Consider the following 114,829-nt stretch of genomic DNA (forward strand, 5'->3'; position numbering starts at 1 on the left):
AATTACGCACGAGAAACGTAAGTTCCTTCTGCAGTATTGATGACCAATTTTTGTCCAACTTCGATGAAGTCTGGTACGTTGACAACAAGACCTGTTTCAAGAGTTGCTGGTTTACCAGAACCTGTTACAGTAGCACCTTTGATAGATGGTTGTGTTTCTGTTACCACCAATTCAACAGTTGTAGGTACTGTCACACCGATCACTTCTGATCCGTAGAATTGGATTTTCACATCTGAGTTTTCAAGGATGTATTTCAATTCTTCCTCTACGTTGACTACTGGGATTTCGTATTGGTCATAAGTCTCAGTATTCATGAAATAAGCAGTGCCATCCATTTGGTACAAGTATTGTGCTGGTACTGTTTCGATGATAGCTTGTTCAAATTTTTCTTCTGGACGGTAACTAGTCTCAAATGTAGAACCAGTACGAACATCACGCAATTTCATACGCATGATAGTATTTCCCTTACCTGGTTTGTGGTGACTTGCTTCCAAGACGCGGATCAGTTTACCATCAGCAGTTTCAAAAGTCATTCCAGCTTTCAGCTTACTTGCTTCAATCATTTGTTTTTTACCTCTTTAATAAATAATTTACTCTTTATTCTACCATAAAGCTTGATAATTCTCAAATCACAATCAATTCTTTTGGAGCAAGGGTCAAGACCTCACAACCAGTCTCTGTGATCAGAAGGTCATCTTCGATCCGAACGCCGTATTTGCCATCCAGATAGATGCCCGGCTCATCGGTCAAGACCATGCCAGCCTCAATCGGCTCTTCTGACTTGCCAAAGTAAGGAATCTCATGGATATCCAGCCCAATCCCGTGACCAATCCCGTGGCTGAAGTAAGGGCCGTAGCCTGCATCGTTGATAATTTGACGAGGAATCCGGTCAAAATCAATACAGCTGAGTCCAGCCTTAGCCGCTTCTATCAGGGCTTGATTGCTGCGCAGGACAATATCATAAATTTCTCGCTCTTCATCCGTCACCTGCCCCACATGAACAGTCCGCGTCATATCGCTGACATAGTGATTGTAGTAGCAACCAAAGTCCATGGTCAGGGTTTCACCATTTTGGATGACCTTGTCACTGGCCACGCCGTGAGGCATAGCAGAGCGGTAGCCAGAAGCGATGATAAAGTCAAAGGAAGCACCTGAAGCACCTAACTGGCGCATACGGGCATCTAAAAAGTTCATAACAGCCAGCTCTGTCGTCTGACCAGGCTTGATAAAGTCCAGCACGTCTAGGAAGGCTTGATCAGAAATCTGACAGGCCTTGCGAATGGTCGCGATTTCTTGCCCATCCTTGATCATGCGCAAATTTTCGATAAAGGCTGTCATCGGCACCAGCTCATGACCAGCAAACACACTTTCCAGCATCTTGAAGTAAGCATAGGAAATTTCATCGTCAAAACCGATTTTCGCCAACTTGTCGTCCGCAATGATTTTAGCAATTTCTCCAACCGCATCCCGCGTTTCAACAATATCAAAGCCCTCAACCACGCCCTTAGCAATCAGGGTATAACGAGAATCCGTCAGGAAAATCCGACGCGACTTGCTAATAAAAACTGTCGCCTCTGTCCCGCTGAAACCAGTCAGATAGTAAATATTCTTCAGATTGGTTACTAAAACAGCATCGCATTCTGTCTGAGCCAAGGCTGCTTCAAATTTTTCAACTCTTGATAACATGAGGTACCTCCGTAAAATAATTAGATTGAGTATCGTAAAATAGAAATTCTGCTGATGAAGAGTCGCTACTCTTCGTCTTTTGTTTCTTTTTGCGTCTTTTCCACATTGCGCTGATAGGCCTGAATCTGTCGCTCCAACTCCCGTTCGATCGCTGGTTCTGGCGCATATTTTTCTTCCCAGTCATCTGGTTTGAGGATTTTATGAGTCACGGGATCAAAATGCGCTTTTCCATCTGGGAAAATCTTCCCCATATTGGCCTGATGGACAATATCAAAAATTCGCTCAGGATCAACTCCCATCAAGACAAAGCTACCGTAAGTAAAGTAGAGCGTATCGATCAGAGCATCAACTTGACCAACTAAGGAGATTTCTGCCTTGCTCTTGCTACGAACCTTGGCAGCAGCCTTATCTAAAGCTTCGTGCATTCTAACCATCGACTGATCAAATTCTTCCTCTGAAGAGCTGGCAGCTCTGAGAAATTCAACCAACTCTTCCAACTTGAAGTCAGCACGGTGCCGAGCTTCCTCTGGTGTCCAAGCGATGGGTTCTTCCTGCGTAGACTCATCCATGACACCATGGAAGGTCTTGACCTTATTAAAGTGGTGATCGCGAGACACAAAGACTTTCTCGCTGGCCAAAATACCGAAATGTTCTAGTGCCCGATGAATCCCATCCTGACTATTGCTGCTAGTCGTATGCTTGGCTACTTCCTTGACAGAGCTGGTGCCATTTCCCATGGCAATAGACAAGCCAACTCCCGACAGCATTTCCAAGTCATTGTCTGAATCTCCGAAGGCCATGACCTGATGGATATCAAAGCCGTATTCTTGACCGACTAGACGAATCCCCTCCAGCTTGGACATCCCTTGATTGATAATGTCCGTCGCATAGGGACTCGAACGAGTAAATTTTAAATGCGGGAAATCCGCTTCAATTTTTGCACTCTCAGCCGGATCTGCCAAAATCAGCACTTGATAAATGGGCTCTTGAATCAATTTCAGCAGGTCTTCTTCATGCTGAGGCAAGGCCTTGCTCACAATCTTGTTAAAACCGTGACTCACCGTCCGAGTCATGCTCCTAGGGATAAACTGGGTAGCCCACTGGGAAAAGGAACTCATACCAAAGGTCATAATTTTTGAACCTTCCATGGCATCCTCTGTTCCCAAGGAAATTTCTTTCCGGTGCTTCTTAGCGTAGGCAATCAAATCACGCAGGCTCTGCTTATCAATCGGTGTGGCAGAAATAACCCTGTCTTTTGAAAAAATATACTGACCATTGTAAGTGACAGCAAAGTCTAAATCCAGCTTGTCCATAAAAGGCTTGACAAAGAAGGGGCCACGGCCTGTCGCTAAACCGACCAAAATCCCTTGTTCTTGCAAACTCTTAATGGCGGCCTCTGTCGATTTCAAGACGGTTCGACTGTCATTAATCAAGGTTCCATCTATATCAAAAAAGACGGCTTTTATTTCCATTGATTTTCTCATTCTTTCCTTTTATGATACAATAAATTATAACACAATTCACGGAGAAGCACATCTATGAATAAGCAGATTTTAGTTTTACATACTGGTGGAACCATTTCCATGCAGGCTGACAGAAGCGGTGCCGTCAATAGCAGCCAAGACAATCCCATGAACCATGTGGCTGTTCCCTTAGATGGTATTGAAGTGACGGTGATTGATTTCTTCAACGTTCCCAGTCCTCACATCACTCCCTATCATATGCTAGAACTCTACAAAAAAATCAAGGCTGACGCTGAGCACTACGATGGTGTGGTCATTACCCACGGAACTGATACTCTAGAGGAAACGGCCTACTTCCTTGATACCATGGACCTGCCTGACATCCCTGTCGTTTTGACCGGAGCTATGAGAAGTTCAAATGAACTCGGCAGTGACGGAGTTTATAATTACCTGACTGCTTTGCGGGTGGCCAGTGACGAGAAGAGTCGAGGCAAGGGCGTTCTCGTCGTCATGAATGATGAAGTGCATGCTGCCAAATATGTCACTAAAACCCACACCACCAACGTCAGCACCTTTCAAACTCCGACGCACGGCCCTCTAGGTCTGGTCATGAAGCAGGAAATTCTCTATTTCAAAACAGCAGAACCTCGCGTCCGCTTTGACCTGACTAGCATTTCAGGCCTGGTCCCCATCATACCGGCCTATGCCGGTATGAAAACAGAACTGCTAGATATGCTGGATTTGCAAAAGCTAGACGGTCTCATCATCGAAGCCTTTGGTGCTGGCAATCTTCCGAAAGAAACTGCGGAAAAATTAACAGAGATGGCAAAAGCTGGTCTCCCCATCGCTCTGGTTTCTCGCTGTTTCAACGGCATTGCTGAGCCTGTCTACGCCTATGAAGGTGGCGGTGTCAAGCTGCACCAAGCTGGAATCATGTTTGTCAAAGAGCTCAATGCACCCAAGGCTCGCATCAAGCTACTGATTGCTCTCAATGTCGGCCTAAGTGGTCAAGCATTAAGAGATTATATAGAAGGATAAAAACTAATTTTGCCTACTCGCTTGCTAGGCATTATTTCTTGATTTTCCTTTATAAATGCTGTATCCCTCGATATAAAATTCATAAATATTCTTAGCCTCAAGCGAAGTTATAAATTCAAAAAAAGAGTCTGGGACAAAAGTCCTAGACTCTCAATTGTCTTTGGATTGTCGAGAAAGACGCAGGGGTTGAGTGGGCTCTACTACGCTGATTTCATCAGCTTTTACAGCCCTACTCAACTGTGCGGAGGTGGGACGACGAAATCGAATTCTAACGAATTACCGATTTCTGTCCCACTCTCTTTTTTTCTTGTTTTTATGAATTTGGGTCATCCAGACTGCGGCCATGAAGACCTTTCTCGCGTTGAACTTGACGCAATTTTTCAGGTGTCACATCATTGCCTTCCTCGTCGACAATCTTGATGCCTTCAATATGATGGCGAACAGACCGACGGTAGCCTTCGATATACTCTTCACGAAGCTTGGCTTGTTCCACTTTTTCCTCAGTCGTTAAGCCTTCCGTTTTTTTCTTTTTAGCCAGTTCGTTGATACGTTCAATTTTTTTAGGATCCATGATTCTCCCCCTCTTACCTTTTATTTGGTATTAATCTGATTAAACTGCGCAAGTTGTCCAGCTTTGGCCGTCAAAGAAGCCAGAAGAGCTAGGCGGTTATTGCGTACAGCCTCATCTTCTGCCATGACCATGGTGTGGTCAAAGAAAGAGTCAATAACTGGACTGAGGGCAAAGAGTTGGTCCAGATTGGCAGCTAAGTCAGCTGTCAGCTCCACTGCTTCAATTGCCGCAGCCAAGTCTTTTTCCTCTTGATTTTCAAAGAGTGCTGGATTGACAGCTGTCTGCCCTTGGGCTTTCTCAGCTAGATTGAAGACCCGAGACAGGCTTTCCACTGCTGACTTGAAGTTATCTTCCTGAGCTTTTTCTGCTAGAAGCGCAGCTGTTTCTACCAAATCGCGTACAACGAAGTGAGTGCTTTGAAGAACAGCTGTCACGATATCTTTCGGAATACTGCGATCCATCATCTTCTCAACACGGGCACGGAAGAAGTCCAGCACAGCCTCTTGATTGTCATAACTTAGGCTATCAAACTTGAGTTCGCAAAGTCGACCAAGAAGCTGAGCCAAGTCAATGTTCCAGCCAAACTTGTCCAAGATACGTACAACACCTTGAGTCGCACGGCGCAGGGCATAAGGGTCATTGGAACCGCTTGGAATCAAGCCAACTGAGAAGAAGGACAGAATCGTATCCAGCTTATCAGCCAGAGCCAAGACCGCTCCGACCTTGGTGTCAGGCAATTCTCCATCGGCTGAAGTCGGCATATAGTGCTCCCGAATGGCAGCTGCCACCGCAGCATTCTCACCAGCCAGCAGAGCATACTTCTCGCCCATGATCCCTTGCAGCTCATCAAACTCGCCAACCATGCCAGTCAGCAAATCAAACTTATAAATTGCCGCTGCACGAGCCAAGTCGGCTGTCTCATCAGCATCCAATCCTGCTTCTTGCGCCAAGAGAGCCGCAATCTTGCCAGTCCGCTCCATGTGCTCTGCTAGAGAGCCAATCTTTTCGTGGAAGGTCACATTGCTCAGCTTTTCAACCAAGTCAGCAATAGCCAGCTTTTGGTCTTCCCGCCAGAAGAATTCCCCATCTTCCAGACGAGCCACCAAGACTTTCTCATTTCCCTTGATGACATTTTCCAGATGCTCTGCATTTCCGTTGCGAACAGAGATGAAGTGCGGCAAAAGTTTGCCTTCAGCATCGCGCACAACAAAGTAACGCTGGTGCTCTTTCATGGAAGTTACCAAGACTTCCTCAGGCACCTCTAAATATTTAGCATCAAAATTACCTAGGAAAGCAGTTGGATATTCTACCAGATTCAAGACTTCATTGAGCAGGTCTTCGTCAATCTCGATAGAAACCCCGTGCTCCTCTTCAAGTGCTCGAATCTGCTCGACAATCATATCTTCCCGCTCAAGAGGACTGGCAATGACAAACTGAGCACGCAGGTCATCTTCATAGGAATCCGCTGAAGAAATCTGCGTTTCTTTCCCCAAGAAACGGTGTCCACGGCTAGTACGACCGCTCTTGATGTCCAAGAAATCCAAGTCAAAGGCCTGCTCATCTAAGAGTACAGTTAAGGTGTGGACCGGGCGGATGTATTCAAAGGTGTTGTTGGCCCAGTGCATGCTAACAGGGAAGGTTAGGGATTGCAGAACTTCCGTCACTGCTGGGATGATTTCCTCTACTGGGCGGCCGATTTCTTCCTTGGTCACATAGACATATTCTTCCCCCTTGATTTCGCGGAAAGTAATGTCCTCAACCGTCAAGCCCTTGCCACGGACAAAGCCTTCGGCAGCCCTTGTAAAGTTCCCATCAGCATCCAGAGCAATTTTCTTAGAAGGGCCTTTGAAATCTTCGGTCAAATCAGACTGCTTGTCCGCCAAGCCAGCCACGCGCACCGCCAAACGACGAGGCGTTGAGAACATTTCAATTTTCTCAAAGGTCAGACGATGGTCTGTCAGGAAGGCTCCCATCTTATCGCGCAGCTGCTTCATGCTCGGTGTCACGACATAGGCTGGCATTTCCTCCAAGCCTAATTCAACTAATAAATTTTTTACCATGATTATTCTCCCTCCTCTGCCAAGAGTTTCTCGCGAGTCTCTGCATCCAAAAGTGGGTAGCCTAGACGCTTGCGCTCAGCAACAAAGGTCTTAGCCACAACACGAGCCAGATTACGAATACGAGCGATATAACCAGCCCGCTCTGTCACAGATACAGCACCACGCGCATCCAAGAGGTTAAAAGTATGCGAGCATTTGAGAACATAGTCATAGGCTGGGTGCACCAGATGCTCGTCCAGACAGCGCTTAGCTTCCGCTTCAAACTTCTCAAAATTCCCCAAGAGCAAGTCTTGGTCGCTGACCTCAAAGCTGTACTTGGAATGTTCATACTCAGGATGCGTGAAAATTTCGCCGTACTTAACTCCATCAGCCCACTCAATGTCGTAGACTGAGTCCACTTCTTGGATATAAGAAGCCAGACGCTCCAGACCATAAGTCACCTCAGCAGTCACAGGCTGAGTTGGTAGCCCTCCGACCTGCTGGAAGTATGTGAACTGAGTGATTTCCATACCATCCAGCCAAACTTCCCAGCCCAGACCAGCCGAGCCAGTTGAAGGATTTTCCCAGTTATCCTCGACAAAGCGGATATCGTGCTCCAGCGGATTAATCCCCAAAAGCTCCAAAGACTGCAAGTAAAGTTCTTGGATATTGCTTGGAGAAGGCTTCATAACCACTTGAAATTGGTGGTGTTGATAAAGACGGTTAGGATTTTCCCCATAACGACCATCTGCCGGCCGGCGAGACGGCTCTACATAGGCCGCATTCCAAGGCTCTGGCCCAATAGCCCGCAAGAAGGTATAGGGACTCATGGTTCCCGCACCCTTCTCATTATCATAAGCCTGCATAAGCATACAGCCCTGGTCATTCCAGAACTGCTGTAAAGTCAAAATAATTTCTTGAAAAGTCAATTTTTTAGACATTTGTTACTCCCTTATTTTTATTTCTAGCGCTAGGCTCATCCTCTGTTCTGTTTGAACAAGCAAAAGAACCACATCCGACAGTCCTAGGCTATTCAACCTAGGGGCGTCAAAACGCGGTTCCACCCTAATTTATTACTTCATTACTTTTGAAATTATAACCGAAAGCGCCATCTGCACTGCTTCCCTATCCGGCTCACACTATCCCGAACTCGCTAAAAAGTAGACAATGAGAATTCTCTCTGTAAAAGATTATAGCAGAAAATAGATGATTTGTAAAATACTTAATAATCCTTAAATAGGAATTCAAAGTAAGTTTTTTCTATAATGTAGGTTATAAAATTGAATAACTATCTGTTTTCATAGAAATTTTCAAAAACTTTCATATATTAACCTATTTACTTTAGAAACCTAATCTTTATCTAATTATTTATCAGGGAGAGAAGCTTGATATAATAAGATTTCTCTACAAAAATAAACTTTGAAAATCCTTGTTGCTTTGACTCAAGTACTTGCATTTTTCATGAAAACGTTTTATAATAATAGTTAGCCTTAAAGTTTTCTTAAACTTAAGTCAAACATTTTATAAGGAGGAAAAACAATAATGAGTATTGGAATCATTATTGCCAGCCACGGTGAATTTGCTGCCGGCATTCATCAGTCAGGTTCTATGATTTTTGGTGAGCAAGAAAAAGTTCAAGTTGTAACTTTCATGCCAAACGAAGGTCCTGATGATCTGTATGCAAAATTCAATGACGCTGTGGCTTCGTTTGATGCGAACGATGAGGTATTGGTCTTGGCTGACCTTTGGAGTGGGTCACCATTTAACCAAGCTAGCCGTGTCATGGGTGAAAATCCAGACCGCAAGTTCGCGATTATTACAGGTTTGAACCTGCCTATGCTAATTCAAGCCTACACAGAGCGCATGATGGATGCAAACGCTGGCGTAGATGCTGTCGTTGCAAATATCATCAAGGAAGCTAAGGAAGGCGTCAAAGCTCTGCCTGAAGAGCTGAATCCAGTCCTAGAAAGCGCTGCTCCTGCTGCTGCACCAGTTGCTCAATCAGCTATCCCAGAAGGAACTGTTATCGGAGACGGCAAGCTCAAAATCAACCTTGCTCGTATCGATACTCGTTTGTTGCATGGACAAGTTGCAACAGCTTGGACTCCAGATTCAAAAGCAGACCGTATCATCGTTGCTTCTGACTCAGTAGCTAAAGATGAACTTCGTAAAGAACTCATCAAACAAGCTGCACCTGGTAATGTTAAAGCAAACGTTGTTCCAATTGATAAGCTGATTGCTGTTTCAAAAGATCCACGTTTCGGTAATACGCACGCTCTCATCTTATTTGAAACTCCACAAGATGCCCTACGCGCTATCGAAGGCGGTGTGCCAATCAAGACTCTCAACGTCGGCTCAATGGCTCACTCAACTGGTAAGACAATGGTCAACAACGTTCTGTCAATGGACAAGGACGATGTGGCAACTTACGAAAAATTGCGTGATCTCGGAGTTGAATTCGACGTACGTAAAGTACCAAATGACTCTAAGAAAGATTTGTTTGACTTAATTAACAAAGCCAACGTTCAATAATCTGAAACGTTTCGCTCTCATATTATTATGAAAGGATTTAAAACATGTCTATTATTTCTATGGTTTTAGTAGTCTTTGTTGCCTTCCTAGCTGGTCTTGAAGGTATCTTGGACCAATTCCAATTCCACCAACCGCTGGTTGCTTGTACCTTGATTGGACTGGTAACTGGTAATTTGGCAGCCGGTGTTATGCTGGGTGGCTCTCTCCAGCTGATCGCTCTTGGCTGGGCTAATATCGGAGCTGCTGTAGCACCTGATGCTGCCCTCGCTTCTGTTGCCGCTGCCATCATCATGGTACTGGGTGGAGACTTCTCAAGCAAAGGAATCGCTGTAGCACAAGGTGTTGCTATTCCACTTGCTGTTGCTGGTCTCTTCTTGACTATGATTGTCCGTACTTTGTCAGTCGGTTTGGTTCACGGTGCAGATGCTGCTGCGAAAAAAGGAGACTTCAAAGGCGTTGAACGCGCTCACTTCATCGCTCTCTTCATGCAAGGAGCACGTATTGCTATCCCTGCAGCACTGCTTTTGATGATTCCTGCTGAGTCTGTTAAATCTGCTCTTGAAGCTATGCCAGCTTGGCTATCAGAAGGTATGCAAATCGGTGGTGGTATGGTCGTTGCCGTTGGTTATGCCATGGTTATCAACATGATGGCAACTCGTGAAGTATGGCCATTCTTCGCTATTGGTTTCGCTTTGGCTGCTGTCAGCGAACTCACTCTGATTGCCCTTGGTGCAATTGGTGTCGCTATTGCCCTCATCTACCTTGCCCTGTCTAAAAAAGGCGGAAATGGCGGTGGCGGAGCAACAGCTTCATCTAACGATCCAATCGGCGACATCCTAGAAGACTACTAAGAAAGGAGACACACTATCATGACAGAATTAAATACTGTAAAACCTGATGAGTCAGGAAAATTGACTCTTTCAAAGGCTGACCGTCAAAAAGTTTGGTGGCGTTCTACTTTCTTGCAAGGTTCTTGGAACTACGAACGTATGCAAAACCTGGGCTGGGCTTATTCACTGATTCCAGCCATTAAGAAACTTTATACTAAAAAAGAAGATCAAGCTGCTGCTCTTGAGCGTCACTTGGAATTCTTCAATACTCACCCGTATGTTGCAGCTCCAATCATCGGAGTTACACTTGCACTTGAAGAAGAAAAAGCAAATGGTGCAGCAATTGACGATGCGGCTATCCAAGGGGTTAAAATCGGTATGATGGGACCTCTGGCTGGTATCGGAGACCCTGTCTTCTGGTTCACAGTTCGTCCTATCCTTGGTGCACTTGGGGCATCTCTTGCTTTGACAGGAAATATCATCGGTCCACTTATCTTCTTTGTAGCTTGGAATGCTATCCGGATGACTTTCCTCTGGTACACACAAGAATTGGGCTACAAGGCTGGTTCTGAAATCACTAAAGACATGTCTGGTGGTATCCTCCAAGACATTACCAAAGGCGCTTCAATCCTAGGTATGTTTATCTTGGCTGTTCTGGTTGAGCGCTGGGTATCAATTAAGTTTGTCTTTAACGTTTCATCTGTTAAACTAGATGATAAAGCATATATCCATTGGGACAAATTGTCTAGTGGCTATAAGGGTATCCAAGAAGCCTTTGCTCAAGTAGGTCAAGGACTATCTCAAACCCCTGAAAAAGTTACAACTTTCCAACAAAACTTGGATTCCTTGATTCCTGGTTTGATGGGGCTGCTTCTAACTTTCGCTTGTATGTGGTTGCTTAAGAAGAAAGTATCCCCTATCACTATCATCATCGCTCTCTTTGTAGTTGGTGTACTAGCTCACGTTGCTGGTTTGATGTAATCAAAAAGAAGGTTTCGGCCTTCTTTTTATTATGGTATAATAGCTATAGTATTTAAAAGGGAGATGTTCTATGGCGCAATCGCAAAATAAATCGATTGAATTTCAAACGACAGGGGTTTCCTATCTGGGTTTAGGTGGCAAGGTTGGGAAGTTTTTAGTTGGTGATGTTGCGCTGGAATTCTACGCTGATGCTAATGTAGAAGACTATATCCAGCTACCTTGGTCTAGCATCCAGCAGATCGGTGCCAATGTCTCTGGGAAAAATGTCAGTCGTCATTTTGAAGTCTTTACAGACAAGGGCAAGTTTCTCTTTGCCTCCAAGGACACTGGAAAGATTCTCAAAATTGCACGGCAACATATCGGAAATGAGAAAGTTGTCAAATTGCCTACTTTGATTCAAACAATTGGCCAATTCTTTAAAAATCTATTTGCAAAAAAATAGAAAATCCTGTATAATCTAGGAAACGGATAAGTAAGACTATCGCTTCTTTCAGAAAGTCTGCGGGTGCTGCGAGCAGATAGGAGCCTAGTGTGAAATTCTACCGTTGTAAGACAACTATATACATAATCAAGTGCACACCTGTGAAGTTGGATGGAACCGCGGCCTAGCCGCTCCAACAGTTTCCTCGGTGTGCTTTTATTTTTTGGAGGTTTTATGTTAGATTTAAAACGTATTCGGACAGACTTTGATGCTGTCGCAGAGAAATTAGCTACCCGTGGTGTAGCAGCTGATGTGCTCAATCAAATGAAGGAAATTGATGAGCAACGACGTGATTTGCTGGTGAAAGCAGAAAATCTCAAAGCAGAACGCAACACTGTTTCTGCAGAGATTGCCCAAGCCAAACGTAATAAAGAAAATGCAGATGACAAGATTGCAGCCATGCAAAAACTATCTGCCCAAGTCAAGGATTTGGATGCTACTTTGGCTGAATTGGATGCTAAATTGACCGAGTTCACCACAACCCTGCCAAACATTCCGCACGATAGCGTGCCAGTCGGAGCAGACGAGGATGATAATGTAGAAGTCCGCCGTTGGGGTACACCTCGCCAATTTGACTTTGAAGCTAAGGCGCACTGGGATTTGGGCGAAGATTTGGATATCCTGGACTGGGAACGTGGCGCAAAAGTTACGGGAGCCCGCTTCCTCTTCTACAAGGGCTTGGGAGCTCGTTTGGAACGCGCTATCTACAACTTCATGCTGGATGAGCACGGCAAAGAAGGCTATACAGAAGTCATCACTCCCTATATGGTCAACCATGACTCTATGTTTGGTACTGGCCAATATCCTAAGTTCAAAGAAGATACTTTCGAACTGAGCGACACTAACTTTGTTCTCATTCCGACTGCTGAAGTTCCGCTGACCAACTATTATCGAGATGAAATTCTAGACGGAAAAGAATTGCCAATCTACTTCACAGCTATGAGCCCATCTTTCCGCTCTGAAGCTGGTTCTGCTGGTCGTGACACACGCGGTTTGATCCGCCTGCACCAATTCCATAAGGTCGAAATGGTAAAATTTGCCAAGCCAGAAGAATCTTATGAAGAGCTGGAAAAGATGACTGCCAATGCAGAAAACATCCTGCAAAAGCTCAATCTGCCTTACCGCGTTGTTGCCCTTTCTACTGGCGACATGGGCTTCTCAGCTGCTAAAACCTACGACTTGGAAGTCTGGATTCCAGCTCAGAACACCTACCGTGAAATCTCTAGCTGCTCTAACACAGAAGATTTCCAAGCTCGTCGTGCCCAAATCCGCTACCGTGACGAAGCAGATGGCAAGGTCAAACTCCTCCACACTCTCAACGGGTCTGGACTGGCTGTCGGACGCACAGTCGCTGCTATCTTGGAAAATTACCAAAATGAAGATGGTTCTGTGACCATTCCTGAAGTCCTACGTCCTTACATGGGTGGCTTAGAAGTCATCGCACCAAAATAAACAATGAAAGGTCCGAAACAATCGGACCTTTTCTTATTTCTCCTTAAGGAGAAACTCAACAGTTCAAAAAAATAAACGAAATGTAGGATTTTATACTTTAAAAAGGTATGACAATCGTCATACCTTTTCTGTTACTTAACGTGACTTGCTAACTCTTCTTGAGCTTTTTTATTTGATTCTTCTTTTTCTTTTTCCCATTTTTTCAAAGCTTTTTGATAATCAGCTACTGTCAGAACTTTATCTTGAAGCTCCATTCCCTTAAATACATAGACATCACCCTTGATACCTACATAAGAGTAGGCTTTGGTAAATGGTACAACCTTTTGAACCATTGGTGAAGCACCTGCAGAAATAGATGGGATCACAATAGAACTATCTGTTAACCAAGCCTGCGCTGCTGCATACTTCGTATAGCGAGCATTGGTATCTTGCTTTTCTGCATCTGCCTGATCCAAAAGCGCTTTGTAGTCCGTTAAACCAACCTTAGAAGCAAGATCTTGGTTTTGACCTTTTGTCAGACCAATATTGTCCAAGATATCCCCTGTCTCTGGGTTAAAGATATTCAGATAAGTCACTGGGTCTTGGTAGTCTGCTGACCAACCAGACATATTGAGGTCATAGTCCTTTTGGGCAGCTGTTTCTGCAAAGTAAGTAGAGTTATCAAAATCGTCTGATGACATTTGATGCACGTCAATCACAACGTTTTCTTGGCCTAGAGCTGCCTCAACAGATTGTTTGAAGGAATTCGTCCGCTGCACCATGATTTTATCAGTTTGGTCAACTGGTACATCTAGATGAATTGGGAATTCAACTCCCTGTGCTTGCAAAGCTTCTTTGGCTTTAGCAAATTCTGCCTTGGCCTTTTCTGGGTTGTAAATGCTATCTTGGGCATCAGCTAATTTGACACCTTGCCATTCATCCCCATAAGAAGCCAGCTGTGATTCAACAACATCCGAGAAATCCTTGCCATCTACTTGCACAAAACTAGGAGGTACAAGCAGGCTTCTGATGATCTTCGTTGCTCCTTCATTACCATTCATCTGGGCACCAAAGGATTTACGGTCAAAAGCAAAGTTGATTGCTTGGCGGAAGTCCTTATTTTGAATTGCTTCTTTGCTGGCAGCTTTTTGGGCATCTGTCTTAGAAGTGTGGCTATAAGCCTGACGATTCAAGTTAAAGGCATAGAAATAGCTAGTTGAGTTTTGTGGAGTAAAGATGATGTTGTCTTTATATTTCTTTTCTACTGATGCATAGTTTGAGCTAGTCGGATAGAGACGAGCTTGTGTGTAAGCACCATCAGTAAAGTTACGGATCAATGACTCCTGGTCAGAACCATCATAGTAAGTCAGCTTGACATCTTCGATCTTCACATTGTCCTTGTCCCAATAGTTTTGGTTTTTAGAATATTCGATAACAGACTTAGAAGTAAATGACTTTAATACATATGGACCATTGTAGAGGATACCGGAAGGTTTCACGGTACCAAAGTCCTTGCCTTCTTTCTTCAGAAATTCTTCGTTAATTGGGAAGAGAATGCCCATCGTTGTCTTAGAATTCCAGTAGCTTTCTGGCTGATTCAGGGTGTATTGGACTGTATAGTCGTCGATTGCCTTGACACCTACAGTAGAGAAATCATTGCTTTCTCCTTTGATATAAGCATCTAATCCCTTGATAGAGTTTTGCACGATTGGTAATGCTTCCGATTTTTCATCTGCAGCGTGCTTGATCCCTGTTACGAAGTCTTGTGCCTTGACAGCAGCATATTCTTCACCTTCTGCTGTGTACCATTTAGCGTCCTTACGCAACTTATAAGTATAAGTCAGGCCGTCTTTAGACACAGTCCAGTCTTCAGCCAATGAAGGGATAAGATTCCCATATTGATCATTTTCTAAAAGACCGTCGACCAAATTGGCAATGACGTCAGAAGTGGAGGAGCGATTGGAGTTTACATAATCCAATGTATCTGGATCTGTATTATAGACATAAGAATATGTCTTTGCCGAGCTAGTGCTTGACTTGCCACAAGCAGCTAAGAATAGCGCTGATGCTGCAACCAAACCAGTAATAGCCAACCATTTAGATTTTTTCATGAGCAAATCTCCTTCTTTAGATTATGTATTATTATACATCATTTCCAGACAAAAACAAGTCTTATTTTAGAAAAATTTAAATTTCTATGCATTTTTCTTATTTTTATTGAAACAAAGTATAGGAAAATTTTTATGCATTTTCATATATTTTCATAAAAATACAAAAAATATTATAAATAATAACCTGTTCAATATTTTACAAGGATTCTTGAATAGGATTATCAAAATATCGACTTTTTTATGTTACAATAGATTTATTACTAATCTAGGGGAAAGAAATGAAAAAATTTTTTGTATTCCTACTGCTATTCTTTGGTCTGATTGCCAAGCCTGTTCTAGCAGATGACTATGAAATTGCCGCTAAAAGCGCCATTGCTGTCGATGCAAACTCAGGAAAAATCCTCTATGAAAAGGAGGCTACAAGCCCACTAGAAGTCGGTGCTATTACTAACATCTTGACTGCTTATCTGGTTTACGAGGCCATTGCTGATGGCAAACTGAGCCTAGAAACTGAGGTTGATATTTCTGATTATGCTTACCAGCTGACAGTAAATCCCTCTATCGCGAACCTGCCTCTGGAAGCGCGACGCTACAAGGTAAAGGACTTACTGAATGCCTCTCTTTTGGCCAGTGCCAACAGCGCCACTATTGCTTTGGCAGAAAAAGTTGNTGGAAGNGANGAAAATTTTGTCAAAATGATGAAAGCCAAACTCAANGAATGGAATATTTCTGATGCAACCATTGTAAATGCTACTGGTACAGATATTCGTTTATTAGATGGTTCGCTAGAAACTACCAATACCGAAGAGGAGGCCGCAGAGAATTCTAAAAGCAAGAAAAAACAAGAGACTGTCAATAAATTCAGTGCTTATGATATAGCCGTGATTGCTTCACATCTGATCGATGACTACCCAGAAGTCCTTGGCATCACTTCCAAATCTCATGTAAATTTTGCAGGAATCCAACTAGAAAATCCCAACTTAATGTTGGAAGGCTCTCCTAGTTTTCGGACAGGAGTGAAGGGTTTGAAGACAGGCGGGTCTGAGCAGAGTGGTGCTTCATTTGTCGGTGTAACAAGTGAAAAAGGGATGCGATTGATCACAGTCGTTTTAGGGGTCGCACAGGAAGATAACGACCCTAATACCCGTTTTGGCGTTACATCTAGCCTAATGACCTACGTTACACAAAATTTCTCTCCTACAGTTCTTGTCAAAAAAGGGGAAAGATACAATAACTCTCAAGTAGCTGTTAGAGACAGCCAAGAGGATAAGGTCGCTGCAGTTGCCAGTGAGGACTTGGTAATCTTAGAACGGATAGCCAATCAGGCTGAACATAAAGTCACCTTTACTCCAAGTCCACAGGAGCTGCAGGCACCTTTGAAAAAGGGTAGTGTAGTGGGCACCCTCACTTATACAGATTCTGAACCGATCGGCCAGGGCTACATCGAAAATAAGAAAACTTCTATTTCTATGGTTACAGAAAAAAAGGTTGAAAAAGCGATTATTTTCAAAGTCTGGTGGAACGACTTCATCCGCTTTGTCAATGAGAAGTTATAAAAGAAATACCGCGAATCAATTAATTCGCGGTTATTTGTATAGTCGTAAACGTTTAACATCATCAAAAAATTCTTTGAGGGTTAACTCGCATCGAGTATCCGCTACTGTTTAACAGGTCCTCTGAATCTTTTAAATACTTTGCCTAGGCAAAGCTTTATTCGCAATAAAAAAAGAGGCCAATGCCTCTTTTTATCCAACAGACCCTTCCATTTCATAGCTGATGAGGCGGTTCAGCTCAACAGCGTATTCCATTGGAAGTTCTTTAGTGAATGGCTCAACAAAGCCCATGACAATCATTTCCGTCGCCTCGGATTCAGATAGACCGCGGCTCATGAGATAGTAGAGCTGCTCTTCGGAAATCTTAGAAACTTTAGCTTCATGCTCCAAAGCTACCTGTGAGTTATGGATTTCATTAAATGGAATAGTGTCTGAAGCAGATAAATCATCCATAATAATGGTGTCACACTCGATATGGCTGACAGATTTCTTAGAATTGCGAGCAAAGGTCACTTGACCGCGGTAGTCTACCTTACCTCCACCTTTAGCGATGGATTTAGACACGATAGACGAGCTGGTGTGTGGCGCATTGTGGATCATCTTAGCCCCTGTATCCTGATGCTGTCCAGCATTAGCAAAGGCAATAGAAAGCATGGTACCACGCGCCCCTTCTCCATCAAGGTAAACAGATGGGTACTTCATGGTTGTTTTGGCGCCCAAGTTTCCATCAATCCACTCAACCGTCGCATCTTTCATAGCCCGCGCTCGTTTGGTTACAAGGTTGTAGACATTATCTGACCAGTTTTGAATGGTCGTATAGCGCATATAGGCACCGTCAAGGGCAAAGATTTCGACAATAGCAGCATGCAAGCTGTTACTTGAATAAGTAGGAGCTGTACATCCTTCTACGTAGTGAACACTTGCTCCCTCATCAACGATAATCAGGGTCCGTTCAAACTGACCGGAATTTTCATTGTTGATACGGAAGTAGGTTTGAAGTGGAATGTCTACCTTAACACCTTTTGGAACATAGATAAAGGTACCACCAGACCAGACGGCGGAGTTGAGAGCTGCTAGCTTGTTATCTGTTGGAGGGACCAACTTAGCAAAATACTGCTTGAAAAGCTCTGGGTATTCCTTAAGAGCTGAGTCGGTATCCGTAAAGACGATCCCAAGCTTTTGGAACTCTTCCTTCATATTGTGGTAGACCACTTCGGACTCATACTGGGCAGCTGCACCAGCAAGGTAAGCTCGCTCCGCTTCTGGGATCCCAATCCGCTCAAAGGTTTCCTTGATCTTCTCAGGCACTTCATCCCAGCTTCTAGCTGGCTTATCAGAGGCCTTTTGGTAATAAATCAAGTCATCAAAATTAATTTCCGACAAATCTGGACCCCAAGTCTGCATCGGCATTTTCTTGAAAACCTCGTAGGACTTAAGGCGGAAGTCCAACATCCACTCCGGTTCATCCTTGGCTGCAGAAAGCTCACGAATAATCGCTTCATTCAACCCTTTCCCTGTCGAGAGAACAGGCTCAACATCGTCATGGAAACCAAACTTATACTCACCTAGATCAATCGGTTTTGGTTCTACTCTTTCTTCTGACATAATTTCCTTTCACATTCTTACTTTTTATCTTCTTCAATTGCTCGCTTGAGGGCATTCCAGCCCAAGGTCGCACACTTAATCCGCTGCGGGAATTTGGCAACGCCTGCTAAAAAGGCGCCATCTCCCAATTCTTTCTGGCGACTGTCTTCTTGGCCCTGAACCATCTGTGAGAAAACTTCCGCTAACTCCAGCGCCTGCTTTTTTGTCTTGCCCAGAACCGCATCCGTCATCATACTGGCCGAAGCCGTTGAGATAGTACAGCCTGAATTAACAAATGCAACATCTTCAATCTGATTTTCCTCATTAAACTTCACAGACAGACTAATGACATCGCCACAGGTCGGGTTATTGAGAACTACTTGCTCCACATCTTCCAGTTTCCCATGATGATGGGGGTGAGCCGAGTGATCGGTCACAACCGCCTTGTAAAGACTGTCTAACTTAGAAAGCGCCATTGAAAAACTCCTTTGTCTTTTCTAAAGCATCCACCAGCTTGTCGCAATCCGCATAGGTATTGTAGATGTAAAAGCTGGCCCGCACAGTCGCTGGCACCTGCAGATAGGTAAGCAGAGGCTGAGCACAATGGTGACCCGCCCGAACAGCCACTCCCTCATAGTCTAGAGCCGTCGCAACATCATGCGGATGGAGACCATCCAGATTAAAGGCAATCACGCCTGAGCGCTGGGCCAAATCCTGAGAGCCATAAATGGTCAAGCCTTCCACTGCCTGTAACTTAGGAAATACGTAGGCAATTAAGTCCTGCTCATGCCGGGCAATGTCATCCATGCCCAATTCTTCCAAATAATCAATGGCCGCCGCAAGACCGATTGCTCCAGCCATATTCGGAGTACCGGCCTCAAACTTCCACGGAAGCTCCTTCCAAGTCGCCTCCTGCTCATAGACAAAATCAATCATCTCGCCACCGAACTCGACTGGTGACATCTCTTCTAGCAATTCTTCCTTGCCATAGAGAACCCCGATACCCGTCGGACCTGCCATCTTATGCCCTGAAAAGGCGAAGAAGTCCACATCCAAATCCTGCACATCAATCTTCATGTGCGGAATGGATTGAGCCCCATCCACCACCAAAAGCGAACCTTGCTGATGAACCAGCTGGGCAATCTCCTTGATGGGATTGATAACCCCGAGCACGTTAGAAGCATGAGCCAGAGAGACAAACTTGGTCCGCTCATTGAGCTTGGCACGAAAATCCTCCATATCCAGAGAGCCGTCCTTGAGATAGACATAGACCAACTTGGCTCCAGTCTTCCTACAAGCTTCCTGCCACGGTATAACATTGGAATGGTGCTCCATGATAGAAATCATCACTTCATCACCAGACTGCAGCCTTTCAGCCGCAAACTGAGCCACCCAATTGAGACTCGTCGTGGTTCCTCGTGTAAATAGGACTTCTCTGCTAGAAGCCGCATTGATAAAAGAACGAACTCTTTCCCTGGCTGCTTCATAGGCTGCTGTCGCCCGCTCGGCCAGCGTATGCACACCGCGGTGGACATTGGCATTATCTCTAAGATAATAGTCTTCAATAGCTGCCAGCACTTGCTTGGGTTTCTGGGTTGTCGCTGCATTGTCCAAATAAACCAAAGGCTCATCATTGACAATTTGGTCCAAAATGGGAAAATCTTGCTTGATTGCTTCTGCATTAAATCCAGACATGAAGACTCCTATCTACTTTATACGGGACAAGGCCCAGCTTTTTATCTTTTTGCGAGAATAATATCGATATTTTCAATCATTTCATCACGGACTTCCTTAACAGGGATTTCCACAATCACTGAACCTAAGAAGCCACGCACGACCAAGCGCTCTGCCGTCGCCTTATCAAGACCCCGACTCATGAGGTAGTACATATCCTCTGGATCCACCTGACCGATAGAAGCCGCGTGACCAGCTGTCACATCGTTCTCATCAATCAAGAGGATGGGATTAGCATCTGAGCGAGCCTGGTCAGACAGCATAAGAACCCGGCTTTCCTGCTGGGCATCAGCACCCTTGGCTCCTTTGATAATATGACCAATACCATTGAAGGTCAAGGTTCCTTTTTCTAGAATAACCCCGTGCTGCAGGATATTTCCGATAGAGTTGCAGCCATAGTTAGTCACTCGGGTGTCAATTCCCTGAACCTGCTTGCCACTCGAGAGCGCCACTACTTTCATATCCGCATGGCTTCCCTTGCCATAAAGGTCGCTGTCAAAGTCAGCCACGACATTGCCTTCGTTCATAACACCGATAGCCCAGTCAATCATGGCATCATTGTCCAGCTTACCGCGACGGCTGATATAAGCCGTTACATTTTCGCCCAAACGATCAATAGCTGAAAACTTAATCTGAGCTCCAGCCTGGGCAATGACTTCAACAGTGATATTGGCAGTTGCAGGAACAGATCCCTCACCGTAAGTTTCCAAACGTTCCAAGTAGTTAACCTTTGAGTGCTTGCCCGCGATAATCAAAATATGCTTGTTAAAAGGAACATCGCTTTCGCTGTCCTGATAAAAAATTCCTTCAATCGGCTGGTCAATCTCAACATTGTCCGGCACATAAAGCACCGCACCGCTGTTGAAGTAGGCCGTATGGTAAGCCGCCAATTTGTCCTCGTCATACTTGACTGCGGACATAAAATGCTTCTCCACCAGCTCTGGAATTTCTTCCAAAGCAGAGTGGAAATCAGTGAAGACCACACCTTGCTCTGCCAAATCAGCTGGCAGCTGCTCAAGGACAGTTTGGGTTCCCATTTGGATAAACTTGAGATTGTCTCCAAGAGCCGTGAAATCTGGCACATTGGTCAGAGGCTCGCTATCAGAAATCCGTCCGTCTCCCAGATTCCAGCGGTGAAATTTAACCCGCTCAATAACTGGCAAGTCTAGCTGATCAATCTTGTCAAAAGCCTTTTGACGAAGATCAGCCAACCATGCTGGTTCTGCGTGAACTTGTGAAAATTCTTGAATCAATTCTTTTGTCATGTCATTCTCCTATCTTTTATCAAAGTCAAAAGAATGTTTGACTAGACTTCTTCAGTATAGTTGAAGCCCAACTCTTCAGCCAATTTGGCATAGCCTTCTTTTTCCAAGCGGATTGCCAATTCTGGACCGCCAGAAAGAACAACTTTCCCCTCCATCATGACATGAACTACATCTGGAGTGATATAGTTGAGCAGGCGTTGGTAGTGGGTGATGATCATAGCGCCAAAGCCCTCTCCACGCATAGCATTGACCCCTTTAGATACGACCTTGAGAGCGTCGATATCCAGACCTGAGTCAATCTCATCCAAAAGCGCAAAAGTTGGCTCTAGCATGAGCAACTGCAGGATTTCGTTGCGTTTTTTCTCACCACCTGAGAAGCCTTCATTGAGGTAGCGCTCAGCCATTTCTTCCTTCATGTTGAGCAGTTCCATCTTTTCATCTAGTTTAGTAATGAAGTCACGGACAGAGATTTTTTCATCGTCTTCCTTGCCAGCATTCATGGCCGCACGGAGAAACTCTGCATTAGTAATACCAGGAATTTCACTAGGGTACTGCATCGCAAGGAAGAGCCCCATACGAGCACGCTCGTCTACTTCCAGTTCCAAGATATTGACCCCATCAAAAAGCACCTCTCCTTGAGTCACTTCATAGTTAGGGTTGCCCATGATGGCTGCAGACAGTGTAGACTTCCCTGTTCCATTTGGTCCCATGATGGCTGCAACTTCTCCTGTTTTCAGCGTCAAGTTGACTCCCTTAAGAATTTTCTTCCCTTCAATTTCAACATGAAGGTCTTTGATTTCCAATACAGACATGATTGTTTTCCTTTCCTTTTTGGCAATTTATGCTTTCTTTAGTATATCAAAAAAAAGCCCAAAAGGCTTTTATTTTGTTTAGAACTATTCTTGTTTGCGGCTCTTTTGATGCTTTTTCTGTCGAACTTCTTCTCGATAAGAAGAGTTCCCGATAAAACGCAAAATATTGAGCAAGGGCGTCCTTTGTGGACCCAGAACCCCTATTAGTTCTACCAAGAGTTCTACTCCCAGCAGAAGACCAATTACGAGGAGGAGTCCTCCGATGCGGCTCGATACATTTAGCAGGAGGGAAATCATCGAGAAAATCATCGAAATTCCATAGATAACCAGAACTGTCCCCCGATGTGTCAGCCCCAAGGACAAGAGCCTATGGTGAAGGTGATGACGGTCAGGCTGGTAAAATTTCTGACCAGACAAAGTCCGACGAACGATTGCTAAAAAAGTATCGGTAATCGGCACACCCAAGATAATCATAGGCGTGACAATCGCTACTGCCGTTGCATTCTTCAAGCCTTGTAGAGACAGGACCGAAATCATAAAACCGATGAAAAGAGCCCCCGTATCCCCGCCATATATAATGGCTGGATGATAATTGTAAGGAAAGAAGCCAGCAATAGAGGCCACTAAAACCAAGATGGTCAGGGTCAGGAATAAATTATGACCCGGTAAGAAAAAGTAGGAAACAATGCCCATGGTTAGCAAGGAAATAATGGAGACTCCGCTGACAAGGCCATCCAAACCGTCCATGAGATTGACCGCATTGGTAATAGAGACAATCCAGAGAATGGTCAAAATAAAAGATAGCCAAGGTGGGAAAAAGAGATGGGGTCCTCCAAAAGGAATCTTAAAATCATCCAAGCGGAAATCCGTCAGCCACCAAATCAGACAGGCAGCCAGCACGATTCCCCCTAGCTTCAGCAGAGGACTTAATTCTTTAATATCGTCGATAAGACCCGTCAGGGCAACAATCAAGCCCCCCAACACCACTGGCCAAATATAATCAAAATAAGTCTGTTCAAAGAAAGTGACACCAATAATCTGCGGCATGAAGACCAAAGTCGCCACGGTAAAAGCCGTCACAACTGCCAGTCCGCCTGCACTCGGCATGGGCTTTTTATTGATTCGTCGAGCATTGGGATAGTCGACTGCATCCATTTTAAAAGCCAAGAGCCGAACGAGGGGAGTCAGCACAACTCCGACAAAAAACGTTGCTAGTAGCACCAAAATGAACTTCAATGGAAAAGCAATCATAAGCATTCAACTTTCTGCAACTGTTGGATGGCTTCTGTCACCAAAAGCAGACGTCCGTGTTCTTGCAGGACAGAACGAGTAATATCTGTATCCTCAGCAAATTCACGCATTTTAGCTAGTAACCAAGCTGGATAAAGCTCTGGTTTCTCTTCCAGATCTACCAAAATAGTCAGGTAGTAGGCAGAGTCATATTTATAAAGTTCTGACAGGTCTATTGGGTAGTCAACCGTTTTGGCAAAAGCAACTGCACTCTGCAAATCAGTAAATGACAAAATATAGTAGACATAACGGTCTAGGTTCTCTTCGTCCTTCTCCTCTGAAGAATCCGCAGAATCCTCCTGATCAGCCTCGGCTGCCTCTAAAGATTTAACCGCCTCTAGGTCATCCTTACTCTTTTCAAAGATATTTTTTTCCAAAGTCTTTAAGAACTCGTCTGGCGACATCTGGCTGAGCTCATCTAGGTCTGGTAGATTGCCCAAATCTTCAAAATTCAAATTCTTATCAATCTTGGATCTCGTCACAAAGACATCCAGCTTGTCTGGTTTAGGCGTCACTCGAAAGCTGAGCATGCCACTGTCTAAAAAGCTTTCCGGCATTTCCAACTCATCCAAAATTGTATAGAAAAATTCTTCTGTTTTTTCTTGGGGAACCAGGAAATCTGCAATTTCCATTCCGTGTTCTTCCAAATCTTCCAACTGGATGGTAATTTTAATCGTTGAATCATTAATCTGTTTCACTTCCATCTCATCAACCTCATACTTTCATAGTCTTTCTATTATACTAAAATTCTAAACTTATTTCAAAAAAATAACTGGTCAAATAAGAAAAGGCTGGGAAAATTCCCAAGCCTTGATCAGCCAATAATGACCTTAATCAGACCGTAAACCAACAACAGGGCTCCGAGGCCGATCCGATATTTACCAAAGATTGTAAAGTCATGATTCTTGACATAGTCTGTTAGGAAGCGAATCACATAAAGACTGACACCGAAAGCCACTCCCATAGCTACCAACAAAAGGAATAATTGGTCGAAGCCTAAAGAATTGCCCTTAATGATAAATTTCAGGATTTTCAGCCCACTTGCGCCAAACATGATTGGAATACCCAAGTAGAAAGTAAACTCTGTTACAACAGATCGGCTGACACCATTCAAGAGACCACCGACAATGGTCGCACCTGAACGGCTAGTTCCTGGAAAGAGGGACAAGACTTGGAAAAGACCGATATAAAGGGCTGTTTGATAAGGAAGTCTACTCAATTCTGTAACAGTCGGCTCCACCTGCTCTCGTTTTTCCAGATAGATAAAGGCAACCCCGTAGATAATCAGCATGATTGCGACGGATACCAGATTATAAAAATGTGCTTCAAACCAATCGTCTAGGAAAAGGCCGATGATTGCGGCTGGCAAAGCAGCAACGACTACCTTGGCCCAGAGCTGCCAGGTCAGCTGAATTTGACGAGCTGTTTTTCCTGGTTTAAAAGGATTGAGCTTATCAAAATAAATCACCACAACCGCCAAGATTGCTCCCAGCTGAATGACTACATTGAACATTTCCATGAAGGCTGGATTTTCATTTTTATACTTGATAAAATCTTGAATCAGAATCAAGTGGCCGGTACTCGAAATGGGTAGCCACTCTGTAATTCCTTCAACAATTCCATAAATAATGGACTTTAAAATTTCAATAATAAACATAGATAACTCCTAAAACAACTTTAACATTTATTATACCACATATTGGAGGAGAGGAAAAGCTTTCTCAAAGGCTTTGGCAAGCTTTTTATCAAAAGGCTCCGCCCCCGCCGCCTCCACCGCCACCAGAGAAGCCACCTCCTGCTCCGCCTCCCGATGAAACAGAAAAATGACTGGCCGTAGAGGCAATGTGTCCATAATTTGAAAAACTATGGGAACTTGCGTAGAAAACAGGATGAAGATTGTATTGTAGATAACTATTCATAGACGCGTTTTCCAAGGAAATCTGACGCAGCTTCATGACCCGACTAACACGATCTGCATAGCCAAATAGGGTAGCATAGACCAAAAGCCGGTTCCACAGGACAATGCCCTCCACCTCGGTATCGTATAGGCGAGCGATGTAGCGTAGCATATTCGCAAAGCTATTCCAGAGATAGAAATCATGGGCTCCCTCATCGCTCAGAACACCATCCCGCTGATATAGCTGCAAGGCTCTGCCCAGCAGGACAGTCAAAACTGAAGCAATAGCTGCAAGCGGAAGATAGGGCCAAATAAAACCGTCTAGCTTGATCAAATAGACAAAAAATGTCAAGAGAGACAAGACGAAAGCAAGGAAACTTGCCATTAGAGCCAACCACAAGAGAAGCTTTTCTCCTCGTTTCAAAGGACGATAGTGATCCAGCAAGTTTAGCTCCCGAATCTCCTTTAATACTTGTTCAGACAAAAGGTTTAAATCAGTTGAAAAGCGATTTTTTATTCGATTTCCAATTTGGCGGATTCGCGCTTCATCTGTTGATCTTTTATTTTTATAAAGGTCTTCTGAAATCTGATAAGATTCAAACAAGTCTGCTACAGCTGCCTGTTTATGGTCGCCAAATGCCATCTGTAAGAATTGACCTTCAAACTCTGATAAACCTTTTTTAGAAGTTGGTTTCAAGATTGGCTTGTCTGCAGTTCCTAAAAGCTCGATATAGCCCCGATCCATCAAATCCAGCAAGGTTGCCTGCACTAGATTTTCAAATTTCAAATGCGCCCGTCCGCCACTGGTCGGATCGACTTCTCTCATATCCACAGCAAAGATATTGGCCGCTACAATGAGCGGGGCCAGATCTTGCGGAGCTTCATAGAGGCGAGCGTCTTTAGGAAAAGCTTGGCTAGGGCGAATCTTAATCCTAAAGATCAGATAAAATATTCCCGAAAGCATCAGCAAGAACAAGGCCAAAAGAGGCAGATAAACTTCCCCCAAGCGATGATAAAACTGGCTCTTAGCTACAATCTCTTTCTCAACTGCTTGAAAAGTCTGTAGATAGTCGGTTGCTTTTGGATCCTCTGCTGCCTGATGCAAGGCCTGTCGATGCCAATATCCATGCAGTTCGACCTTCTTCCTGCTAGGCAAATGAGATAGCTGAATCTGATAAACACCACGATTTTCATCTATAGTGGCCGATTGGCCAAAATAACCTGTATGAACATACATGTCCGTTAAGGTCCAAGTTCCCAGACCCCAAACCTTAATCGTCACATTTTGCAGTTCCTCTTCCCAATCACTAATCGGCGTCCATTTGAGCTCTGCTATATCTTTATGGAGGAAAAGAAGATTGGTCAAGTTCCATGTGACTGTTACTTTGACCGTGTCGCCTTCTTTACCTGCATTGTAAATCTTGACTTCGTAGCCATCTCCCAAATCTGTGACTCGTGGCTCAAAGTCATATTTTACGACTCCATTGGTTTTCACGGAAACTTTTGGGTCTGAATCAATAGCAAAGCCTTCTGGCATCTTTCCTGCCGATCCTAAAGAGACCATCTGGCCATTGTAATCATCATCAAAATGATAGGTCACCTCTTCTGTATAGGTGGCTGTATTATCGGCGTGGATCTCCAAATCTCCTTGATATGACTGGATTTGATAGTCTAAAGCTGACACCGTTCCAGCAAAAAATAAACTCAAAAAAAGAATAAAAATCCCTAACAAGTACCTTTTCATAAACCAAAGTCCTTTTCTAAATCTTTATCCTATTATAGCATTTTTCTCAAGTAAGGGCTTACCGGGATTGAAAAGTCGAATATTTTTCGGTAGAATAGAAAGAACTATTTTAGAAGGACTAGGAGAGAATATGAAAAAATTCATTTTAACCTTATTGACAGCCCTCCTCGTCTGTCTGGGGACCTTTACCGTAGCTCAGGCGGATGATTATCTTAGAATTGGGATGGAAGCGGCCTATGCCCCTTTCAACTGGACCCAAGATGATGATTCGAATGGCGCTGTCAAAATCGAAGGAACAAATCAATACGCCAATGGCTACGATGTCCAAGTTGCCAAGAAGATTGCTCAGGAAATGGGCAAGGAACCGCTGGTTGTAAAGACTTCTTGGAACGGACTGATTCCAGCCTTGACCTCTGGTAAAATCGATATGATTATCGCTGGCATGAGCCCAACAGCCGAACGTAAAAAAGAAATCGCCTTTTCTAACAGCTACTACACCAGTGAGCCTGTTATGTTGGTTCGAAAAGACGGCAACTACGCCAATGCCAAGACCCTCAAGGACTTCAAGGATGCTAAAATCACCTCCCAGCAAGGTGTCTATCTTTACAATCTGATTTCTCAACTGCCAGGTGCCAAGCAAGAAACGGCCATGGGAGATTTCGCCCAAATGCGTCAAGCTCTAGAATCTGGTGTTATTGACGGTTACATTTCTGAACGTCCCGAAGCTCTGACAGCTGAAGCTGCTAACTCTAAGTTCAAAATGATTCAATTCAAAGAGGGCTTTGAAGTTGGCGAAGAGGATGCTTCCATCGCCGTCGGCATGCGTAAAGACGACAGCCGAATCGAGCAAGCTAATGCAGCTATCGCTAAACTCTCAACGGATGACCAAGTCCAGCTGATGGATCAAATGATTAAGAATCAGCCTGTAGATACTGACACCGACGATGCAGAAGATACATTCTTCAACAAAGTTTTTAAGATTTGGAAGGAAAATTGGCCGCAGTTCTTACGCGGAGCTGGTTTGACCTTGCTCATTTCCATTACAGGGACAATCGCTGGCCTCCTCATCGGTTTGCTGATTGGGGTTTATCGGACAGCACCCATTTCAAAAAACAAGGCTTTAGCCTTCCTACAAAAACTATTCGGTTGGTTCCTCAATGTTTACATTGAAATTTTCCGTGGTACTCCTATGATTGTACAATCCATGGTTATCTACTATGGAACGGCCCAGGCTTTTGGCATTTCGATTGACCGGACAGCTGCAGCCATCTTTATCGTTTCTATCAATACTGGTGCTTACATGAGTGAAATTGTCCGCGGTGGTATCTTTGCCGTTGACAAGGGACAATTCGAAGCAGCTACTGCGCTCGGAATGACCCACGGCCAAACCATGCGCAAGGTCGTCCTGCCACAGGTGGTCCGCAACATTCTACCTGCAACGGGGAATGAATTTGTCATCAATATCAAGGACACATCTGTCCTGAATGTTATCTCCGTGGTGGAGCTCTACTTCTCAGGAAATACCATTGCAACTCAGACCTATCAGTATTTCCAAACCTTCACCATTATCGCAGTCATTTACTTCGTCTTGACCTTTACTATCACTCGAATCCTACGTTTCATCGAGCGGAAGTTTGACACAGATCATTACACAACAGGTGCCAATCAAATGCAGACGGGAGAATTGAAACAATGACCGAAACAATTTTAGAAATTAAAAATCTCAAAAAATCTTATGGGAAGAATCAAGTCTTAAAAGACATTTCTCTGACTGTCCACAAGGGCGAAGTTATCTCCATTATCGGAAGTTCGGGTAGCGGAAAATCAACCTTTCTCCGCTCCATCAACCTCCTCGAAACACCTACTGCTGGCGAAATTCTCTATCGCGGGAAAAATGTCTTGGATGAAAATTACGACCTGACTCATTACCGCGAAAAATTAGGCATGGTCTTCCAAAGTTTCAATCTTTTTGAAAATCTCAATGTCCTAGAAAATACCATCGTAGCTCAGACAACCGTACTCAAAAGAGAGCATGCTGAGGCAGAAAAGATTGCCAAAGAAAATCTGGAAAAGGTAGGTATGGGTGAGCTCTACTGGCAAGCCAAGCCTAAACAGCTTTCAGGTGGACAAAAACAGCGGGTTGCCATTGCGCGTGCGCTTTCTATGAACCCTGATGCCATCCTTTTCGATGAACCAACTTCAGCTCTTGACCCAGAAATGGTTGGCGAAGTCCTGAAAATCATGAAGGAATTGGCTAAAGAAGGCCTGACTATGATTGTCGTGACCCACGAAATGGAATTTGCCCGCGATGTTTCTAGCCGTGTTATCTTTATGGATAAGGGCGTCATCGCAGAAGAAGGCACTCCACAAGAATTCTTTACCGATCCTAAAGAAGAACGAACCAAGGAATTCCTACATCGCTTCTTGAAATAAACAACCAATCAAACAAACAAGACGGAAAAAGATACATCCGCCTTGTTTTTTTATTCGCAAAATAAAAAAGCGGGTTTCCCCACTTTTTGAAGATTAGTCTTCAAACTTTTCATGATTCTTATCGTAGAAATCAATCAAGCCAAGAGCTGTTTCAAAAGAAATATTCTTTACTTTTGCACGTCCTTGAGCAAGAGCAATAATTGACATTTCACGCGCGTTTGTTTCTTTACTAATACGGTAACCTGTAATTTTTTTGTCACGAACCCATCCAACGACTGACTCTACTTTTTCAAAATTTGATTTAGCCATTTCTTACTCCTCTCTAACTTATTTCGAATACTAATATAATGGTTTTTATACAGTTTGTCAACTTAGAAAAACCAAAACAAACAAATTAAATAATTCTGAATATTCTATATTTATTTAGCTTTGAGGGCTGAAAGGATCTGGGTGCGAATACTCTCCACTCCATCAGGATTTGCTGGAAGGAAGATCGTGTTATTTCCTTGCTTATCTGCAAAATTATTCAAGGTATCTAGATATTGGTTGGTCAAGAGGATGGACATAATTTGTTCTTCTGTCAACTCAACATTGGCGCCTTTGAGCTCCTTAATTGAGTCTGCTAAGCCGTCTACGATTGCCTTCCGCTGCTCTGCAATACCGACCCCATGAAGACGGTCTTTCTCAGCCTCGGCTTCTGCAGCAGTTACAATTTTAATCTTATCTGCTTCTGCCAATTCCTGAGCTGCCACGCGCTTGCGCTGAGCCGCGTTGATTTCGTTCATGGACTGTTTAACTTCTGCATCTGGCTCAACCTTGGTAATCAAGGTCTTGACAATGATGTAGCCATAAGTAGACATTTCTTCAGCTACCTGCTTTTGAACTTCTAGGGCGATCTCATCTTTCTTTTCAAAGAGCTCGTCCAAGGTCAGCTTAGGAACAGAGGAACGCAAAGCATCTTCGATGTAGGACTTAATCTGCGCTTCTGGCCGCATGAGTTTATAGTAAGCATCTGTCACATTGTGTTCATTTACCCGATACTGGGTCGCAACATTCATGGTCACAAAGACATTATCCTGAGTCTTGGTCTCAACAATAATGTCGCTTTGTAGCAAACGCAACTGAACACGAGCAGCGATTTTGTCAATTCCCAAAGGCAAACGAACATTCATCCCACTTGTACTAGTCTTGTGGTAACGACCAAAACGCTCAATGATGGCAACAGATTGCTGGCGCACGACATAAAGCGAGCTAAATGCCAATAGGCCACAAAGAAGAAGAAAAATGAGAAAGAAGAAAAAGAAATTCAGTAACATAAGCGCATCTCCTTAATTTAATATAGTATATTCTAGCACAGTCCTAACTCACTTGCAATTAAAAAGTGGGGTTTTACTAAAATATTTTCAGGATCAGACTAGCATGTTGTAAAGCGTTTCATTTCCGTTTAGATTGATGAAGGAAGGATCAAAATGCTCGATTCGATTGATCAGACCCGCATAGTCATGCTTATTAGCCAGAGCAATCCCAATCAAGACTGGACCTGTCCCCTTGCTAGCACGCTTGATATATTCAAATCGAGTAATGTCATCATTTGGCCCTAAGATATCATTTACAAATTCACGTAAGGCCCCTGGCCGCTGCGGGAAATTCACCACAAAATAATGCTTGATTCCATCATAGATGAGGGCACGCTCTTCCATTTCAGGCATACGGTTAATGTCATTATTTCCTCCCGAAATAATACAGCAGACAGTTTTTCCTTTGATATATTCTCGCAACACTTCCAAGGCCGCCACGCTAGCTGCACCAGCAGGCTCTGCGATGATTCCTTGTTTAGAATAGAGATCAATCAAGGTTTCAGAAATCAAGCCTTCATCAACCCCGATAAGTGTTTCTACATTCTTCTTCGTTGCTTCATAAGTAGAGGCCCCTACCTTTTGGACTGCGATACCGTCCGCAAATTTATCAATTTCATTGAGTTTGACAGGACCGCCTGCTTCAAAAGCTGCTCTCATACTGCGGGCGCCATTAGCCTCTACCCCAATCACTTCAATTTGTGGCTGGCTTTCCTTGATGTAAGTGGATACTCCTGCGATGAGACCGCCGCCTCCTACTGGTACCAAAACCAAGTCTAAATCGATGGACTCCCGAGCTGTATCTTCTAGGATTTCATAAGCAACCGTTCCCTGACCTGCTTGAACATGAGCATCATCAAAAGGATCGATGAAAGTCCGATTTTCCATCCGTGTGAACTCCATAGCCGACCGAGCAGAAGCATCAAAAGTATCTCCTACTAGCTTAATCGTAACAAAATCGCCACCAAAGAAACGAACCTGTCCAATTTTTTGCTGAGGAGTTGTGATAGGCATAAAAATAGTCGCTGGGATTTTCATTTCATTACAAGTGTATGCGACACCTTGAGCGTGATTGCCCGCAGAAGCACAGACAACCCCACGTTCTCGCTCTTCCTTGCTCAACTGAGAAATGGCATAATAGGCACCACGGATTTTGAAAGAACGGACACGTTGGGCATTTTCCTTTTTAAGATAAATTTTTGCCCCATACTTTTCTGACAAGTAATGATCATAATCAAGAGGTGTATTGACGACAACATCTTTTAATACCTTATGAGCACGGACGATATCTTTTGCTGTTAACATTCCTTTTCCTTTCCAAATGAGGTAAACAAACTCAGCTGGGATTCCAGCTGAGTTTTCCACACAATCTTAGTTGTAGATCTTGAAAGCATCGTCGTCATTTTTACCAACGAATGGCATTGCTTTACGCAATTCTGCACCGACTTTTTCAATTTCAAGGTTAGCTGCTTGCTCACGATAAGCAGTCAATTTCGGACGTCCAGCCTTGTAGTCATTTACAAAGTCATTTGCAAATTTACCATTTTGGATGTCTGCAAGAACTGCTTTCATGTTTTCTTTGACTTGCTCAGTAATCACGCGCGGACCTGATACATAGTCACCGTATTCAGCAGTGTTTGAAATAGATTGGCGCATTTTCTTGAATCCACCTTCATAAATCAAGTCAACGATGAGTTTCATTTCGTGCAGCACTTCGAAGTAAGCCAATTCTGGCGCATAGCCTGCTTCAGTCAGAACTTCAAATCCTGCTTCAATCAGGGCAGTCAAACCACCACAAAGTACAGCTTGTTCACCAAACAAATCTTCTTCAGTTTCTTCTTTATAAGTTGTTTCAAGTAAACCAACACGAGCTGCACCAACACCTTTACACCAGTCCATAGCGATATCTTTGGCATTTCCAGTCGCATCTTGGTATACCGCGTAAAGAGCTGGCACACCGAAGCCTTCTTCAAAAGTACGGCGAACCAAGTGGCCAGGACCTTTTGGTGCACACATAAAGACATCTACATCTGCAGGAACTTTGATAAATTCAAAGTGGATATTGAAACCATGAGCAAATCCAACTGCGTTACCAGCTTCCAAGTTAGGAGCAATTTCTGTTTCGTAAAGTTCTTGTTGGATTTCATCTGGCGCCAAGATCATGATAACATCAGCCAATTTAGCAGCTTCTGCTACTGTGTATGTATCAAAGCCATCTTCTTTAGCTTTGTCAAATGACTTACCAGGACGAACACCGATAATCACATCATGACCTGTATCACGCAAGTTTTGTGCATGAGCATGACCTTGTGAACCATAACCGATAACGGCGATCTTTTTACCGTCAAGTGCTGCTACTTTTACATCTTTTTCGTATTCCATTTGAACTGCCATAATTTTTCTCTCTTTTCTATTTTTTATTGCCTTATAGGCTGGTTTAACAAATTAAAGGTTTCGTTTAATCGCGGGTAAAGCCCGTTGCCCCAGTCCGTGCGATATTGCGAATGCCGTAAGGACGGATGACTCGTAAGAGCGCTTCGCTCTTTTCTGCATCGCCCGTCATCTGGATAGTGATCGAGCTTGGTGCCACATCGACTACCGTTGCACGGAAAGGCTGGATAATGGCCAAGATTTCTGCACGCTTAGCAACTGGTGCCGATACCTTGATCAAAATGACTTCTCGCTCTAGGTGAGGATGATCTGTAATATCTCGCACCCGAATCACATCAATCTGGCGATTAAGCTGCTTGATAATCTGTTCCACTTCATTGAGGGAATTTACATCAATGATAATGGTGATCCGAGAAACATTTTCATCCTCGGTCGCACCGACAGAGATACTTTCGATATTGACCTGACGTCTGGAAAGCACACCAGTGAAGCGGTTCAGAACACCCGAACGATTTTGGAGTTTAGCTGTCAACATTCTACGCATGGAACTTCACCCCCAACATCTCATGATTGCTCTTGCCAGCTGGCACCATTGGAAGCACGTGCTCCTTGCGGGAAATATCTACCTCGATAAACATCGGTATATCTTCGTTTAGGACTTCCAAATCTTGAGCAATGGTCTCGGGATCATCAAATTTATAGGATTTGACACCATAAGCCTGAGCCATCAGCTGAAAATCTGGCAAACTGTCAAAGACTGACTCGGAGGTACGACCATCATAGAAGGCTTCCTGCCACTGGCGAACCATACCTAGCGAATGATTATTGAGCATGATGACCTTAATCGGAATCTTGTAGATATTTAGGATGGCCATTTCTTGATTGGTCATCTGGTAGCCGCCGTCTCCAACGAAGAGAACCACTTCCTTATCAGGATTGGCAATCTTTGCTCCAATCGCTGCTGGAACACCAAAGCCCATGGTTCCAAGACCACCAGACGTAACTAGCTGACGCTCGTTTCGATAAGGATAATACTGGGCTGTCCACATTTGGTGCTGGCCGACGTCCGTTACCACAATGGCATCGCCCTTGGTCAACTCACCCACGCGCTCAATAACAGCCTGAGGTTGGACAACTCGTTCCTTCTTATCATAGGAGCGCACCCGCTCCTTGTCTCGTGTCACCTTTTCTATCCACTTGCTGGTATTGTTGTGCACTTGCTCTTCTTCAAGCAACATTTGCAAAGCTTTCTTGGCATCTCCTACAATAGGAATATCCACGCTGATGATCTTGCCAATTTCTGCTGGATCGATATCAATGTGGGCCACCTTGGCACTTTTAGCAAAGGTCTTAGGATTACCAGTCAGACGGTCATCAAAACGACATCCAATGCTAATCATGAAGTCTGCTTCCGTCATCGCAATATTAGCCGCGAAAGAACCATGCATACCACCCATACCTAAGAACAAAGGATGATCTGTCGCAATCGTTCCCTGCCCTAACAATGAGGTCACTACTGGAATCTGATACCGCTCTGCAAAAGTAACCATCTCCGCTGCTGCCCCTGCATAGCTAATACCACCACCAGAAAGAAGAACAGGTTTTTTAGCCTTGGAAAGCTGTTTAAGAATCTTCTTAATCTGTAATTCATTAGGCTCAATTGTTGGTTGATAGCTTGGCAGATGCAACTGAGTGTCATAGATAAAGTCCGTATCCAGAGCTGAGACATCCTTTGGCAAATCAATGACGACTGGCCCTGGGCGACCTGTGGTCGCAATATGAATGGCCTCCGTAATGATTCTTGGTATATCTGCCGTCTCCCGTACCTGATAATTGTACTTAGTGATGGGAGTAGTAATACCGACAATATCGGCTTCTTGAAAGGCATCCTTACCAATGCCTGGTGTCGCTACCTGCCCAGTAAACACCAAAAGGGGAACACTGTCACTCATAGCGTCGGCGATCCCAGTAATGGCATTGGTTGCCCCCGGACCACTGGTTACAACGGCCACACCAATTTTCCCAGTAGACTTAGCGTAGCCTTCTGCTTCATGAACACACCCCTGTTCATGGCGACCAAGAATATGGCGGATACCTTTAAAGCTATAAATAGCATCATAGAGGGGCAAGACTGCACCACCAGGATAGCCAAAAATAGTATCAACACCAAGATTTTTCAAGGTTTCCAAGACCAGCTGCGAGCCGGACTTAGGAGTTTCTAATTGGATTCTTTCCATATTTCCCCTTTCATTTATTTACAATTTTCTAAAAATTCAAAAAGCTTTCTACTATGATAACATTTTTGAAAAAAATTGCAAGTATCGCGGATGTTTTTTTTCATTCTGATTGAAAAAGATAAGAAAATCCCGCTAAATCCGAATGTAGCGAGATAATTATTTTATATCCATCCTTGTTCTTGAGCAATCCGGACAGCTTCCGTACGATTGTCAGCTGCTAGCTTGGTCAGGATGGTCGACATATAGTTGCGAATAGTTCCATTTGATAAATAGAGCTTTTCAGCAATTTCTTTATTAGAAAGCCCAGTTGCTGCTGCCTCTAAGACTAGAAGTTCCTGATGGGAGAGGGGATTTTTATGAGTCATCAGCACTTCCATGAGTTCAGGTGAGTATTCTTTTTGTCCAGCCAAGACAGTGTGGATGGTTTTCATCAGATCCGCAATGCTACGTTCCTTGAGTACATAGGCATCAACATCTGCCTTAACCGCTCGCTCAAAATAGCCTGGCCGCTTAAAAGTCGTCACAATGATTACCTTGACAGCTGGCTGATGCTCCTTCACCCATTCTAGAACATCCAGCCCTGTCTGATAGGGCATTTCCACATCCAAGATAGCCACATCAACTGGATTGGTCTTGAGCAGCTCAATAGCTTCACGACCATCTGCCACTTGAGAAACACTAGTAACATCCGGCTGCAACTGCAAGAGCTGGCAAAGGGCATCCCGTAGCATACTCTGGTCTTCTGCTAATAATACCTTCATCTTTCATCTCCTTTAACCCTATACGGCAAGCACACGCGAATAATGGTCGGCTTCTGGCTGCTGATGACCTCCACTCTACCATCAAGCCCCTCCAAGCGCTCTCGAACTGAATGCAGCTCTCGGCCAGTGACTCGCTTAAAGCCTCGACCATCATCTTCAACATCCAAGATCAAATCTCGATCCTGACTATACAAGTCAATTCTGGACTTCTTGGCCTCCGCATGCTTGATAATATTAGTTGCTAATTCCAATAAAATCATACTAATAGTAAACTGCATTTCTGTAGGAATGCTAGCAACATTGAGCTGATTATGAAGCTCCAAGTCAATATCGCTCATTTCCAGCATGGTTCGGATTGTTGCTAATTCTTCATCCAGTGTCCGCGTCTTGAGATTGTCTACAATCCGTCGAACATCAGCCATGGCCTGCTTACTAATCCGTCGCACTTCCTCCATCTCTTTCTCCGCCTGTTCGTAGGCCTTCATTTGCAGGAATTGCTGGGCCAGCTCCGTCTTGACACTAAGCATGGCAAAGGTATGTCCCAGACTATCGTGTAAATCCCGTCCGATTCGATTGCGCTCATTTTCCGCTAGGAAAAGATTGAGCTGAGCATTCTGCTTGCTTTTTTCTTCCTTGAGCTGTTCAGCGACTTGGATCCGATGCAGACCTAGGGTCAAGAAATCCGAAAAGAGAAGGGTCGTTGAGAAAAAGACCAGATAGCCTGTGCTAAATTGCTGCTGCATATACACCCCGACCAGAAGAGCTGGTTGGACAGCTAGGAAACTCCAAAAGCGCCAAGATTTAAGGGAAATATCATTGTAATGATAAACAAGAAGATTGGACAAATAAAAAATATACCAAACGAAGCCCACATTCAGCCAAATGGAAGTGTAAAAAATGTAAGCAAGCATGACCCACCAGGATAGAGCCTGGTAGAAAGGCTTTGTCTCCATGAGGATGGTGTAATAGGCCCCTATTAACAATGCTGTCCAAAGCAAAGTCAAAAGCGGGTACTCACCACTGATGACACCCGCTATCGGAAAGATGATAAAGACCAGAGAAATATGAAACATATGATGTATGTTTTGGAACTTTTCCCACATATAATTATTTAACCTCAATCCGTTTTTTGAGCTGAAGGACTAAAATACTAAAGAAAATGGTGTAGACTAGGACGATTAGCATGGCAGACACATTCCAGTCATGGTGTTCCAAATAGGAAGAGACCACCTGCATGAGCTGATAGCTTGGCGTTAGCTTGCCGATGAGTTGTAGCCAGTCTGGAAACATAGTCAGTGGAAACCAAAGCCCACCCAAGACCGCTAAAGCCATATAAACGATATTGCCTACGACCGACATAAGCTGGGCACTGGGCAGGAGACTGACCAAGACGCCCATGGCGATAAAGACCAGACTACCGATCAAAAGAATCAGGGCAATCATTAGCCAGTCCATCATGGGCACATTGACTCCACGAACGAAATGTCCGACAGAGAAGACCACGATAATGGAAAGCAGAAAGGTCAGTAAAGTACTAAAAAGCTTTGATATATAATATTCTACCATAGAAACTGGTGAATGCTGAATCAATTTTTGCCAGTTATTGGTCTTGTCCGACTGCAAGGTGCTGGGAATGCTGAAAAAGGCACTAGACATGATACTAAAAAGTGTCATAGAGAATAGATAGGTTCGGAGCACAAGCGCCGGTACATCAGAACCTGACATCATTCCTGAAAAGATCAGATAGAAAACGCTGGGCAGCCCGATAGAGAGCAGGTAGTAGGCCGCCTGCCGCTTCATCAAAATTAACTCCATTTTCATTAAACTTGCCATATTTTTCATGATGCTGCTCCTTTACTCTTGTGTCGTCTCAAAAATACTATCCAGCAGGGTTCGATTGCGGACCTCAATTTCTTCAATCGTACAGCCATGCTCCTGCAGAATTTGCCAGACCTGACTGGCATCCTTGGTCGCAAAAGATAGCGCCTTTTGCTTGATTTCAATCTCCGTTACACCAGCTATCTTTTCCACGATTTCTTTATAGGAAAGAGGCAAGGTGAAGTGTTTTTCCTGCTCTTCCTTGCGCATGGCATAAGGCGTGGTGTCACGGATGAGCTCTCCCTTATGGAGCACCAAAATCCTATCAGCCGTATGCTCCACTTCTTCAATATAGTGGGAAGAATAGATAATGGTCACACCTTGCTTCTTGAGCTGGTCCACAATTTCCCAGAAATGCTGGCGCGTCGAAGTATCCATAGCCGAAGTCGGTTCATCTAAGAAAAGAATCTTTGGACGGCCAATCAAGGCCAAGATAAAGGAAAAGAGACGTTTTTGACCACCAGAGAGCTTGGAAGCCAGCTGGTTCTTCTGCTTATCAGAAAAGCCCAACAAGGCATCGATTTCCTCTTCGGACAGGCTATTAGGATAGATAGAGCGAAAGAAAGAGAGGAGTTCCTTGACTTTCAAATCCCCCACCACTGTATTTTCCTGTGGCAAAATGGCAACCATCTCTTTCAAACGATTATCCGTTGGCTTTAAGCCTTGAACCAATGCTTGACCAGAAGTCAGGAATTTATCGCCTAGGAGACAATCCATCAGAGTTGTTTTACCAGCTCCGTTGGGGCCAATCAGAGCCACACAATCCCCTTCTTCAATGTCAAAGGAAATGTGATGCAGAATCTCCTTCCCCCGAATGCTTTTAGATAGCTTTTTCACTTCAATCAATTTCATGATCTTCCTCCTTAATAAAATCATAGATGAGCGGCCAGATGACAAAGACAGCTAGAATCACTCCCCCTACTCCTATATAAAATTGCCGGGGTAGAAATTCCAACAGAAAACCCGGTATCATCTGAAAACACCATACACCCATTGCAACTCCAATGAATAAGATGGACAGGTACTTTTTCATTTCTACTTTCTCCTCTTGCTTAACTTAGCCACTTCCTTTAGGACGTAGCTAGCCATTCCCAATCCAGCAAAAATCTCCCAAGGAAAGCGGTAAAGACCTGCTCCGCTCATTCTCGCCAACTGATAAAACATCATCCCAACAAGACTCAAGACTGCTACTTTTATCAACCATATTTTCATGTCACTACTCCCTATTTCTTCATTTCTTACTTGTATTATAAAACTTCCCGCATCTTCCGACTAGATGATTTTGTCACTAGACCATATGACAAATGTCATGGTTTCTAGACAGCAAAAAAAGACGAGATGACTCGCCTTTATACACTCTTATTCTTCTTTCAAGCCGCCTAATTTCATACCTAAAATAAACATTGAAGGAGAGGTGTCTTTTATGTCATTAAGTCCCAAGTCTTTAAAGAAAGATAGGCTTGCTGCTTTCGCTACATCCATTTTCTCAAAATCCAGATCAACTATGGCCTGTAATTTCTTATCAGCTGTTACGGAGTACTCAATCGTCACTCCTTCCATATTCTTAGCTTCCACGTAGTTTGGTTCTGATTCCATTCCTTCTCGAATGATAGCGGTCATTTCCTCTGGGCTCATAGTGGCTGCAGCACCACTGGCTTCTTCTGGCAAATTACTCAACAGCTCCATTCGAAGTTTCAAGAGTTTGTCTCCTCGATAGGTCACCGTATCACGATGATGGATGCCTTTGAGGTCTCCGACCAAGGTTTTAGAGACAATAGCTGTACTTTCAGAAGAAGCACTCGTAGAGGAGTCACTTGAGCTTGAGCTAGAACTTGTTTTAGCAACTTTTGATTCAGCTGGAACTTTCGGACGATGCTTGCCAGATGTTGGAAATACGCAACCTGTCAATAATACAGAAGCAGAAATAATTAGAATAAATAACTTTTTCATAGTACACCTTTTCTTTTTATTTTTTCCAGTATACCATAATACCATTATCTTGTCTAAATCTTACATATAAAAAAATTAAAGAGGCTGGGGCAAAAGTCCTAGCCTCTCAATTGTCTTTGGATTGTCGAGCAAAGACGCAGTGGTTGAGTGGACTCTACTACGCTGATTTCATCAGCTTTTACAGCCCTACTCAACTGTGCGGAGGTGGGACGACGAAATCGAATTCTAACGAATTACCGATTTCTGTCCCACTCTCAAATAAATTATTCTACACTAAAAATATATGGATAAACTGGCTGATTTCCTTGGTGGATCTCAACTTCTAGATCTTCATATTCTTCCATCAGATCTTGAGCCAGGCCATTTGCCAATTCCTCGTCACCATCTTCACCGATATAGATTGAAACAATCTCACTGTCTTCATCCAACATCTTCGCAAAGGTTGCTTTTAAAGTTGTTAACATATCTGGATTTGACACAAGGATTTTGCCATCAACCATACCCAAGTTATCATTTTCATGGATTTCGAGGCCATCAATCGTCGTATCACGAACCGCTGTCGTAACACTACCACTAACCACATCGCTCAAGGCAGCTGTCATTCTCTCATGGTTCTCTTCGATGGTTTTTCCACTATCAAAGGCCAAAAGGCTTGTCAAACCTTGAGGAAGCGTGCGTGTTTCAATCACTGTCGTTGGTTGCTCAAGCACTTCTGCTGCAGATTGAGCTGCCATGAAGATATTTTTATTGTTAGGCAGGAAAATGATATTGCGCGCATTCACCTGGTCAACAGCCTTGATAAAGTCCTCTGTAGAAGGGTTCATAGTCTGACCACCAGAAATGATATAATCAACGCCCTGAGCCTTGAAGATTTCAGCAAGACCGTCACCAGCTACTACTGCAATAATAGCGTACTCTTTTTCTTCAGCTGGCTTGGTAGCTTTTTCTTCCTTCTCAAGCTGGGCTTCGTGCTGGTTACGCATGTTGTCCACTTTTACCTTGACAAGGCTACCATACTTCAGCCCTTCTTGCATAACAAGACCTGGATCTTCTGTATGAACGTGCACTTTCACGATTTCATCATCATTAACTACCAGCAAGGAATCACCAAGCTCATTCAAATAATTACGGAATTCATCATAGTCAAAGTCCTTGACATAGGTTGGTCCTTGCTTCAAAGCCACCATGATTTCTGTACAATAACCAAAAGTGATGTCTTCTGTTGCCACATGGCCTGCTACAGATTTGTGGTGTTCAGCATTGATCATCTCAGTCATCGTAGCCGGAGTCGCTTGGAAATCTTCTGATGCGATATATTCGCCAGTCAGGGCAGAAAGGAAGCCTTCATAGATAAAGACCAAACCTTGACCACCAGAGTCCACAACACCAACTTCCTTGAGAACTGGTAACATATCTGGCGTTTTAGCAAGGGCAGCCTTTGCTCCTTCAAGAGCCGCTTTCATAACTTCGACAGCATCATTTGTCGCTTCAGCTTTCTTTTTAGCACCGATGGCCGCACCACGAGAAACGGTCAGAATTGTTCCCTCAACTGGCTTCATAACAGCCTTATAGGCTACTTCTACACCAGACTGGAAGGCAAGAGCCAAAGCTTGTCCATCAAGCTCATCTTTGCCTTTTACGCTTTGTGAAAAACCACGGAAGAGCTGAGACGTGATAACACCAGAGTTCCCACGCGCACCCATCAAGAGTCCCTTGGCAAAGATAGCGGCCACTTCACCAACTGTTGAAGCTGACTTATCAGCTACTTCTTTGGCACCATTTTCAATGGTCATGCCCATATTGGTTCCTGTGTCACCATCTGGAACTGGGAAAACATTTAAAGAATTGACATATTCAGCCTGTTTATTTAAACGAGTTGATGCCGCCTGCACCATTTCTTGAAATAAACTAGTAGTAATATTTGACACGATTATTCTCCTACAACTTTAATATTTTGGATATAGACATTCACTGTATGGGCAGTGATCCCAAGTTGATTTTCCAAACTAAACTTAACGCGTTCTTGGATATTTTTGGAAACTTCACTGATTTTAATGCCGTAGCTCAAAACGGTATAAACATCAACTGCAATACCACCATCCTCAGACGTTTTTACTACCACACCCTTGGCATAGTTTTCTTTACCCAAAAGAGCTTGAAAGTTATCTTTAATTGCATTTTTGCTGGCCATTCCAACCACACCAAAAATTTCGGTTGCTGCGCCGCCAACGATTGTTGCAATCACGTCATCAGTCAGCTCAATTTGACCATCTTTTGTATTGATTTTTACAGTCATCATTTGTACCTCAAAAGTATTTTATAGTTTATTTTACCATATTTTAGACAGGGTGTAAAAGAGGAAGGGCAGAAATAAACTGTCTAGTCTGAAAATTCAACAACAAAAAAGGGAAGGAATAAATCTTTCCAATCCCTTTCATGTATTAAACGCGTTCAACTTTACCTGACTTAAGCGCGCGAGCTGAAGCCCAAACTTTTTTAGGTTTTCCGTCGATCAAAACAGTAACTTTTTGAAGATTTGGTTTAACAGCGCGTTTTGTTTGGTTCATCGCGTGAGAGCGGTTGTTTCCAGATACAGTCTTACGACCTGTAAAGTAACATACTTTAGCCATTAGTGTGTTTCCTCCTATTAGATCTAATATTACGGATGTGCTAGCACCACATACCGTACTATATTATCAAAAAACTTGGCTTTTGGCAAGTAAATTTTCCCAAACTTTGCAATTTCTGACCAATAATCCGTTTTCTTAGATGTAAACAATCTTCAAAGCTCCAAAGGCGACGTCACCTCGTACATATAAAGTCTTGTCTTTTTCATTGACATTATGCGGATTGACAACCGTACCGAAAGCATTGTCCACATTTAACTCTACTCGCCAGTTGCTTGGAATGTAAAGCACAGCACTGCCGAAAGATACTTCCACATCAAAACTAGCAGAATCACCTAAAATTCTGGCATTATCAAAATAGACGGCCGCACTACCAAAAGCACACTCTACTTTATCATGGATAAAATTATCCGAGTTGATATAGCGAGTGCCGCTACCAAAGGAAATCTCTCCTTCCTTTGTAGACAAGCCCTTGCCAGACAAATAACGGACACCCCAGATTCTTCTCGGCTTAAAAATCATGTTAAGCCCAATGCAGGCCAAAATTCCACCCATGATCAAGGTACCAGTGGAGATGGCTAAGAAATGATAGGCAGAATTAGCAATCATCAGAGCGATAATCGTCATGATCAGGGCAGCACCAAAATCTCGTTCCAAGAAATTTTCCAAAGCAAAATACGCAAACATGCCGACCAAAAGCAGGGGCCAGATATTAAAACTGAACATAGGAATACCAAAGTTTCCCTGAAGCAAAACCCAGCCGGCTAAAACCAAGAAACCGATGCCTAGAATTGTTTTTTTCATAATGATTACCTCACTTCACTTAACTTTTCTTTTAGTAGTTGATAATAATGCCTTGAAACATGCACTTTCTTATGCGTTTCAGAAAACTGGACGGAACTGGTGCCCGAGAAAGACTTTTCTAAAGAATAGATCGCCCTAGCATTAGCAATGGTTGACTTAGAAATTCTGCAAAAATAGCGGGGCAATAGCTCCTCCAGCTCATAGAGTTTCAACTTGACCTCATAGGCATCATTGCGCGCGTGAGCAAAGATTTTGGCTCCATCGGTCTCGAAAAAGAGAATCTCTGCCAAGTCCACAAAATACTCACTATTTTCCTTGTAAAAGAGAATAGCTGGAGCAGTCGCTTCATTCAAAGCATCTTGAATCTTCTGAATCCTATCATCAATCCGCGATACTCGAATCACCAATTCTGTGTCAGCTAAACGCTCGTCTAGCTCAATCCGAACCTTCATAAGCACTCCTCCCCTCTTTCTATCTTCATTATAACAATTTCTTGAAAAGAAACAAGGGACTTTCAGTAAGTGGTCAATATGGGCTGGTAAGTGGTTATTTTAAAAGATTAAAATGAAATAAAAAATCTTGAATTTTCCCAGCATAAGGCTTCAAAGAAATTAATCATTACCCATTTTTATCAACACGACAATACTGATTTACTACTATTTCTATGATCATAAGCTCTCTATCCAGCCTAACAATGGATAAACCAGGTATGAACAATTCTATCGCTACTTCTCAAACCACACTTGGCTCTTTCTCTTAGTTTTAGATAAAAACTAAAACTTATTCTCCATACTGGCTTACGTCTCATTTGACAATTTTTTCCGTTTTGATATAATGGACTCTCAGGAGGTATCGTATGTCAAAACAAAAAATTAATCGTTTTGTCGGATCTATTGGAGCTTTTATTGGAATTCTTGTATTCGTCGCTTATATTCCACAAATTATCGCAAACTTACAAGGATCCAAAGCTCAACCTTTCCAACCACTATTCGCAGCAGTTTCTTGCCTGATTTGGGTTATCTACGGTTGGACAAAAGAACCTAAAAAAGACTGGATCCTCATTATTCCCAATGCTGCGGGAGTGATATTAGGTGGCCTAACTTTTCTTACTTCTTTATAAGAATTATATAAACAAAACCAGCAACCCCATAAAAAAGGTGCTGGTTTTCTTTCTGCCGATTGCAGGGCTCGAACCTGTGACCTACGCGTTACGAGTGCGTTGCTCTACCAACTGAGCTAAATCGGCCTCTACCTGTCTCCTATTCTAGCACTCTGAATGATTTTGTCAAGTTCTATTGGCAGTTTGGAAACTCGAATGAAGCAAATATTTTACCTGAGAATATACAGTATCTTTTTGAAAGATCACCAGCAGTCAAACTCATATTTCAAACAAGTTCTAGAAAACCTTATTTTTCCGATATAAAGCTATTGATGTAGCCGCTAAATTGTTTTATAATAGCTTGAATTCAAAAAAAGTGAGGGATCTTATGAAATTCTATTCATATGACTATGTACTGAGTCAGATTAGCCAGCAGAATTGGGTGATGGTGATTATATCCGCCTGCTTGGTTTTAGTGACGGGATTTTTCGCCTTTAAGGCCTATAAAGATAAACGAGGAAGTAAGTTCCGTGAGTTATCCATTATTTCTATCTTGTCCCTAGTAGCCACTGTTTTGATTAGCATTACTAACTTCCAAAACAATCAGTCAAATGACAATCAATTCCGTAGCTCCTTGCATTTTATTGAGGTTGTCTCAAAAGAATTAGGCGTTGAGAAAGAAGAAGTCTACGTCAATACTTCAGCTACGACAGATGGCGCAATTATCAAGGTTGGCAAGCAATTCTACCGCGCTATTAGCGGAACCGATCAGGATAGTTATTTATTAGAAAAAATGGAACTGTACAAATCAGACGTTGAACTCGTGGAGGTTGAAAAATAATGAGCTTTTTTATTACAATTGCAATTAAGTTAGCTTTGGGACTCGTTTCTCTCGTTTTTGTCATCAATATGACAGGTAAGGGAAATTTAGCACCAAGCTCTGCAACAGACCAAGTACAAAACTTTGTTCTCGGTGGCATTATCGGCGGGGTCATCTACAATAGCTCCATTACTATCCTTCAATATGCAATCATCCTAATCATCTGGACTATTCTGATTTTNCTCTTAAAATGGCTGAACACCAACGTTTCCTACATCAAACATCTGATTGATGGGAAACCAACTATTATCATCAAAAACGGAAAACTAGATCCTGAAGCATGCCGTTCAAAAGGTCTATCCGCATCAGATGTCGCTTTGAAATTACGCTCCCAAGGAGTCTTCCAACTGAAAGAAGTCAAAAGAGCTGTCATCGAGCAAAATGGCCAATTGATTATCGTAAGAATTGGTGATGAAAATCCGAAATATCCGATTATTACAGATGGAGTTGTCCAACTTGAAATCTTAGAAACTATCGGCAAGTCAGAAGAATGGTTGATGTCCGAATTACAAAAAGAAGGCTTTGAAAATGTCTCCGATATCTTCATTGCAGAGTATGACAAGGGCGAAATTAATGTCGTGACCTATTAAAAATTATTTGTCATTTCGTAGCAATTATTTGCTTTTTCTTCGTAAAGAGTCTATACTGTATCTATTATCTCGCTTGAATGAGTATCAAACCGCATCCAACTTAGATAATACACTAAATAAACGGAGGAAATTTCCATGTCAATCGAAGAAAAATTCAACCAAGCTAAAGGTTCTATCAAAGAAGGTTTCGGTAAACTTACTGGCGATTCAAAAACTCAAGCAGAAGGAACTGCTGAAAAAGTGGCTTCAAAAGTGAAAGAAGTCGCTGAAGACGCAAAAGGCGCTGTTGAAGGTGCTATCGCAGGCGTTAAAAACATTATCAAAAAAGACGAAGAATAATCATCGTCTTTCGTTCTTAATAAAAAAACACTCTTATCCTATGCTTTTAGCAGAACTAGGGGTAAGGGTGTTTTTCTATATTGCTAAGGCATTGATTTTTCAGGAGAGATCAGAAGCATCCCATGAATGTAAAACTGAGATTTTTTCTACGATCCTTTTATAAACTGGGATACACAGAAGCCACGTTAACAAAGCAAGCTGGAGTTTCACTACAGCCTGTTTCTGGAGCCTTAACTCATAGTGATAAACAGGTAACAAAAGCATATCTAATTACAGCTGATATCGCTAATCAAACAATTCGTGAAAATTGCTTTTATAAATCTCAAAAAATGACTCAGAGAAATTTCCGATAAACTCTTGACTTTTTAGATCCAGAGAAAATTCTTGAATATCCGCAATGATTAATGACTCCATATATCCTGTCAGTAAACCGGGAATGATGATGTTATCGATTCATTATCTCAAATACCGCTGTATGAACCCACTCATTATTCATTTGTAGGTCATTTTCTATGATCCTACTAAAGTTGAAACCATTTTTTAAAAGCACTCTCTTAGAGGCAAGATTATCCGTTGCCGCTCCCGCAATGATTCTATTTAAACCATAAGTATGAAATGCCTTGTCTAAAACAAGTTTAACCGCTTCGCTTGCATAGCCTAAATTAGTAACATTTTCTCCAATCCTATATCCAAGTTCTGCTGTTTTTCTATCGCTCCCTAAAACACTTAAATTGATTCTTCCGACCATCATGCCTTGCGAATCTCTAATAAGATGCATGTAGGTGTCATGATTTTCTTGTTCCATTAACAATTCCGCTGTAATTTTTTTAAAACCTTCTGGATCAAAATAGTTAGCTGGTCTGGGAGGTAAATTTCGCTCAAAATACTCCCGATTTTCTTTTTCAAAAGAATAGACATCTAGACTATTTTCTTCAGACAGCAACTCTAAACCTATTCAGTTCATCGTCCTCAATCCTTGTCTGCTTCATTTTCTTTTACGAGATCTTTTTGCGAATCCTTTTCAGAGAGTTTTTGATCGATATACTTGTCAATGGTTTCATAAAATTCCTTGGTCGCTTCACTATCTAATTTTGTCGAATTATGGACTTGATTGACTTTCAATTGAACAGATTGAATACCGTAAGAGGCTTGTTTTTGGTGAATTATTTCTAATTCTTCTTCTGAAATCGGGTCACCAACAATTGTCAAGACCAATTCATTGTCCCTTGACTTGTAGACTTGATTAATGACCGTATAATTGGCAAACTCTTTTCCTACAAACTGTTTGACACCTTCTTTTCGCGCTTGTTCTATAGTCAGAGTAACTGCCGAATAACCGGCTGGAACAACCAATAATACAATCAAAGATATCAAACCAATTTTCATTTTAATGCTTAGCTCTTTGAATGAAGTTAAGGGAGATTTTCTCATTAAAATTTTTGCTCCTATAATGTTGGCTAGCATTATAAAGACACAGTTAATCAAGAAAAGATAGAGAGCACCAAATAAAAATCGTACATTTCCATTAGCTAAACCATAGCCGGCAGTGCAGATAGGTGGCATCAGAGCTGTAGCAATGGCTACTCCTGGCACAATATTGTTTGCTTCTTTTTTCCTTGAACCGATCACACCAGCAATCCCACCGGCAATAGCAATTAGGACATCCCAAATCGTTGGAGAAGTTCGTGCAATCAACTCGCTACTTGCATAAGATAAGGGAGTAATCCAGAAATACAGAGTCGATACAAGTAAACTGACAAATACTTGAGTAAGTAAAACCCCTAGAGCTTGCTTAACTAAACGAGTGTCAAAAATAGCTAAACCTAATCCTAGTCCAACAATCGGTGTCATGAGAGGTGAAATTAACATGGCCCCTATAATAACAGCTGTTGAATTCATATTTAGTCCGATAGAGGCAATAAAAATTGCACACATCAAAATCGCTATATCTCTCGATCTAACATGAAGATCATCGTATAATTTTTCACGGTATTCCCGTGTTGAATAGTTTCTGGTCATTGGTTACTCCTTTTATTTGAATTATTTCTGTTTATCCATTGATGAGGGCAGAGTGATTTTCTGTCAAACATTACATATGTATTTAAATTTTCTTAGTTCTCACCTGTAAGTCTTTTGAAAAATATCCTTTAAGCATCCGTCAGTCTATCCTTAACATTATATCAAAAATTTTACAGTCTTTCTCTGCAAAAATATATCAATTTAAAAGATAGAGAAAGGAAGAAAATTTTGTTTCCTTATCCGAAAAAGAAAAAACGGTATCTCCTCTGAAAGAAGATGCCGCTTTAATGTTTAAACTTGATGAGTGTGTTCGACAATCCATTCCTCCATTTTTATGTTCAACCAGAAGCCATAGATCCCAAACGTTATGATGGTTAGAAGAACCCCCTTAATCCAGTTGCCGAATAGTTGTGTTCCAGTCCCGTCAAAGTATAGACGTTGACCATCTACTACCGTTTATTTGGTTTTCAATTTTGCATCATGCAAACCGCCTAAGGTGTTGCGATCCCCAAGGTAAGCCTGCAAATTATGGCTACTAAGATAGAGTATCCAATATAATCTAGGATTCCTTCGTCAAAATAACTTTCAGATTTCATATTATCTCCTTTATTTTTATATGTTTATATTCTAGGCACTCTATTGCATTATTATTTTTTACATTTGAACAATCTTACGATAACTTCTTGAAGTAATCATAAAGATTAAAACATAGATGAGTGCAAAGATTCCACAGATTGATAAGGTTATCGTCAACATCATGGTCGCATCGACTACTCCAATGACCTTTAGAATCAAGCTCAACATATGATAAGCAAAGGCCAGATGGAGGAAGGCAAAGATTACAGGAAGAAAGAAAACGGTCAAGATTTGCTTATTAATAGTTTGCTTGATCTGCTTTTGATCCAAACCAACCTTTTGCAAAATTACAAAGCGTTCGAGGTCTTCATATCCTTCAGAGATTTGTTTGTAGTAGATGACTAATACAGTACCGACCATAAAGATAATGGATAGGAAGATACCGATAAAGAAGAAGCCACCAAACATTGCATTGCCTTCTTGGCTATTATTTGCTTTACTAGATCCGTAAACAAGGCTTTCCTGATTTTCAAAATGAAGCGATTGTTTATAAGGAGAGAACAAATCTTGTCCTCTCCAGAGTATGACTTTTTGGTAACCCACTACAGTTGACAAAAATACCAGATGAGGTGTTTTTTAGCATGCCCTTTATGGATCAAAAAGTGTTAAAAATAAGACAGTAACCTCAGAATAGCTACTGTCTTAACTCTTTCTTTACTTAAAGCCTTGATAGACTTGATAAATGGTAGAAAAGAGCCTGAATTTGGTGTGAAAAGTGGTGTGAATTTTGTTAAAAAACGTCAAAAAACACCCCATGGTGTGAACCATGAAGTGTTGTAAATGCTGTATTGTAGCCGCTTCTTAACGTTTTGAGAACTGGCTAGCTTTACGAGCTTTCTTAAGACCTGGTTTGGAAAGTATGGGTTTCAGTTGGACTAAAAACAGCGTATTATCAAGGATTTTCAGAACGATATCTACTGATTAATTTCATAAAATTTGAATCAATATTTTTTAAATAGGGAAATTTCTTAACTCAGAACTTTCAATCCTATCCTCTTCCTTCTTATCCTAATAAAGTTTGTAATATTGGAATAACAACGATAAATAGAACCGTACTTAGAGTCACTACATTCGTAGAGAATTCCACATCTCCTTTTCCTTGATTAGCAAGGATCGGGAGAACAGCTAAAGCTGGTGTAGCGGACTGAATCATAAAGGTCTTAAATTCTACTGTCGCTATATTTGGGGCAAAGAACTTCAATACAAGAAGCATGATCAGAGGAGCTAGGATAAAGCGTCCAACTAAAGTGACAATTGTATCTTTATCAAAAGTAATAGTTTTCAAGCCCGCCTTTGCAAGAACGATACCAATATAAATCAGAGATAGGGGAGTGACGATATTTCCAACATAGGTTAAGGTATTCGTTGCGAAATCTGGAATAGGAATTCGAAGAATCAAAAATAGTAGAGCCACAAGAAAACCTACAAGTGGAGCTGGTAGCAATTTCTTCCAGTCAAATTTACTTGTCTTCTTGCTTTGGCCCGATTTACTATCGCTCGTCATCAAATACACGCCTAATGTCCAGGTGGAAATCGTGTTGGTGATATAGTAAATTAAGAAATATGGAAGAGCCTGATCCCCAAAAAGAGCAACATTTAAAGGTAAACCGATAAAAATAGTATTGGCATTAACAAAGGTATTAATCATGGTTCCTCGTCGTCCTGGACGGATCTTGAAAAGCATAACTGCAATATAAGCTACGATATATCCTAAGATAAATGCCACAAAAGTATAAAGGAGGCCTCCAGAAAGACTGATTAGTTTATCTAGTGTTAGGTATTTCATCACCGACACAAAGATTGACGCTGGCAAGGCTACATTCATGATCAAACGAGACAGGTTGGGACCAAAGTCATCTCCAAACCATCCCCTCACCTGAAGAATGTACCCCAAAACAATAATAGCGATAATCGGAATGATACTCGTAATCGAGGTTAAAAAGAGTGACATAGGTATCCTTTCTAAATTTCTTAAGTCCACAGCCCATATAAATCTGTCGGTATAGAAGGATAGCAACAGAAATGAATTATTTATACTCTGGATACCACTTCAAATCACGAACGGCTTTGGCCATATCTGTTTCCTTAGCGCGTGCAAGACCTTGCTCTTGCGCTTTTTTAGCGACTGCTTCCGCTACTTTAATAGAAACATCTGCTACATACTTGAACGGCGGCAAAACAGGAGCTCCTGGTTGTCCTGGATTGACAATACCACTCAATGAATGAGCCGCTGCTCCAATCATTTCATCAGTCAAAAGACTTGCTTCAGAAGCCAGCATACCTAGACCAAGACCTGGGTAAATCAAGGCATTATTGGCTTGACCAATCACATAGTCGACACTTTTATAAGAAACCGTATCAGCAGGAATTCCTGTTGCGACAAAAGCTTTGCCATCTGACCATTCGATCAAATCTTTGGCACTAGCTTCAGCTAGTTTGGTTGGATTTGACAAAGGGAAGATCATCGGACGCTCTGTATTTTCACACATAGCCTCTACTATTTCTTTAGTGAAGGTATTAGGCTGAGTCGAAGTTCCTACAAGAATGGTTGGATTCACAGTCTTCACTACTTCAAGCAGGTCAGTCAACTTGTCTGCGTTAGTAAAGTCAGCACGTTTCTTAGCAAACGGTTTTTGCTCAGGAGTTAGATCATCCATGTCATCAAAGAGAAGACCTTGTTTATCAACCATAAAGAAACGTTTATAAGCTTCTTCTTCAGAAAGACCTTCACTCACCATTTCACGAAGAACACGAGAGGCAATTCCTGCACCCGCAGTACCACCACCATAGCAGAGATAAACTTGATCTGTTAATTTTTCACCACTAATATCCAGTGAGCCAAAGATACCACCCAAGGTAACGATTCCTGTACCTTGAATATCATCATTAAAAGTTGGAATTTGTTTCCGGTATTTTTCAAGTATATTGGCAGCATTCAAGCGGCCGAAGTCTTCCCAGTGAAGGTAGAGTTTAGGAAAGAGACGTTCTGCTGTTTGAATAAATTGGTCAACGAAGTCGTAGTAACGATCTCCGCGGACCCGTTCGTGACGATTTCCTAAGTAATTAGGACTATTCCGAAGTTCTTCACGGTTAGTCCCTGCATCAATGACTAAAGGAAGGACCATAGAAGGATCGATTCCAGCAGCACCCGTATAGACCATCAATTTCCCAACAGAAATATCGACACCATTGGTTCCCCAGTCACCGATTCCAAGGATTCCTTCTGCATCTGTTACAACAATGAGACGAATCTCGCGATCACCAGCAGCATTTTTCAAAGTGGCTTCAATATTTTCAGGATGATTAATATCAAGATATCCCGCATATTGGGGATCTACAAAGAGGTCACTATAACCTTCAATGGTATCTGCAATGGTTGGGTCATATACAATTGGATTGAATTCTTCCAAATGTTGAGAAAATAGATAATAGAAAAGAGTACGGTTGGTATTAAAAATTTCCATTAGGAAAAGACGTTTTTCCAAATCATTTACTTTTGTTTGCATTTGCTCATAAGTTTGTGCCGCTTGTTCTTCAATGGTTTGAACATAAGGTGGCAATAAACCAATAAGACCTAGTTCCTTCCGTTCCTCTAAGGTAAAGGCAGTCCCTTTATTAAGGAAAGGGTTATTTAAAATATCATGTGCAGTCATAGTGCAACCTCCTTTTTGATAATATTATACCACTTAATATGTATTTTTAGTCGAACTTTGTTATTTAAAAAATACAATCGTTAGTGTATATGTTATAATGAGTCTAGAAGTAAAGCGTTATTGAAAACTCTTTATTCTGTAGATTATTACTCAAAGCACCATTTTGTGATTCTTTAACCTCTTTATGTTATAAATTTCTATACTCATAAGATTTTCGGTAATCGCTCTTTACCATCGGACAAATAAAGCCATACTAAAATATAAATTTACAAGGCAAATTACAATAGATAAATATCATTTAAGTTTTTTATACAATACTTCGTATTTTTTAAGGTGTTTTTTTGTCATACAAAACTTGTATTCTATTTATATGACAACTAAAAACTATTTACAACAATATATTTCCAAAAAAGTGAAATATTTTCGAACACAAAACAAAATGAGCCAGGAAGAACTTTCGGAACAAGCGGGACTTGGGCTTAAGTATATCAACCAACTAGAAAACCAAAATGTGAATCTGACCATTCACAGTCTTGAAAAAGTGATTGACGCCCTAGAGATGACCCCAGAGGAATTTTTCAATTTTGATAACCTTGAATCAACCTCTGATAAGACTGACAATCTTTCACTCAAAAGAATCAACATGAAGATTAAACAGCTCCCTATTGATAAACGAGAAAAGATCTTGGTCATTTTTGAAAGTATCTTAGATAATCTTTGATATCCCTGACTCACTTACATTTTAACCAGCGAATACTCGTATAGTCAAATTGTAGGATACGGATAAAAATCATTTATCTTGTGATTTCCACTTATTTTTCTCCAATTAATGAAAGTGAGCCCATATGAATTTAAAAGATTTGCAATATTTTTATGACCTCTGCCAGCTTCAATCCTATACGGAAGTGGCAAAACAACACAATGTCAGCCAACCATCTATTTCTTATGCCATCAAGCGCTTAGAGGACTCCTTTAATTGCAAATTGATTCACCATGATCCCTCACATCGATCCTTCAAATTAACTACTCAAGGACAAATTCTTCTAAAACACACAGAACTGATTTTACCTGAGGTCATTTCTACTCGCAAAGAAATTAATCGCTCTTTGGCGCATTACTCTACTGTAGGATTCCCTCCTATTATCATTCAGTATCTTTTCTCTGTCTTAAATAAAGAAACTGAATTTGATTTTTTAAAAAAGGTACGTCCTATCCGCGGTGGCTCCGTAGAGTTATTAAACCTTCTCCTTAAGGGAGAACTAGATGCGAGCTTACTCGGATTGATTGAACCACTCAATCATCCTTCAATAGAGACACATGAACTCTTTCATAAAGAACTGTATGTCGTTTTATCTAAGAACCATCCTCTTGCTACTGCTCCTTCCCTCACTTTTGAAGAATTAGTAGATCAATCCTTTATACTCTTAGACGAACACTTTGTTCACCTGAAAGCTTTTGAACTACTTAATCAAAAGTATCAAAACAAGGCAGAAATATTCTTTAAGAGTGACGACATTATCATTATTAAAGAACTTTTAAAGAAAGGGATTGGCGTAAGTTTACTGGCTGATATCGCACTTTCTGATGAAGATGATGATTTAATAAAAATCCCTCTAATACCGGAGGATCAGATAACATTTACAGTTTATTACGCTTATCTCAAATCAGCTACACCGTCATCAGAAGTAGAGGACTTATTTAATCTCATTAAATCATATGAATAAAAAAAACTCTAACTATCAACTACCTGATAGCTAGAGTTTTTTACATTATGGGTATTAGGCTAAAGTACGAAGAAATAGGATATTATCGCCGAATTTTTCATTTACCTGATACCATTCAAGGAGATTTCTAATTATAAATCTACAAGATATCAATAAAAAAGAACACCCCGAAAGGTGCTCTTTGTATGTATTGTAATTCTCTCGAATTAACGTTTACTAAATTGTGATGCTTTACGAGCTTTCTTAAGATCTGTTTTTTATAACCGATGCTATTTAGCCATTATTTTTAGTCTTTTTCAAGATTTGTTGCTTAAAAAACCATAGATAACATTAACAATCATCAGTAGCGGGGCAAGAGAAATGAGATTTGGAAAAAGATAACCAACTAATAATATGATCACTAGCTGCAATCCATATAATAGTGCCCACCGATAAGGTATCTTTTTTTCTTCAGCTGATAACGGTCTTTGACTCGTCTTGATCACCATTGCTGTCATGATTATCCAAGCTACATCCCAAAGGGCAAGAACGATGAGATAAAAAACAGGAGAAAGGCAAAATTAGCGGAATGCTGCCCAATCCCTCGAGTCGCTAAGGGAACAAAACTAGCTGTTAAAAGCCAAAAACTATTAGCTCCAAATAAACGAAAGCTGACATGATCTACTAATTTGTAGAGTTCATGATAATACAGCCAGACTGCCATGATTTGCAAAAAACTAGTAATGTAGATAAAAAGCATGGGTAGCATGCTTCTAAGTCCTACTACGGTCAATTCCTCAGGTAACTGTAACTCCAAGGTCATAATTGTGACAATAATGGCCAATATAGCATCTGACAAGGCTTCTACCCTTTGTTTTTCCATTCTGTCCTCCTAATGACTGCTTTTTTGCTTTTTTCTAACGGCTGTGTTGAGGGCTCTATGCTGCAGCCATCAATCCCACAAACTAAACCTGTCTCTTCTGAATTGCTGTCTAGTAGTTGAAAAGGGGTATCTATCATTTTATTGTGCTCCTTCCTCTGCTTGAATTTGTTTTAATACCGCTAACATGTATTCATAAGGCTGAGCACCTGAAATGCCATACTTATTGTTCAGAACAAAGAAAGGTGCACCTTGAACGCCTGATTGATGGGCTTCTAAGATATCGCATTTGACCTCGTCAGCAAACGCATCGCCAGCAAGAACCTGCGCTGCCTCTTCTTGTGGTAGAGCGAACTCACTGATAACAGCTAGTAACACAGAATAATCCGCAATATTGGCAAGTTCTTCAAAGTAAAGATAGTACAAGGCCATAATGAAATTTTGATGATCTTTTTTATCTAAATACTTCTGCGACCATTTAATAAGACGGTGAGCTGAAAAGGTGTTGGTTGGGATAATCCCCGCCATATCAATACGAAGCCCTTCTTCATTTCCCATGCTTTCCATGTGCGCAAACTGAGCTTTAGCTTGCTCAGTGGTCATACCGTGACTGGCAGCAAACTCTGTGAGCATGGTTTCACTTGTTTCTAAAGGCGCATTGGGATTTAGCTGGTAAGCTTTCATTGTCAAATCTTCCGGGTTTAAACCAACAGCTGCCATAGCACGCTTCATCCGACTAGCACCAATGTAACAAAATGGACAGGCAATATCTGACCAGTAACTAATTTCCATATTTCTTCCTTTCTTTCCACTACCAAGAAGCTTTTTTCAACCCAGGAATGACACCTTGGTAAACTTGCTGGCGTAAACAAATCCGACAAAGTTTAAACTTGCGGTAAATCGAATGTGGGCGGTCGCATGCCAAACAGCGTGAGTATTCTTGAACCGGATAGGCCTTCTTTTTCCTTTGTATCAAAGCTTTTCTTGCCATTTAAACCTCTTTCTTATCAACCAATTGACCCTTTTTAAAGACTAATAAACTCGTCAGGGTAGGCTGAATGCCAAATAAAGAAATAAGACGGGGCACTTGAAAAATATCTGCTTGGTAAAGCACCAAATGCTCTCGTTCAGCCGTGTCTATGAGTTCTTTTTGCCCAAGAGACGATAGACTGCATTGATTTCCTGAAACAAGAAGAGCTAGATTTTGATGTTCGGCTAACAGTTCTTCTAATTCGATACTAGACGTGACTGATTTCATCATAGGTTATCAATATAGGCCAATGTATCTAGGGCAGCAATGGCACCGCTACCTGCTGCAGTAATGGCTTGTTGGTATTTTGGATCTTGCACATCACCAGCTGCAAAAATACCTGCAACAGAGGTCTTTGCTGTTCCTGCCTGTGTTTGAATATAGCCTTTATCATCCAATGCTAATTTTCCATCAAGAAAATCGGTGTTTGGCTGATGACCAATGGCCACAAAGAGACCGTCAGCCTGAATGTGCTCAATATCACCTGTTTCATTATTACGAACATCCAAACCAGTCATTCCCATCAGATTAGATGCAACTTTGATAGGCGTGTAATTTAACATCCAATGAATTTTATCATTTGCCTGAGCCCGTTTGGCCATAATATCAGATGCGCGTAACTTATTGCGGCGGTGGACAACGGTCACTTTCGATGCAAAGCGTGTCAAATAGAGGGCTTCTTCCATAGCGACATCACCCCCGCCAACTACAAGGACTTCACGCTCTTTATAGAAGAAAGCATCACAGGTCGCACAAGCGCTGACACCTTTTCCGACGGCCTCTTCTTCACCTTCAATACCTAGGTATTTAGCGCTAGAGCCTGTTGCGATAATAACGGCCTTGGTATCAATGATTTCACCATTATCCAGATGTACCTCGAAAGGAGACTTTTCGCCTTCAATTTTTTGAACAAATCCAAAGGTCATTTCGGTGCCAAACTGTTCTGCTTGGCGGCGCATTGTTTGGACTAATTTATTGCCATCAATCCCGTTTTCAAAACCTGGATAATTTTCTACAAGGGTTGTGGTGGTTAATTGACCACCCTCAGAATAGCCTGTGATCAATCGATTTTTCAAACCAGCTCGACTTAAATAAATGCCAGCTGTGTAACCTGCAGGTCCTGAGCCTACAATAATTGCATCATACATAAATCACCTCATGATAACTGTGCTTGGATTTTTTCCATCAATGTTTGTTTAGGATGAACACCAACAAGAGCATCAACGGGTTTGCCATCTTTAAAAATCACCATTGTTGGGATAGAACGAATGCCAAAGAGATTGGCCAGATCTTGTGATTGGTCCACATCCACCTGAGCAATCGTTACTTTTCCGTCAAAGTCCTGTGAAAGTTCTTCCACTACCGGCTCCATCATCCGACAAGGTGGGCACCACTGCGCCCCAAAATCGATAAAACTTACCCCATTTTGGATAGATTTCGCAAATGTTTCGGTTGTTAGTTGTGTCGTCATAAAAAACTCCTATCTAAAATAAATCGCTTCTATTCAATCATGTAATTGAATAGCATAAGAATAAAAGAATGAATTTCAAAAAGGTTAACTTAGCCCTTCTGAAAATCCAATTTGTATCACTTAGTTTCTTTGAGATACTAAATAAGAAGTATTTCAAAGATGTAATTCAATAAAATTGTTGAATAGATTTAGTAAAAAAGAAATTCAACTTTTTTATTGAATAACTGAATTATAGCACACTAAATCTATTTTGCAATGATTTTGCTCACGAGTCTCCGGTTATAAGAAAAGACTAAGGAATACACCTTAGTCAAGTTCTGAACGAGAGGATGCACCCCACTTCCAATCAGCAAAACTGCGATTGAGACTATAGATACTGTAGCCTAAACTCTGTAAATCCTGTGCTGCTAGGTTAGCATAGCCACATTGGCGCCCGCGACAATAAACAATGATGGTCTTCTCTTTGGGAAGCTGAGCTTTTTTTTGATCAAACTCATCGATTGGTAAATTAAGAGCTTTTGGCAAGTGCCCTGCCTCATACTCCTCAACAGGCCTTAAATCAAGTAGGAGAGCATCTGTCTTAGCTGCTAATTCAATTGCATTAGCGAGCTCAATCTGAGGAACACCAGCTGCCTCATCATAGTCTGACTCAATCGCTCTGACTTCTGCTAACTGTTCTTCACCGACGGCAAATAACAGAAGGACTAACTGGACAACCTTTTCAGAAGCCAAGCTATAACGGATAAAATTACCATTTCGACTCGTCACCACCAAGTGACTTTCTTTTAAAACCTGAAGGTGGCGCGAAGTATTGGCAACAGAGAGACCCGTCGCATGCGCAATTCCCTCAACTGTCTTTGGTCCCTGTGATAATATATTTAAAATATCAAGACGCTTCTCACTTCCTAGCCCCTTTGTTAAGCGAGATAGCTCTTGGTAAATATTTTGTTTGTAATCAATCATTGTCTCTTGCATCAAATCAACTCCTTATCTATTCAATTCAATAGTATAATTCTTAAAAACAGTTGTCAACTATTCCATTCGAAAGATGTTGATACTCATTTGTGGCAAAAAATAAAAAGAATACTTATCCTTAACATTTACTAATATTAATAGGTAAATCATGTAAAAAGAGATCTATCACTGAAAAAATGAAATTTTTAACGAGCAGCAGTTTCTTTTGTGACATACTATCTATGTGCGACCATAAATTGTATCAAAATAATTTACTTAGAGCTCTCAACTGCCAACAATTTTCTAATGATTAATTTAAACATTCACAAAAATAATCCACAACTACTTCTGTTGTCACTATTATCTCAAAGCCTAAAACAAGAGACAAGAAGTAAACAGCATGCAAGACATACTACCTGAACAGTTTGTCTTTACTTATATAGACACTAGAGGAAACATCAACAAGCCTTTACATGCTGACTATCTAAACAATAATATGAAAAGCATCAGAAAGCGACATAAAGAGCTGGCACATGCTACACCTCATAAACTGCGACATACAGGAGCAACGCTTGCTAAACAAGCAGGAATGAGCTTAGAAGCTATTTCTGAAGCTCTAACACACAGTGACACAGGAACAACACAGATTTATGTAAATACTTCTAATGTAGTTCCTATGACAGTAGGTGAATTTGCCTTAAAATCTCTAAAACAATAAGGTAAACTTTGAGGTAAACTTTTCAAAAAAACACGAAAAAAGCACCCATAAGGTAAACTTTTGAGTGCTTTGAAACGTTGATATAATCGGTTCGATTAACGTTTTGAGAACTGTGACGCTTTACGAGCTTTCTTAAGACCTGGTTTCTTACGTTCTACCATACGAGCATCACGAGTAAGAAGGCCTGCGCGTTTCAATGAATCGCGGAAGTCTGGGTCTACTTGAAGAAGGGCACGAGCGATACCGTGACGGATAGCGCCTGATTGACCAGCGTAGCCACCACCATCAACGTTTACGAAAACGTCGTATTGACCAACAGTTGAAGTAACTGCAAATGGTTGGTTGATAACCAAACGAAGGTCAGCGTGTGGGATGTACTCTTCAACATCTTTTTTGTTTACAGTGATTTTACCAGTTCCTGGAACAAGGCGAACGCGTGCAACAGCGTTTTTACGACGTCCAGTACCTGCATATTGTGCTTGTGACATACTTTATTGTTCCTTTCCTTAGATAAGTCCTGAAATATCAAGAACTTCTGGTTGTTGTGCAGCGTGAGTGTGCTCAGCGCCTACAAATACTTTCAACTTCATACCTTGAGCACGGCCAAGAGTATTGTGTGGAAGCATACCTTTAACTGATTTTTCGATCAAACGAACGGCGTTCTTAGAGCGAAGTTCACCAGCAGTGATAGACTTCAAACCACCTGGGTACATTGAGTGAGTGTAGTAAACTTTATCAGTTGCTTTTTTACCAGTCAATTTAACTTTTTCAGCGTTGATAACGATTACGAAGTCACCTGTATCAGTGTGTGGTGTGAATGTTGGTTTGTTTTTTCCACGAAGTACGCTTGCTACAACTGCAGAAAGGCGTCCAAGAGGTACATCAGTAGCNTCTACTACATACCATTTGCGTTCAACTTCACCTGGCTTAGCCATGTATGTTGTTTTGTTCATGATTTCTCCTATATGAATATCGTTTTTGTTTACAGGGCGGATGTTCCGGTCCGCGGGTTATTTGAAAGGTTCCGGGGCCTTACAAATGGGGTAAACAATACCGCCTACTATCATACCAAATTTTCTAGCCAAAAGTCAATATATTTGATGCAATTATTTATAAAATAACGATTTCATTTCTATTTAGTCTGAAAGTTCACTGCCAATGCTAAAGAGTCCTAGGGTACCTGGACCAGTATGCGTCGAAATAACCGGACCAAGAGGCAGAATAAGGACTTCTGTAACCTGGCCAGAAGCTAAAAGCTGCTCCTTGACAGTTTCAGCGACTTCTTTTTCACCCGCATAGGCAACCACCACCCGTGGATCAGAAATCGTATCTAAGGTCATCCGAACCACCTCAGCCTGCGCCTTCTTCTTGCCTCGCACCTTGGCGACCGAATCCAGACTTCCATCAGCTGTGACTGCGATAATGGGCTTGATATTGACCAAGCTTCCCATGAGAGCCGCTGCCTTGGAAATGCGGCCACCCCGCATGAGGTGATTGAGGTCATCTACTAAGAAATAGGTCTTTACTCTAGGCACTAGACTCTGAAGCAAGTCTGCCGTCTGCTCTAGGCTTTGACCTGCTGCCCTCGCTTCTACAGCCTTCATGACCAAGAGCCCTTCACCCATCGAAGCTGCCTTGGTATCAAGGATGGTGATGATCGCCTCAGGGTAATCCTCTAAGACCATCTCCCGCGCCATGGCTGCACTTTGGTAGGTACCAGACAGGGCGGAAGCAAAAGCCACATAGAGAACCGCTGTACTCTCCTGAGCATACTGGCGGAAAACATCTTCAAATTGGCCAACATTGATCTGGCTGGTAGTCGGCTTGCTGCCAGACTCCATCTTGGCTAAAAGCTGCTCACTGGTCAGCTTATCCGGTCCGACTGTCTCGTAGGTTTGGCCATCCAACTGAATGGTCAAGCCCAGAACCTGCACATCATGTTCCTGAGTCCAGCTTTCTGGCAGGTCTGCCGTCGAATCCGTTAAAATTTTAAAGGTCATCTTTGTTCTCCATCATTTTTTAGTTGCCACAGAGAAGGCTTCTCCATGGACATAAGCGGGTTATTCCTGGTGATTTGCCTACCACCATATCGGGACTAGCTATTAGAAATTTCTTGCTTTTTAGGAAAGCTATTTCGCTCGGTCAGTCTAGGACAGGACTGACACCTTGAAAACCTTTCAAATCAAAAATATATTGGAAATATTCATCTTGTGAATTGTTTAAAATAAGGTTTGCCTTACCATCAAGTAATTCGATACAAATCCATTCCCCATCTAAACACTCAACATCATATTTTTTATCTTCTAAAAATAAATTTGTTAATTGCACCTCTGGATATTTATTTTGAAAAGAAACCATCCCAGAGTTGTCACTTCGGTAAGCAAGCACAGGAACTTCCACTTTTTGATTTTCCATATAAAAGGAACTCATACACCTCTTTTCAGCAAGGTACTCATATTTTCCTTTTACATAATTCACAATCTCTTTATTTAAAATTGTAGAAAAATTGAGAATACTGATGAGATCCGCCTTATCACTGGATAAGGTTTCGACCTCAATTAGGTATTTCAAAGCGCCATTTACCTGACTTCCTTGACCGTATAAATCCGTGCAGTTCAAGGAATATTGGGTCAATAAATCCTCTAAGGGATACTGATCTGCTTCCTCAGTGATTTCAAAGCAAAAGCAATAATTATCTTCTCTTTTATTATGATAGATATCATAAATGATCGGTTCAAACGTTTCTGTTTGATATTTCTCTAACAGATAGCTTCCAAGTACTTGCATTAGCCCACCCGATTTCTAAAGACTTCATACATGAGAATGGCCGCTGCGACGCTGGCATTGAGGCTTTGAACATGACCATTCATAGGAATGGTCAGCATCTCATCCACCTGCTTCTTGATGTTGCTGGAAATGCCCTTGCCTTCATTGCCGATGATGAGGGCTAGCTTGCCTGCCGTATTCCACTTATGAACAGGCGTCCCCTGCATATCCGTCCCAAAAATCCAGAAACCAGCTTCCTTGAGCTTGTCCAGAGTCTGGCTGAGATTGGTCACACGGGCAATAGGAATGTGCTCGATAGCGCCCGTAGAGGTCTTGGCCACAACTGGTGTCACGCCGACTGCTCGGTGCTTGGGAATGATCACTCCCGTGACATTGGTAGCGTCAGCCGTGCGCAAGATAGAGCCCAGATTATGCGGGTCTGTCAAGCCATCTAAAATCAATAGCAGAGGATTCTCTTCCCGCTCTGCTTTTTTCAAAACATCCGCCAAATCTGCATAGGCAAACTCCGATACCCGTAAGACAAAGCCTTGGTGAACAGCTCCATCCGTCATCTCCTGCAAGGTTTTCTTGGGTGTCCAAGAGATAGAGACCTTCTTTTCTGCCGCCAAATCTTTCAGCTTGCTCACGTTTTTGCCACGCAAGTCGTCCTGAATGTAAAGTTTATTTCCCGTATTGGCCATCAAGGCCTCGGTCACAGCATGCACGCCGTAAACAATATCATTTTTTTCCATACTAACAGTATATCACAAGCTCCCTAAAAAAATCTGTCTAAAAGCTAAATATCTCTCTATGACAGCCTAGCATTTCTCAACAATCAGCTAAAAACTGCTTTTCATTATCCTATTCGTTTTTGAAATAATTCCTTATCTAAGACTTAGAAACCAGCTAGACTAGCCAGTTCTGCTAGCTGGTTTCAAAACAAGAGACATCACCTTTCATCAGACACTTACTTTTGGCCAACAGTTATCCAAAGTATCATTTGCCTAAAAAACTAAAGGAAAGTGACCGACCGAGGCCTAGATTACCATGAATCTATAGGGAAAGTGACCGGCCGAGGCCTAAGCTAGACATACTTCCTCTAAGCAGTCACACCAAGAGATTAAAGTTCTTATCCTAGAGGCCAATAACTAAACATGCGACAAAAAGAGGCTGGGACAGAAGTCCTAGCCTCTCAATTGTCTTTGGATTGTCGAGCAAGACGCAGTGGTTGAGTGGGCTCTACTACGCTGATTTCATCAGCTTTTACAGCCCTACTCAACTGTGCGGAGGTGGGACGACGAAATCGAATTCTAACGAATTACCGATTTCTGTCCCACTCTCTTTCTCTCTAATTCAACAACTAGCAATTAACATCAGCAAGTTGTATGATTTAGTTATTCTTAAGTGCTTCTTTGATTTCACCAACTGTTGCAGCAACACTTTTATCTTGGAAAGATTTTAATTCTTTATTGCCATTCTCATCGGTTGTCTCTACGGGATTACTGTAGTCATCTGTAGAGCTAGTTGTAAAACCACCTGATTTGTCTGCAATGATCAGTTTACTGTCTGATAAACCTGAAAAGTAGTCATTAATTTCTTTTTCAGATTTACCTTTTAGTAAATTCTTATAAATTGAAATCGTCTGATTTTCGTTTGTTTTACCAATTGTTGTTTCTGCAATAACTGGTTTCAGCAAAGTATATGAAGCAATTCCTAATGCTACGACTGACAAAGTTAACAGCATCTTTTTCTTAGCCATTTTTTGACCTACTTTCTTATTCCAAATTCCATATCCTACACAGACCTCTAGCCTAACATAGAGTTTGTTAAGAATATATAAGAGAATGACAGAACATAATTTACGACTTGAAATTTTTTTATATTTCTTTGCATTCCTCCTTACTAAATTATATAATGTAGTCAGAATCATGTAGTATTGTTTTAACTTTTTTCAAGTTTTTTTGGAGATTATGATATGAGATATGATTTTGGAAAAGTTTATAAAGAAATTAGAAAGTCTAAAAACCTCACTCAGTCAGATGTGTGTGGCAATGTACTGTCTCCTACAACACTCTCTAAGATAGAGAATGGACTTGTCGTTCCAAAGTATGAGAACATGGCTTTTTTACTTCAACAAATTAATATGAGCTTTGATGAATTTGATTATATTTGTAATCTTTACCATCCTAGCGAGCATACCCAACTATTAAATCAAATCAGCAATATTCATTCAATTAGTGGAGTAAGAGAACTTGAAGCTATTCATAAACAATGTGAATCTTATCTAAAAACTCATTATGATATCTCTATCCAAAAATTGCACCAATCCTTGACAGTTATACTTCAGATTAGAAAGAATGGAATTTCAAACAGAGATAAGGTGACACAAGATATCATTGACATTTTATGGAACGATTTAAAACACCATGACACCTGGTACGCATCAGATTTCAACATTTTAAACTCCATTCTTTTTGTCCTTCCTACGGAGACTATTCTAGATACCACTCAATTAATTCTTCACAGACTAGAAAAATACTCTGATTTCCAAAATATCCTTCCCATAAAACTAGCCCTTCTATCAAATTTGTCTACCTTTTATTTTTATTATAAACACTTTCCGATGTGCAGTCATATTTGTTCGATTGTTATTAAAACAGCAAAATTACTTAAACGGTATGATGCAATGGCATTTCATTCGGCCAGAATCGGAATTTGTGCTGCTGATGAAGAACTAATACAAAAGAACCTTGAAATATTACGTTTGCTAGAGGAAGATGAATTATTCAAAATTATTGAAAACGAAATAGCTGCATTTCATGCTACTAAAGCATCAAACGAAATGGGTATGCCATGGATGTTGTGATATGAGCTCTATAATTTCTACAGAGATTAACTCCCTGTAGGAATTGTAGAGCTTATTTTAATCTAGAGATTAGCTTTCCCATTTTAAACCATCCCTCCAACATCAAAAAAGAGAGAACAAATCGTTCTCTCCTGTGCTTGTATTTGTCATCCACTAGGGCTGACTAGAAGCTATTATTTTACTTTAGCAGTGCTTGTGATGACTTCAACTGCTTTTTTAACAGCGATATCATGTTTAAGCATTTCTTCTGAAAGCAATTGGCGAACGCGGTCTGCTTCCATGTTGTAGTCTGTTGCCAATGAAGTGATTTCTGCTTCAACTTCTTCAGCACTAGCTTCAAAGCCTTCTGCTTTCGCAACTGCTTCTACAACAAGGTTAGTCTTAGTGCGTGCTGCAGCATCTGCTTCATATTGTTTGTGAAGGTCTTCTTGAGTTGTACCAGTGATTTGGAAGTACATATCAGGAGAAATACCTTGACGTTGCATGTTGCCGAGGAATTCGTTCACAGCGCGATGAACTTCTTCGTGAATCATTTCTTCTGGAAGGTCAACGATTTCTGCATTTTCTACTGCAAGGTCGATCGCTGCTGCTTCAACTGCATCGTTGTAAGCTGCTTCTTTCGCTTCTGCTAATTCTTTACGGTATTTTTCTTTCAATTCAGCAAGAGTTTCAACTTCTTCGTCGATGTCTTTTGCAAGTTCATCGTCAAGAGCTGGAACTTCTTTTTCTTTTACTTCATGGATTGTTGTAACGAATTTTGCTTCTTTACCAGCAAGGTCAGCTGCTTGGTAGTCTTCTGGGAAGGTTACAACAACGTCTACTGTTTCACCAGCTGAGTGACCAACCAATTGGTCTTCGAAACCTGGGATGAATTGACCTGAACCAAGTCCAAGTGAGAAGTTATCGCCTTTTCCGCCATCAAATTCAACACCGTCAACAGAACCAACAAAGTCGATGACAACTGTATCACCTTCAGCTGCTGCTCCATCTTTCAGAACCAATTCAGCCAAGTTGTTGCGTTCACGTTCAATGCGCTCATCAACTTCAGCATCAGTAACTTCCTTAGAAACTTCTACAGATACTTCAAGGTCTTTGTAAGCACCCAATTTCACTTCAGGTTTTGTCACGACTTCAGCAGTGATAACCCAGTCTTGGCCTTTTTCCATTGAAGTCACATCAATTTTTGGTTGTGCAACCACTTCAAGACCAGCTTCTTTCACAGCTGCTTCATAAGCTACTGGAAGCAATGCATTCAAGACATCTTGATAAAGTGACTCTTCACCAAAACGTTGGTTGAAGACTGGACGAGGAATATGACCTTTACGGAAACCTGGTACAGCAATATTTTTCTTAACTGCATTAAAAGCACGATCCAAAGCAGGTTTGATTTGGTCTTGACCGATAGTAAAAGTTAACACTCCACGATTTGTTTCTTTGTTTTCAAATGATACAGACATTCTGTCAGTTCTCCTTCAAATTTTTTGCATACAATCCATTATAACATAAGTAGCAGTTTTTTCAAGCGACACCTTTTATTTTTCGCCTTTTTCCCCTTTCATACGCTGAAATCTTAGCCACTTTTTGCTCTTTTTTGACCATTGGCCCAGCTCTTAGCAGACAATATTCTCCTACCACTGTGGGTTTATTTCCCTCACCAGCACGAGAATCAACAGGCAAAGTCTATCATTTGGGAAAAGAGAAAAAGAGTAGGTCACCCACTCTCCTCCTCTATCCTACTAGGATTTTCGAATCCTATCTTCGATATAAGACGCCCTTGCTCCGCCAATTAACTTGGGACGACTGGCAAGGGCGGTAACGTGAGCCTGACCCAAACTGCGCAGTTGAGGGCGAATCGGAACCTGAACATGCTTGACATGCATACCGATTGACGTATCTCCCACATCCAAGCCAGCATGGGCTGTGATAAACTCAACCTCCACAGGATCCTGCATATAATCAAAAGCTGCTAGCTGGCCACTCCCGCCTGCATGGAGACTGGGCAGGACATTGACAATCTCTAGGTCTTTCTTTTCTGCCAATTCTCGTTCCACAACTAAGGCACGATTGAGGTGCTCACAGCCTTGAACGGCCAAGTAAATTCCCCGTGCTTGCAGAATATCTAACAAGGTCTTGACAATGACCTGACCGACTTCCCTACTGGAGTGCTTGCCAATGTGTCCCCCCATGACTTCACTAGAAGATAGACCTAGGACAAAAATATTTCCCTTGACCAAACCCGCCTTGTCCAAGACATCTGTGGCAATCTGTCTGGTTTCCTTTTCAAGTTTCTCTAAATCCATCTTTGACCTCACTTACTCTGGCTGAAGGGCTCTTTTCAAGACAAGGGGAAAGGCTCTATAAAGAGCATAGCCGACCACCAAGCCAAAAATATTTTGCATGACATTGCCCCAAATCGCTGCGATAGCTGCACCCGGTCCACTCAAAATACTACCAAAGAGAGCATAGCCACCGACCATGGCAAGTCCGGCCAAGAGCAAACCAATATAACGCTGCTTGCCAGTAAAACCAGCAAAGTAGCCTTGAAGGCCATGGCAGATGAGGCTAAAGACCATCCACTGAGGATAGCCGGCCACCAGGTCAATCAAGAGACCGGACAAGCCCCCAACCAAGGCTCCTTCCTTACGACCAAAATAAAATGCGGTAAAGTAAATCCCTGCATCTAGCAAGGTCAGAAAGCCAGTTGGCGTCGGGATTTTGAAAAAATTCCCCAAAACAATGGATAGGGCTGTAATGACAGCCAGCAAAGCGATTTTTCTTGTCTGATTATTTTTCATATTGAATAACTCCATACTGATCTGAGCGCTGGATAGCGCGGTAAACAAAATCTTTTGAATAGTTGACGGCTTCAAGAGGGGATTGACCTGCCAAAAGCTGACTAGCTATGCTAGAAGCAAAGGTACAGCCTGCTCCTGTATTATTATTTGGTAAAACAGGGCTTTCCAGTAGCTGAAAGTCTTTGCCATCGTAAAATAAATCAAGGGCCTGATCTTGACTGAAACGATTTCCTCCCTTAATCACGACATTTTGAGCTCCTAGTTCATGGAGAGTCACAGCCGCAGCCTTGAGATCATCCAAAGTCTTGATATCCGACTGGGTCAGGATCTCTGCTTCTGGTAGATTGGGCGTGATAATGGTCGTATAAGGGAAAAATTTGATCAATTCATCTCGGAGGGCCGAAACTTCCACATCGTGGGTTTCCTTGCAGACTAGGACAGGGTCTAGCACGACTGGTATGCCCGCTTGCTTTTTGATGAAGTCCAGAGCCTGATCTGCAATGGCAACCGTTGGTAACAAGCCCAACTTGATAGCCGAAAACGGCACATCTTTGATCGAGGAGAGTTGCTGCGCAAAGACCTGCTCGTCGGTCGGAAGAACTTCAAATCCCTTGTCCGTCATAGCGGTCAAGCAAGTCACCGCGACAAAGCCATGCAGGCCATGGACCGTATAAGTAGCTAGGTCTGCATGAAGACCACCACCACTAAAAATATCATTGCCAGAGAGGGCTAAAATCAGCTTATTCTTCATAGATAATCTCCTTTAGATAAAGACCGTTAGGTGCTGCAGTTGGCCCAGCTAGTTGCCGATCCTTTTCTTCTAAAATCCGTTCGATTTGATTGACTGGCATCCGCTTATTTCCAATCTTGAGCAGGGTTCCCACCATGTTGCGGATTTGCTTATAGAGAAAGCCATTACCAGAAAAAGTAAAGATTAGAAAATTACGCTGCGCATCAAACACCAAGCTAGCCTTTGTAATCGTACGAACCTTATTTTCCACACTGGTACCCGAGGCTGTAAAACCTGTAAAATCGTGCGTTCCCTCCAAGGCTTTAATGGCCTGCTCCATTAGAGGAAGCTCCAAAGGATAAGGGTAGTGGGTCGCATAGTGGCGCATCATCGGATTTTTTGGCCGACCAATATCCACCAGGAACTCATAGGTCTTGCTGTGCGGCTTGTAACGCGCATGAAAATCCTCCGTTACTTCCTCCACAGAAATGACATCAATATCTTCTGGCGTCTGGGTATCCAAGGCAAAACGTAGCTTTTCTTCATCCCTAGCTGACGGGAGGTCAAAGTGAATGACCTGCCCAAGCGCATGAACGCCGCTGTCGGTCCGACCAGCTCCGTGGATGACAATGGGCTGACCTTTGTTGATACGAGTTAAAGTTTTTTCGATTTCTTCCTGAACGCTCCGAGCATGAGGCTGGCGCTGAAAGCCAGCAAAGTCATGTCCGTCATAGGAAATAAGGGCTTTATAACGAGTCATGTCATTATTTTAACAGGAAAAAAAGCCTGTCGCAAGAAAGAAAGAATACAACTGTCCGGGTACAGAAAGTGTTGACAGGAAGCTCTAAATCAAGTAAACTAAAAAATGCAAGGAGGATACTATGGCAAAAGATATTTCTTATACCCAAGGGCAGGAGCGATTTCGCTATCGGGCTGCTGCACTCATCATTGAGGAGGAAGCACTCTGTGTCATGGCTTCTTCTAGCGAAGACTATTTCTATTCAGTGGGAGGGGCGGTCAGATTTGGAGAGACCACCAAAGAAGCTGTCCAGCGAGAAGTTTTCGAAGAAACAGGACAAAGGTATGAGATTGAAAAGCTGGCTTTTGTTCATGAAAATTTATTTTCCAACTCAACTGGCATCCTCAAAGGACTAGACTGTCATGAGATTTGCTTCTATTATCTGATGAAATCTCACGGCAAGCAATTTCACTACCAGCATAACCAAGAACAAGTCTACTGGATTCCCCTGACAGACTTGGAAAACTATAAAGTATTTCCAAAGGAAATTACACATATCCTCCAGCACCTCCAAACAGGTATCCAGCATATCATCAGCAAAAAAGAATGAAGTGAACGGTACCACTTCATTTTTTTCTTTATTCTCCCAACATGACCTGCTTTCGGTGAGACAAGAAGCAGATAACCTCCTCTAAAAAGCTCTGCTCCCTCCTCAAAGACTAGGCATAAGGCTGCAATTCCGGATTGATTGGCGTGTTGGCCAGATTATTGGCATAATTGCAGAGGGTCGCAAGGCTGACACCCAAAACTACATCCAGAGCATTCTCATGCGTATAGCCCGCTTCTAGGAAGTCTGCCAAAGCCTCGTCTCCGACCCGACCCTTGGTATTGATGACAGCAATGGTAAATTTAGCAAGCGTATCTAGCTTCGGATCGGTGTCAATCGGAGTACGATTACGCAGAGCCTCCAAAAGATCATCATTCATTTGAATCTGCTTGATCGAAAAGGCTGTATGCCCCGCCACACAGAAAGCACAGCCATTGGTAACCGCAGCTGTAATCTGCACTACTTCCCGCTCAGTTGGTGTCAGGCTGTTTCGACGATTGATAGCTCCAACCGTCCGATAAGTTTCCAAGGCTGCTGGCGCATTGGCCAAAAGACCGATAAGATTAGGAATGTAGCCACCGTTATCTTTTTGAACCGTTTCTAAAACCTCTTTCACCTCAGCTGGTGCAGACTCAATCGTATGGATAGTAAATTCTGACATATGAAACCTCATTTCTTTTGATTAGCAACTATCTTAACATAGGTCTGACAGCTTGTATAATATATATTTTATATGACCTCTATAAAGAGAATATATTGCTACATGTCAAACCAAAATATATTACCACCTTAACTGCCTCCATACCTCTCTCAAGTAAGAAAAAGAAGCCCTAAGGCTTCTGGCTAATATTTTCTAAAACGTTGATAGCGATCTTCTAAAAGTTGCTCGAGAGAAAGTTTAGAAAGTTCCGCTAATTCGGCACTGATCTCTTGCTTGACTGCAGCTAAGAGCTCATTTTTATTAAAGCCACGTTCAGGGATGACCTTATCAACGACCCCCATCTGCAAGAGCTCGTGCGAGGTGATTTTCATCATCTCAGCCGCCTCCATTGCTCGGCTGCCATCTTTCCATAAAATTGAAGCAAAGCCTTCAGGGCTGAGAATGGCATACATGGAGTTTTCCAGCATCCAGACCTTGTCAGCCACTGCCAAGGCTAGCGCCCCACCAGAGCCACCCTCGCCGATGATAATGGCAATAATGGGCACTTTCAGATCACTCATTTCCATGAGATTACGGGCAATGGCTTCGCCCTGTCCGCGCTCCTCAGCACCGACGCCAGGATAGGCACCAGCCGTATTGATAAAGGTCACGACTGGACGTCCGAATTTCTCAGCCTGCTTCATGAGACGTAGAGCCTTGCGATAGCCTTCTGGATGAGGTTGACCAAAGTTCCGTCGCAGATTGTCCTGCAAATTGCGACCTTTTTGAATGCCGATCACTGTGACTGGCTGACCATTTAAGGTTCCGATACCACCAATGACAGCACCATCATCACGGAAACCACGATCTCCGTGCAATTCCACAAAATCATCAAAAATGCCTTGGGCAAAATCCAGAGCTGTCAAACGGGACTGATCACGCGCTGCTTTGATAATCTGACTGATTTTTGTCATTGGTCACCTCCATGAAAGCTCAAGAGAGTAGCAATCCGATCCCGCAATTCACCACGTTTGACTATCGCATCAACGAAGCCATGCTCCAGCAAAAACTCTGCCTTTTGAAAATCATCTGGCAATTTTTCCCGTACAGTAGACTCAATAACTCGACGACCGGCAAAGCCTACCAAAGCCTGCGCTTCTGCCAAGATAATATCCCCTTCCATAGCGAAGGAAGCTGTGACACCACCTGTTGTCGGATCTGTCAAAACGGTCAGGTAAAAAAGGCCAACCTTTGAATGACGTTGTACAGCGGCAGAAGTCTTAGCCATTTGCATCAGGCTCATGATCCCTTCCTGCATACGAGCACCGCCAGAAGCCGTAAAGAGAACGACTGGTAGCTTATGCTCTGTCGCATACTCAAAGAGGCGGGTAATCTTTTCACCGACAACCGTTCCCATGGAAGCCATGATAAAGTTGGAATCCATAATCCCAAGGGCTGTTTTTTGTCCTTTGATACTAGCTGTCCCTGTCAAAACGGCCTCATCTAGGCCAGTCTTTGCCCGTGTCTTTGCCAGTTTTTCTTGATAATTGGGAAAACGCAAAGGATCTGTCGTCTCAATACCAGTGAACAATTCCTCAAAGCTTCCCTGATCCACCGTCAAGCTCAGACGCTCAAAAGCTGAAATCCGAAAAGTGTAGCCACAGCTTGGACAGACACGCTCTGCGCCCAAATCTTTTTGATAAATGGTATGCTTACAACCTGGACACTTGGAAAAAAGCTCATCTGGAACTTCTGGTTTTGGCTGAGGCAAGGCACGAGAGGAACGATTGGGATTGATCCGAATATATTTATCCTTTTTTGAAAACAAAGGCATTGCTTACTCCTTCATTAAATTTTAGAGTGATTCTGCTTCTTTCAAACAAAATCACTCCTTGTCATCTATTTTTTCTCTTGATAAGCCGGAAGGAACTTCTCCATGAGAAAGGCTGTATCATAATCACCAGCAATCACATTAGGATCTGAAATCAAATCCAACTGGAAACTGCTATTTGTCACAACACCGTCGATTTCTAGCTCATAGAGAGCCCGTTGCATCTTCATCAGGGCATCAAAGCGATTTTCCCCGTGAACGATGATTTTGGCAATCATGCTGTCGTAATAAGGAGGAATGGTGTAGCCAGGATAGACCGCCGAATCCACACGCAGTCCCACTCCGCCACTTGGCAGATAAAGATTGGAAATCTTTCCTGGGCTCGGTGCAAAGTTAAAGGCTGGATTTTCAGCATTGATCCGACATTCAATCGCATGACCGCGAATTTCAACATCTTCTTGACTAAAGGACAGCTCTTGACCATCTGCAATCTTAATCTGCTCTTTAACAATATCCACACCGGTAACAAACTCAGTCACTGGATGCTCTACCTGCACCCGAGTATTCATCTCCATAAAGTAGAATTCACCCTTGGCCTCATCCAGCAGAAATTCAATCGTTCCAGCATTTTCATAGCCGACAGACTCAGCTGCTCGAACAGCCGCTTCCCCAATCTGCTGACGCATGGTTTTCCCAATCGCTACAGATGGACTTTCTTCCAGCACCTTCTGATTATTCCGCTGCAAAGAGCAATCCCGCTCGCCCAAGTGGACTACATGCCCCTGCTGATCTGCTAAAATCTGAACTTCAATATGGCGCGCTGGATAGATGACTCGCTCCATATACATGGCACCATTCCCAAAAGCCGCTTTGGCTTCACTAGAAGCAGACTCAAAGGCCGCTACTAAATCCTCAGGCTTTTCAACCTTACGAATACCCTTTCCGCCGCCGCCAGCAGAAGCTTTGAGCATGACTGGATAGCCAATCTTTTCAGCTACTTCCAAGGCTTCTTCAGAGGTATGGACTTCCCCGTCAGAACCCGGGATAACCGGCACTTTTGCCTTAATCATCTGAGCCCGAGCATTGATCTTGTCCCCCATCAAGTCCATGACAGCACCTGAAGGTCCAATAAACTTAATGCCAACTTCTTCGCACATAGTCGCAAATTTGGAGTTTTCACTCAAAAAACCAAAACCAGGGTGAATAGCTTCTGCACCTGTCAGAACAGCAGCAGACAGGACAGCGTTCATATCCAGATAAGAATCTGTAGACTTGGCTGGCCCGATGCAGACGGCCTCATCAGCCAGTAAAGTATGGAGCGCTTCCTTATCAGCCGTTGAATAAACAGCGACAGTATCAATTCCCAGTTCGCGGGCTGCACGAATAATTCTGACCGCAATTTCCCCACGGTTAGCAATTAAAATTTTACGAAACATGGTGAAATCTCCTCTTTCTTATTGACCAATCGCAAAGGTCAAGGTTCCGCTGGCTGCAAGTTTTCCGTCAACTTCGGCCTTGGCCTCTACCACTGCAATGGTTCCGCGGCGCTTGACAAACTTAGCCGTCATAATCAGCTGGTCGCCTGGTACAACTTGCTTCTTGAACTTGACCTTGTCCATACCAGCATAGAAGACCAGCTTGCCCTTATTTTCTTCTTTAGACAATTCCAGCACACCAGCCGTTTGAGCCAAAGCTTCCATAATCAGGACACCTGGCATAACTGGATACTGAGGGAAATGTCCGTTAAAGAATGGCTCGTTGATCGTCACATTTTTCAAAGCGACAATCTCATCTTCGCTGACTTCCAATACACGGTCCACCAACAACATAGGATAGCGGTGCGGAAGCGCCTCTTTTATTGCATTGATATCAATCATTTGATGCGTACCAGCCCTTTCCCAAACTCAACCATTTCTTCATTCTGAACCAGAATTTCTGTCACCAGACCATCTTTCGGTGCTGGCACTTCATTCATGACCTTCATGGCTTCAATAATCATCAGAGTTTGACCTTTTTTAACTTGGTCTCCTACACTGACAAAAGCTGGTTTATCTGGACCTGCAGCCAAGTAAGCCACACCAACCAAGGGACTTTCCACGACATCACCCTCAGCAGCTAGTGCCGGGGCCTCTGGAGCCACCTCAGGTGCTGCAGTTGGAGCTGCTTGGGAAACTGTCTCAGCTACAGGTGCACTTGCTGGCTGCACAGGAGCTACAACAGGGGCTGCACTGACTGCTGGAGTTGCTGCGACTGCGGCAGAACTTTCATTCTTGCTGAAAGTCAATTCATCACTTTGATTTTTATAAGAAAATTCACGCAGGCTTGATTGGTCGAACTGAGCCATCAAGTCTTTAATTTCATTGATATTCATCTAGCCCTCCCAACGCTTGAATGCCAGAACCGCATTGTGACCGCCAAAACCAAATGTATTAGAAATCGCATAAGGAATCTCTTGCTCCTTGCCTTGTCCATAAACGACGTTCGCTTCAATATAGTCTGACAATTCACTTGTTCCAGCTGTTTTTGGTACAAAGTTATGGCGCATTGCTTCGATTGTAGCGATTGCTTCTACCGCTCCTGCAGCCCCAAGCAAGTGTCCTGTGAATGACTTGGTTGAAGATACAGGTACTTCTTTACCAAGAACAGCTACGATAGCTCCACTTTCTCCTTTTTCATTAGCAGGAGTTGAAGTACCGTGGGCATTGACATAAGCCACTTGCTCTGGAGAAATCTCTGCCTCTTCCAATGCCAATTTAATAGCCTTAATCGCACCCTGACCTTCTGGATGGGGTGAAGTCATATGATAAGCATCACAAGTATTTCCATAACCAACTACTTCAGCCAAGATAGTCGCTCCACGTTTTTCAGCGTGTTCCAGACTTTCAAGCACCAACATACCAGAACCTTCTCCCATGACAAAGCCGTTACGGTCTTTATCAAATGGAATAGAAGCACGGCTAGGATCTTCTGTCGTAGAAAGAGCTGTCAGGGCTTGGAAACCGGCAATGGCAAATGGAGTGATAGAGGCTTCTGAACCACCCACCAACATGACATCTTGGAAACCAAACTTAATAGAGCGGAAGGCATCCCCAATAGCATCATTGGAAGAGGCACAAGCTGTATTGATTGATTTACAGATACCATTTGCACCAAAGCGCATAGCCACATTCCCAGCTGCCATATTTGGCAAAGCTTTTGGAAGAGTCATTGGCTTAACGCGTTTTGGACCTTTTTCATGCAAACGGATAACTTGATCTTCGATTTCCTTGATACCACCGATACCAGAAGCCACGATGACACCAAAGCGGTCTTTATCGATTGCTTCTACATCAAGATTCGCATTTGTTACCGCTTCTTGAGCTGCATACAAGGCATATAAAGAATAGTTATCAAAACGATTGGTATCTTTCTTGATAAAGTATTTATCAAATGGAAAGTCTTGGACTTCAGCCGCATTATGAACAGCAAATTCGCTGTGGTCAAACTTGGTGATGGGACCAATTCCAATCTTACCTTCTTTTAAACTATTCCAAAATTCTTCTGGTGTGTTTCCGATGGGAGAGGTTAAGCCATAACCTGTTACAACAACTCGATTTAGTTTCATAGTGAACTCCTTTATGATAATTGGTGAACTGTCAAATCCAAATACATTGCACTTACTGCATGGTCAGCCCGCCATCAATCGCGATGACCTGACCAGTAAGATATTCCTGTTCTGCCAAGAACAAAGCAACATCAGCCACTTCTTCGGTATTGCCGAACCGTTTCATTGGGATTTGAGCCAGAGAAGCTTCTTTGATTTTTTCAGAAAGCCCGTCTGTCATATCCGATTCGATAAAGCCTGGGGCAATCACATTGACACGGATATTGCGCCCAGCTACCTCACGAGCAACCGACTTAGAAAATCCAATCAATCCAGCTTTAGACGCTGCATAGTTGGCCTGACCGACATTACCAGTCAAACCGACAACACTTGATAGGTTGATGATTGCTCCCTGACGAGCCTTGGCCATTGGTTTCAAGACAGCTTGGGTCATATTGAAGGCTCCAGTCAGATTGACCTTCAGCACTTGCTCGAAGTCTTCCTCTGTCATCTTGAGCATAATCTTATCGCGGGTAATTCCAGCATTATTGACCAAGACATCTACAGATCCCAAAGCCGCAATCGCCTCCCCAACCATTCGCTTCGCATCAGCGCCATCAGATACATCGCCTGAAATAACCACGACCTTGATCGGATAACCAGCAAACTCAGCTAAAACTTGGTCTGAAATTTGACCGCGACCGTTCAAGATAATATTGGCACCTGCACTTGCAAACTTATGGGCAATAGCCAGACCAATCCCACGGCTAGAGCCAGTAATAAAAACATTTTTATTCTTTAATTCCATTGGTATTCCCCATTATTTTTCCAGTAGGGCTGTCAAAGTCTCCACACTTTCAACATGATAAACAACTGCTGATTTATCAATTTTTTTCAGAAAGCCAGACAATACTTTCCCTGGACCAATCTCGATAAACTCTGTCACACCAGCTTCTTGCATTTTAGCAATACTATCGTAGAAACGAACCGGCTCCATGACCTGACGAGTTAACAATTCCTTAATTCTGCCAGTTTCCATGATATCCGCCTCTGTATTACCCACTAGCGGAAGCTGAAAATCAGCAAATTCTGTTTCAGCCAAAACCTGGGCTAATTGCTCACTGGCTGGTTTTAAGAGTGCTGTATGGAAAGGACCTGAAACATTCAGCGGAATCAAGCGCTTCACACCTGCTTCTCTGAGGAGTTCCACTGCTTTATCCACCGCTGCCACATCTCCCCCAATGACGATTTGACCTGGAGTATTATAGTTAGCAGGAGAGACCACTCCTAGCTGACTGGCTGTCTGGCAGGCTTCTTCAATAAGACCTACGTCCGCATTTAGCACCGCAACCATCTTTCCAGAACCAGCAGGAGCTGCTTCCTCCATGAAAGCTCCGCGTTTAGCGACTAGAGCTACCGCTGTTTTGAAGTCCAGCGCACCAGCAGCTACCAAGGCAGAGTATTCGCCTAGAGAGAGGCCAACCACCATATCAGGCTGGATTCCTTTTTCAGTCAACAAGCGATAAATAGCAAGAGAAGTTGTCAAAATTGCTGGTTGAGTATGGCGAGTTTGGTTGAGTTTTTCTTCATCTTGGTCAATCAATGCCCGAACATCATAGCCCAGAACTTGACTCGCTTCCTCAAAAGTCGCCTTAACCACATCATACTGCTCATAGAGGTCACGAGCCATTCCCAGATATTGGGCTCCCTGACCAGCAAATAGAAAGGCTGTCTTAGTCATTTCTAGTTACTCCTGCCCAACGTTTTGCTTCTTGCTGAATCTTCTCAGCAGCGCCATAATAGATATCCTTGAGGATTTCTTCGACTGTTTCTTCCTTGCTGACCAAGCCGGCAATCTGACCGGACATGACGGATCCGTTTTCCACATCGCCACGGACAACTGCATTGGCCAAGGCACCAGCACCCAGATTTTCAAAAACAGTCAAGTCTGGATTTTCTTGCTTGAAGGCTTCTTTTTCAGCCTTTTCAAAATCGCGAGTCAGCTTATTCTTGAGCGCACGAACCGCATGACCGAAGTGTTGAGCAGAAATTGTCGTATCGATATCACGAGCTTTCAAAATCATATCTTTATAATTTTGATGGGCATTGGATTCCTTAGCTACAACGAAGCGTGTTCCGACCTGAACCGCTTCTGCTCCTAACATAAAGCCAGCTGCAGCACCAGATCCATCCGCAATACCACCAGCCGCAATAACTGGAATGTTAACTGCTTCTACAACCTGACGAACCAAGGTCATGGTTGTTAACTTACCGATGTGACCACCGGCTTCCATCCCTTCAGCAATGACGGCATCCGCTCCGATTTTTTCCATCCGTTTAGCCAAAGCCACACTTGGTACAACAGGAATCACAGTAATACCTGCTTCGTGGAAACGAGCCATGTACTTGCTTGGATTGCCCGCACCAGTCGTCACCACTTTTACACCCTCTTCGATCACCAAATCCACTATGTCATCTACAAAAGGCGACAAAAGCATGATATTGACACCGAAAGGACGATCCGTCAAAGACTTAATTTTGTCAATATTGGCTTTAACTACTTCCTTAGGAGCATTTCCGCCACCGATGATCCCAAGACCACCAGCTTTTGAAACCGCACCAGCCAAGTCACCATCTGCGACCCAGGCCATACCACCTTGGAAAATAGGATATTTGATATCTAATAATTCTGTAATTCGTGTTTGCATAATACCTTCCTCATAGTCATTGCTTAAGTAATAGCTTGAGCCCAAACCGCTAGATAGCAACCTTTTTACTTTGAAATTCAAACTATTACCTAAACAAGAGAGAATATCTTGCGATACTCTCAAATCTTTATTATTTTGTTTTTTCTTCTACGTAGGCAACCAAGTCACCAACTGTTTTCAAGCCTTCTTCAGTTTCGATTTGGATGTCAAATGCATCTTCGATTTCTGAAATTACTTGGAACAAATCCAATGAATCTGCTTCAAGATCATCGAAAGTTGACTCAAGTGTAACTTCTGATGGCTCTTTACCAAGTTCCTCAACGATAATTTCTTGTACTTTTTCAAATACTGCCATGGATAGACTCCTTTAAAAAATATATTTTTTATCTATGTGTTTCCACATGATTAACTAAATTGTAACAATAAGCGTGCCCCATGTCAAACCTCCACCGAAACCTGACAATAAAATAGTCTGATCTCCGTTTAGCTTAATCAAGTTCTGTTGGACACACTCAGATAATAAAATCGGGATACTAGCTGCACTAGTATTGCCATATTCCATCATATTGGCAGGTAGTTTTTCCCGAGAAACTCCGAGTTTCTTAGCCATTTTATCTAAAATTCGGATATTGGCCTGATGCAAGAGCAAATAATCAAGCTCCTCCACTGAAAATGGACTCTCTTCAATGGTATTTTTGATAGACTGTGCCACATCACGAATAGCGAAATCAAAGATTACTCGACCTTCCATTTTCAAATAGCGATCATCAACTTGCTTTTCCGAAAATGGAGAGGACAAACCAAGTCCACCACAAGTCAAACTCTGACCTCTCAAGCCATCAGTAAACTGGCTTTCAGCCCAAAAATGCTGCTTTTCTGCTGATTCAAGCAAGACACCTCCAGCCCCATCACCAAATAAGACTGATGTCGCCCGATCCGACCAATCAACGACCATCGATAGCGTTTCGCTACCGATGACCAAACCTCTTTGATAGCGACCAGAGGAAATGAACTTTTCTCCAGTTGATAAGGCAAAGATGAAGCCACTGCAAGCTGCCGTCAAGTCAAAAGCAAAAGCCTTGGTAGCTCCAATATTGGCCTGCACTCTAGCTGCGGTTGACGGCATCATAGAATCCGGAGTGATCGTCGCAATAATGATAAAATCAAGCTGATCAGCAGGCAGTTGAGCCTGTTCTAGCAATTGCTCAGCAACCTTTGTAGCTAAATCGCTTGTTGACTCAGCTCGAGATAAATGTCGCTGTTTGATACCTGTTCGACTTGAGATCCATTCATCACTTGTATCCATAATCTTGGCCAGATCATCATTTGTGACAATCTGCTCTGGAGCATAATGAGCTACTTGAGTAATTCTTGCATAGTTCATTATTTCAACTCCTCTAAAAAATTATACAAGTTCTGCAAACCTTTTTGCATTGCATTTTTTTCTTCTGGGGACATTCCTTCCACTACTTGCATGACCATGCGATTGTGGAATCGTTTATGAAGGCGATACAAGAGCCTCCCCTTCTTAGTCAAACTCAGATGAACTACACGACGGTCAATGGATGAACGGCGACGCTCGATATACCCTTTACGCTCCAAGTTATTCAAGCTAGTTGTGACAGTCCCCAAAGTGACTAACAATTCCTTTGAAATATCGCTTGGAGTCGCATTAGGCATGGTACCAATAACATCAATAGTGTGCATTTCTTTAATCGAGACGTCTTTAAATTGACTGCCTCGGAGGCTGGACTCTTCAATAACCAAAACATTATTAAAAATAGATGTTAAATAATCATTGACTAATTGATAATTCAAACCAACACCTCCTTCATAAATACTTTGACATTCAAATTTTATCAGATCTCAAAATAATTTGCAAGTCCTTTTGAAAATTTATTTGATTTTCAAACAATTTTCCTAATATGCAAACAAAATAGTTACTTGCCTGTAAATTGTGGACGACGCTTCTCAGTATAAGCTTGGACACCTTCTTTGAAGTCCTCAGTGAAAGCCAGGGATTTCTGCAAAGATAATTCCAGCTCCGCATATTCTTTCCAACCGCTAAAGAGACTCTTCCAGACCATTTCTTTCATGGCTCTGTAAGAATTCAGCGAACCACGTTTTAGCTTCTTCAGCAACTGTTCCGTTGTTTTTTCCAGTTTTTCTGCTTCACAGACCTTATAGAGCAAACCATAATCCAGAGCCTTCTCCGCAGTCAAGGCCTCTCCCGTCATGACCAAATGAGTCGCCCGAGTCACACCAATTGCCCGAGTCAAAAGATAAAGTCCACCAGCATCTGGCGCTAGCCCTACTCCCACAAAAGCTTGGATGAAACGAGATTTCTCTGTCGCAATACAGAAATCGGCAGCTACAACCATATTGGCAGCAGCGCCTGCAACAGGTCCGTCCACACTCATGATCACTGGCTTGGGTAGCCGTTTCATGGCAAAGGAAATGTCATTGACCAGCTCTGCAATTTTTACCAAGGATTGAATATCATCAGCACTGACAGCTCTTTGCATCTCAGCTAGGTCGCCACCGACAGAAAAGACCTTCCCATTGGCATTGATCACTAAAAACTTCACCGCCTCATCATTTGCGGCCAGCTCAATCGCTTCTAAAATCTCCTCACACATCGGAATATTGAAACCATTGGAAACTTCAGGACGATTGAAAGTAATGGTTGCCACTTCATCAACTACTTTATAAAGAATACCATTAAAAGTCATTCTAACTCCATTCCCGACTGGATAGATGCAGCCGTTTTGTTTTATTCTTAAATAATTTGATAGTCAAATTAAACTTATTCTATCATAAAAGATGTAAGAAAGAAAACAAAAACTGGAAAATTTGATTTGATATTCGTTTTTTGCTTGTTTTTTGGAAAGAAGGTTGGATGAAAAAGCGCTTCTGATAGATTTGCAAAATTTTCAGAATTTTGTTATAATTTTCCTAAATTATGTTTAGGAGTCTCCATGAAAGTTGTTAAATTCGGTGGAAGTTCACTCGCTTCTGCTTCACAATTAGAAAAAGTCTTACATATTGTAAAGTCTGATGCTGAGCGTCGCTTCGTTGTCGTTTCTGCACCAGGAAAAAGAGATGACCAGGATACAAAAGTCACCGATGCCCTGATTAAGTATTATCGCCAGTACATTGCAGGAAATGATGTCTCAAAGGAGCAAAATTGGATTATTAAGCGCTACTCCGATATGGTCTCTGAGCTAGGTCTAAAATCTGCAATTATTGAAAAAATCTCTAAGAGCATCATCTCCCTAGCTACTCTGCCAATTGAAAATAATGAATTTCTTTACGATACTTTCCTAGCAGCTGGTGAAAACAACAATGCTAAGCTCATCGCAGCCTACTTTAACCACAATGGCATTCCAGCTCGCTACGTCCATCCCAGAGAAGCTGGACTAGTGGTTTCAAGCGAACCAGGAAATGCTCGAATCCTCCCTTCAAGCTATGATAAATTAGAAGAACTAATCCATTCCGATGAAGTCCTTGTCATCCCTGGCTTCTTCGGTGTCACTCAAGATGGACAAATCTGTACTTTTTCTCGTGGCGGCTCAGATATTACTGGGTCGATTATTGCAGCTGGTGTCAAGGCAGATGTCTATGAAAACTTCACTGATGTGGACGGCATCTTTGCTGCTCACCCTGGGATTATTCACAAGCCACGCTCCATCGCTGAGCTTACTTATCGTGAAATGCGGGAATTAGCCTATGCAGGTTTTACTGTCCTTCACGATGAAGCACTACTTCCAGCCTATCGCGGAAAAATTCCACTCGTTATCAAAAATACCAACAATCCAGAGCACCCCGGTACGCGCATTGTCCATAAACATAGCGAAGATCATCCTCCTGTTGTAGGAATCGCTGGTGATTCTGGCTTCGTAAGTATTAACATGTCCAAGTATCTCATGAACCGAGAAGTTGGATTTGGTCGCAAGGCACTTCAGATTTTGGAAGATCTAAATATCGGTTGGGAGCATATGCCAACAGGAATTGATGATCTTTCCATTATTCTTCGTGAACGTGAATTAACTCCAATCAAAGAAGAAGAAATTCTGCGCCAGCTTGTACAAAAAGCAGAAGTAGACTACGCTGAAATTGAGCATGATCTTTCTATCATCATGATTGTCGGCGAAAAAATGAAAAGTCATATCGGGGTGACTGCTACTGCGACTAGAGCTCTTTCTGACAACAAAATCAATATCCAAATGATGTCACAAGGTTCCAGTGAAGTTTCCATCATGTTTGTTGTCAATAAGAACCAAGAAAAAGAGGCCATCCGTGCTCTGTACAAAGCATTCTTTGGCAGCTCAGAAAGCAATGAATAAACCGAATAAGTAAACAACAAAGACCTAGCTCTATTCGGAGCTAGGTCTTTCCTTATTCTTTCTTGTTTATAATAATCCTTTTTTCTTTTCCAAGATTAGGTCTTTGACAGATATCAACAGGACAGCCAGCAAAATCATGCCCATACCTACAAAATCAAGCAGATAAAAGCGTTCATTCATAATGACAAAAGCAAAGAAGACCGCTGAAATTGGCTCAATCGAAGCTAAAAGACTAGATTTAACAGGACCGACCAAGCTTGTTCCCTTCAAAAAGACAGTGTAAGCAAAGATTGTTCCGATGACAATGATGCCGACCAAGGCTAGAAGGATATCCAAACGGAATTGCCACTGATGCTGGAAAATACCGCTGAAAGGAAGGAGCAAGATACCTGCAATGGTCATGCCGATTCCGATAACCAGCATGCTTCCCCATCTTTTGATGAGCTCAATCGGCAAAAGAATATATAGCGCGTATGTAAAGGCTGAGAAAATACCTAAAAATAAGCCTTTGGGCGTCATCGAGAGCTGATTAATCTGACCGTGAGTCGCAATCAGAAAGGTTCCTCCGATAGCCAAAATCATAGAGCAAACCTGAGCCACAGTCGGAGCTACTCTATCTTTGACACAAGTGTAAACCAAGACTCCCACTGGACAGAGATATTGTAAAACCGTTGCCGTTCCTGCATTCGTCTCATGAATAGCCGCCAGATAGGCATATTGATTGATGAACAAGCCTAAAATTGCAAAAATTAAAACGTGCAGTAGAGAATTCTTATCTTTCCAAATCTTTTTAAAGGATTCTTTATTTGTAGTATAAGCCAGCATCATCAAGACTAAACCCGCTAGCAACAAGCGCACATTGGTCAAGCTCAGTGCCGAAAAACCATGCTCCATCAGATATTGACCACTTGTTCCCGATAAGCCCCAGGCAATCCCCGCAGCCAAGGTATAAATGGTTCCCCTTAAAACTTTTGACATCCCCAACATCTTTCTTTTAACTTTGATCATTATAACATAAACCATAAAGAAGAGAGTGGGACAGAAATCGGTCATTCGTTAGAATTCGATTTCGTCATCCCACCTCCGCACAGTTGAGTAGTACTGTAAACGTTGATGAAATCAGCGTAATAGAGCCCACTCAACCACTGCGTCTTACTCGACAATACAAAGACAATTGAGAGGCTAGGACTTTTGTCTCAGACTCTTTATGATTCAGCACAGCTCAAAGACGGCTAAGCTTCTATCTCAAGAAGTAAATAAGGCAAGCCTAAGATAAAGCCAATAATTCCTAACATAGCTCGCATTCCAGAAGCTGTAACAAGTACCTTCTGGCCATCTTTCACTTGAATCTTATGCGATTTCATAAAACTTTGTCCAACCTGTAGTTCAACACTGTCCCCCTCAAAAGTCAGCGTTTTACTTTCATCATTCGCAAGTTTATCCACAAGTTGACCATTTAGATATACCGCAACATTTTGGGCAACTCCAACTATACCCGTAGAACGCGTAATTGTAAATTTTGACATCAAAGACTCCCTTACTTCAATCCAGCCTATCAACAAAAACTTTTCAGTTTATTCTTCAATCCTAGCTGAGTAAAAAGGCAGAAGAAACATTAAAGCCATAGCAAGAAGCAATAAAATTGCACGCACTAGGCCACCAAAGAACAGGCCGAGCAATAAAACTCCTAGACAGCTAGAAAAATTCGTAAAATTCGTTTCAACCAACAAGGTTTGCCCTGCTTTAACTGTCACTGGCTTGGTTCTCATAGGAGCAGCTCCTACACGAACAACAGCTTCTTCTCCCTCAATAGGAAAGACAGCCTCGTCGCCATTCTGGATTGTACCAACCTTTTGACCATTGATTAAAATTGGAAAATTCCCAATAATACCTACAAAGCCTGTTCCGCGTTTTACTTTAATTTCTGACATAAGGACTCCTTTATTTTTTATCTATTTTACCATAAGTTCCATTCAAATAAAAGGTAAAAACCAGCCTCACGACTGGTTTTCCGCTTATTTCTAAAGTTTTTCCAACTCTTCATTGAGCAGTTTTTGTGCTACTTGTGGGTTGGCTTGGCCCTTGGTAGCCTTCATGAGCTGACCGATCAAGGACTTAGCCGCATTCCTGTTGCCGCCCTTATAGTCATTGATGGCTTTTTCATTATCCGCAAAGACTTGCTGGATAATAGGAAGAAGTTGAGCAGGGTCTGAGATTTGAATCAGGCCTGCTTTTTGTACATATTCCTTGGCAGAGCCACCATTTTTAGCCAGATGAACAAAGACCTTCTTAGCAATCTTAGAGGAAATTGTGCCATCTGCAATCAGCGCAATCATCTCAGTCAGGTTCTCAGGTGTCAGCTCAATCTCAGAGATGGTCTTTCCTTCTGCATTGAGGTATTGCGCCACTTCTCCTTGGAGCCAGTTAGAGACAGATTTAGCATCGCCACCTGCCGCAACAGCTGCTTCAAAGAAATCTGACACAGCCTTCGTAGCTGTCAGCTGCTTGGCATCGTAGTCAGACAGACCGTAGTCGCCCACATACTTGGCACGGCGCTCTTTTGGAAAGTCTGGCAGGCTACTGCGCACTTGCTCAATCCAAGCATCTTCGATCTCAAAGATAGGCAGATCAGGCTCTGGGAAGTAACGATAGTCAGCCGAGCCTTCCTTCACCCGCATGAGCAGAGTTTCGCCAGTTGCTTCATCATAGCGACGGGTTTCCTGACGGATTTGACCGCCACTGCGTAGGATTTCTGCTTGGCGTTTTTCCTCAAATGCCAGACCCTTACGGACAAAGTTGAAGGAGTTAAGGTTTTTCAGCTCAGTCTTGGTACCAAACTCTTCCTGACCGTAAGGACGGATAGAAATATTGGCGTCGACACGCATGGAGCCCTCTTCCATCTTGACATCAGAAATGCCCGTGTACTGGATGATTTCCTTGAGGGCAGTCAGGTAGGCATAAGCTTCTTCTGGACTGCGCATATCTGCTTCCGATACAATCTCAATCAGCGGCACCCCTTGTCGGTTGAGGTCCACATAAGAGTAGCCATCGCTGCCGTGGGTATTCTTTCCGGCATCTTCTTCCAAGTGAGCCCGCTCGATACGGATTTTCTTGGTCGTGCCATCTTCTAGCTCAATCTCAATCCAGCCATTGTAGCCAATCGGCTCATCAAACTGAGAAATTTGATAGGCTTTTGGATTGTCTGGATAGAAGTAATTCTTGCGGTCAAAGTGCATCTTCTGGTGAATATCCATATTCAAAGCCAGAGCAGCCTTGATACCATAGTCAATGACACCCTTGTTCATAACAGGCAGGACACCTGGGAAGGACCAGTCAATGATATTGGTATTGGCATTTGGATCTTCACCAAAGTGAGCTGGAGCCGGTGAGAAAATTTTTGAATTGGTCTTCAATTCAACATGGACTTCCAGTCCGATAACTGTTTCAAAGTTCATTATTTTTCACCTCCAAAGATAACTGGCTGCTGTTTGTGGTAGTCAGTCGTCGCTTCAAATGCTGCGGCTGCCTGATAGATGGTCGCTTCATCAAAGTGGTTACCAATCAGCTGCAAGCCGACAGGAAGACCATCTGCAAAGCCAGCTGGGATTGAAATGCCAGGCAGGCCAGCCAGATTGACTGGAATGGTCAAAAGGTCAGCCAGATACATAGCCACTGGATCTTGGTTTTGACTGCCCAAGTCATATGCTACTGTTGGTGCAGTTGGGCCTAAGATCAAATCATATTTTTCAAAAACCTTAGCAAAATCCTGCATAATCAAGGTCCGAACCTGACCAGCTTTCTTGAAGTAGGCATCATAGTAACCAGATGACAAGCTGAAAGTTCCCAGCATGATGCGGCGTTTCACCTCTTCACCAAAGCCTTCGCTACGAGATTTGACATAGACATCTTCTAGATTTTCAATGCCTTCTGCGCGGTAGCCATAGCGGATACCGTCAAAGCGCTGCAGGTTAGAGCTGGCTTCAGAGGAAGCAATGATATAGTAAACAGCCACGCCGTACTTGCTGTGGGGCAGACTAACTTCTTCAACGATCGCACCTAGGCTTTCCAAGTGCTTGGCTGCTGCTAAAATCGTTTCCTTGACCTTGCTGTCAATTCCCTCACCCATGTATTCTTTAGGCAAGGCAATCTTCATGCCCTTGATGTCTTGGCCAATCTTGCTGGTAAAGTCTGATACTGCCTCTTGTGATGATGTAGAATCCTTAGGATCATTACCAGAAATGACGTTCAATAGCTGAGCATTTTCCTTAACCGTCTGAGAGAAAGGCCCAATCTGGTCTAAAGAAGAACCAAAAGCAATGAGACCAAAACGGGAAACCCGTCCATAGGTTGGCTTGAGGCCGACTACACCGTTAAAGGAAGCAGGCTGACGAATAGAACCACCCGTATCTGACCCCAGTGACAGACGAACCTGACCAGAGGCAACAGCTGTCGCTGAACCACCAGATGATCCACCGGGAACCTTGCTGCTGTCCCAAGCATTCTTAGTCGTCTTAAAGTAAGAGTTTTCGCTAGATCCACCCATGGCGAACTCGTCCATGTTGGTTTTCCCGACGATAATCATGTCCTTACCATAGAGCTTCTCCACGCTGGTCGCATCGAAAATTGGCTTATAGTTGTAGAGCATTTTAGAGGCAGCTGTTGTCAAAATTCCCTTGGTTGAGATATTGTCCTTAACCGCCAGCGGAATTCCGCTCATAAGATTATCAGCATCAATGCCCTTGGCATCCAGAGCTGCTGCCTGAGCCAATGCCTCCTCTTCGCTGACAGTAATAAAACTATCCACGGCAGCTTCACGTTCTTTGATGTCTGCCAAAGTCGCCTGAGTTAACTCTACTGCAGAAATTTCTTTTTTGACCAGCAAAGCATGCAGCTCTTCAATGGTCTTGTGATTAAAAGTCATTAGGCATCTCCTCCGTCATCTAGGATGGCAGGCACTTTGATGTAGCCCCGCTCTTTTTCAGGTACATTTTGGAAAAGCTCTTCCCGGTTCCAGCCTGGCTGAGCCACATCTTCTCGCATATAGTTGATGTTAGCTGCCACATTAGAAGTGAAAGGCACACCCTCCGTGTCCACTTCATTGAGCAATTCGACCATGTCGACAATTTTAGACAAGGTTGTCGCAAACTCAGCTGTCTCTTCTGGTGAAAAAGCTAGTTTAGACAGTTTTGCAACGTGACTTACTTCTTCTTGAGTAATCTTCATCTCTAATTCCTTTCATAAGATAGACGAGCATGAATACTGACCGAAAACGATAAATCTAAGAAAAATCTTTGTTTTCGAGGTTGAGCTCGCATTGTTTTGCTAAGATAGGGGTGCCAAGCTCTCGTAGCTGCGACCTCTTTCTTTGGCTTCTTCCTGATCTCTTCAGGAATTCGCATCATTTCATTTTACCATATTTCAGGCTAATTCTTCAATTCCAAATGCAGTTCTTTGAGCTGTCTTTGGTCAACCAAACTTGGACTTTCCAGCATAGGGTCAAAACCAGTACCATTTTTCGGAAAGGCAATGACTTGGCGAATATTTTCTTCCCCAGCCAAAATCATAACCAAACGATCTAAGCCAAGAGCCAAGCCACCGTGTGGTGGGAAGCCGTACTCCAACGCTTCTAGGAAGAAACCAAAGTCCCGCTCATAGTCTTCCCGACTCATGCCCAACAGTTCAAACATCGCTTCCTGAGCCTTCCGATCATGAATCCGCAGACTTCCTCCGCCAATTTCATAGCCATTTAAAACGATGTCATAAGCGTGGCTACGGAATTGGTCTGGCTCCTGACCTTCTTCAAAAATGCCCTGTGTGAAAGGATGGTGCATGGCTTGATAGCGGTTTTGGTCTTCATTCCACTCCAGCAACGGCCAATCCACAACCCAGAGGAAATGAAGCAGACTTGGGTCAATCAAATCCAAAGCTTTTGCAACTTCTAAACGTAGATGGCCCAAAGATTCCTGAGCCCGACGCTTCTTGGCCATGACTAGCAGGATGAGGTCTCCATCCTTGGCCTCAAAACGTGCTAGTAAATCCTGACTCTCAGCCTCAAAGGTGTTAGCCAAATCTCCAACTAACTGGCCATTTTCAACTTTTAGACTGGCAAAACGACTGCAGCCAAATTCCTTCATTTCTTGATAAAAATGACTAAGCTGTTTCTTGCTAAAAGCGCTAGCCGCATCTGGCACACAGATTCCCATCACTTTCTCTTGACTATCCAAGGCTTTCTTGATGAGAAGCGAGTCATTGGACTGGCACAAATCCGTCAAACTCTTTAGCTCCAGATCAAAGCGCGTATCCGGCTTATCAGAACCAAAGCGGCTCATAGCCTCTTCATAGCTGATAGTTGGAAAATCTTCTGTCAACTCTAACCCATGGGTTTTCTTGACAACTGCTTTGAGCATGGCTTCAACCAGAGCTCGGATTTCTTCCTCGCTGGCAAAACTCAGCTCCAAGTCCACTTGGGTAAACTCTGGCTGACGGTCTCCCCGCAGGTCTTCGTCACGAAAACAACGAACAATCTGATAATAGCGCTCAAGTCCTGCTCCCATCAGCAATTGCTTGAGCATCTGTGGGCTCTGAGGCAGCGCATAGAATTGATTTTTAAAGACCCGACTAGGAACCAAGAAGTCTCTAGCCCCCTCAGGAGTTGACTTGGTCAGATAAGGTGTCTCCACTTCCAAAAAGTCCAAACTGTTCAAATATTCCCGAATGGTTGAGGTGACCTGATGACGAAGCTTGAGGTTATGTGTCATCTTCTCACGGCGCAAGTCCAGGTAGCGGTATTTCTGACGCAGGTCTTCCCCTGTATGGGCATGCTGGTCCAGTTCAAAAGGCAGGGCCTTGCTACTAGCAATGACTTCAATCTTTTCAGCCCTCAGCTCAACCTGACCAGACTTGATGGCCTTGTTGACAAAGCGGTCTTCCCGCTGAACGACTTGCCCTGTCACTGCGATGACATCCTCTTTGCCAATGTCTTCCAACTTAGCAAAATCTGCAATATCCCCGGCAACGAAGACCTGAAGCAAACCCTCGCGGTCCCGCAATTCAATAAAGGCTAGCTTGCCGTGATTGCGGATGTTGGCCACCCAGCCAGTTGCAGTCATGGTCTGTCCGACCTGCTCTAAACCGTAGTTTCCGATAAAAATTTCTTTCATATTCTTTCCCTCTCAAATCAATATGTAGCTCCGCCCTGTTGTTCAGGATATAAGCAGCAATCTTCTATCATCTTCACCTGACCTACTGCAAAATAAAAAGCTTTCGTCTCTAAAACAGACGAAAGCCGTGGTACCACTGTTATTCGCTGCCCTAAAAGGCAGCCTCTGAGCTCGTAACGTGAGCGACGTTTGTGCTTAATCACACAAAAGATTACGAAACATGTTCTTCGGTTTTTGCTTTCTTGGTGCTGCTCTCAGCTATCAGCACTCTCTGTGCAAGTCAGCAAGCCTACTCTGCTTCTCTCTTACTCTTAAATTGTATTTATTATAGTCGAACCTAGAACATTTTGCAAGTGATTTAAGGCAAATTTGTGATTTTCCTCTGACAAAGAAGCCACAGCCGGCTCTACCACCTGAATCTGGTAACCAAGATTATAGGCATCGATCGCCGTATGCAGGACGCAGATATCTGTCAAGACTCCAGTCAAAATGACCGTATCCACCTTTCTTTCCCGCAGGCGGATATCTAAATCCGTGCCGGAAAAGGCAGAATAATGGCGCTTATCCATCCAAAAGACCCGAGAGTCTGCTTGATGCTTGTCATAAAAATCAGCCAAAGGGCCATAAAGATTGCGACCGCTCGTTCCCTTGATATTATGAGGCGGAAACAGCTTGCTTTCTGGGTGAAAGGCATCATTTTCATCATGGGCATCAATAGTAAAGAAGATATAGTCGCCTCGATCAAATGCCGCCTCGGTTACTTGAGCAATAGCTTCAGAAATCGCCTGAGCCGGCGCTCCTGCTGTTAACTTACCCTCATCTGCAACAAAATCAACTGTATAATCAATGGAAATCAGTGCTTTAGCCATTAGTAGTCCCTCTTTTTAATTTCCTCAAAAACATCTGGGATCAGCACTTTCAGATAAGTTCCTTTCATTCCCAGCGAGCGGCTTTCAATAATCCCAGCGCTTTCCAGTTTGCGCAGAGCATTGACAATCACTGAACGGGTAATCCCGATGCGGTCAGCAATGACAGAAGCCGTCAGTTGACCTTCATTGCCATTGAGCTCACCCAGAATAGCTGAAACAGCTCTCAGCTCTGAGTAAGATAGGGTATTAACCGCCATGGTCACTGCCGTCCGGCGGCGGATATTTTTCTCATCCTCTTCCCGCTGGAAGTTAAGCAGCTGGATCCCAACCACTGTGCTGGCAATCTCGACCAAAATCAAATCGTCATCCAAAAATTCTTTATCATTGCGCCAGATAATCAGCGAGCCCAAGCGAATTCCTGAAACATGAATCGGTGCGATAGTAGTCAAACCATCTGGAAATTCATCTTTGGTTTCCACTGGGAAAATCGTCAAATCGTGAGTTACAGGCAGATTGGCCTCTGTCTCATACACCATGTTTGCTTCTTGGACATATTCTTTGGGGAAAGTCTTGTCTTGGAAAAAAGCTTCTACACGATCATTATTTGTCTTGTAGCGCATGAAATAGCCTAAGAGACGGCCCTTGCTGTTGATGATACAGGCATTGCAATGAATAATATCAGCAAGCTGGCGAGTGATCGCATTGTAAGGAAGTTCCTCCTGAAGTTGCTCTTCTGAACGTTTCAAGATAGAAGTAATCTTCCTTGTTTTTTCTAATAGTTTTGCCATAGATTTACCTCGTATTTAGTCTCCTTGATTGTACCATAATCGACTGAAATTTTCAATAATTATCTGAAAATTGTGTATTGAAAAAAAATTCGCTACAATTCTGAAAGATTCAGAATTTAATGATTGCGAAAAAAATCACTTCATCAAAAAAAACCATTTAAAACAATTCTAAGACGAATTTGTTTTAAACGGTTTATGACTTATAATTTATGCTTATCTGCGATATTGGCGTAGGAAGCGCGTCATTTTTTCTTGGATCTGAGCTAGCTCATCTACTCGAGGCAGATAAACAATTCGGAAATGATCTGGGTCCTTCCAGTTAAAGCCTCGTCCATGGACAAGAAGGACTTTTTCCTGCTTGAGGAAATCCAAGATAAACTGCTCATCATCATCGATACGGTACATTTCTCGATCAATCTTCGGGAAGATGTAAAGACCCGCCTTAGGTTTGACTGCAGACAAACCTGGAATATCTTGAATTGCATCGTAAATGAAGTTTCTTTGTTCATAGATACGACCGCCTGGCAAAAGCAATTCATCCACCGACTGGTGACCTCCAAGCGATGTTTGCACAACCTGCTGGGCCAATACGTTAGAGCACAAGCGCATATTGGAAAGCATATTAAGGCCTTCGATATAGCCTTTAACGTGCCGCTTAGGACCAGATAGCACCATCCAGCCAACTCGGAAGCCAGCGATACGGTGAGACTTAGACAGACCATTCATACTAACACAGAAAACATCAGGAGCCAGACTAGCTACAGGCGTATGCGCATGTCCATCCATCACCATGCGGTCATAAATTTCATCCGCAAAGATGATAAGATTGTTCTGACGAGCAATTTCCACAATTTCTAGCAAAAGTTCCTTAGGATAAAGTGCTCCCGTTGGATTGTTAGGATTGATAATAATGATAGCCTTAGTATTAGAAGTGATTTTTGACTTGATGTCGTCAATATCTGGATACCATTCTGCCTGCTCATCACAGACATAATGAACCGCATTCCCACCAGCCAGACTAACTGCAGCCGTCCAGAGCGGATAGTCCGGCATTGGTACTAGGACCTCATCTCCATCATCCAAGAGTCCCTGCATAGACATAACAATCAGCTCGCTGACTCCATTTCCAAGATAAATATCATCGATATCAACATTAGGGAAATTTCTGAGCTGACAATACTGCATAATGGCCTTACGGGCTGAGAAAATCCCCTTAGAATCAGAGTACCCCTCACTATCACGCGCATTCATAATCAAATCATGAATGACCTCGTCTGGAGCGGTGAAACCAAATTCAGCTGGATTTCCTGTGTTCAGACGGAGAATTTTTTCTCCATTAGCCCGCATCCGCATCGCTTCATCCAAAACCGGTCCACGAATATCATAGGCTACATGCTCCAGTTTGCTGGACTTATTAAATTCTTTCATCCTATTTTCCTCAATTCATCTGAATGATTTTATTATACCATCAGAAAAAAAGATTGACAATCAGGAAGAATTTGGGAAAGCTCGTTTGAATTAAAATATATCTTATAACTCAGGAAAATACACTTGTCCATCANGATAATTTCACTTGATTTCTGAATTTCATTTGCAGCTTTACTTTTTTTCTGAAAAGGTTTACAATATAAGTAAAGACATAAGAAACTCGAATCTAGTATTCGACAAAAGATGGAGGTAGCTTTATGACTCAACAAAAATATGAAAACATCATGGTCGCTGTTGACGGCTCTCGCGAAGCAGAACTCGCTTTTGAAAAAGGTGTCAATGTGGCGCTGAGAAATGCTTCTCGCCTGACGATTGCTCATGTAATTGATACACGGGCTCTCCAAAGCGTCTCAACCTTTGACGCTGAGGTCTACGAAGATCTCCAAGAAGAGGCACAAAAGTTGATGACAGAGTACAAGGAAAAGGCGCAAAAAGCAGGGGTCAAATACGTTGATGTCGTCATTGAATTGGGCAATCCCAAAACCCTCCTGTCAACTGACATTCCTGACGAACACAAGGTTGATTTGATTATGGTCGGGGCTACTGGTCTCAATGCCTTTGAACGCCTCCTAGTCGGCTCATCATCTGAATATATCCTCCGCCACGCTAAAGTGGACTTACTGGTCGTTCGTGACAAAGAAAAAACATTCTAAACCCACCAGGTAAGCAGTTCTAATGCCCTGCTTCACCCATAAATGCAAGTTAAAATCCCTCATTAGGTTAGCCTAGTGAGGGATTTGTGTTTTAGAACGATAAAAATCTTATTTCAGCTTGCCTTTTAAATACTGGCCAGTATAGCTGGCTGGATTGGCTGCGACTTCTTCTGGTGTACCAGTCGCAATGATCGTACCACCACCGACACCGCCTTCTGGTCCTAGGTCGATGATATGGTCTGCCGTTTTGATAACGTCCAGATTGTGCTCGATAACGAGTACTGTATTGCCATCGTCCACAAAGCGTGATAGCACATGAAGAAGCTTGGCAATATCCTCAGAATGCAGACCCGTGGTCGGCTCATCCAAGATATAGAAAGACTTACCAGTCGAGCGCTTGTGAAGCTCGCTAGCCAGCTTCATCCGCTGGGCTTCACCACCTGACAAGGTTGTAGCTGGCTGCCCCAGAGTCACATATCCTAATCCCACATCCTTGATCGTCTGGAGTTTGCGGGCAATCTTAGGAATGTGTTGGAAGAATTCCACCGCATCATTGACCGTCATGTCCAGAACCTGAGCGATATTCTTCTCCTTGTAGTGGACTTCCAGAGTTTCACTGTTGTAGCGAGTACCGTGGCAGACCTCACAGGCCACATAGACGTCAGGCAGGAAGTGCATCTCAATCTTGATAATTCCATCACCCGAGCAGGCCTCGCAGCGACCACCCTTGACGTTAAAGCTGAAACGGCCCTTCTTGTAGCCGCGAATCTTAGCTTCATTAGTCTTGGCAAACAGATCGCGAATATCGTCAAAGACTCCAGTATAGGTAGCCGGATTGGAGCGCGGTGTCCGGCCAATCGGACTTTGGTCAATATCAATCAGTCGATCCACATGCTCAATGCCGCTGATTTTCTTGAACTTACCTGGCTTAGCAGAATTGCGGTTGAGTTTTTGAGCAATGGCCTTTTTAAGGATAGAATTGACCAGCGTTGACTTACCGGATCCAGAAACTCCTGTCACAGCGATGAATTTGCCCAAGGGGAATCTGGCCGTGATATTCTGCAGATTATTTTCCTGAGCCCCTGTCACTTCAATAAAGCGGCCATTGCCGACACGGCGGTCCAATGGTACTGGGATCTCGCGCTTACCTGACAAGTATTGGCCTGTGATAGATTTCTTGCTCCTAGCTACTTGTGCAGGAGTGCCGGCTGCTACGATTTCTCCACCAAAAACACCCGCTCCTGGTCCCACATCAATCAGCCAGTCAGCCTCCCGCATGGTGTCCTCATCGTGCTCAACTACGATGAGAGTATTGCCCAAGTCACGCATCTTCTTGAGGCTGGCAATTAGGCGGTCATTATCACGCTGATGCAAGCCAATAGAGGGCTCGTCCAGGATATAGAGGACGCCACTTAGATTAGAACCAATCTGGGTCGCCAAGCGGATCCGCTGGCTTTCTCCTCCTGATAGAGTCCCAGCCGAGCGAGACAGGGTTAGGTAATTAAGGCCAACGTTATTCAGGAAGGTTAGCCGGTCATGAATTTCCTTGAGAATCGGCCGCGCAATCGTGGCTTCATTGTCAGTCAGACTTAACTTCTCCAACTGTTCCAAATGATCTGCAATGGACAAGTCTGAAATCTCACCGATGTGCAAGCCATCTTCGCCGCCAACCTTGACAGACAAGGCCTGAGGACTGAGTCGATAACCGTGGCAAGCCGCACAAGTCAGCTCATTCATATAAGCCCGCATCTGCGTCCGAGTAAAATCACTATTGGTTTCATGGTAGCGACGGTTGATATTGGTGACAACCCCCTCAAAAGGAATGTCAATATCGCGCACGCCACCAAATTCATTTTCATAATGGAAATGGAACTCCCGCCCATCTGAGCCAAAGAAAATCAGCTGCTTTTCTTCCTCAGTCAGCTCCTCAAAAGGCTTGTCTATATCAATACCAAAGGCTGCCATGGCCTGCTCCAGCATCTGTGGATAGTAGTTGGAAGAGATGGGATTCCAAGGCGCTAGTGCTCCTTCGCGCAAGGTCTTGCCAGCTTCTGGCACAACTACATCGAGATCCACCTCCAGCTTAACTCCCAGACCATCACAGTCCGGACAGGAGCCAAAAGGCGCATTGAAAGAAAAGAGGCGTGGCTCTAGCTCTGGCACCGTAAAGCCACAGACTGGGCAGGCATAGTGCTCAGAAAAGAGCAGCTCTTGACCGTCCATGGTATCAATCACCACATAACCCTCAGCAATCCGCAGAGCTGCTTCGACCGAGTCAAAGAGGCGGCTGCGTACCCCTTCCTTGATGACAATTCTGTCCACCACGACTTCAATATCATGCTGCTTGCTCTTAGAAAGCTCTGGCACTTCTGTTACATCATAGACATCGCCATCCACGCGCACCCGGACATAACCGTCTTTCTGAATCTTATCAAAAACGGTCTTATGCTGTCCCTTTTTCTTGCGAATGACTGGCGCTAAAATCTGCAGCCGCTGACGCTCTGGCAATTCTAAAACCTTGTCGACAATCTGCTCAACAGACGAAGCCTTGATAGCCCCGTGGCCGTTGATACAGTAGGGCGTTCCAACACGGGCATAGAGCAGGCGCAGGTAGTCATTGATTTCGGTGGCTGTTCCCACTGTTGAGCGCGGATTTTTACTGGTCGTCTTCTGGTCAATGGAAATAGCCGGGCTGAGACCATCAATCGAGTCCACATCTGGCTTTTCCATGTTGCCCAAAAACTGCCTAGCATAGGCCGATAGGCTCTCAACGTAACGGCGTTGTCCCTCAGCGTAAAGGGTGTCAAAAGCCAGACTGGACTTGCCCGAACCAGACAGACCAGTTACCACGACCAGCTTGTCCCGCGGAATTTCCACATCAATATTTTTTAAATTATGAGCTCGCGCTCCATGAATCACAATTTTATCTTGCATCTCTTCCACACTTTACCTTTAAACTTCTTCTATTATAGCAAATTTTTCTGCAAACTTTTTCCCAAAAGACTAGAATTTGTAGTATAATAAGACGGTGCTTATAAACGATTCTAGGAGGAGATATGAAGCAAGTATTTTTATCAACAACAACCGAGTTCAAGGAGATTGATACACTTGAATCAGGAACTTGGATAAATATGGTAAATCCTTCTCAAAATGAATCTTTAGAAATCGCAAACGCCTTTGGCATTGACATAGCTGACCTACGAGCACCGCTCGATGCCGAGGAAATGTCTCGGGTCACCATCGANGATGANTACACNNTGATNATCGTAGACGTGCCNATCACAGAAGAACGGAATAACCAGACTTACTATGTCACTATCCCGCTTGGTATTATCATCACAGAAGAAGCCATCATCACGACTTGCTTGGAAAAATTGCCCCTGCTCGATATTTTCATCAATCGACAACTGCGCAACTTTTACACCTTCATGCGGTCACGTTTTATCTTTCAGATTCTCTACCGCAATGCCGAGCTATATCTGACGGCCCTGCGTTCCATTGACCGCAAGAGCGAGCAGATCGAAAGCCAGCTGCACCAGTCGACTCGAAACGAAGAACTGATTGAGCTCATGGAGTTGGAAAAAACCATCGTCTATTTCAAGGCCTCCCTCAAAACCAACGAGCGCGTGATCAAAAAATTGACCAGCGCTACCAGCAATATCAAAAAATATCTGGAAGATGAGGACTTGCTGGAAGATACCCTGATTGAGACCCAGCAGGCCATTGAGATGGCTGATATTTATGGGAACATCCTCCACAGCATGACAGATACTTTTGCGTCCATTATTTCCAACAACCAGAACAATGTCATGAAGACACTGGCTCTGGTAACCGTTGTTATGTCCATCCCGACCATGCTCTTCTCAGCCTATGGGATGAACTTCAAAGATAATGAACTACCTCTAAATGGCGAACCGCATGCTTTCTGGATTATCATGTTTATCGCCTTTGCTCTGAGCGGCTCTCTGACCCTCTACCTCTTCCATAAAAAATTATTCTAACCACCAGAAAGGACCACCATGTCACAAGTATTATTAGACAAACTAACCAAGAAAAACAAGGAATTTCTCCACATTGCTACTCATCAACTCCTCAAAGATGGCAAATCCGACGAAGAAGTGAAGGCAATCTTAGAGGAAATCATTCCAAACATTTTAGAAAATCAAGCCAAGGGTATCCCTGCCCGTGCTCTCTATGGGGCACCAACTTACTGGGCTTCTTCTCTCACTGCCAAAGAGCGCTATGATGCCGAGCATCCCAAGCAAAATGATGATCCAAAATGGATGATGCTGGATTCCGTCCTATTCATTTTTGGTTTCTTCACCGTTCTGACTTCCATCGTCAATTTGGCATCTTCTAAACCCTCTGTTTACGGCATGACGACACTTGTCTTTGGTAGTATTGTCGGCGGCCTTGCTTTCTACGCCCTCTATCATTTCGTTTACCGTTTTTACGGACCAGACACTGACCGTAGCCAACGACCACATCTACTCAAATCTATCCTTATCATGCTAGTAGCTATTGCTCTTTGGACCCTTTCAATTGTTGGTTCTAGCCTACTGCCCGACTCTCTCAACCCACATTTGTCAAATATCGTCGTTGCCATCATCGGAGGGATCACCCTAGCACTCCGTTTCTACCTCAGGAAACGCTTCAATATCAAGAGTGCAACCATGGGGCCAGCGAAATATTAAGCAGCATAGAAAAAGAGGTTTTATGACCTCTTTTATTTTACTCTTTTGAAAAGTATAATACCAACTCATCGTTATTCTCGCACGAAGCATAGGGCGTGAGTGGCTGATTTTGAAACCAAACTCCTGACCCATCTGGCATATAACCGCGACCTACATACAGTCGTTGTGCTGGACCATAGCCTTTATGTAGCCCAACACCCAAGCTGACCACATCTGAATAATGCTGCGCTACTTGCTCCGCTTTGTCCAGTAAAGCTGTGCCAATTCCTTGCTTTTGGAAACTTTCAAAAACATTAAAATCCGTTAACTCAGGATAAAGGCCAGCAAAGGGTCCATGCTTTGCCAATGGGATGACTGTAATGTAGCCAGCAAAAAATTCCCCAACAACCGCCACCAAAACTTGGCGCTCACCCGCCTCTTGCTCCAGAAAGTAGTTTTTTAAAATCTCTCTCCGACCAGGCCAGCCTTGCTGGATAAAAGCATTCGATAAGCCTTCAATATCCTCAAAAAGCATCTTTCTGATGGCCAGTTCTTCTGTCATGGCAAGCCTCCCATATCTTGATAGTTTCTTCTATTATAGCACTGTCCCTTTCTATCATCAAGATAGCAAAAATCCCTGCTAGAAGCAGGGACTCTCATTAGTCTTCATTTACGAAAGGCATCAAAGCCATTACGCGAGCGCGTTTGATAGCTGTTGTTACTTTACGTTGGTTTTTAGCTGAAGTTCCTGTTACACGACGAGGAAGGATTTTCCCACGTTCTGAAACGAAACGGCTAAGAAGCTCAGTATCTTTGTAATCAACATATTCAATCTTGTTTGCTGCGATGTAATCAACTTTTTTACGGCGTTTGAATCCGCCACGACGTTGTTGAGCCATGTTATTCTCCTTTATATTATAGTTCTAGTTTTGTCCATTTTTAGAATGGTAAATCATCGTCTGAGATGTCCATCGGGTTTGAATTGCCGAATGGGCTTTCATCACGAGAAAAATTCGGTACTTGGTTGAATGAGTCAGCATTACCATAGCTTGGTGCAGAATTTCCACCGAAGCCACCGCCACCAAAGCCAGCTGAAGGCTGCCCTTCACGGCTTGCACGACTTTCCAGAAGCTGGAAGTTGTCTGCAACGACTTCTGTGACATAGACACGCTGGCCTTGCTGATTGTCGTAGTTACGAGTCTGAATGCGACCAGTAATTCCGATCAAAGCGCCTTTTTTGGCCCAATTAGCAAGATTTTCTGCCTGCTGACGCCAGATAACAACATTGATAAAGTCCGCTTCACGCTCACCACTTTGGTTTTTAAAGTTGCGATTAACAGCCAGAGTAAAGGTTGCAACCGCTTGGTTTTGCGGTGTATAGCGAAGTTCAGCATCACGGGTCATACGTCCCACAAGTACAACGTTATTAATCATAATTTACCTTCTTAAGCGTCAAGTTTGACGATCATGTGACGAAGAATGTCAGCGTTGATTTTTGAAAGACGGTCAAACTCTTTAAGAGCTGCATCGTCGTTTGCTTCAACGTTAACGATGTGGTAAAGTCCTTCACGGAAATCTTGGATTTCGTATGCAAGACGACGTTTTTCCCAGTCTTTTGATTCAACAACAGTTGCACCGTTGTCAGTCAAGATAGAGTCAAAGCGTGCTACCAAAGCGTTTTTAGCTTCTTCTTCAATGTTTGGACGAATAATATAAAGAATTTCGTATTTAGCCATTGATATGTTCCTCCTTTTGGTCTAATGACCCCAAGACGTTGCAAGGGGTAAGTGAGGTTCACTCACGAATAATAATTATACTAGATTTCCTTGCAAATAGCAAGAATAAATTTCGCTTTTCTTTGAATGATCTGCTAAAGCATTTTATCAGCTAGACAAAGCATACCAGCAAGTGATTTATTGCACCTGTTCGGCTCCTTCTTTTAAGCGACCGTAAAGCAGATAGGGGACGGATGTTAATTCTTGGAGGTTGCGGCAGGACAGGGCGCACATCAACAGACGTAAATCTTCTTTCCAACCATTTACAATAGCAATGACCTCTTCGACTGAGTGTTTTTCGACCAAGTCTAACATAGTCCGAGAAAGGCCGACTGCTTTAGCACCAAGGACCAAGGCTTTAACCATGTCTAAAGGATGGCGAATACCGCCACTAGCCAGCAACTCCACCTTGTCCACCCAGTCCTGCGCTGCCAGCAAGGCTTGGGCTGTGGTCTGCCCCCAACCGTTGAGATAGTCTCGCTGACCGCTCCTCCGATTTTCAATATAGGCAAAGCTCGTTCCACCACGACCAGAAATATCAAAGGTTGAAATTCCTAGTGCCTGCGCTTCCTCAATCGTCTTTCGATCCATGCCAAAGCCTACTTCCTTGAGGACAAGGGGGACCGGAAAATCTTTTCCATAGACTTCCAGATGTTGCTTCCAAGTTCCGAAAGTCCGCTCTCCCTCAGGCATCAGCAATTCTTGCATGACATTGACGTGTAGCTGGAGAAACAAAGGTTTCAAATCCGACACCGCCTGCAAGCCTGCTGCTACTGGTTTGTCAAGACCAATATTGCTGGCCAAGAGTAGGCTAGGCTTATCCTTTGCCACAACGTAAGAATCATCATCTGGATTTTTCAGAGCAGCACTGTAGGAACCCGTCACAAAGAGGATGCCGCAGGCCTCCGCCACTTTAGCCAGTTTTTCATTGATTTCTCGACCTTTTGGACTTCCACCTGTCATAGCATTGATATAAAAGGGAAAATCCCAGTCACGCCCAGCGAAATGAGTGGATAAATCAATCTCGGCCAAATCATAGGCTGGCAGAGAGCAATGGATTAATTCTATATCATCAAAGCTATTGTAGCCAAGGGGCTGTTCTAGGGCGTAGTTGATATGATCATCTTTACGACTTTGGCTCATGAGCACCCATCCTTTCTTGGTAGAGTAATTCCAGACCAACTTCTTGCCAGCGTTGGATCAAGGTTTGGCTATCTTCGGTAGCAAAAGACAGGGCGAAGCCACAGTCTCCACCGCCAGCTCCACTGCTTTTAGCGACACAATCTAAGCCCTGACTCGCCTCTCTTAAGTCCTGTAATTTCTCCGTGTAAATCAGCGGACTGAGGCTATCTAATAACTGACTGGCAGTCAATAGGCTATCTTTTACAGCTATCTTATCAGCCGACAAAAGAGCTTCTTTCAGACTGTCCACCTGAAGCTGGGTTTGAGTCAAGAAGTCCTCGTTTAAACTCGACTTAACCTGCTTGACAAGGTCACTCGAAATAGCTGGTTCTCTCGTCCAACCAAGCAGAAAATCACAGGTCAAACTAGGATGGATAGGCTTGATTTCATAGCCCCAATCTTGATCTAAAATTTCTAATAGACTTGTGTCGACCAATCGCTGGCGGATTGCCATCCGATCAAAAGATCGGTAATAAACCAGTTGTTCATAAGCAATGCAGGCCAGATCTCCCATGGAGCCATTATCCCCCCGCTTGAGAAGCACCACTGCAGCTAGTCTAAAGAGGAGGTCAGAGCTTAGTTTCAGTTGATAAAAAGCGGCCATCGCCTTGATCGTCAGGACAACCACGCTACCACTGGAACCCAGCCCAAACTTTCGCCCGTCTTTCTCCATTTTTCCTCTGATAGTCAGAGCAAATGGGTGCAATGGGCGTTGCAGCAAGCTGAGATAGTCATTCACCAGCTGAATGGTCTCTTGAATCAAGCCATAGTCCGCGTCTGGCACTAGACTGGCTTTATGGCTAAAAAGATCCGAATCCAGCTCATAACTATCCGCCGCCTCAATCTCTGCCCGCATATAGATGGGAATATTCTTTATCAAAGCTGCATACCCAGGGCTCAGAACAGCGTATTCTCCAGCTAGATAAAGCTTCCCGCAGGTCTGGACTTGTATCTTAGTTTCCATCAGGCAATTCCTTCGTTTTGGAGACAATCAGACGGTACTGATTCTCAAAGAGGGGCACCAAGTCTTCCAAGTCCTCTTCAAGACAGAGAACCTTGACATTAGGGCCAGCGTCCATGGTGAAATAGCAACGATGCCCCTGGCCTCGGAGCTGGCGAACAAAGTCCATCGCAGCATAGCTTTCCTCCGTCAGATAAGTAAATGGAGGCGTGGCTGTCTCTGTCGTTGCATGCATCCGCAAAGCATTCTCCTCGGTCAACTGCCCAACTTTCTCAAAATCATTATTCTTTAAGTAAGCCAGCATGTCCTGATAATCCTGTGCTGACTGGTCAATCCAAGCCTGAAAATTTTTGGACGTTTCGGCACAGAGCTGCATGCCGAGTCGACTAGAAATCAGCTTTTTCTCATCATGAAGCACCAACATAATCATGGCTAGCTTAAGGTCGGTTTGCACAGGATAAATTGCTCCGCTATCCTTGTTCCATGCTGCCAAAGGACCAAAAAAGGAGCGGGCTGACGAACCTGAAGCAAACTTGGCCAACTGAGCCAACTCCTCGATACTGTAATGAGTTTCAAAATAAGCATCACAAGCCTTGACCAGAGCAGATAAGCCGCTGGAACTAGAGGATAAGCCTGCCGCTGTCGGCATATTGTTACTGGTGTCAATCCGAACCCAATCACTCGGCTCCGTCCGAAAACGGTCAATAATTCGACTGACTTTGGCATGCTCTTCTGGGCTTTGCAATTGCCCATCGATATAAAATTCATCGCCAGCAGCCTCAGCCGCAAGCGGACTTAACTGGGTTTGGGTGTACATATTCTCTAAAGTCAAGGAAATACTGCTGGTAGCAGGAATCATCCGCTCGGCATCTGCCTTGCCCCAATACTTGACAATAGCAATATTGGCGTAAGACTTGACACTTACAGACTTTCTATCCATATATTGCTGGCTCCTTTCTCTCTCAAAAGACGGGCTAGGTCTTCCGCCTCTTTCTTTTCTTTTATTAGCACAATCACGCAGCCGCCTAGGCCACCACCACTCATTTTAGCTCCGAGAGCTCCATTTTCAAGCGCCAGCTCGACCAAATCATCAGATAGCTGGCAAGAAACTCCCAACTGGGCTAGTTTGCCGTGCGCCTTGGTCATGGCCTGGCCCATGGTCAGCAAATCCTTGAGCTGGATCGCCTTCTCAACGATTTTTGTCAGATTTCCCAGCTCCTGTAAGAGGGGCAGAGCCTCCTGACCCAAGCTTTCCACCTTTTTGATGGCTTCCCGCGTGTGTCCGTGAATGCCCGTATCCGCAATCAGCAGATGAGCGCCCAAATCTAACTCAATCTCTGAAAATCCGACATTGCGGATAAACTTGATGGCTACATCACTAAGACAGGTCTTGGCATCCAGACCGCTTGGATTCATATGGGCAATCATCTCTGCTCGATTAGCCAAAATTTCCAGAGTTTCATGATCCAAGGCTTCCTCGAAGTAGTCAAAAATCGCACGAATAGCTGCAATGCTGACAGCAGCAGACGAACCCATGCCCCGCTTTTCTGGCACCATGGAATTCACCTGGCAACGAATCTGAGCACCTTGCTTCCCCAAATGCTCCAAGCAGGCAAAAACAGCCATGGACAAGGTATCTTCCTCATAGAGAGTCCAAGGCTTCTCAGAAGAAAATACCTGACAAGTCACTTCGATATTATTGAGAGGCAAAGCCAAGGCTGGATAGCCATAGACCACCGAATGCTCCCCCATCAGAATAATCTTGCTATGTGCCTTGCCGACACCCTTCTCTTTTGTCATACTTTCTCTCTATTTCTTCCTTCTATCTTCTATATTTTAATATACTTTTGAAAAAAAAGCGATCTTTTCCTATCTTGACTGACAAAGTCACGTTAAGCAGTCAAAAACTCCAAGCAAAAGCCGGAGTTCTATCCTATTTTATCATCAGTGACGGGCCTTTGGCTTCGGTAGGGAGGAGGCTACCACTCTCTTCTGATTAGATCCATCAGTTCATTGCGGTCTAAAATCCACTGGGCACGTTCATCCTTTTCATAGGTGCGATTGGACAGAAAGATTGCAGCTTTCTGCTTCGCCCGATTGTACATGATAAAAGTACCCGTATAGCCAGTATGATCCAGCCATTCTCCCTCCAAATTCCAAGCTAGACTGCGTGTCTTGCCGGACTCTGAAGCAAAGTTTTGGCTCAATTTCTCTGCAAATTCATCCTGCAAATAATGCTCTAAAAAGATCTGCAAATCCTCAAGTGTTGAAAAAAGCCCGGCACTCCCAGCATGCTGGCCTAAGACACGCGCTTTGGGATCATGAACCACACCCGCTTTAACACCACCAACAGTCGGAACCGCAGAAGCTACTGGTCCAAAGCTAGTTTTCCGCATCGCCCAAGGCTGAAAAATCTTTTCTTCAAATAACTTGTCCAAATCCTCCCCATAGATCTCCTCCAGCATAAAGCCCAGCAGGAGAAAATTAACATCTGTATAATGGAAGGTTTTGTCATCCCGCACTGTCAAACCGTTGAGAGCCGCCTTTAATTCTTGAGCATCGAGCCTATCCCGATTGGGAATAAAGGGATCGAGCCCAGAAGTATGGGTCAAAAGCTGGCGCAGGGTCACCCGATCATCATGAAAGGCTGGATAGTATTGCCGCAAAGGCGCATCTATATCCAAGTCACCAGTCTGAAACAAAAATGCCACCAAGGTTCCTACGCCAACCACCTTACTGACACTGGCCAGATCATAAACCAAACCGGCTCGCGTTGCTGATTGATTGGCCGGGTCTGCCAAGCCCAGATAGAAATTCTGCCAGTGTCCATCACGATAAAGAGACAAACTAGCCCCAGGATAAAGCCCCGCAGCAAGCTGCTGATCTACCTTTTCTAAAATCCGCTGGGTCATAGTTGCTCAAACCATAGTTCAATATTACTTTGGTCTTGGCTGACTAAGAATTTTTTAGATTTAGGTACAAAAAACTCCTGTGTCGCAAAAACCGATGACAATTTTTCCACATCAAAGTCTGTCACCAAACATTTGAGCATAGCCAAATCCCAAGTTTTCGTATTATCAGCTGTCAAGTCTTCTCCTTGGGCTTCCTGCACATCTAGGAAATCCAAGACATTGCTCACTGACTGATAGAAAGCCTTGATAGCCTGTAAATCTGGAGCACGAAGTTCAATCTTTTCCACATCAAATTGACTCAAGCCGATAAAATCATCCTGCACTTCAAATGCAGGAGTTTCTTGGACTGGTTGCAGACAAGTCACCTTCTCTTCCGCATGGAGCAAAATGCGATCGCCTTCTGGGGAAGTCGCTTCAAAAGCATATCCTTTCTCCCCACGATATAAACTGTCAATTTCAATCCCTCGAGCCAGCAAAGCCTCAATTTCTGCCGCTTTTGCCACCTTGATCACTAAGCGAGCCAATTTCTTTGCTCCTTTAACTCGACGAGAGCGCATGCTTGGAGATTCTTCTAAAATCAATCTTTCTGTTCTGGTTTGATCGCCCAAAGACAACTGGGCTCCTTCTTCCAACAGAGATTTCATCCCCAAGGTTTTACTATAGAAATCTTGATTTAGGTTCCGATTATTTACTTTTATTACTGGAACGATTCTTGCAACATGATTTACACTCATAACTTCCTCCAAACTATTTTATTGTAATAGATTTTCATTTTTTTTACAAGAAATTATGCGCAAACCAACAATTTTCAGAACATTTCCACTATCCTAATCAAACAAGTCAAAAAGTATAAAATAAATGGTAATCCCCCGCTACTCAAAGGCTGACAAAAAAGACCGAGATTGCTCTCAGTCTTTCGATAGATATTATCCGTAAATTGCTTTAAACAAAGCTACTGCTGTGATACCTGCAAGAATTGGTGCCACAACTGGTACCCAAGAATACCACCATTTTGAATCACCCTTGTGTTCACCAAGGATTGATTTTGGCAAGATAAAGTGCAAGATACGAGGTCCGAGGTCACGGGCTGGGTTAAGACCTGGTCCAGTTGGGCCTCCAAGTGAAGTTACCAAGGCCATCACAAGGAAACCAAGTGCCAAGTGAGCAACAGCAGATGATCCATTTGTTGCTTGTGCAAATGTATTATGAATCAGACTTTGAACATCCGATTCTGCTACTTTTTGACCAGCTTGAGCTGCTTGAAGAGCTTGTTGTTGTACATTCTTCTCAATAAGAACCTTCAATTCCGCACCGAAGTGAAGTTTAGTCATGCCCATCGCTGCAAAGAAAAGAACAAATGAACCAACAAACTCATTGATAAAACCATTGATTGTTGCTGCTTTACGAGATTCAGGTGTTCCATGATCTAGACTTGAAATGGTTGAGAAAGTACCCAAGATATTGTTTGGATTTTCTGTTTTCAAGTAGTAAGGGCGATGTGTCGCTACGACCAAAGCCTGTCCGAAGATAGCACCCAAAACTTGAGCAATAATATAAGGAGCTACCTGAGCCCATGGGAAGTAACCGCTAATCGCAAGTCCTAAAGTGAAGGCAGGGTTGATGTGGTTACCTGAGGTATTTCCAAACATCAGAGCTGGAATCATAACCCCCATACCGTAACCAACGGCAATGACTAACCAGCCACTTTGATGACCTTTAGTTCCTTTTAATTCAACATTGGCAACAGCACCATTCCCCAAAATGATAAGGATGGCTGTTCCTAAAAATTCCGTGGCATATTTAATAGCCCAACTGAAATCCATCTAATTTCTCCTTTAAAATTTTTTAGACAATCTATATTTTATCAAGTATAATGGATAATGTAAAGGTCATTTTAAACAAAAATAAGAAAAAGAGGGAAAAATATGCGCTTCAATCAGTATAGTTATCACAAGACAAATCCAGACACCATGCGCCAAGAATTAGCTGACTTGGGCTTTGTTTATGAGCCACACCTTTCTGACAAAGACAATCTCCAAAACTTTCTAGGACGCTGTTTCTTTCTCTATCAGGATACCGACTACTTACTTCGAGCTTGGGCCGATGATAGCGAAACTGACTTGTTGACCTTCTTCGAGTCAGACCGTGAACTGACAGCTGAGGTCTTCTACATGACCGCCTTTCAGCTCTTAGATTTTGTGCCTTTTGTTGATTTCACCGATCTTGAGAAATTCCGAACAGAAAGCAACTTCCCTATCGTTTATGGCGATCTGCTAGAAAACCTCTACCAGCTGCTCAACACTCGAACAAAAAATGGCAATTTGCTGGTTGATAAGCTGGTCAGCGAGGGATTGATTCCTGAGGAAAATGCCTACCACTACTTCAACGGCAAGAGCTTGGCAACTTTTGCCAGCTACGATGCCATCCGCGAGGTGGTTTATGTGGAAAGCCGAGTTGATACTGATGGAGACGGCCTGCCAGATCTAGTCAAGGTCAGCATTATCCGCCCTCGTTACCAAGGGAAAATCCCTGCTGTCATGACCGCTTCTCCTTATCATCAGGGAACCAACGACCCAGCCAGCGATAAGGCTCTCCATAATATGAATGTGGACTTAGTAAAAAAAGAGCCACATCACATCACAGTCCAAGACCCTGAGCTTAAATTGCTCCAGTTGGATTCGCCAGCTCCAGCTCAAGAAGTCTCTGAAGCTGAGGAAAAATTGGGTCATATCGGCACCTACACCCTCAATGACTACTTGCTGCCCCGCGGTTTTGCTAATCTCTATGTGTCTGGTGTAGGAACTAAAGACTCTGAAGGACTGATGACCAGCGGAGACTATCAGCAGATCGAGGCTTATAAGAACGTTATTGATTGGCTCAACGGCCGCTGCCGAGCCTTCACCGACCACACTCGCCAGCGGGAAATCAAGGCCACCTGGTCCAACGGAAAAGTGGCTACGACCGGTATCTCCTATCTGGGCACCATGTCCAACGGGCTGGCAACGACTGGCGTAGATGGGCTGGAAGTCATTATCGCCGAAGCTGGGATTTCTTCTTGGTACAACTACTACCGCGAAAACGGTCTCGTCACTAGTCCTGGCGGCTATCCAGGAGAGGATTTTGAATCCCTGACCGAATTGACTTACTCCCGCAATCTGAGGGCTGGTGACTACCTGCGTCATAATGATGCTTATCAACAAAGTCTAGAACAACAGCGCAAAGACTTAGATCGACAAACCGGGGATTACAATCAATTTTGGCATGATCGCAACTACCTGCTCCATGCAGATAAGGTCAAGGCCGAAGTCGTCTTCACACATGGTTCTCAGGACTGGAATGTCAAGCCCCTTCATGTCTATAATATGTTCCGAGCTCTGCCAGCTCACATCAAAAAACACCTCTTTTTCCATAACGGTGCCCATGTTTACATGAACAACTGGCAGTCCATTGACTTCCGCGAAGCCATGAACGCCCTCCTCAGCAAGAAACTGCTAGGCCATGCTTCAGACTTCGAACTGCCGCCAGTCATCTGGCAGGACAACAGTCAAGCTCAAAGTTGGCTGACCTTGGAAGACTTCGGTGGACAAGAGCAGAAACTTCAGCTCCAACTAGGCCAAGACTGCCAATCTATCCAAAATCAATACCCAGAAGAAGATTATAACCGTTTTGCCAAAAACTACCAAAGCTTTAAAAACGAACTCTTCGATGGCAAGGTCAACCAGATTACTCTGGATTGGACTTTGGAAGAGGACCTCTTCCTCAACGGAGCTACCCAGCTCAAACTGCGCCTTAAATCCAGCACGGACAAGGGGCTGATTTCCGCCCAGTTACTGGACTTTGGACCAGCCAAACGCCTCACACTAATTCCGACACCGCTTGAGCCTCGAGTCATGGACAATGGCCGCTACTATATACTGGACAATCTGCTGGAGTTACCTTTTGCTGAAACGCCACACCGTGTCATCACCAAAGGCTTCCTCAACCTGCAAAATCGGACAGATTTGCTGACGGTCGAAGAAGTTACTCCTGACCAATGGATGGAATGTAGCTTTGAGTTACAGCCAACTATCTACAAGATGAAAAAAGGCGACCAACTCCGCCTCGTCCTCTACACCACTGACTTCGAACACACCGTCCGTGATAAGACCGATTATCAGTTGACGGTAGATTTAGGGCAATCTAGTCTAGACTTGCCGACCATGGCATCACTGTCATAAAACCTAAAAGACGCTGATTTTTCGGCGCCTTTTTCTCTTATTTTAGATTGAAATATTTTTCTGCATATTTTTTATAATCTGGCTTTTCCTTGCGGTTCATAGCAAAGAGCATACTACCTGTGAGATAATCCTCGTCTGAATCAGGAATTAGCATAATAGCAACATTTTTATCTTTCTCAGGAAAGACGATAGAAAATATTTTGCCATTATCTTTCCGAGTCAGGCCATAATAACTCACCCCATTTTTAAAACCAACAGCATTTTGAGTATACTTATATTCTTCTTCGTTGACAACGATGGTCTTGTCTTTTATTTCAATGGTCGTTTGCTCACCTCTAGCATCCTGAACATTCCATTTCCCCTGAATTTTAGGGCTACCACTACAGCCGATTAGGATGAAGAGGGATGAGAGCACTACCAACAGCAAACCTTTTATCTTCTTATTTTTCAAGTTATCTTCTCCTCGGTATATAGTTTCATGACTATACTACTATAAATGCTAAATCTTTGTCAAACCTTCTAGAAATGTTCTCCTTGCCACTTTCCCAAAAAATGATATAATTGAAGAGTGAAGATTACTAAGGGACTCAGCCCTTGCGAGAGAAAGGAAAGAAAATCTTATGATGAATATGCAAAACATGATGAAGCAAGCCCAAAAACTTAAAAAAGATATGGACATTGCTCAAGCAGAATTAGCCGCAACTGAATTTGTTGGAAAATCTAGCCAAGATCTAGTTGTAGCAACTCTTACTGGTGACAAAAAGGTTGTCAAAATTGACTTTCAGCCTGCTATCGTAGACCCAGAAGATATTGAAACTCTATCTGATTTGACTAGCCAAGCTATCAATGCTGCTATCGATCAAATCAACGAAGTAGCTAAACAAAAACTCAGTGCTTTCCAAAGTGGACTTTCTTTCTAATTCTGTTAAGCCCCTATAACAATCAACTCCCAAAAAGATGGTTCATTCATCCTTTCGGGAGTTTTTTTGCGCAAAAAATTGGAGAAAAGGTCTCAGCATTTTCTCCAATATGAATCTTATTAATGTCTAAAATGTCTCACGCCTGTGAAGACCATAGTCAAACCATATTTGTCCGCAGCTTCGATAGACTCATTGTCACGGACGGATCCTCCAGGCTGGATGATAGCCTTGATTCCTGCTTTGGCGATTTCTTCCACGTTATCCGCAAATGGGAAGAAGGCATCGGAAGCGAGCACAGCGCCGTCAAGACGATCTTTAGCTTGGTCAATGGCGATGCGGACAGAAGCCACACGGTTGGTTTGACCAGGGCCAACACCAAGTGTCATGTGGTCGTTGGTCACGATGATACCGTTTGATTTGACGTACTTGATAGCCTTCCAAGCAAATTCAAGAGCCGTTGCCTCTGTCTCAGTTGGTTGGCGTTTGGTCACCACTTGCCAGTCAGCTGGGCTTTCCTTGACCACGTCTTGGTTTTGCACGAGGAGTCCACCGACCACGCCTGTGTACTCAGCTTCCACTTCACTGGCTTCTTGAGCGTCAAATGGCAAGGCAAGGATACGCAAGTTTTTCTTTTTGTTGGTCAAAATGGCTAGCGCTTCATCTGTATAGCTCGGTGCGATGATGATTTCAAGGAAGACACCGTGCATCTTCTCAGCTGTCGCAGCATCCACTTCACGGTTGAGAACGACAATCCCACCAAAAATTGACACTGGATCAGACTCATAAGCGTAATCCCAAGCCGTTTCGATATCGTCAGCTTGACCAATCCCACATGGATTCATATGTTTGAGAGCTACAACAGTCGGACGGTCTTTGAAATCACGAATAATACGAATGGCCGCATCCGCATCACGGATATTGTTGAAGGACAATTCCTTACCGTTGAGCTGTTTTGCTGATGCAATCGAGTAGGCAGTCGGCAAAGCTTTTTGGTAGAAGTCCGCATCCTGCTGAGGATTTTCCCCATAACGCATGGCTTGTTTGAGGTCGTAGGTCAAAGTGAGCTTCTCAGGTTTACTTTCCCCCACTTGAGCTGTGAAGTATTCTGCAATCAAGGCATCATAAGCCGCAGTGTGACGGAAAACCTTGGCTGCCAAACGTTGACGCGTTTCGTAAGTCGTTTCACCATCGGCTGACAACTCGTCCAAAACCACTGCATAGTCAGCAGGGTCTACCACAACCGTCACGCTGGCGTGGTTCTTCGCTGCTGAACGAAGCATAGAAGGCCCACCGATATCGATATTTTCAACTGCGTCAGCATAGATCACGTCTGGTTTGAGAATCGTTTCCTTGAAAGGATAGAGATTTACTACAACAAGGTCGATGAGCTCAATCTGATTATCCTTAGCAGCCTCTAAGTGGCTAGCCAAGTCACGACGAGCGAGGAGCCCACCGTGGATATTTGGATGAAGGGTCTTGACACGACCGTCCATCATTTCTGGGAAACCAGTCACATCATCGATTGCAATGGTCTCTACCCCAGCATTATCAAGGGTAACCTTTGTCCCACCTGTCGAGATAATCTCCCAACCAAGTTTTTTGAGTTCTTGGGCAAATTCAACAATGCCCGCTTTGTCTGAGACGCTGATTAAGGCGCGTTTAGTCATGTTTTTTCCTTTCATTGTATCAAGAGGTGCTTTCACATCATTTAAATCAAAGACTGGCGATTATAATCTGTAATCTGATCTCCAAGTTCTTTCAACAATTTCCTAACCTCCAGCTTACTTGTCTCACTTTCATAAATACTTCGCAGTTCGGCGTCTGTTGCACCAATTAAGGTTACAAATTCCACTTTTCCATGCGGAGTATCTAGAGGCTTAGCTAAATCATCAGCAGCAGTCAAGAAGCCTGTCAAATTAGATTTCTGTTGGGCATCAATTCCTACCGTTTGCTTGGTATAGATGTATTCTTCTGGCAAAACCACTTTACCCGTTTTAAAAATATATCTTGCCACATACTGTAGCAAACCACAGCCATTTTTAATTTCTTCTTCGTCATTATCTGATTTCTTTAACTTAAACGTTAATTCAATCCCATAACCACTGTATTCTGGATCTGAGCTTTCCTTTGTATATAATTCCGACAAGCCATAACTCACAAAATGCCAAAAATCTCCTGCATCGTAAACACTGATGCCATCAAGTGGATCTGGACCGCCTAGCATATACTTGATAACTGTTCCATAATGAAGAGGATTAGGCTGATCAGGGTATAAACGATTAAATTCTGCATCAATCGCTTCCCATCCTGGAGCACTATCATCTGTATTTTCAACTTTAATAACAATCTTGTCCTTATCTTTAGTCGGCGTCTCTTCGCTAGAAGGTTTTTTCTTAAAGAAATCAAACAAACCCATAAATTTCTCCTTAGCAGATGGCTTTTAATCCTTGCCACAAAATCATCTATGATTCCCTTCTTATTTTCGTGCAACTCCCAAACTATCCAACACCTCTGGATACAACTTGTACTCCGCTTCATGAATGCGAGCTTCAAAGCTGTCAATGGTATTATCAGCCATCCGCGGCACGCGCACCTGCTTGATAACCTTACCTGTGTCCACACCCGAGTCTACCCAGTGAATAGTAACACCGCTCTCAGCAACGCCAGCATTCCAAGCATCCTCAATCCCATGAGCACCTGGAAATTCTGGCAGATAGGCTGGATGAATGTTGATGATTCGGCCTTCATAAGCTGCCAATAAGGTTGGCCCAACGATTTTCATATAGCCTGCTAGACAAACCAAGTCAATCTGGTGTTCTTCCAAGAGTTCGACAAGGGCTGCTTCATAGTCTGCCTTGTTCTCAAACTCCTTGAGTTCAAAAGCATAGGACAGGATGCCGAGCTTGTCTGCACGTTCCAGCACATAGGCGTCACGATGGTCTGAAAAAACAAACTCCACTGGAAATTCTTCCGCAATCACCTGAAAATTTGAGCCATTACCAGAGGCAAAAACCGCTATTTTTTTCATTTGATGATGACACTTTCGTTTTCTTTCTTGACGATGCGACCAATTTCATAGACTGGCTCATCCAGTAATTCCTTGATACGGTCTACATTTTCAGGGTTGACTGCCAGCATGAGTCCCACACCCATATTGAAGATTTCAAACATTTCCTCATGCTTGATTTCACCGTATTTTTCAAGAGCTTTGAAAATCGGAAGCACTGGGACTTTGTCTTCTTCAATTTCCGCAGCTAGGTCATCTGCAAACATACGAGGGACATTTTCGATAAAGCCCCCACCTGTGATGTGTGCAATACCGTTAACCAAGCCTTCCTTGATGAGTGGCAAGACAGCCTTGACATAGATGCGAGTCGGCTCAAGAAGGACTTCCTTGAGTTTCTTGCCTTCCAATTCTGGCAAGACTTCCTCACCTGTATAGTCTGCAAAGACACGACGGACAAGAGAGTAACCATTTGAGTGGATCCCACTTGAAGCAAGTCCGAGAAGAATATCACCTTCATCCACTTTTGAGCCATCGATAATCTGAGATTTTTCTGCTACACCGACCGCAAAACCAGCCAAGTCATAGTCATCTTCACCGTACATACCAGGCATTTCAGCCGTCTCCCCACCGATGAGGGCAGCACCAGCCTGCACACAACCTTCTGCTACACCAGCGACGACTTGTTCTAGTTTAGCTGGTTCATTCTTCCCAGTTGCTACGTAGTCGAGGAAATAGAGAGGTTCCGCACCTGCAGCGATGATGTCGTTGACACACATGGCTACACAGTCCTGCCCAATGGTATCATGCTTGTCATATTGGATCGCCAACATCAGTTTAGTACCAACTCCGTCCGTACCAGAAATCAATACTGGCTCCTGGACATCTGTTTTAGATAGATCAAACATACCACCAAAACCACCTAGAGCCCCCATAACACCTGCACGCTCCGTACGAGCCACGTGCTTTTTGATCCGTTCAACAACTTCATAACCCGCTTCAACATCCACACCAGATTGCGCATAAGCATTTTTATTTGTCATTTGTTCATTCCTTTTCTTTAATGGAGAATCGTCTTCCGCCTATTTATAGAAACTGGTCTTTTCTTCCAAACTTCTACGGTATTCTTCTTCATAGTCGTAAAGAGGTGTTGGATAGTCGCCGTC

Annotated in this window: 121 protein-coding genes, 1 tRNA gene and 3 pseudogenes (1 of these 125 only partly in view); 24 read left to right on the forward strand and 101 right to left on the reverse strand. The window is 43.1% G+C overall.

Annotated elements, in window-relative coordinates; genetic code table 11:
- Positions 1-2: 2 nt before the first annotated feature.
- The 3 genes from efp to D8792_RS00595 form a co-directional block, all read right to left on the reverse strand.
- Entirely contained in the window at positions 3-563 is a 561-nt protein-coding gene (gene efp / locus D8792_RS00585) for an elongation factor P (protein WP_005591786.1), read from the reverse strand.
- A gap of 61 nt (positions 564-624) precedes the next feature.
- Positions 625-1,686: a M24 family metallopeptidase gene (locus D8792_RS00590; RefSeq protein ID WP_125372477.1), complete on the reverse strand. Its 1,062-nt coding sequence runs from the start codon at positions 1,684-1,686 to the stop codon at positions 625-627.
- 65 nt (positions 1,687-1,751) lie between these two features.
- Entirely contained in the window at positions 1,752-3,158 is a 1,407-nt protein-coding gene (locus D8792_RS00595) for a Cof-type HAD-IIB family hydrolase (protein ID WP_125372658.1), read from the reverse strand.
- Between the two features lie 66 nt (positions 3,159-3,224).
- On the opposite strand from D8792_RS00595, the gene D8792_RS00600 reads away from it, so the two are divergent.
- Positions 3,225-4,187: an asparaginase gene (locus tag D8792_RS00600; RefSeq protein ID WP_125372478.1), complete on the forward strand. Its 963-nt coding sequence runs from the start codon at positions 3,225-3,227 to the stop codon at positions 4,185-4,187.
- A 313-nt stretch (positions 4,188-4,500) separates the two neighbouring features.
- On the opposite strand, the gene D8792_RS00610 is transcribed toward D8792_RS00600, so the two are convergent.
- Genes D8792_RS00610 through glyQ form a run of 3 tightly spaced genes read right to left on the reverse strand, consistent with a single transcriptional unit; the run spans position 4,501 to position 7,738 of the window.
- Positions 4,501-4,758 carry a DUF896 family protein gene (locus D8792_RS00610; RefSeq protein WP_125372479.1) on the reverse strand — a complete coding sequence of 86 codons (258 nt, stop codon included), beginning with the start codon at positions 4,756-4,758 and terminating at the stop codon, positions 4,501-4,503.
- A gap of 20 nt (positions 4,759-4,778) precedes the next feature.
- On the reverse strand, positions 4,779-6,818 hold the full coding sequence (glyS, locus tag D8792_RS00615) for a glycine--tRNA ligase subunit beta (RefSeq protein ID WP_125372480.1): 2,040 nt from the start codon (positions 6,816-6,818) through the stop codon (positions 4,779-4,781).
- Between the two features lie 2 nt (positions 6,819-6,820).
- Positions 6,821-7,738, reverse strand: a complete 918-nt coding sequence (gene glyQ, locus D8792_RS00620) for a glycine--tRNA ligase subunit alpha (RefSeq protein WP_002893545.1) — start codon at positions 7,736-7,738, stop codon at positions 6,821-6,823.
- Positions 7,739-8,339: 601 nt separating this feature from the next.
- Here glyQ and D8792_RS00625 point away from each other — a divergent pair.
- The 5 genes from D8792_RS00625 to serS all read left to right on the forward strand — a co-directional run bounded on the left by D8792_RS00625 (position 8,340) and on the right by serS (position 13,073).
- Positions 8,340-9,329 (forward strand): PTS sugar transporter subunit IIB, encoded by a 990-nt coding sequence (locus tag D8792_RS00625; RefSeq protein ID WP_125372481.1) that lies wholly within the window; start codon positions 8,340-8,342, stop codon positions 9,327-9,329.
- Between the two features lie 44 nt (positions 9,330-9,373).
- On the forward strand, positions 9,374-10,180 hold the full coding sequence (locus tag D8792_RS00630; RefSeq protein ID WP_002908912.1) for a PTS mannose/fructose/sorbose transporter subunit IIC: 807 nt from the start codon (positions 9,374-9,376) through the stop codon (positions 10,178-10,180).
- Positions 10,181-10,198: 18 nt separating this feature from the next.
- Positions 10,199-11,140, forward strand: coding sequence for a PTS system mannose/fructose/sorbose family transporter subunit IID (locus tag D8792_RS00635; protein ID WP_125372482.1), 942 nt, complete (start codon positions 10,199-10,201; stop codon positions 11,138-11,140).
- Positions 11,141-11,210: 70 nt separating this feature from the next.
- Positions 11,211-11,582, forward strand: a complete 372-nt coding sequence (locus tag D8792_RS00640; RefSeq protein WP_005591777.1) for a DUF956 family protein — start codon at positions 11,211-11,213, stop codon at positions 11,580-11,582.
- Positions 11,583-11,795: 213 nt separating this feature from the next.
- On the forward strand, positions 11,796-13,073 hold the full coding sequence (serS, locus tag D8792_RS00645; RefSeq protein ID WP_125372483.1) for a serine--tRNA ligase: 1,278 nt from the start codon (positions 11,796-11,798) through the stop codon (positions 13,071-13,073).
- A 131-nt stretch (positions 13,074-13,204) separates the two neighbouring features.
- On the opposite strand, the gene D8792_RS00650 is transcribed toward serS, so the two are convergent.
- Entirely contained in the window at positions 13,205-15,163 is a 1,959-nt protein-coding gene (locus D8792_RS00650) for a peptide ABC transporter substrate-binding protein (RefSeq protein ID WP_185758374.1), read from the reverse strand.
- A 278-nt stretch (positions 15,164-15,441) separates the two neighbouring features.
- On the opposite strand from D8792_RS00650, the gene pbp3 reads away from it, so the two are divergent.
- Complete coding sequence (gene pbp3 / locus D8792_RS00655; RefSeq protein WP_125372485.1) at positions 15,442-16,719, forward strand: D-alanyl-D-alanine carboxypeptidase PBP3; 1,278 nt, start codon at positions 15,442-15,444, stop codon at positions 16,717-16,719.
- Between the two features lie 189 nt (positions 16,720-16,908).
- Here the strand turns inward: pbp3 and sufB are convergent, their stop codons facing one another.
- The 9 genes from sufB to D8792_RS00700 form a co-directional block, all read right to left on the reverse strand.
- Positions 16,909-18,321, reverse strand: coding sequence for a Fe-S cluster assembly protein SufB (sufB, locus tag D8792_RS00660; protein WP_125372486.1), 1,413 nt, complete (start codon positions 18,319-18,321; stop codon positions 16,909-16,911).
- Positions 18,322-18,338: 17 nt separating this feature from the next.
- Complete coding sequence (gene sufU, locus D8792_RS00665) at positions 18,339-18,776, reverse strand: Fe-S cluster assembly sulfur transfer protein SufU (protein ID WP_125372487.1); 438 nt, start codon at positions 18,774-18,776, stop codon at positions 18,339-18,341.
- Complete coding sequence (locus D8792_RS00670; RefSeq protein ID WP_125372488.1) at positions 18,763-19,995, reverse strand: cysteine desulfurase; 1,233 nt, start codon at positions 19,993-19,995, stop codon at positions 18,763-18,765. The genes sufU and D8792_RS00670 overlap by 14 nt, the downstream gene beginning before the upstream one ends.
- Positions 19,996-20,036: 41 nt before the next feature.
- Entirely contained in the window at positions 20,037-21,299 is a 1,263-nt protein-coding gene (gene sufD, locus D8792_RS00675) for a Fe-S cluster assembly protein SufD (protein WP_125372489.1), read from the reverse strand.
- Positions 21,300-21,340: 41 nt separating this feature from the next.
- Positions 21,341-22,111: a Fe-S cluster assembly ATPase SufC gene (sufC, locus tag D8792_RS00680; RefSeq protein ID WP_125372490.1), complete on the reverse strand. Its 771-nt coding sequence runs from the start codon at positions 22,109-22,111 to the stop codon at positions 21,341-21,343.
- 84 nt (positions 22,112-22,195) lie between these two features.
- Positions 22,196-23,368 carry a glycosyltransferase family 4 protein gene (locus D8792_RS00685; RefSeq protein ID WP_125372491.1) on the reverse strand — a complete coding sequence of 391 codons (1,173 nt, stop codon included), beginning with the start codon at positions 23,366-23,368 and terminating at the stop codon, positions 22,196-22,198.
- A complete protein-coding gene (mecA, locus tag D8792_RS00690; protein WP_125372492.1) occupies positions 23,359-24,105 on the reverse strand; it encodes an adaptor protein MecA in 747 nt (248 codons plus the stop codon). The genes D8792_RS00685 and mecA overlap by 10 nt, the downstream gene beginning before the upstream one ends.
- A gap of 110 nt (positions 24,106-24,215) precedes the next feature.
- Complete coding sequence (locus D8792_RS00695; RefSeq protein WP_125372493.1) at positions 24,216-25,058, reverse strand: undecaprenyl-diphosphate phosphatase; 843 nt, start codon at positions 25,056-25,058, stop codon at positions 24,216-24,218.
- An 88-nt stretch (positions 25,059-25,146) separates the two neighbouring features.
- A complete protein-coding gene (locus D8792_RS00700; protein ID WP_125372494.1) occupies positions 25,147-27,042 on the reverse strand; it encodes a DUF2207 domain-containing protein in 1,896 nt (631 codons plus the stop codon).
- 130 nt (positions 27,043-27,172) lie between these two features.
- On the opposite strand from D8792_RS00700, the gene D8792_RS00705 reads away from it, so the two are divergent.
- Positions 27,173-28,738, forward strand: a complete 1,566-nt coding sequence (locus D8792_RS00705) for an ABC transporter substrate-binding protein/permease (RefSeq protein ID WP_125372495.1) — start codon at positions 27,173-27,175, stop codon at positions 28,736-28,738.
- Positions 28,735-29,475, forward strand: coding sequence for an amino acid ABC transporter ATP-binding protein (locus tag D8792_RS00710; RefSeq protein WP_125372496.1), 741 nt, complete (start codon positions 28,735-28,737; stop codon positions 29,473-29,475). Before D8792_RS00705 ends, D8792_RS00710 begins: the two co-directional genes overlap by 4 nt.
- Before the next feature lie 93 nt (positions 29,476-29,568).
- Here the strand turns inward: D8792_RS00710 and D8792_RS00715 are convergent, their stop codons facing one another.
- The 18 genes from D8792_RS00715 to D8792_RS00800 form a co-directional block, all read right to left on the reverse strand.
- Positions 29,569-29,784, reverse strand: a complete 216-nt coding sequence (locus tag D8792_RS00715) for a capsule biosynthesis transcriptional regulator (RefSeq protein WP_001130035.1) — start codon at positions 29,782-29,784, stop codon at positions 29,569-29,571.
- Between the two features lie 110 nt (positions 29,785-29,894).
- Positions 29,895-30,791: an SPFH domain-containing protein gene (locus tag D8792_RS00720; protein ID WP_005591760.1), complete on the reverse strand. Its 897-nt coding sequence runs from the start codon at positions 30,789-30,791 to the stop codon at positions 29,895-29,897.
- A gap of 93 nt (positions 30,792-30,884) precedes the next feature.
- The gene (gene ilvA, locus D8792_RS00725) at positions 30,885-32,135 is read right to left on the reverse strand and encodes a threonine ammonia-lyase IlvA (protein ID WP_125372497.1); all 1,251 of its coding nucleotides are present in this window, start codon (positions 32,133-32,135) and stop codon (positions 30,885-30,887) included.
- A 66-nt stretch (positions 32,136-32,201) separates the two neighbouring features.
- A complete protein-coding gene (gene ilvC / locus D8792_RS00730) occupies positions 32,202-33,224 on the reverse strand; it encodes a ketol-acid reductoisomerase (RefSeq protein WP_125372498.1) in 1,023 nt (340 codons plus the stop codon).
- Positions 33,225-33,288: 64 nt separating this feature from the next.
- On the reverse strand, positions 33,289-33,765 hold the full coding sequence (ilvN, locus tag D8792_RS00735) for an acetolactate synthase small subunit (RefSeq protein ID WP_005591757.1): 477 nt from the start codon (positions 33,763-33,765) through the stop codon (positions 33,289-33,291).
- The gene (locus D8792_RS00740) at positions 33,758-35,458 is read right to left on the reverse strand and encodes an acetolactate synthase large subunit (protein ID WP_125372499.1); all 1,701 of its coding nucleotides are present in this window, start codon (positions 35,456-35,458) and stop codon (positions 33,758-33,760) included. Before D8792_RS00740 ends, ilvN begins: the two co-directional genes overlap by 8 nt.
- 161 nt (positions 35,459-35,619) lie before the next feature.
- Positions 35,620-36,219 (reverse strand): response regulator transcription factor, encoded by a 600-nt coding sequence (locus tag D8792_RS00745; protein ID WP_125372500.1) that lies wholly within the window; start codon positions 36,217-36,219, stop codon positions 35,620-35,622.
- The gene (locus D8792_RS00750) at positions 36,216-37,322 is read right to left on the reverse strand and encodes a sensor histidine kinase (protein ID WP_125372501.1); all 1,107 of its coding nucleotides are present in this window, start codon (positions 37,320-37,322) and stop codon (positions 36,216-36,218) included. The genes D8792_RS00745 and D8792_RS00750 overlap by 4 nt, the downstream gene beginning before the upstream one ends.
- A 4-nt stretch (positions 37,323-37,326) precedes the next feature.
- On the reverse strand, positions 37,327-38,061 hold the full coding sequence (locus tag D8792_RS00755) for an ABC transporter permease (RefSeq protein ID WP_125372502.1): 735 nt from the start codon (positions 38,059-38,061) through the stop codon (positions 37,327-37,329).
- A 12-nt stretch (positions 38,062-38,073) separates the two neighbouring features.
- The gene (locus D8792_RS00760; RefSeq protein ID WP_125372503.1) at positions 38,074-38,949 is read right to left on the reverse strand and encodes an ABC transporter ATP-binding protein; all 876 of its coding nucleotides are present in this window, start codon (positions 38,947-38,949) and stop codon (positions 38,074-38,076) included.
- Positions 38,936-39,130: a hypothetical protein gene (locus D8792_RS00765; RefSeq protein ID WP_125372504.1), complete on the reverse strand. Its 195-nt coding sequence runs from the start codon at positions 39,128-39,130 to the stop codon at positions 38,936-38,938. The genes D8792_RS00760 and D8792_RS00765 overlap by 14 nt, the downstream gene beginning before the upstream one ends.
- Before the next feature lie 2 nt (positions 39,131-39,132).
- Positions 39,133-39,309, reverse strand: coding sequence for a hypothetical protein (locus D8792_RS11380; RefSeq protein WP_185758375.1), 177 nt, complete (start codon positions 39,307-39,309; stop codon positions 39,133-39,135).
- 147 nt (positions 39,310-39,456) lie between these two features.
- Positions 39,457-40,047, reverse strand: a complete 591-nt coding sequence (locus D8792_RS00770; RefSeq protein ID WP_125372505.1) for an SP0191 family lipoprotein — start codon at positions 40,045-40,047, stop codon at positions 39,457-39,459.
- A gap of 263 nt (positions 40,048-40,310) precedes the next feature.
- Positions 40,311-41,975: a fatty acid kinase ATP-binding subunit FakA gene (gene fakA / locus D8792_RS00780; protein WP_125372506.1), complete on the reverse strand. Its 1,665-nt coding sequence runs from the start codon at positions 41,973-41,975 to the stop codon at positions 40,311-40,313.
- A 2-nt stretch (positions 41,976-41,977) separates the two neighbouring features.
- Positions 41,978-42,343, reverse strand: a complete 366-nt coding sequence (locus D8792_RS00785) for an Asp23/Gls24 family envelope stress response protein (protein WP_005591747.1) — start codon at positions 42,341-42,343, stop codon at positions 41,978-41,980.
- Between the two features lie 145 nt (positions 42,344-42,488).
- Positions 42,489-42,677 (reverse strand): 50S ribosomal protein L28, encoded by a 189-nt coding sequence (gene rpmB, locus D8792_RS00790; RefSeq protein ID WP_001140948.1) that lies wholly within the window; start codon positions 42,675-42,677, stop codon positions 42,489-42,491.
- Between the two features lie 135 nt (positions 42,678-42,812).
- The gene (locus D8792_RS00795) at positions 42,813-43,478 is read right to left on the reverse strand and encodes a LiaF transmembrane domain-containing protein (protein ID WP_125372507.1); all 666 of its coding nucleotides are present in this window, start codon (positions 43,476-43,478) and stop codon (positions 42,813-42,815) included.
- A gap of 5 nt (positions 43,479-43,483) precedes the next feature.
- Complete coding sequence (locus tag D8792_RS00800; RefSeq protein ID WP_125372508.1) at positions 43,484-43,930, reverse strand: LytTR family DNA-binding domain-containing protein; 447 nt, start codon at positions 43,928-43,930, stop codon at positions 43,484-43,486.
- Positions 43,931-44,334: 404 nt separating this feature from the next.
- Between D8792_RS00800 and D8792_RS00805 the strand changes: the two genes are divergently transcribed.
- Positions 44,335-44,598: a SemiSWEET family transporter gene (locus D8792_RS00805; RefSeq protein WP_005591744.1), complete on the forward strand. Its 264-nt coding sequence runs from the start codon at positions 44,335-44,337 to the stop codon at positions 44,596-44,598.
- Positions 44,599-44,651: 53 nt separating this feature from the next.
- Here the strand turns inward: D8792_RS00805 and D8792_RS00810 are convergent.
- A tRNA-Thr gene (locus tag D8792_RS00810) sits at positions 44,652-44,724 on the reverse strand.
- A gap of 241 nt (positions 44,725-44,965) precedes the next feature.
- Here D8792_RS00810 and D8792_RS00815 point away from each other — a divergent pair.
- The 3 genes from D8792_RS00815 to D8792_RS00825 all read left to right on the forward strand — a co-directional run bounded on the left by D8792_RS00815 (position 44,966) and on the right by D8792_RS00825 (position 46,386).
- The gene (locus D8792_RS00815) at positions 44,966-45,418 is read left to right on the forward strand and encodes a DUF3290 family protein (RefSeq protein WP_062005147.1); all 453 of its coding nucleotides are present in this window, start codon (positions 44,966-44,968) and stop codon (positions 45,416-45,418) included.
- Complete coding sequence (locus D8792_RS00820; RefSeq protein ID WP_125372509.1) at positions 45,418-46,047, forward strand: DUF421 domain-containing protein; 630 nt, start codon at positions 45,418-45,420, stop codon at positions 46,045-46,047. The genes D8792_RS00815 and D8792_RS00820 overlap by 1 nt, the downstream gene beginning before the upstream one ends.
- A gap of 135 nt (positions 46,048-46,182) precedes the next feature.
- Positions 46,183-46,386, forward strand: coding sequence for a CsbD family protein (locus tag D8792_RS00825; RefSeq protein WP_125372510.1), 204 nt, complete (start codon positions 46,183-46,185; stop codon positions 46,384-46,386).
- A 445-nt stretch (positions 46,387-46,831) separates the two neighbouring features.
- On the opposite strand, the gene D8792_RS00835 is transcribed toward D8792_RS00825, so the two are convergent.
- The 6 genes and pseudogenes from D8792_RS00835 to D8792_RS00865 form a co-directional block, all read right to left on the reverse strand.
- Entirely contained in the window at positions 46,832-47,329 is a 498-nt protein-coding gene (locus tag D8792_RS00835; RefSeq protein ID WP_260470122.1) for a GNAT family N-acetyltransferase, read from the reverse strand.
- Between the two features lie 26 nt (positions 47,330-47,355).
- Complete coding sequence (locus tag D8792_RS00840) at positions 47,356-48,405, reverse strand: DUF389 domain-containing protein (RefSeq protein ID WP_125372513.1); 1,050 nt, start codon at positions 48,403-48,405, stop codon at positions 47,356-47,358.
- A 291-nt stretch (positions 48,406-48,696) separates the two neighbouring features.
- Positions 48,697-49,001, reverse strand: a pseudogene (locus D8792_RS00845) (DUF898 family protein).
- 58 nt (positions 49,002-49,059) lie between these two features.
- Positions 49,060-49,500 (reverse strand): annotated as a pseudogene (locus D8792_RS00850) (FtsX-like permease family protein); the annotation flags it as partial.
- Between the two features lie 544 nt (positions 49,501-50,044).
- Positions 50,045-50,992 carry an AEC family transporter gene (locus tag D8792_RS00860; protein WP_125372514.1) on the reverse strand — a complete coding sequence of 316 codons (948 nt, stop codon included), beginning with the start codon at positions 50,990-50,992 and terminating at the stop codon, positions 50,045-50,047.
- 76 nt (positions 50,993-51,068) lie between these two features.
- Positions 51,069-52,694 carry a malolactic enzyme gene (locus tag D8792_RS00865; protein ID WP_125372515.1) on the reverse strand — a complete coding sequence of 542 codons (1,626 nt, stop codon included), beginning with the start codon at positions 52,692-52,694 and terminating at the stop codon, positions 51,069-51,071.
- Positions 52,695-53,064: 370 nt separating this feature from the next.
- Here D8792_RS00865 and D8792_RS00870 point away from each other — a divergent pair, with 370 nt between their 5' ends.
- A complete protein-coding gene (locus tag D8792_RS00870; protein WP_125372660.1) occupies positions 53,065-53,415 on the forward strand; it encodes a helix-turn-helix domain-containing protein in 351 nt (116 codons plus the stop codon).
- 124 nt (positions 53,416-53,539) lie between these two features.
- A complete protein-coding gene (locus D8792_RS00875; protein ID WP_125372516.1) occupies positions 53,540-54,418 on the forward strand; it encodes a LysR family transcriptional regulator in 879 nt (292 codons plus the stop codon).
- Between the two features lie 508 nt (positions 54,419-54,926).
- Here D8792_RS00875 and D8792_RS11620 read toward each other — a convergent pair.
- From D8792_RS11620 to D8792_RS00910, 7 genes are all read right to left on the reverse strand, one after another.
- A complete protein-coding gene (locus D8792_RS11620; RefSeq protein ID WP_260470123.1) occupies positions 54,927-55,280 on the reverse strand; it encodes a TMEM175 family protein in 354 nt (117 codons plus the stop codon).
- Between the two features lie 138 nt (positions 55,281-55,418).
- Entirely contained in the window at positions 55,419-56,069 is a 651-nt protein-coding gene (locus tag D8792_RS00885) for a DsbA family oxidoreductase (RefSeq protein WP_125372517.1), read from the reverse strand.
- A 19-nt stretch (positions 56,070-56,088) separates the two neighbouring features.
- Entirely contained in the window at positions 56,089-56,268 is a 180-nt protein-coding gene (locus tag D8792_RS00890) for a type Z 30S ribosomal protein S14 (RefSeq protein WP_125372518.1), read from the reverse strand.
- Entirely contained in the window at positions 56,269-56,535 is a 267-nt protein-coding gene (locus D8792_RS00895) for a hypothetical protein (RefSeq protein WP_229036626.1), read from the reverse strand.
- Complete coding sequence (gene trxB / locus D8792_RS00900) at positions 56,535-57,455, reverse strand: thioredoxin-disulfide reductase (RefSeq protein ID WP_125372519.1); 921 nt, start codon at positions 57,453-57,455, stop codon at positions 56,535-56,537. Before trxB ends, D8792_RS00895 begins: the two co-directional genes overlap by 1 nt.
- A gap of 8 nt (positions 57,456-57,463) precedes the next feature.
- Complete coding sequence (trxA, locus tag D8792_RS00905) at positions 57,464-57,778, reverse strand: thioredoxin (protein ID WP_062005158.1); 315 nt, start codon at positions 57,776-57,778, stop codon at positions 57,464-57,466.
- A gap of 306 nt (positions 57,779-58,084) precedes the next feature.
- The gene (locus D8792_RS00910) at positions 58,085-58,753 is read right to left on the reverse strand and encodes an ArsR/SmtB family transcription factor (protein ID WP_014677709.1); all 669 of its coding nucleotides are present in this window, start codon (positions 58,751-58,753) and stop codon (positions 58,085-58,087) included.
- A 394-nt stretch (positions 58,754-59,147) separates the two neighbouring features.
- On the opposite strand from D8792_RS00910, the pseudogene D8792_RS00915 reads away from it, so the two are divergent.
- Positions 59,148-59,450, forward strand: a pseudogene (locus tag D8792_RS00915) (tyrosine-type recombinase/integrase); the annotation flags it as partial.
- A 95-nt stretch (positions 59,451-59,545) separates the two neighbouring features.
- On the opposite strand, the gene rpsI reads toward D8792_RS00915, so the two are convergent.
- The 6 genes from rpsI to D8792_RS00950 form a co-directional block, all read right to left on the reverse strand.
- Entirely contained in the window at positions 59,546-59,938 is a 393-nt protein-coding gene (gene rpsI / locus D8792_RS00920) for a 30S ribosomal protein S9 (RefSeq protein WP_002902303.1), read from the reverse strand.
- 18 nt (positions 59,939-59,956) lie between these two features.
- A complete protein-coding gene (gene rplM, locus D8792_RS00925) occupies positions 59,957-60,403 on the reverse strand; it encodes a 50S ribosomal protein L13 (RefSeq protein ID WP_125372521.1) in 447 nt (148 codons plus the stop codon).
- Between the two features lie 183 nt (positions 60,404-60,586).
- The gene (locus tag D8792_RS00930) at positions 60,587-61,450 is read right to left on the reverse strand and encodes a DegV family protein (RefSeq protein ID WP_125372522.1); all 864 of its coding nucleotides are present in this window, start codon (positions 61,448-61,450) and stop codon (positions 60,587-60,589) included.
- Between the two features lie 142 nt (positions 61,451-61,592).
- Positions 61,593-62,237, reverse strand: coding sequence for a hypothetical protein (locus D8792_RS00935; protein WP_125372523.1), 645 nt, complete (start codon positions 62,235-62,237; stop codon positions 61,593-61,595).
- Positions 62,237-62,968: a 23S rRNA (guanosine(2251)-2'-O)-methyltransferase RlmB gene (gene rlmB, locus D8792_RS00940; protein WP_125372524.1), complete on the reverse strand. Its 732-nt coding sequence runs from the start codon at positions 62,966-62,968 to the stop codon at positions 62,237-62,239. Before rlmB ends, D8792_RS00935 begins: the two co-directional genes overlap by 1 nt.
- Before the next feature lie 638 nt (positions 62,969-63,606).
- A complete protein-coding gene (locus tag D8792_RS00950) occupies positions 63,607-64,146 on the reverse strand; it encodes a hypothetical protein (RefSeq protein ID WP_260470129.1) in 540 nt (179 codons plus the stop codon).
- A 45-nt stretch (positions 64,147-64,191) separates the two neighbouring features.
- Here D8792_RS00950 and D8792_RS00955 point away from each other — a divergent pair, with 45 nt between their 5' ends.
- Positions 64,192-65,082 (forward strand): helix-turn-helix domain-containing protein, encoded by an 891-nt coding sequence (locus D8792_RS00955; RefSeq protein WP_125372525.1) that lies wholly within the window; start codon positions 64,192-64,194, stop codon positions 65,080-65,082.
- Positions 65,083-65,255: 173 nt separating this feature from the next.
- Here the strand turns inward: D8792_RS00955 and tig are convergent, their stop codons facing one another.
- The 5 genes from tig to truA all read right to left on the reverse strand — a co-directional run bounded on the left by tig (position 65,256) and on the right by truA (position 69,367).
- Positions 65,256-66,539 carry a trigger factor gene (gene tig, locus D8792_RS00960; RefSeq protein WP_125372526.1) on the reverse strand — a complete coding sequence of 428 codons (1,284 nt, stop codon included), beginning with the start codon at positions 66,537-66,539 and terminating at the stop codon, positions 65,256-65,258.
- A 279-nt stretch (positions 66,540-66,818) separates the two neighbouring features.
- The gene (locus tag D8792_RS00965; protein ID WP_125372527.1) at positions 66,819-67,382 is read right to left on the reverse strand and encodes a TIGR01440 family protein; all 564 of its coding nucleotides are present in this window, start codon (positions 67,380-67,382) and stop codon (positions 66,819-66,821) included.
- 12 nt (positions 67,383-67,394) lie between these two features.
- On the reverse strand, positions 67,395-67,877 hold the full coding sequence (locus tag D8792_RS00970) for an ECF transporter S component (protein WP_015605737.1): 483 nt from the start codon (positions 67,875-67,877) through the stop codon (positions 67,395-67,397).
- The gene (locus tag D8792_RS00975) at positions 67,867-68,628 is read right to left on the reverse strand and encodes a bifunctional hydroxymethylpyrimidine kinase/phosphomethylpyrimidine kinase (RefSeq protein WP_125372528.1); all 762 of its coding nucleotides are present in this window, start codon (positions 68,626-68,628) and stop codon (positions 67,867-67,869) included. Before D8792_RS00975 ends, D8792_RS00970 begins: the two co-directional genes overlap by 11 nt.
- The gene (gene truA / locus D8792_RS00980; protein WP_125372529.1) at positions 68,618-69,367 is read right to left on the reverse strand and encodes a tRNA pseudouridine(38-40) synthase TruA; all 750 of its coding nucleotides are present in this window, start codon (positions 69,365-69,367) and stop codon (positions 68,618-68,620) included. Before truA ends, D8792_RS00975 begins: the two co-directional genes overlap by 11 nt.
- Before the next feature lie 121 nt (positions 69,368-69,488).
- On the opposite strand from truA, the gene D8792_RS00985 reads away from it, so the two are divergent.
- Positions 69,489-69,956, forward strand: a complete 468-nt coding sequence (locus D8792_RS00985; protein WP_125372530.1) for an NUDIX hydrolase — start codon at positions 69,489-69,491, stop codon at positions 69,954-69,956.
- A gap of 109 nt (positions 69,957-70,065) precedes the next feature.
- On the opposite strand, the gene D8792_RS00990 is transcribed toward D8792_RS00985, so the two are convergent.
- From D8792_RS00990 to fabM, 14 genes are all read right to left on the reverse strand, one after another.
- The gene (locus D8792_RS00990; RefSeq protein WP_185758376.1) at positions 70,066-70,614 is read right to left on the reverse strand and encodes a carboxymuconolactone decarboxylase family protein; all 549 of its coding nucleotides are present in this window, start codon (positions 70,612-70,614) and stop codon (positions 70,066-70,068) included.
- A gap of 182 nt (positions 70,615-70,796) precedes the next feature.
- Complete coding sequence (locus D8792_RS00995) at positions 70,797-71,567, reverse strand: acetyl-CoA carboxylase carboxyl transferase subunit alpha (RefSeq protein ID WP_125372532.1); 771 nt, start codon at positions 71,565-71,567, stop codon at positions 70,797-70,799.
- A complete protein-coding gene (gene accD, locus D8792_RS01000) occupies positions 71,564-72,427 on the reverse strand; it encodes an acetyl-CoA carboxylase, carboxyltransferase subunit beta (protein WP_125372533.1) in 864 nt (287 codons plus the stop codon). The genes D8792_RS00995 and accD overlap by 4 nt, the downstream gene beginning before the upstream one ends.
- Before the next feature lie 65 nt (positions 72,428-72,492).
- Positions 72,493-73,860: an acetyl-CoA carboxylase biotin carboxylase subunit gene (locus D8792_RS01005; protein WP_125372534.1), complete on the reverse strand. Its 1,368-nt coding sequence runs from the start codon at positions 73,858-73,860 to the stop codon at positions 72,493-72,495.
- Positions 73,861-73,878: 18 nt separating this feature from the next.
- Positions 73,879-74,301, reverse strand: a complete 423-nt coding sequence (fabZ, locus tag D8792_RS01010; protein ID WP_008809611.1) for a 3-hydroxyacyl-ACP dehydratase FabZ — start codon at positions 74,299-74,301, stop codon at positions 73,879-73,881.
- Positions 74,298-74,795, reverse strand: coding sequence for an acetyl-CoA carboxylase biotin carboxyl carrier protein (accB, locus tag D8792_RS01015; RefSeq protein ID WP_005591711.1), 498 nt, complete (start codon positions 74,793-74,795; stop codon positions 74,298-74,300). Before accB ends, fabZ begins: the two co-directional genes overlap by 4 nt.
- Positions 74,796-76,028, reverse strand: a complete 1,233-nt coding sequence (gene fabF / locus D8792_RS01020; protein WP_125372535.1) for a beta-ketoacyl-ACP synthase II — start codon at positions 76,026-76,028, stop codon at positions 74,796-74,798.
- Between the two features lie 52 nt (positions 76,029-76,080).
- Positions 76,081-76,815: a 3-oxoacyl-[acyl-carrier-protein] reductase gene (fabG, locus tag D8792_RS01025; RefSeq protein ID WP_125372536.1), complete on the reverse strand. Its 735-nt coding sequence runs from the start codon at positions 76,813-76,815 to the stop codon at positions 76,081-76,083.
- Positions 76,816-76,827: 12 nt separating this feature from the next.
- Complete coding sequence (gene fabD, locus D8792_RS01030) at positions 76,828-77,748, reverse strand: ACP S-malonyltransferase (RefSeq protein ID WP_125372537.1); 921 nt, start codon at positions 77,746-77,748, stop codon at positions 76,828-76,830.
- Positions 77,741-78,715: an enoyl-[acyl-carrier-protein] reductase FabK gene (gene fabK, locus D8792_RS01035; protein WP_005591707.1), complete on the reverse strand. Its 975-nt coding sequence runs from the start codon at positions 78,713-78,715 to the stop codon at positions 77,741-77,743. The genes fabD and fabK overlap by 8 nt, the downstream gene beginning before the upstream one ends.
- Positions 78,716-78,845: 130 nt before the next feature.
- Positions 78,846-79,070: an acyl carrier protein gene (locus D8792_RS01040; RefSeq protein WP_005591706.1), complete on the reverse strand. Its 225-nt coding sequence runs from the start codon at positions 79,068-79,070 to the stop codon at positions 78,846-78,848.
- Between the two features lie 54 nt (positions 79,071-79,124).
- Positions 79,125-80,099 carry a beta-ketoacyl-ACP synthase III gene (locus tag D8792_RS01045; RefSeq protein WP_125372538.1) on the reverse strand — a complete coding sequence of 325 codons (975 nt, stop codon included), beginning with the start codon at positions 80,097-80,099 and terminating at the stop codon, positions 79,125-79,127.
- Positions 80,099-80,533: a fatty acid biosynthesis transcriptional regulator FabT gene (gene fabT / locus D8792_RS01050; RefSeq protein ID WP_005591704.1), complete on the reverse strand. Its 435-nt coding sequence runs from the start codon at positions 80,531-80,533 to the stop codon at positions 80,099-80,101. Before fabT ends, D8792_RS01045 begins: the two co-directional genes overlap by 1 nt.
- A gap of 122 nt (positions 80,534-80,655) precedes the next feature.
- Entirely contained in the window at positions 80,656-81,447 is a 792-nt protein-coding gene (gene fabM / locus D8792_RS01055) for a trans-2-decenoyl-ACP isomerase (RefSeq protein WP_048763491.1), read from the reverse strand.
- Between the two features lie 246 nt (positions 81,448-81,693).
- On the opposite strand from fabM, the gene D8792_RS01060 reads away from it, so the two are divergent.
- Positions 81,694-83,061, forward strand: coding sequence for an aspartate kinase (locus tag D8792_RS01060; protein WP_125371151.1), 1,368 nt, complete (start codon positions 81,694-81,696; stop codon positions 83,059-83,061).
- A 66-nt stretch (positions 83,062-83,127) separates the two neighbouring features.
- On the opposite strand, the gene D8792_RS01065 is transcribed toward D8792_RS01060, so the two are convergent.
- The 10 genes from D8792_RS01065 to D8792_RS01120 all read right to left on the reverse strand — a co-directional run bounded on the left by D8792_RS01065 (position 83,128) and on the right by D8792_RS01120 (position 93,306).
- A complete protein-coding gene (locus D8792_RS01065) occupies positions 83,128-84,039 on the reverse strand; it encodes a DMT family transporter (protein WP_125372539.1) in 912 nt (303 codons plus the stop codon).
- 254 nt (positions 84,040-84,293) lie between these two features.
- Positions 84,294-84,587: a hypothetical protein gene (locus tag D8792_RS01075; protein ID WP_125372540.1), complete on the reverse strand. Its 294-nt coding sequence runs from the start codon at positions 84,585-84,587 to the stop codon at positions 84,294-84,296.
- A 48-nt stretch (positions 84,588-84,635) separates the two neighbouring features.
- Positions 84,636-84,992 carry a hypothetical protein gene (locus tag D8792_RS01080; protein WP_125372541.1) on the reverse strand — a complete coding sequence of 119 codons (357 nt, stop codon included), beginning with the start codon at positions 84,990-84,992 and terminating at the stop codon, positions 84,636-84,638.
- A 90-nt stretch (positions 84,993-85,082) separates the two neighbouring features.
- A complete protein-coding gene (gatB, locus tag D8792_RS01085; protein WP_125372542.1) occupies positions 85,083-86,516 on the reverse strand; it encodes an Asp-tRNA(Asn)/Glu-tRNA(Gln) amidotransferase subunit GatB in 1,434 nt (477 codons plus the stop codon).
- Entirely contained in the window at positions 86,516-87,982 is a 1,467-nt protein-coding gene (gene gatA, locus D8792_RS01090; protein WP_125372543.1) for an Asp-tRNA(Asn)/Glu-tRNA(Gln) amidotransferase subunit GatA, read from the reverse strand. Before gatA ends, gatB begins: the two co-directional genes overlap by 1 nt.
- Positions 87,982-88,284, reverse strand: a complete 303-nt coding sequence (gene gatC / locus D8792_RS01095) for an Asp-tRNA(Asn)/Glu-tRNA(Gln) amidotransferase subunit GatC (RefSeq protein WP_005591696.1) — start codon at positions 88,282-88,284, stop codon at positions 87,982-87,984. The genes gatA and gatC overlap by 1 nt, the downstream gene beginning before the upstream one ends.
- 200 nt (positions 88,285-88,484) lie before the next feature.
- On the reverse strand, positions 88,485-90,221 hold the full coding sequence (aspS, locus tag D8792_RS01100) for an aspartate--tRNA ligase (protein ID WP_125372544.1): 1,737 nt from the start codon (positions 90,219-90,221) through the stop codon (positions 88,485-88,487).
- Between the two features lie 311 nt (positions 90,222-90,532).
- Complete coding sequence (locus D8792_RS01110; RefSeq protein WP_125372545.1) at positions 90,533-91,090, reverse strand: cysteine hydrolase family protein; 558 nt, start codon at positions 91,088-91,090, stop codon at positions 90,533-90,535.
- Positions 91,090-91,878, reverse strand: a complete 789-nt coding sequence (gene codY, locus D8792_RS01115; RefSeq protein ID WP_005591692.1) for a GTP-sensing pleiotropic transcriptional regulator CodY — start codon at positions 91,876-91,878, stop codon at positions 91,090-91,092. The genes D8792_RS01110 and codY overlap by 1 nt, the downstream gene beginning before the upstream one ends.
- 213 nt (positions 91,879-92,091) lie before the next feature.
- Positions 92,092-93,306, reverse strand: coding sequence for a pyridoxal phosphate-dependent aminotransferase (locus tag D8792_RS01120; protein ID WP_125372546.1), 1,215 nt, complete (start codon positions 93,304-93,306; stop codon positions 92,092-92,094).
- A gap of 257 nt (positions 93,307-93,563) precedes the next feature.
- Between D8792_RS01120 and D8792_RS01125 the strand changes: the two genes are divergently transcribed.
- Positions 93,564-94,019, forward strand: coding sequence for a universal stress protein (locus D8792_RS01125; protein WP_005591690.1), 456 nt, complete (start codon positions 93,564-93,566; stop codon positions 94,017-94,019).
- Positions 94,020-94,127: 108 nt separating this feature from the next.
- On the opposite strand, the gene uvrA is transcribed toward D8792_RS01125, so the two are convergent.
- Positions 94,128-96,953 carry an excinuclease ABC subunit UvrA gene (gene uvrA, locus D8792_RS01130; protein WP_125372547.1) on the reverse strand — a complete coding sequence of 942 codons (2,826 nt, stop codon included), beginning with the start codon at positions 96,951-96,953 and terminating at the stop codon, positions 94,128-94,130.
- A gap of 122 nt (positions 96,954-97,075) precedes the next feature.
- Between uvrA and D8792_RS01135 the strand changes: the two genes are divergently transcribed.
- A complete protein-coding gene (locus tag D8792_RS01135) occupies positions 97,076-98,020 on the forward strand; it encodes a magnesium transporter CorA family protein (RefSeq protein WP_125372548.1) in 945 nt (314 codons plus the stop codon).
- Positions 98,021-98,038: 18 nt separating this feature from the next.
- Positions 98,039-98,713, forward strand: a complete 675-nt coding sequence (locus D8792_RS01140) for a DUF1129 domain-containing protein (protein ID WP_125372549.1) — start codon at positions 98,039-98,041, stop codon at positions 98,711-98,713.
- A gap of 37 nt (positions 98,714-98,750) precedes the next feature.
- Here the strand turns inward: D8792_RS01140 and D8792_RS01145 are convergent, their stop codons facing one another.
- The 11 genes from D8792_RS01145 to gla form a co-directional block, all read right to left on the reverse strand.
- Positions 98,751-99,254: a GNAT family N-acetyltransferase gene (locus D8792_RS01145; RefSeq protein ID WP_125372550.1), complete on the reverse strand. Its 504-nt coding sequence runs from the start codon at positions 99,252-99,254 to the stop codon at positions 98,751-98,753.
- A 97-nt stretch (positions 99,255-99,351) separates the two neighbouring features.
- A complete protein-coding gene (rpsR, locus tag D8792_RS01150; protein ID WP_000068664.1) occupies positions 99,352-99,591 on the reverse strand; it encodes a 30S ribosomal protein S18 in 240 nt (79 codons plus the stop codon).
- A 40-nt stretch (positions 99,592-99,631) separates the two neighbouring features.
- Positions 99,632-100,126 (reverse strand): single-stranded DNA-binding protein, encoded by a 495-nt coding sequence (locus tag D8792_RS01155; protein WP_005591685.1) that lies wholly within the window; start codon positions 100,124-100,126, stop codon positions 99,632-99,634.
- Positions 100,127-100,137: 11 nt separating this feature from the next.
- On the reverse strand, positions 100,138-100,428 hold the full coding sequence (gene rpsF, locus D8792_RS01160) for a 30S ribosomal protein S6 (RefSeq protein WP_002896497.1): 291 nt from the start codon (positions 100,426-100,428) through the stop codon (positions 100,138-100,140).
- Positions 100,429-100,605: 177 nt separating this feature from the next.
- Positions 100,606-101,610, reverse strand: coding sequence for a type 2 isopentenyl-diphosphate Delta-isomerase (gene fni / locus D8792_RS01165; protein WP_125372551.1), 1,005 nt, complete (start codon positions 101,608-101,610; stop codon positions 100,606-100,608).
- A complete protein-coding gene (locus tag D8792_RS01170; RefSeq protein ID WP_125372552.1) occupies positions 101,594-102,613 on the reverse strand; it encodes a phosphomevalonate kinase in 1,020 nt (339 codons plus the stop codon). The genes fni and D8792_RS01170 overlap by 17 nt, the downstream gene beginning before the upstream one ends.
- On the reverse strand, positions 102,603-103,550 hold the full coding sequence (mvaD, locus tag D8792_RS01175) for a diphosphomevalonate decarboxylase (protein ID WP_125372553.1): 948 nt from the start codon (positions 103,548-103,550) through the stop codon (positions 102,603-102,605). Before mvaD ends, D8792_RS01170 begins: the two co-directional genes overlap by 11 nt.
- Positions 103,532-104,410: a mevalonate kinase gene (gene mvk / locus D8792_RS01180; protein WP_125372554.1), complete on the reverse strand. Its 879-nt coding sequence runs from the start codon at positions 104,408-104,410 to the stop codon at positions 103,532-103,534. Before mvk ends, mvaD begins: the two co-directional genes overlap by 19 nt.
- Positions 104,411-104,589: 179 nt before the next feature.
- Entirely contained in the window at positions 104,590-105,522 is a 933-nt protein-coding gene (locus D8792_RS01185; RefSeq protein ID WP_125372555.1) for a serine hydrolase domain-containing protein, read from the reverse strand.
- A complete protein-coding gene (locus D8792_RS01190) occupies positions 105,519-106,256 on the reverse strand; it encodes a CppA N-terminal domain-containing protein (protein ID WP_125372556.1) in 738 nt (245 codons plus the stop codon). The genes D8792_RS01185 and D8792_RS01190 overlap by 4 nt, the downstream gene beginning before the upstream one ends.
- A 192-nt stretch (positions 106,257-106,448) precedes the next feature.
- Entirely contained in the window at positions 106,449-107,345 is an 897-nt protein-coding gene (gene gla / locus D8792_RS01195) for an aquaglyceroporin Gla (RefSeq protein WP_125372557.1), read from the reverse strand.
- A gap of 102 nt (positions 107,346-107,447) precedes the next feature.
- Between gla and D8792_RS01200 the strand changes: the two genes are divergently transcribed.
- On the forward strand, positions 107,448-109,739 hold the full coding sequence (locus tag D8792_RS01200) for a Xaa-Pro dipeptidyl-peptidase (protein ID WP_125372558.1): 2,292 nt from the start codon (positions 107,448-107,450) through the stop codon (positions 109,737-109,739).
- A 37-nt stretch (positions 109,740-109,776) separates the two neighbouring features.
- On the opposite strand, the gene D8792_RS01205 is transcribed toward D8792_RS01200, so the two are convergent.
- Positions 109,777-110,190: a glycosyltransferase gene (locus tag D8792_RS01205; RefSeq protein WP_185758377.1), complete on the reverse strand. Its 414-nt coding sequence runs from the start codon at positions 110,188-110,190 to the stop codon at positions 109,777-109,779.
- 169 nt (positions 110,191-110,359) lie between these two features.
- Between D8792_RS01205 and D8792_RS01210 the strand changes: the two genes are divergently transcribed.
- Complete coding sequence (locus D8792_RS01210) at positions 110,360-110,659, forward strand: YbaB/EbfC family nucleoid-associated protein (RefSeq protein WP_125372559.1); 300 nt, start codon at positions 110,360-110,362, stop codon at positions 110,657-110,659.
- Positions 110,660-110,778: 119 nt separating this feature from the next.
- Here the strand turns inward: D8792_RS01210 and purH are convergent, their stop codons facing one another.
- The 5 genes in view from purH to purF are tightly spaced (at most 60 nt apart) and all read right to left on the reverse strand, a layout consistent with a single transcriptional unit that may run on beyond the window.
- The gene (purH, locus tag D8792_RS01215) at positions 110,779-112,326 is read right to left on the reverse strand and encodes a bifunctional phosphoribosylaminoimidazolecarboxamide formyltransferase/IMP cyclohydrolase (RefSeq protein ID WP_125372560.1); all 1,548 of its coding nucleotides are present in this window, start codon (positions 112,324-112,326) and stop codon (positions 110,779-110,781) included.
- A gap of 41 nt (positions 112,327-112,367) precedes the next feature.
- The gene (locus D8792_RS01220) at positions 112,368-113,075 is read right to left on the reverse strand and encodes a suppressor of fused domain protein (protein WP_125372561.1); all 708 of its coding nucleotides are present in this window, start codon (positions 113,073-113,075) and stop codon (positions 112,368-112,370) included.
- A 60-nt stretch (positions 113,076-113,135) separates the two neighbouring features.
- On the reverse strand, positions 113,136-113,687 hold the full coding sequence (gene purN, locus D8792_RS01225; protein ID WP_125372562.1) for a phosphoribosylglycinamide formyltransferase: 552 nt from the start codon (positions 113,685-113,687) through the stop codon (positions 113,136-113,138).
- Positions 113,684-114,706, reverse strand: a complete 1,023-nt coding sequence (gene purM / locus D8792_RS01230; RefSeq protein ID WP_125372563.1) for a phosphoribosylformylglycinamidine cyclo-ligase — start codon at positions 114,704-114,706, stop codon at positions 113,684-113,686. Before purM ends, purN begins: the two co-directional genes overlap by 4 nt.
- A 39-nt stretch (positions 114,707-114,745) precedes the next feature.
- On the reverse strand, positions 114,746-114,829 hold the end of the coding sequence (gene purF / locus D8792_RS01235; protein ID WP_125372564.1) for an amidophosphoribosyltransferase. The gene runs 1,359 nt beyond the window's last position; 84 of the gene's 1,443 nt are visible here — the last part of the coding sequence; the start codon falls outside the window, past its right edge; it ends in the stop codon at positions 114,746-114,748.

Source organism: Streptococcus cristatus (assembly GCF_003943505.1).
Classification (GTDB): Bacteria; Bacillota; Bacilli; order Lactobacillales; family Streptococcaceae; genus Streptococcus; species Streptococcus cristatus_E.

Bases quoted from the DNA above. Each gene is read 5' to 3' on its own strand.
- D8792_RS00650 (WP_185758374.1), bottom strand. From the start codon at position 15,163: ATGAAAAAATCTAAATGGTTGGCTATTACTGGTTTGGTTGCAGCATCA.
- D8792_RS00865 (WP_125372515.1), bottom strand. From the start codon at position 52,694: ATGACTGCACATGATATTTTAAATAACCCTTTCCTTAATAAAGGGACT.
- D8792_RS00890 (WP_125372518.1), bottom strand. From the start codon at position 56,268: ATGGCAAGAAAAGCTTTGATACAAAGGAAAAAGAAGGCCTATCCGGTT.
- fabD (WP_125372537.1), bottom strand. From the start codon at position 77,748: ATGACTAAGACAGCCTTTCTATTTGCTGGTCAGGGAGCCCAATATCTG.
- D8792_RS01040 (WP_005591706.1), bottom strand. From the start codon at position 79,070: ATGGCAGTATTTGAAAAAGTACAAGAAATTATCGTTGAGGAACTTGGT.
- fabG (WP_125372536.1), bottom strand. From the start codon at position 76,815: ATGGAATTAAAGAATAAAAATGTTTTTATTACTGGCTCTAGCCGTGGG.
- D8792_RS00755 (WP_125372502.1), bottom strand. From the start codon at position 38,061: ATGAAAAATATGGCAAGTTTAATGAAAATGGAGTTAATTTTGATGAAG.
- D8792_RS01190 (WP_125372556.1), bottom strand. From the start codon at position 106,256: ATGAGTGTAAATCATGTTGCAAGAATCGTTCCAGTAATAAAAGTAAAT.
- gatC (WP_005591696.1), bottom strand. From the start codon at position 88,284: ATGAAGATTACTCAAGAAGAAGTAAGTCACGTTGCAAAACTGTCTAAA.
- D8792_RS00950 (WP_260470129.1), bottom strand. From the start codon at position 64,146: ATGATTCTGACTACATTATATAATTTAGTAAGGAGGAATGCAAAGAAA.
- D8792_RS00860 (WP_125372514.1), bottom strand. From the start codon at position 50,992: ATGTCACTCTTTTTAACCTCGATTACGAGTATCATTCCGATTATCGCT.
- tig (WP_125372526.1), bottom strand. From the start codon at position 66,539: ATGTCTGTATCATTTGAAAACAAAGAAACAAATCGTGGAGTGTTAACT.
- D8792_RS00685 (WP_125372491.1), bottom strand. From the start codon at position 23,368: ATGCTTATGATTGCTTTTCCATTGAAGTTCATTTTGGTGCTACTAGCA.
- D8792_RS01200 (WP_125372558.1), top strand. From the start codon at position 107,448: ATGCGCTTCAATCAGTATAGTTATCACAAGACAAATCCAGACACCATG.
- D8792_RS00695 (WP_125372493.1), bottom strand. From the start codon at position 25,058: ATGTTTATTATTGAAATTTTAAAGTCCATTATTTATGGAATTGTTGAA.
- trxB (WP_125372519.1), bottom strand. From the start codon at position 57,455: ATGTATGATGCAATTATTGTAGGCTCAGGACCTGCAGGTTACACAGCT.
- sufB (WP_125372486.1), bottom strand. From the start codon at position 18,321: ATGTCAGAAGAAAGAGTAGAACCAAAACCGATTGATCTAGGTGAGTAT.
- D8792_RS00795 (WP_125372507.1), bottom strand. From the start codon at position 43,478: ATGAAAAAAACAATTCTAGGCATCGGTTTCTTGGTTTTAGCCGGCTGG.
- D8792_RS00815 (WP_062005147.1), top strand. From the start codon at position 44,966: ATGAAATTCTATTCATATGACTATGTACTGAGTCAGATTAGCCAGCAG.
- D8792_RS00640 (WP_005591777.1), top strand. From the start codon at position 11,211: ATGGCGCAATCGCAAAATAAATCGATTGAATTTCAAACGACAGGGGTT.
- rpsR (WP_000068664.1), bottom strand. From the start codon at position 99,591: ATGGCTCAACAACGTCGTGGCGGATTCAAACGCCGTAAAAAAGTTGAT.
- D8792_RS00840 (WP_125372513.1), bottom strand. From the start codon at position 48,405: ATGACCAGAAACTATTCAACACGGGAATACCGTGAAAAATTATACGAT.
- sufC (WP_125372490.1), bottom strand. From the start codon at position 22,111: ATGTCTGTATTGGAAATCAAAGACCTTCATGTTGAAATTGAAGGGAAG.
- accD (WP_125372533.1), bottom strand. From the start codon at position 72,427: ATGCCTTTGTTTTCAAAAAAGGATAAATATATTCGGATCAATCCCAAT.
- D8792_RS00800 (WP_125372508.1), bottom strand. From the start codon at position 43,930: ATGAAGGTTCGGATTGAGCTAGACGAGCGTTTAGCTGACACAGAATTG.
- D8792_RS00765 (WP_125372504.1), bottom strand. From the start codon at position 39,130: ATGAAAAAGTACCTGTCCATCTTATTCATTGGAGTTGCAATGGGTGTA.
- fabF (WP_125372535.1), bottom strand. From the start codon at position 76,028: ATGAAACTAAATCGAGTTGTTGTAACAGGTTATGGCTTAACCTCTCCC.
- rpmB (WP_001140948.1), bottom strand. From the start codon at position 42,677: ATGGCTAAAGTATGTTACTTTACAGGTCGTAAGACTGTATCTGGAAAC.
- D8792_RS01120 (WP_125372546.1), bottom strand. From the start codon at position 93,306: ATGAAAGAATTTAATAAGTCCAGCAAACTGGAGCATGTAGCCTATGAT.
- codY (WP_005591692.1), bottom strand. From the start codon at position 91,878: ATGGCAAAACTATTAGAAAAAACAAGGAAGATTACTTCTATCTTGAAA.
- D8792_RS00970 (WP_015605737.1), bottom strand. From the start codon at position 67,877: ATGAAAAATAATCAGACAAGAAAAATCGCTTTGCTGGCTGTCATTACA.
- gatA (WP_125372543.1), bottom strand. From the start codon at position 87,982: ATGACTTTTAATCACAAGACCATTGAAGAGCTGCATGCTTTGCTGGTC.
- D8792_RS00985 (WP_125372530.1), top strand. From the start codon at position 69,489: ATGGCAAAAGATATTTCTTATACCCAAGGGCAGGAGCGATTTCGCTAT.
- gla (WP_125372557.1), bottom strand. From the start codon at position 107,345: ATGGATTTCAGTTGGGCTATTAAATATGCCACGGAATTTTTAGGAACA.
- D8792_RS00700 (WP_125372494.1), bottom strand. From the start codon at position 27,042: ATGAAAAGGTACTTGTTAGGGATTTTTATTCTTTTTTTGAGTTTATTT.
- D8792_RS00935 (WP_125372523.1), bottom strand. From the start codon at position 62,237: ATGCAAGTACTTGGAAGCTATCTGTTAGAGAAATATCAAACAGAAACG.
- D8792_RS00825 (WP_125372510.1), top strand. From the start codon at position 46,183: ATGTCAATCGAAGAAAAATTCAACCAAGCTAAAGGTTCTATCAAAGAA.
- D8792_RS01170 (WP_125372552.1), bottom strand. From the start codon at position 102,613: ATGGAAACTAAGATACAAGTCCAGACCTGCGGGAAGCTTTATCTAGCT.
- D8792_RS00720 (WP_005591760.1), bottom strand. From the start codon at position 30,791: ATGTTACTGAATTTCTTTTTCTTCTTTCTCATTTTTCTTCTTCTTTGT.
- trxA (WP_062005158.1), bottom strand. From the start codon at position 57,778: ATGACGACACAACTAACAACCGAAACATTTGCGAAATCTATCCAAAAT.
- fabK (WP_005591707.1), bottom strand. From the start codon at position 78,715: ATGCAAACACGAATTACAGAATTATTAGATATCAAATATCCTATTTTC.
- D8792_RS00965 (WP_125372527.1), bottom strand. From the start codon at position 67,382: ATGGATTTAGAGAAACTTGAAAAGGAAACCAGACAGATTGCCACAGAT.
- glyQ (WP_002893545.1), bottom strand. From the start codon at position 7,738: ATGTCTAAAAAATTGACTTTTCAAGAAATTATTTTGACTTTACAGCAG.
- D8792_RS00955 (WP_125372525.1), top strand. From the start codon at position 64,192: ATGAGATATGATTTTGGAAAAGTTTATAAAGAAATTAGAAAGTCTAAA.
- serS (WP_125372483.1), top strand. From the start codon at position 11,796: ATGTTAGATTTAAAACGTATTCGGACAGACTTTGATGCTGTCGCAGAG.
- D8792_RS00875 (WP_125372516.1), top strand. From the start codon at position 53,540: ATGAATTTAAAAGATTTGCAATATTTTTATGACCTCTGCCAGCTTCAA.
- D8792_RS01060 (WP_125371151.1), top strand. From the start codon at position 81,694: ATGAAAGTTGTTAAATTCGGTGGAAGTTCACTCGCTTCTGCTTCACAA.
- D8792_RS00910 (WP_014677709.1), bottom strand. From the start codon at position 58,753: ATGCAAGAGACAATGATTGATTACAAACAAAATATTTACCAAGAGCTA.
- D8792_RS01220 (WP_125372561.1), bottom strand. From the start codon at position 113,075: ATGGGTTTGTTTGATTTCTTTAAGAAAAAACCTTCTAGCGAAGAGACG.
- D8792_RS00715 (WP_001130035.1), bottom strand. From the start codon at position 29,784: ATGGCTAAATCAAATTTTGAAAAAGTAGAGTCAGTCGTTGGATGGGTT.
- gatB (WP_125372542.1), bottom strand. From the start codon at position 86,516: ATGAACTTTGAAACAGTTATCGGACTGGAAGTCCATGTTGAATTGAAG.
- D8792_RS01140 (WP_125372549.1), top strand. From the start codon at position 98,039: ATGTCACAAGTATTATTAGACAAACTAACCAAGAAAAACAAGGAATTT.
- D8792_RS01155 (WP_005591685.1), bottom strand. From the start codon at position 100,126: ATGATTAATAACGTTGTACTTGTGGGACGTATGACCCGTGATGCTGAA.
- D8792_RS01185 (WP_125372555.1), bottom strand. From the start codon at position 105,522: ATGACCCAGCGGATTTTAGAAAAGGTAGATCAGCAGCTTGCTGCGGGG.
- D8792_RS01065 (WP_125372539.1), bottom strand. From the start codon at position 84,039: ATGTCAAAAGTTTTAAGGGGAACCATTTATACCTTGGCTGCGGGGATT.
- D8792_RS00630 (WP_002908912.1), top strand. From the start codon at position 9,374: ATGTCTATTATTTCTATGGTTTTAGTAGTCTTTGTTGCCTTCCTAGCT.
- purH (WP_125372560.1), bottom strand. From the start codon at position 112,326: ATGACTAAACGCGCCTTAATCAGCGTCTCAGACAAAGCGGGCATTGTT.
- D8792_RS01125 (WP_005591690.1), top strand. From the start codon at position 93,564: ATGACTCAACAAAAATATGAAAACATCATGGTCGCTGTTGACGGCTCT.
- mecA (WP_125372492.1), bottom strand. From the start codon at position 24,105: ATGGAAGTGAAACAGATTAATGATTCAACGATTAAAATTACCATCCAG.
- D8792_RS00710 (WP_125372496.1), top strand. From the start codon at position 28,735: ATGACCGAAACAATTTTAGAAATTAAAAATCTCAAAAAATCTTATGGG.
- D8792_RS00740 (WP_125372499.1), bottom strand. From the start codon at position 35,458: ATGGAAAGAATCCAATTAGAAACTCCTAAGTCCGGCTCGCAGCTGGTC.
- D8792_RS01005 (WP_125372534.1), bottom strand. From the start codon at position 73,860: ATGTTTCGTAAAATTTTAATTGCTAACCGTGGGGAAATTGCGGTCAGA.
- uvrA (WP_125372547.1), bottom strand. From the start codon at position 96,953: ATGCAAGATAAAATTGTGATTCATGGAGCGCGAGCTCATAATTTAAAA.
- fabM (WP_048763491.1), bottom strand. From the start codon at position 81,447: ATGACTTTTAATGGTATTCTTTATAAAGTAGTTGATGAAGTGGCAACC.
- purM (WP_125372563.1), bottom strand. From the start codon at position 114,706: ATGACAAATAAAAATGCTTATGCGCAATCTGGTGTGGATGTTGAAGCG.
- mvk (WP_125372554.1), bottom strand. From the start codon at position 104,410: ATGACAAAAGAGAAGGGTGTCGGCAAGGCACATAGCAAGATTATTCTG.
- purN (WP_125372562.1), bottom strand. From the start codon at position 113,687: ATGAAAAAAATAGCGGTTTTTGCCTCTGGTAATGGCTCAAATTTTCAG.
- D8792_RS00785 (WP_005591747.1), bottom strand. From the start codon at position 42,343: ATGACTGTAAAAATCAATACAAAAGATGGTCAAATTGAGCTGACTGAT.
- D8792_RS01045 (WP_125372538.1), bottom strand. From the start codon at position 80,099: ATGAACTATGCAAGAATTACTCAAGTAGCTCATTATGCTCCAGAGCAG.
- D8792_RS00885 (WP_125372517.1), bottom strand. From the start codon at position 56,069: ATGGAAATTAGTTACTGGTCAGATATTGCCTGTCCATTTTGTTACATT.
- sufD (WP_125372489.1), bottom strand. From the start codon at position 21,299: ATGACAAAAGAATTGATTCAAGAATTTTCACAAGTTCACGCAGAACCA.
- D8792_RS01210 (WP_125372559.1), top strand. From the start codon at position 110,360: ATGATGAATATGCAAAACATGATGAAGCAAGCCCAAAAACTTAAAAAA.
- fabZ (WP_008809611.1), bottom strand. From the start codon at position 74,301: ATGATTGATATCAATGCAATAAAAGAGGCGCTTCCGCACCGCTATCCT.
- D8792_RS00995 (WP_125372532.1), bottom strand. From the start codon at position 71,567: ATGACAAAAATCAGTCAGATTATCAAAGCAGCGCGTGATCAGTCCCGT.
- D8792_RS11620 (WP_260470123.1), bottom strand. From the start codon at position 55,280: ATGGAAAAACAAAGGGTAGAAGCCTTGTCAGATGCTATATTGGCCATT.
- D8792_RS00705 (WP_125372495.1), top strand. From the start codon at position 27,173: ATGAAAAAATTCATTTTAACCTTATTGACAGCCCTCCTCGTCTGTCTG.
- fni (WP_125372551.1), bottom strand. From the start codon at position 101,610: ATGAGCCAAAGTCGTAAAGATGATCATATCAACTACGCCCTAGAACAG.
- D8792_RS00590 (WP_125372477.1), bottom strand. From the start codon at position 1,686: ATGTTATCAAGAGTTGAAAAATTTGAAGCAGCCTTGGCTCAGACAGAA.
- D8792_RS01145 (WP_125372550.1), bottom strand. From the start codon at position 99,254: ATGACAGAAGAACTGGCCATCAGAAAGATGCTTTTTGAGGATATTGAA.
- efp (WP_005591786.1), bottom strand. From the start codon at position 563: ATGATTGAAGCAAGTAAGCTGAAAGCTGGAATGACTTTTGAAACTGCT.
- D8792_RS00750 (WP_125372501.1), bottom strand. From the start codon at position 37,322: ATGTGGGAAAAGTTCCAAAACATACATCATATGTTTCATATTTCTCTG.
- D8792_RS00760 (WP_125372503.1), bottom strand. From the start codon at position 38,949: ATGAAATTGATTGAAGTGAAAAAGCTATCTAAAAGCATTCGGGGGAAG.
- D8792_RS00595 (WP_125372658.1), bottom strand. From the start codon at position 3,158: ATGGAAATAAAAGCCGTCTTTTTTGATATAGATGGAACCTTGATTAAT.
- D8792_RS00805 (WP_005591744.1), top strand. From the start codon at position 44,335: ATGTCAAAACAAAAAATTAATCGTTTTGTCGGATCTATTGGAGCTTTT.
- D8792_RS00745 (WP_125372500.1), bottom strand. From the start codon at position 36,219: ATGAAGGTATTATTAGCAGAAGACCAGAGTATGCTACGGGATGCCCTT.
- D8792_RS00990 (WP_185758376.1), bottom strand. From the start codon at position 70,614: ATGTCAGAATTTACTATCCATACGATTGAGTCTGCACCAGCTGAGGTG.
- rpsF (WP_002896497.1), bottom strand. From the start codon at position 100,428: ATGGCTAAATACGAAATTCTTTATATTATTCGTCCAAACATTGAAGAA.
- ilvN (WP_005591757.1), bottom strand. From the start codon at position 33,765: ATGCGTAGAATGTTGACAGCTAAACTCCAAAATCGTTCGGGTGTTCTG.
- truA (WP_125372529.1), bottom strand. From the start codon at position 69,367: ATGACTCGTTATAAAGCCCTTATTTCCTATGACGGACATGACTTTGCT.
- D8792_RS00895 (WP_229036626.1), bottom strand. From the start codon at position 56,535: ATGAAATCAGTCACGTCTAGTATCGAATTAGAAGAACTGTTAGCCGAA.
- glyS (WP_125372480.1), bottom strand. From the start codon at position 6,818: ATGGTAAAAAATTTATTAGTTGAATTAGGCTTGGAGGAAATGCCAGCC.
- rpsI (WP_002902303.1), bottom strand. From the start codon at position 59,938: ATGTCACAAGCACAATATGCAGGTACTGGACGTCGTAAAAACGCTGTT.
- D8792_RS01110 (WP_125372545.1), bottom strand. From the start codon at position 91,090: ATGGCTAAAGCACTGATTTCCATTGATTATACAGTTGATTTTGTTGCA.
- D8792_RS00975 (WP_125372528.1), bottom strand. From the start codon at position 68,628: ATGAAGAATAAGCTGATTTTAGCCCTCTCTGGCAATGATATTTTTAGT.
- mvaD (WP_125372553.1), bottom strand. From the start codon at position 103,550: ATGGATAGAAAGTCTGTAAGTGTCAAGTCTTACGCCAATATTGCTATT.
- D8792_RS00635 (WP_125372482.1), top strand. From the start codon at position 10,199: ATGACAGAATTAAATACTGTAAAACCTGATGAGTCAGGAAAATTGACT.
- D8792_RS00770 (WP_125372505.1), bottom strand. From the start codon at position 40,047: ATGAAAAAGTTATTTATTCTAATTATTTCTGCTTCTGTATTATTGACA.
- D8792_RS00670 (WP_125372488.1), bottom strand. From the start codon at position 19,995: ATGTCTGGATTTAATGCAGAAGCAATCAAGCAAGATTTTCCCATTTTG.
- D8792_RS00600 (WP_125372478.1), top strand. From the start codon at position 3,225: ATGAATAAGCAGATTTTAGTTTTACATACTGGTGGAACCATTTCCATG.
- rlmB (WP_125372524.1), bottom strand. From the start codon at position 62,968: ATGGAAAAAAATGATATTGTTTACGGCGTGCATGCTGTGACCGAGGCC.
- D8792_RS00930 (WP_125372522.1), bottom strand. From the start codon at position 61,450: ATGACCTTTAAAATTTTAACGGATTCGACGGCAGACCTGCCAGAAAGC.
- D8792_RS01075 (WP_125372540.1), bottom strand. From the start codon at position 84,587: ATGTCAAAATTTACAATTACGCGTTCTACGGGTATAGTTGGAGTTGCC.
- aspS (WP_125372544.1), bottom strand. From the start codon at position 90,221: ATGAAAGAAATTTTTATCGGAAACTACGGTTTAGAGCAGGTCGGACAG.
- ilvA (WP_125372497.1), bottom strand. From the start codon at position 32,135: ATGTTAACAGCAAAAGATATCGTCCGTGCTCATAAGGTATTAAAAGAT.
- D8792_RS00610 (WP_125372479.1), bottom strand. From the start codon at position 4,758: ATGGATCCTAAAAAAATTGAACGTATCAACGAACTGGCTAAAAAGAAA.
- D8792_RS01080 (WP_125372541.1), bottom strand. From the start codon at position 84,992: ATGTCAGAAATTAAAGTAAAACGCGGAACAGGCTTTGTAGGTATTATT.
- accB (WP_005591711.1), bottom strand. From the start codon at position 74,795: ATGAATATCAATGAAATTAAAGACTTGATGGCTCAGTTCGACCAATCA.
- D8792_RS00870 (WP_125372660.1), top strand. From the start codon at position 53,065: ATGACAACTAAAAACTATTTACAACAATATATTTCCAAAAAAGTGAAA.
- D8792_RS00625 (WP_125372481.1), top strand. From the start codon at position 8,340: ATGAGTATTGGAATCATTATTGCCAGCCACGGTGAATTTGCTGCCGGC.
- sufU (WP_125372487.1), bottom strand. From the start codon at position 18,776: ATGGCGCTTTCTAAGTTAGACAGTCTTTACAAGGCGGTTGTGACCGAT.
- ilvC (WP_125372498.1), bottom strand. From the start codon at position 33,224: ATGGCAGTTCAAATGGAATACGAAAAAGATGTAAAAGTAGCAGCACTT.
- D8792_RS11380 (WP_185758375.1), bottom strand. From the start codon at position 39,309: ATGAAAATATGGTTGATAAAAGTAGCAGTCTTGAGTCTTGTTGGGATG.